Origin of the sequence: Pedobacter lusitanus (genome assembly GCF_040026395.1) — a bacterium.
In the GTDB taxonomy this organism is placed as follows: domain Bacteria; phylum Bacteroidota; class Bacteroidia; order Sphingobacteriales; family Sphingobacteriaceae; genus Pedobacter; species Pedobacter lusitanus.
The window spans coordinates 5,594,126-5,709,468 of record NZ_CP157278.1 but is presented as its reverse complement, the minus strand read 5'-3'; the positions used below and the strand labels follow the sequence as shown (position 1 = coordinate 5,709,468).

Below are 115,343 nucleotides of genomic sequence, written 5' to 3'. Positions count from 1 at the left end.
TTTTCTGATGATATTTTTCGTATTCCCGAATCAGTTCGGGGTCGTTAATCAAATCGAGCGTTAAACAATAAGTCCTCATTTATCTGTTTTCTGTTTTTAGATCGTGCCTTATCTTTGTATATTCAAAGGAAAGTATTTTTGATTTTATTTATTTTACCATTTGAACGAAAGATTAAATGATTTTGGCATATTTACCTTTCATCAGCTATCATTTGTAACAAAAAAATGAAACCTCAACTTTTAAAAGCTTCTCCAAACCCAATTAACTCCTTCAATGCCAGACAGGATAACGTACCCTACATTAACAACCGCTGGCACTATCATACAGAAGTAGAACTGATACATTTCAAAAAGGGTAATGGTACACAATTTATAGGAGATAGTATTAAGCGTTTCCGTTCCGGGGATGTCATACTGATAGGCGCAAATCTCCCGCACTACTGGAGATTTGATGATGTATATTTTGATGAACAGCTTAATACCAGTGCTGATGTACGCGTCATACACTTCAATGAGAATTTCTGGGGGGACGTTTTCCTTAATTTGCCGGAAAACAAACTGATCAAAACCACACTTGAAAAAGCAAGACGCGGAATTCAGATAGGAGGACAAATCAAAAACAATATCGGAGAAATTCTGGAACAGCTGTTACAGGCTGAAGGTTCCAGAAAAATTATCCTGCTGATGGAAGCACTGACAAATATTGGTAATTGCACCAAGACCAGACTACTTTCTTCTATCGGCTTCAAACACAATTTTGAGGAGTCAGAGAACGACAGGATTCACTCAATCTATGAATTTTCCCTTGCCAATTTCAAACGCAAGATACAAACACAGGAAGTGGCAGATATTGCCCATGTCAGTGTTAACTATTTTTGCAGATATTTTAAATCAAGAACAAGAAAGACCTATTCTCAGTTCATTAATGAAATCAGAATAGGTCATGCCTGTAAGTTGCTGATCGAAAATAAGATTAATGTAAAGCAGATCTGTTATGAAAGTGGCTTTTATAACTTTGCCAGTTTCCACAAATATTTCAAATCTATTACCGGTAAAAGTCCGCTAAATTATCAGCGTGAATTTCTTAATGACCGGAAAGAAACCAGTCATTAAGTATCGCAGAACCGGACTAATAAACCTGATACAGCTTATTTTGCCTGCATATCTGTCAAAGTGGATTTCAATTCTTTTATAGTAGCTGCAGAATTGTCAGGGGCGTTAAATATCTTATGTGCAGTAGCTGCCTTTCCATAAAAATTAGTGTTCGCCTGTGCATCTATTGCCAGTGAAGCACCATTTAGAGAAATTCCTGCAAAAAGTCCCTTGCTACGGGAATAAGAATAGACCTCAGCTTCAAGTTTATAATCTGTATTTGCTGTAGTATTTCTGCCTACAGGGCCTGCAGCGACAGATAAATCCCCTCCTAATGTAAAACTGCTTTTTTTAATATCAGTCAGACTGCTGCTATGTTTAAAGACCAGAACAAGGTCCACAGCCTGCACACCTATCTGTGCTCCAATGCTACCTCCGGTAATCGTTACAAAGACAGGATTACTCCAGGTGCCATCAGCTCTTTTAACCATAGCCACTCCTTTACCTCTTTTTGCACCGATCACAAAACCGGCATTGATTAATTTAGGAACAACTATAATACCCTCTGTAACAGCCAGTAAATCTGACGGTATAGATTCCTTCATCTTACTAAAATCCGTAAGGACAGTTGTCGCTGCTTCGACTTTCTTTTCTTCTTTTTCCTGTGCATTAACCGAGATGTTTAAAAATAAGCCCGCACATAAAAGAAGTGCAATTCTAAACTTCGGTAATTTCATCGTTTTCATCATTGACTGGATTTTGTTTGAGTTTGATTAATGTAAACACTTAATCAAATTCAAAGCCAAAATTCCAGTAAAAAAAAGAGCACCACCAATTATGAATCAGTGATGCTCTTTTTTATAGGTAATTTTATCTTCTTATATTTCTTATTTAGCAAAAGAAATATTAACTCCCTGCCCGGTAAAACTAATGGTTTCTGCAGTTGTAGGAATATTCTCTGGAACAGGGCCAAATTTATTTACTACAGCGATCTGATAAACAGGAGTTAACTCTAATTTTAAAAAATTTGTTTTCATTTTTTTCATAATGCAACAGCGCTTAATTTCAACAATTATAGAGAATTCATCATTTATTAAAAAAGTTATTACACGAACTAGCGTAATCTCGGGGTAAATCAACATATAATCTCTTATATTTGAATTAATGATTTCCGCATCCGCCTCAAAAAAACTTAAGTTTTACCGTGCCCACATCTTCGCGTGGTCGCTTTTTATTACTTTTGAATTTCTCTTATCTTTTCTTCTTCATGTTCCAACTGCTTCCGCAGCTGACTATATTTTAGCTTACGCGCTCAATATAACACTTTTCTATACCAACTCACACATTGTATGGCCAATAGCCTATAAAAAACCCATATATATCGGGGTAGTACTGATCTTACTCGAACTTACTGCCTACCTGGCTCTAAAATATATTTTTGCGTGGATATACTTTGTACTTAACCTTTCAACCTACCCTCCTGCTTCTGTCATTACTCAGGATACTGTTGCCAGAACTGTCTATAGATTTATCTACTTTGTAGGAATAAGTTCAGGTTACTGGTTTGCTTTAAACATTATTGCTCAGCGGAAAGAAATTTCGGATCTGGAGAGGAGCAAATTACTGGATCAGTTACATCAGCAACAACTGGAAAAGAAACTTGTCGATTCGGAGGTTGCTTACTTAAAATCACAGATCAATCCGCATTTCCTGTTCAATACGTTAAACTTCCTGCACAATTCTGCAATAAAGACAGCACCTCAGCTCACTAAGCCAATACTTTTACTTTCAGACATTATGCGTTATGCATTAACTGAAATACCACAAAGCGGAAAAGTTGAGCTCTCAGAAGAAATTGAACAAATTGCTTCGTTTATAGATTTAAATCAATTTAGGTTTGATCATAATTTACAGCTATCTTTCACTATTACAGGAAATACTGCGAATCTCCAGGTACTTCCTTTAATCCTGCTGACACCTGTTGAAAATATTTTTAAATATGCTGACCTTAAAAATGCCGAACACCCAGTAAAAATCAATTTGGAAATTAACAACAATGAATTACAATTCACGATTAATAATAGAAAAATAAGAACAAGAAAACCTATTCCAAGTCATGGTTTAGGTCTTAAAAATTTAAAACTAAGACTGGATGCATATTATTTAGATGCTCATGAAATCCAAATAATAGAAACTGCAGATGATTATACGTTCAAGCTTCAAATAACACTCTAACCTTTATGTATAAATGTTTTATCATAGATGACGAATCACATGCCATCGAAACACTAAAAAAATATGCCACGGACAGTGCACAGCTGGAGGTTGTCTCCTCTTCACAAAATCCACTGGAAGCAGTTAAATATATTAATGAACGTAAAGATATAGACATCACGTTTCTCGACATCGATATGCCGGAAATGTCCGGTCTGGATGTGGCAGATTTAATCTATAAAAACACTGCTATTATTTTTACTACCGGTCATGCAGGGTATGCTGTACAGGGATTTGAAAAGAATATTTCAGACTTTCTGCTAAAACCTATTTCCTTTGAAAAATTCTTAAAGTCTGTAACAAAGGTCATCAATAAGATCGAAGAACAAAAACCGCAGAGTACACCAAAAAACGAGAGTTATTTCTTTGTTAATCCTGGTATCAAAGGTAAAATGCTTAAAGTCAATTATGATGACGTTGAATATATTGAAGGATTAAATAATTATATTGTTATTCATACACCTCAGAATAATCATATTATTTATCTGACTATGAAAGAAATCGAAGCGGGCTTACCTACGCTTAATTTCATCAGAATTCATAAGTCATATATTATTAATATTGATAAGGTAACTATGATGGAAGGAAACAAAATCATGATCGATAAAATGATTTTACCTATAGGCTCTTCTTTCAAGGATCAACTCTTAAAGAAGGTAAATAGCAATGTTATTAAAACCCATCGTTAGTCATATAATTAAGATAAGTCTGATGTTTCTTCATAAAATGATAAGCCAGAAATTCATATTCTCTGGGACAGCTTTCAAATATTCTATTCATGTGCATATGTAAAAGGCTTACTATAAAATCATGTTTATCGGTATGCTTCCAGCTGGAGATTTTCTCCTTAAGTGAATCAAGCAATTGATTAAAATGAGGATAAACTCTGTTATCTTTCAGACCAGAAGACTGTCCGCTTTTAATCAGTTCCGGTTGAAAATTTCTGTATTTAAGGTCCATTTTATGTGAAATTTCTTTACCGGTATGATTAAACTCCGCAGAAAAAGCAGCTAATACTATATTCATAAACTCACTTCGCTGCTTTTGGTCATTAATAAAGCACTTGATTATTAGCAGAGAAGAATGAACTGCAAAACTCAATTTAAATCTTGTACCGGTCCCTCCTATCCGGATTGAGTTAAGGATATATTCACTGTCCAGATAAAATAACGACTCTACTTCATCAATTAATTCTGCTGAATATCTTTCCAGTTCTCTCTGATAGGTATCCAGCAAAATCTCTGATATTTTTCCCGAATTATGTAGTGGTTTTAGCTTTTCATGAAGTTCTGCAAGTAAATGATGAGCAGAACCATTCGTAGTAAAAAATCTTAATCTAAGATGATTCCCCGTGTCTTTATACCTGATAAAAAACCACTTAAATCCTGAATCATTTTTTTTGTATTTTTCAAGAACAGGTAAAACAACATTAAGCAGAATATCATCTGTTAATGAATTATATGCATATACCTTAATATATAACCACTCACCTCCCGGTAGAAATGCACGTTTGACTTTTAGCTTTTTCATATTCCCGATTATAGCAGAAGTGGGCTGTGGAATAGCATATGACTTAGATTTATTGACCACACAGGCAATATGCTGGCTCATATAAGGTCTTTTCTCTGCATCATAAAGGTCAGCATGGCTGGGAATAATATATTCCTTGAGCGTTATTGATTCTTTATTTTTAATACATTTCCTGAAAATATCGATGTCATTCAGATTGTTGCTGTTAAAGACCAGAAAATTATCTCCTTCGTTCAGACTAAAATACGCTGGTAACTGATGTTCTTCTTTAAATTCATCAAAGTGTCCGTCAACTATTCTTTGAATTTTATTTTCATCCAGTATCCATTTAGCCGGACTAAGGACCGTTCTGTCTAACTGTACACGCGGATAAAAGTCCAGACCAGGAAAAAAATGCTCCAGAGAAAAGGTCAGACTTGATTTAGTTCCCTGATACTGCAGATCGCAGAGAAATCTAAATGCAGGAATAGTTGTGAGCTGGGTATTATAAGCTGAAGAAAGTCTTGGTATGATATACTTATTAAGCTTAACAGACCTTAATAGTATAGTATTACCACTCATTGATATAGCCAGATCACTTAATTTAATCGTGTTTTTATCCGGATACATGGAATGAGTCAGTATAGGAATTTCATAAGAATAGAAATGTCCCCTCTGCTTGATATTTGAAGTCTTGTTGGCAGGGGAAAAAGCAATTTCAGCAAATATAAAATCATCATTTACAGACATTTCTTGTTCACATATTTTTTTAAGCTGATCTTCAATTGCTGTATAAGACACCCCAAATCTTGTTCCCAGCTCCATTCCTGAAACGCCACCAATATGATCTATCCACAACTCCCGGTCAACATTTTTATATAAGATATACATGCCTGGCGGCATTAAAGACTTACTTTCAGGAAGCAGATCAATATCCTCCTGAGTCAGAATGATTTTCTCTGAACCAGATCTGGAAAGACGATTCCACTTCTTAAAAATCATTTTTTCAGCTTCCCCCCAGTTAACCCTGGTTTCTGGTTCTTTATTTCTGCTTAAATCATTAATGAATCCATCATCCTGATGATCAAAAGCTGAGGCCAGATTTTCGTATCCAATACCAGTCCCCGGGTCCATCACTTCCATAAGGGAAACCTCCTGCCGGTCATATTTCTTTCTGAAGGCCTCTTTAAATTTTTTCATCAGCTCATCACTCCTGTCCGGAATCATTTTGTCCAGATTCTTAATCAGTTTGATAAACTCTGCATGCACCTGGTTAGTTAATCCTCCTGTAATCTCACGCTGATATAAACTATAGGGAACTCTTCCTTCATCCCGGCCAATCAGATCCTGTATATGAGCTGAAAGTACCGGTAATGAATCGTTTTGAGCATTAACCGGGATAGAGAATGTTCTCAGCCCATTCAAATTAAGCTGAGGGTATTCCTTTAATAAACCCAGACAGCGCTCATTATACAGCATGCCCGTAATATTTGGCATTAACTCTGGTACTATTACCTGTCCTTGTACTAAATGATTAAAATAGTCTTCAATACCAGCTTCTTCTCCATATTGTTCCATTAAATAATTAAGAATAGCATCTCTTGTCTGTCCCTGATCAATAAACTTCAGCAATTTCTTTAATCCGGGAACTACTTTTAAATGTACTATAACATGTTTATTCTGTTCTGCATAGGCCTGGCTCACAAAATATAACTCTCCGGCTACCGAATACATAGAATTATTGGTATAATATTTAATGGATGGTAAACCCCCGGTTTTTAATGTTTTAATGTAATCCAGTACGGTTACAAAATCCGGAAGCGCCGTTAATCTCCCAGCCCCGGTGAAACTGAGCTTATTGTACTGTCGGGAAGTCCATTTTGCCAAAGAAAACGAAGAAAAAAGACCATATGGCAGTGCTCTGAAACACATCCTGTTCAGGTATTTCCACAGGGTTACTCTAACGTGTTGATTTAATTGTTCATAATCAAAATCCTTTTTCTGTAGCTCTGAATATAATGTCTGACTGGCAAAATACAGACCCGCTCTGAAAAAGTCTGTTTTTAATACCTGCTGTAAGTATTGTTCGTTAAAATTTTCGTAACTGTAAGCTGGTGAACGTACAAGTAAAAAGGGGGCTACAATGAACTCAGACATTTCAAACGATTAAATAATATTTGGTATGATAGAATGGGATAATCCCTGATGGCGAAATTTATAAAAAAAATCACATGTATTGCTGGTTTATAAATACAATTTGTCCGAAAACGAACAATTAAAAAGACACTCACAAACAATCAACTGATAATAAGATAATTAAAGAAAAAGCACAAAGTTATACCATTGAAATCCAAATCAGATTGCGAGGCAGCTTAATCTATAATTTAATGGAAGATATACGGTAAGCACATCTTCTGCCTCCGTCAACGATGTACTCTATGCGTTTGATAGGTACATTTTCTCCAATAACAGTTTGCAGTGTTTTGAACTCTGCGCTGCATATTGCAGGATTGGCATGAGCTGCAGCCCCTATCGGACAATGATTCTCAATAAAAATAAATCCCTCATCATCTTTGATTACCTGAGCCATATAACCTTCTTTTGTCCTTATAGAAACAAAATTATCGATCCTCTTTTCAAGATCAACAACACCTTCCAGCTCCTGCAGGTATTTATTGGTTCCTTTTTCACCATTCACAGTAATCAGCTGTGAAACTGCACCTTCCCCAAGCATTTCTTTCATAACTTCCATCAGCTTCACAGTAAGTGCAGCATGTGTATCAGGGAAACGCGATTGTCCCATGCTGGTCAGTGACCATAATTGTTGAGGTCTCCCCCTTCCGGTAACTGTTTTACTGGAAGTCACCAGACCTTCTTTTTCTAAGCGGAGCATTTGGAAACGTGCACCCTCTACCGTCACCTTAAACTCTCTGGCGAGCGATAACAGAGACTGTGGTCCGCTGGTTTTCAGCAGATTCACAGCACCTTCCCTAAATGGCACTTTATTTTCCATTACAACCAGCCTAGTTCTAATTTTGCTTCATCACTCATCATATCCCTGTCCCATGGCGGATCAAAAGTAAGACGTACTTCTACACCATTTACTCCTTCTATAGCTTTCACCTTAGTTTCCACCTCACCGAGAATTTCTCCCGCTGCCGGACATGCCGGAGCTGTCAGCGTCATATAAATATGTACATTATTATCTTCGAGCATATCAATCTTGTAGATCAGCCCCAGTTCATAAATATTAACCGGGATCTCTGGATCATAGATCGTATGTAGTGCTTCTTCGATTTTATCTCTTAACAATGGTTCATTCATAACAACTCTTTTTAGCCCTGTGATTTGAAAGCCATGGCATACATTTTCATTTGTTTCAACATTGCCAGTAACCCATTTGAACGATTAGGCGACAAATGACTCTGTAAGCCTATAGTATTTATAAAATATAAATCTGCTTCTATGATTTCCTGCGGAGTATGTCCGGATAAAACCCTGACCATCATACTAATCAACCCTTTGGTAATGATAGCATCACTATCAGCAGTAAACCAGATCCTGCCTTCTTTATATTCAGGATGCAGCCAGACACTTGACTGACATCCCTTAATCAGATTTTCTGGTATTTTATATTGTGCATCAATCAGTGGAAGTTCTTTCCCCATATCAATGATATTCTCATATTTATCCATCCAGTCTGAAAAAATTTCAAACTCCTCTATAATCTCGTCCTGTTGTTCGTTAATTGTCATCTGTAATAATTAAATGAGTATAGCAGCCGCTCTTTTTATTCCGGCTACCAGTAAATCCACTTCCGAACGGGTATTATAAAAAGCAAAAGACGCCCTGCAGGTTCCGGGAATATCAAAAAAGTCCATTATCGGTTCAGTACAATGATGACCTGTACGGATTGCTATTCCCTGCTTATCCAGTAATTCTCCTAAATCATAAGGATGTACCCCATCAATTAAAAACGAGATTACACTTGCCCGCTGTTCTGCTTTGCCAATAAATTTCAGACTCGTTATTTCAGCCATTTGCTCCAGTGCATAATTTAGCAGATCATGCTCCTTTTCCTGTATCGCATCCAGACTGATATAATTAACATAATCTATAGCTGCACCTAGTCCTATAGCTCCGGAAATATCTGGTGTACCAGCTTCAAATTTATAGGGAAGATCATTGTATATGGTTTTTTCGAAAGTAACTGTTTTAATCATATCACCACCTCCCTGATAAGGCGGAATCAGATTCAACCACTTTTCTTTCCCATAAAGTACCCCGATACCGGTGGGGCCGTAAATTTTATGTCCTGAAAAAGCAAGAAAATCAATATCCAGTTCCTGTACATCTATAGGTAAATGTTGTATAGCCTGCGCTGCATCAAGCATCACAGGTATATTTTTTGCGTGTGCCTGGCTGATAATTTCTCTAACCGGGTTAATCGTTCCTAACGAATTTGAAACATATGTAACTGACACCAGTTTAACACTTTCATCTAAAAGAGCAGGTAAAACGTCCAGCTGCAAAACACCATTTTTATCCATCGGGATAACTTTTAATGTTGCTCCCCGCTCCTCGCAGATCATTTGCCAGGGCACTATGTTTGAATGGTGTTCCATTGCAGAAATCAGAATACTATCACCTACATGCAGAAATTTTCGTCCAAATGAAGAGGCAACCAGGTTAATACCATCAGTTGTTCCTTTTGTAAAAATAACCTCGTGACTAAATGCTGCGTTTAAGAATTGGCCGACCTTATGACGGGCTTCCTCATATGCGGCAGTTGCCTGCTGACTTAACAAATGTACACCACGATGCACATTGCTGTTACAGGTTTTATAATAATCCTCTACAGCAGTTAAAACTGCTACAGGTTTTTGTGTCGTTGCTGCATTATCAAGATAGATTAAATCCTTACCATACACTTTCGTATCCAGTATAGGAAAGTCTTTTCTGATATTCTCTGTTATTGATCGGCCCATTTCCTTTCTTTTTAGATGATAGTTGATAATGAATTTTCCATCTTTTTATAAATTAAAGACTGCACATGATCTTTCACCGCTTCATTCTCGATCTTTTGAGTTACATCAAACATAAATGCTTCTACCAGTAGTTTACGGGAAGATTCTTCAGATATTCCTCTGGAACGTAAATAAAACAAAGATTCCGGATCAAACTGACCAACGGTACAACCATGACTGCATTTCACATCATCTGCAAATATTTCTAATTGCGGTTTAGCAAATACCTGTGCCTTATCACTCAGTAAAAGATTATTATTTTGCTGAAAGGCATTGGTTTTCTGCGCCGGACGTTCTACAAATACTTTTCCGTTAAACACTGCTTTACCCTTGTCCAGTAACACTCCCTTATAAATCTCATTACTCTCGCAATGTGGGAATCTATGATGAATGGCTGTATGATTATCAGTCAGCTGATGATCAGCCACAAGGTATAATCCAAGCAAATGAGTTTCAGTTGCCGTACCGTTCAGAACAATTTCAAGATTGTTTCTGATTAATTCTGCACCTGGCAGATTAAACATAAAATTATCGTAACGGCTGCTGCGTTCCTGAGTAACATGGTTATAATTGATCAGCCTGTCTTCTGCAGCATTATCCTGTATAACATACTGGATCAGATTTGCATTTTCTTTTACAGTAATCTGAGATACACTATTCATCAGCACACGTTGTGTGTGTCCAAGTGAAACTGCACTATCGATCAGTTCAGCTTTCGCATTTTCATTTACTATAATTAAATGGCGCGGCTGAAAAAGCATATTTTCATTTGCAGTATACAAATGAATAATCTGCACAGGCTTGTCGAGTACCTTATTTTTAGGCACTTCAAGGAAGTATCCGTCAGTAAAAAATGCTGCATTCAAAGCATACATTCTATTACCTTCTGCCTCTTTGCAGGTAATATAATTTTTATAAAGTTCAGTATTGATTATACTTTCCAAAGGAAGTACGCTCAACTGATCTGCTTCAGGTAACACGGATAATCCGAATTGAATCTTACCATTCAGTAAAACCAGCAACCATGCATCAAGGCCCGGGATTATGGCTGCATCTATGGCTGCCTTAACTTCCTCCTGATCTGCTTCACCCATAGTCAGTGAAAAAGTATCAGTCAGAAATGGAGTCAGATTAGTGAATTTCCAATCCTCATCTTTTGATGTTGGAAACCCTTTAGCTTTAAACAGTTCAAAAGCATCTTCCCGCGATTTTGATAGATCAGCGTTAATATTCTCAGCTTTTGGCGTATTTTCAAACTCAGTGATCAGTTGATTATAAAATGGAGTTGTAAACTGATTTACCATCTTAGATTTTGTTTATTGATTCATTGCCATGGAACTCTTCTTTTAACCAGTCATAACCTTTTTCTTCCAGTTCCAATGCCAGTTCTTTTGTTCCTGATCGTACAATCTGACCATTGTATAAAACGTGTACAAAATCAGGTACAATATATTCCAGTAAACGCTGATAATGGGTAATCAGAACAAAAGCATTATCTGCAGAACGCAATTTATTAATGCCATTGGACACAATCCTTAGCGCATCAATATCCAGTCCTGAATCAGTCTCATCAAGAATTGATAATTTTGGCTCCAGCATCGCTAACTGGAATACTTCATTTCTCTTTTTCTCTCCTCCGGAAAAACCCTGATTCAACGAACGATTAGCCAATTTCGCTTCAAACTCTACAAGAGCCTGCTTTTCTTTGGTCATTTTCAGGAACTCTTTAGCTGAAAGCTGTGGAAGTTCACGGTGAGTTCTGATCTCACTTAATGCTGTTCTTAAAAAATTAATGTTTGATACTCCAGGAATTTCTACAGGATATTGAAAAGCAAGGAAAACACCTTCACGTGCACGTACTTCAGGTTTCATATCCAACAGATTTTTACCATCAAGCCAAACCTCACCTTCAGTAACTTCATAATTTTCACGTCCGGCAAGGACAGAAGCCAATGAGCTTTTACCAGATCCGTTAGGACCCATAATAGCATGTACCTCACCAGCTTTAACTTCCAGGTTAATTCCTTTTAATATTTCTTTTCCTTCAATATTCGCATGAAGATTTTTTATTGATAACATATTATTTCTATATTTTTTTATGATCTACCCTACGCTGCCTTCGAGTGTAAGAGAAAGTAATTTTTGAGCTTCTACCGCAAATTCCATTGGTAATTGATTCAGTACATCTTTTGCATATCCGTTAACAATTAATGCAATGGCCTGTTCAGCATCAATTCCACGCTGATTCAGATAAAAGACCTGATCTTCTCCTATTTTTGAGGTTGTGGCTTCATGCTCGATGGTAGCCGTGTTGTTTTTAGATTCGATGTAAGGAAAAGTATGTGCGCCACACCGATCACCAATCAGCAGGGAATCACATTGGGTAAAGTTACGTGCATGAGCAGCTTTGGCCCCCATTTGCACTAAACCACGGTAACTATTCTGTCCCTGACCGGCAGAAATACCTTTAGAAATAATTCTGCTTTTAGTATGTGCACCTATATGATGTATTTTCGTTCCGGTATCGGCAATCTGCATATTGTTGGTTACCGCAACAGAATAGAATTCTCCTGACGAATAATCACCCTGCAACAGAATACTTGGATATTTCCAGGTAATTGCTGATCCAGTTTCTACCTGGGTCCAGGAAATTTTGGCTCGTTCACCACGACAGGCACCACGCTTGGTAACAAAGTTAAATATCCCTCCCTTTCCATCTTTATCACCCGGATACCAGTTTTGTACAGTAGAATATTTTATTTCTGCACCTTTCATGGCAATTAATTCTACCACCGCAGCATGTAATTGATTTTCATCACGCATTGGAGCAGTACATCCTTCAAGATAACTTACATAGCTATCCTCGTCAGCAATAATGAGCGTACGCTCAAACTGCCCCGTATTTTCAGCATTGATCCTGAAATAAGTAGATAATTCCATAGGGCATCTTACTCCTTTAGGAATGTATACAAAAGATCCGTCAGAGAATACAGCAGTGTTTAAAGAAGCAAAAACATTGTCAGTATGCGGAACCACAGAACCCAGATATTTTTGTATCAGCTCAGGATGATCTTTAACCGCATCACTGATAGAACAAAATATAATCCCCAGTTCATTCAAATGTTTCTTATAAGTAGTAGTCACAGATACACTGTCAAATACAACATCCACAGCAACTCCTGCCAGTTGTTTTTGTTCAGATATCGGGATACCCAGTTTTTCAAAAGTACGCAACAGCTCCGGATCAACCTCATCTAATGATGCATATTTAGCTTGTTGTTTGGGAGCTGCATAATAGGAAATAGACTGGAAGTCAATTTCAGGCATTTTGAAGTTTTGCCATTGCGGCATTTCTTGCTTCTGGAAAGCTTTGAAACCCTTCATACGCCAATCAAGTAACCATTGAGGTTCATTCTTTTTTGCAGATATAAACCGTACAGTATCCTCATTGAGTCCGATTTCAGAAATATCCATATCAATCGCTGTAACAAAGCCAAATTCGTATTCACGATTTGCCAGTTGTTCGAGCATCAAATCATCTTTTTCCATTATTATTCAGTTTAAGAACTTTATCGGCAGCATTCGGATAGCTGATGATTAAAGCAGGGTACAAATATAAGTAAAGCAGGTAATAAACAAAGGAATTCCTTTGTTTATTACAATACGATGAGTTTGAACAAAACATTAAATTCTTTAGCAAAAACAATACTTGCACTTTATCAATAGTCCACTTAGATTTACAGCGATATTTTAAAGACGTTAAAATGATTATAAAACCAAGAATTTATAAGCGTGCTGTACTGCAAACGATGTTTTTCATTGCCACAGCAGTTGCACTACCGGCATTTGCCCAACAAAAATCTGAAGATCCTTTATTAAAAATCTACAGAGGAAGTGCTGAAAAAATCAATGACCTGATCCATACTAAACTGGATGTTAAATTTGACTATAAAAAGCGCTATTTATATGGAAAAGAATGGGTAACAATTAAGCCCCATATTTATGCAACTGACAGCTTAAGACTTGATGCAAAAGGCATGGATATTAAGACAGTTGCTGTGGTTAGAAATGGCAGGAACATTCCGTTGAAATATACCTATGATAATCTTTCACTGGCAATTAAACTAGACAAAGTTTATCAGAGTACAGAAAATTACACCATCTATATTGATTATACAGCAAAGCCGGATGAGCTAAAACTTGAAGCAGGTGCAGCTATAACCGATGCTAAAGGACTTTATTTTATTAATCCGGACAGTACTGAAAAAGGTAAACCCGTACAAATCTGGACACAGGGTGAACTGGAAAGCTCTTCTGCCTGGTTTCCTACAATTGACAGAACCAATCAAAAAACTACTGATGAAATCAGTATGACTGTGCCAGCCAAATATGTAACCTTATCCAACGGCAGACTGGCTTCACAGAAGAAAAATGCTGACGGTACAAGAACAGATACCTGGAAAATGGAATTACCACATTCCCCTTATTTGTTTATGATGGCAGTCGGAGACTTTAAAATATATCGTGACAAATGGCGTGACAAAGAGGTTAGTTATTATCTGGAACCAGCATATGCACCCTATGCAAAGGAAATATTCAGCTTTACTCCCGAAGTAATGGAATTTTACTCAAAAATTCTGGGCGTAGATTATCCATGGAATAAATATGCACAGATTGTAGTACGTGACTATGTGAGCGGTGCGATGGAGAATACAACTGCGACATTGCACGGCGCCTATGTACAGGGCACTGCACGCGAACTGGCAGACAGATATTACGATAAAGGACGAAGTACAATCGTTCATGAATTGTTTCATCAATGGTTTGGAGATTATGTAACCGCAGAAAGCTGGAGTAATCTTACTGTAAACGAGTCTTTTGCAGATTTCAGTGAAACACTGTGGGCCGAACATAAATACGGGCAGGATACCGGCGATGAGCATAACAATGAAGCCCTGGAAACATACCTTGAAGATCCTGCAAATGCAACAAAAGATCTGGTACGTTTTCATTACCACGCTGCCCAGGACATGTTTGATGATGTGTCTTACAAAAAAGGCGGTCGTATTCTGAATATGCTGCGTAATTATCTGACACCAACTGTTTTTTTTAAAGGATTAAATATTTACCTGAAAACCAATGCATTTAAAAATGGTGAAGGTCAGCAGCTACGCCTTGCCATGGAAGAAGCCAGCGGCAAAGATTTAAACTGGTTTTTCAATCAATGGTATTATGGTGCAGGCCATCCTTTACTCGACATTAAATACAAATGGGATGAGGCCACTAAAACACAAACCATTTACCTGAACCAGACTCAGGATGGGAAGGCATTCCAGTTACCAATGGCTGTAGATATTTACCATGGTACACAGAAAGAACGTCATCAGATCTGGATGCGAAGTAAATCAGATACACTGACTTTTAAATTAACCGCCCAGCCAGGGCTTGTAAATGTAGATGCCGATAAAATCACATTAAGCAAAAAAACTGACCATAAAAGCCTCAGAGAATTACTATTCCAATATCAGCACGCTCCATTATACATGGATAGACTGGAAGCCATTGAAGGAGCTGCAGCACAGCAAAATGATCCTGTAGCACAGCAAATATTACTGGCAGCCTTGCAGGATAAATACTACGGATTACGTATCAAAACAATGAACAGTATTGCCCCGGATAATACTGCTTTAACAAATCCGGCAATTCCTTTAATTCTGAAAATAGCCAAAACTGACGACAATAACCTCGCAAAGGCTGAAGCCATGAAAATCATCAGCGGTACTAAAGATGCAGCAGAGCAGGTGGCACTTTTTACCGAAGGACTGAAAAGCTCTTCATATGCGGTACAAGGTGCATCTTTATATGCAATATCTATTCTAAAACCTACAGAAGCGCTGACCATTGCCAGATCTCTTGAAAAAGATAACAAAGGTGAACTGACAAAAGCTATTGTTGCAATTTATGCTAAAAATGGCAGCGATGCAGAATGGCCATTTGTCTATAAAAATTATCAGGACAGTGATCCGCAGTCACAATTTAACATGCTGAAAGATTTCACCATCATGACTGCTCACCTTAAAAATTCTGAAAACGCCCAGCAGGGAATTAATATCTTAAAAGATATGGGTATTAAGTATAAGGTGCAGGGAGCTGCCCCCATAATTATCAGTATTCTTAATCAGGTAAAAGAAGTGCGTAAACAACAAAACGACGACCCTTCAGTGAAGCTTATAGAAGAAGCTCAGCAACAGATTAATGATAAGAAATAATCAATTCTAAATTATCAGCCCCCTTTTTTATATTTAAAAGGGGGCTTTTTTTTTGTCATTCATTTAAAAAAAATTTATAACACCTGTTCTTCAAGTAGCAGCATCAGCTTTTCAGCGGGATCCTTACAAAAACCAGGATGTACCCTGGAAGTTTGAAGTACTGTACTCCGCATAGCAGTCAGCCAGCGAAAACGTGATGCAGCATCTAACAGGCCAATCGGCCCTCCTTCTTTTCCACCGGCACAAATCCGTTTTAAAGCCAAAAGATTTTGCTCAATCTCTTCTATATCCGCTGCAGGTGAAAAAGCACTTAGTTTTTCCTTATCTAAGATAATCTCTGCCTGCAGAAATTTCTGTCTGGCACAATAAAGTATAACACCTGCATTCATAAATTCTTCACGTTCCACCCTTGGTACAACGCGGATTATTGCGTACTCAAATAAGTGATTGTCTTGCATTTTGTGCTTCCTTTACAAAAATTTCTGAATTCGCTATTCTTAATTCCAAAAACCGGGCATAAGCATTGCGATGTTCTTCAGCTGAATTAAATGTGCGTTCTTCGCATAACCACTCTGCCGGGATCAAACCTACGATATGATAAATCAGTTCTTTAGTAATGATCGGGCTGAATTCTGCATTAACAGCTTCCAGCTCTGAGGCCCAGGGCAGTAGCACATGATCTTTAATCAAGACAAATGGCCGTTGTGCCTGTTCTTCCCAGTTTTGCCAGGAATGATGAAAATAAAGAGAAGCACCATGATCAATCAGCCATAATTCCTTATGCCAGATTAACATATTGGTGTTACGTGCAGTACGATCCATATTTGTTAACAAACAATCCAGCCAAACGATCTGTGAAGCAAGTTTCGCATCTATAGTGGTTACAGTAGGATCAAAGGTAATTGCACCTGAAAGATAGTGCAGGGCAAGATTAAGTCCGATACTGGCTTTCAGCAGGTCTTGTATTTCTTCATCCGGTTCTGTACGGCCAAAAGCCTCGTCCAGATTAGCCAACACAATTTCAGGTACTTTAAAACCAAGAGTACGTGCAATTTCACCACCGATTATCTCGGCGATCAATGCCTTTACCCCCTGCCCTGCACCACGGAACTTAAGGACATACAGGAAATCATCATCAGCTTCTGCAATAGCAGGCATAGATCCTCCTTCACGCAATGGTGTAACATAACGGGTTACATTGACGGTTCTGAGTTGAAATTCATTAATATTCATGATAAAAATACTCTCTTGAGAGAGGAGGCTTGAAATTTAGGCAAAATTATTTCAAAGACCTCATTTAAAAACCTGTAATGTTCTTACTGGCTGATGGTGATGATGATGATATTTCCGGGCACTCACATTCTGCGGGATTAAAAGAAGTAAGATCAGAAGAAAACGAAGAAATATTTCCAGGTCCATAACAAGTTCTTATATAGCGTTAATTAATGTGGGTGAAGAAGCCGAAAAAGGGCTGGTGGCAGAGGCGCCTATATAAATTTTTGATCTCCAAACAATGAATGTACAACTGCTGATCAGCTTAGTATAATCAAGATCACCGAATTTATCCAGCCCCTGTCCAAATATCAAAGTATAAGTTTCAAAACGAGCCAGTCCTTTTGGTATATTTTTCATAATAATGCTTCCAGAGTATTGATAAGGTGCTGCCTTACTGGTGGCAATCATATTTGTTCCATTATAGATCGCGGAGTTAAATTCACCCTGAAACAGGGCAATCCACTTTTTATTTGCTTTGATCTGGTTACAGCACGGACTGGCAAAATGTGCAATCAGAAAATCTGTTCCAATATTATCTGCATTTACACTTATATTACTGTATACCGCAGGGAGGGGCTGATTAAGTATAGCTGACACACCCAAAGACAGCGTTGCTACAATTGTTTCTGTAGCTCTTCCCTTATCAATGCCCAACCCAACAATATAATTCTTTTTTCCAATAGAAAGCTTATCAAATATATGATCACCAAAAAGTTCACCACTATTTATTCTTCTGGTTTGCAAAGCTTCTGAGCTCGAAAGAGTACGGCTACCCTCCCAGATGGATAAAAAACAGCCCATAGCTACCGGATCAGAACCTGGCAGCAAATTAAATGAAACGGCAGCCTGCTTTTCATTAACCGGCTTCCCAATGAGTTGAATAACGCCTTGCGTACACATAATAAATATGATTTTATAAGAACAGTATATAGGCCAAATATCAAGCTGACCGATCTTAAATGACAGGGTGAAAACAGCTTTTCGATTTCAGCATTTTAGCTTTATTAAAAGGCAAAATGAAGTTTGCTGTAAGAAATAAAATACCTAGGTTAGCTAAAAAAAACGCCCATATTATGAAATTAAAATTCCCTATTCTGTTTACTGCATTAATTGCTGTAAGTGTTGCTGCTTGTCAGCAAAAAGAAACTGCTAAAGTAGAAACAACCGGTCAGGATGTTGCTATACCTGATTCAGTTTTGGTTGATGTCAGAACTGCAAAAGAATATGTTCAGAATTACGCTCCTCATGCAGGTTATGTAGACCAGACTGAAGAAGAAGTAAGCGCACGTGCACCCAAAAAACCGGACACCCGTTGTGTTTGGTTCAGTAAAGAAAGATTAAGACAGATGCTTAATCAGCTGGAACAGGAAAAAGGAGATGGTGTACGTTTTTATATGATTACCTACAATAAAAAGTATGATACTACATTAATAGGAAGGAAAACTCCTGTACCTCCAAAAAAATACTGGGGATACAACACCCTGTTAATGGTATCGACCAAGCCGGTTCAGACTGAGGACGGAATCTTACACTTCGACTATTACGAAAACATTGTTAATCAGGAGAGTATTGCAAATAAAAACACTAAAGTATCTAAAAACGGATTTATTGTGACTTTCGTTCCTGAAAACAGAGGTGAATTATGCCCTCCACCTTCAAACTGCATGTCAATTGGAGCAACTTTACTAATCGATACGTTAAAGAAACCTGATTTGTCCCCTAGATAATATGCTGGATTTTTTCACGGTCAAAACCATTGCAGATTTTTTTACAGTCAATACTATTACAGAGCTTGTTTGCCTGCTGATAAGCATTTTCTGTTTATACAAAGATAAAAACGTATACTGGAAATCATTTATAATTTATCTTTTGCTGGTATGTGCCGTGGAAATGGCTGGCATCAGCTTACGTATTCAACATAAAAATAATTACGCTCTCTATACATGTTTCCTGGTGGTTGAATGTACAATGATAAGTTGTTTTTTCTATCATTTATACAAACCATACCGCCATAAACCTAGCCAGCTTTACAGCTGGTTAGGCTTATTTATTTCAGTTTTTATCCTGGAACTAATCAACAATAACTTCGGTAGTTTTGCTTATAAAACTGCTGCTTTCATGTCCGTTGTATTCGTCATTGCAAGTCTGTATTATTATATGCTTATCCTAAAGGACGAACATTTCAGAAAGCTGGAGTCTTATCCCCCTTTCTGGGTGGTAAACGGAGTTTTATTTTTCTACTTCGGCAGCACTGCATGTAATGTATTTTTTGACTATCTTTTGCAGGAGAAAGCTCATTCGCTGAGTTTATCTACAAGATATGTTACATTTAATATTCTAAATGTACTTTTATATAGTTGCTGGTCATACGCTTTCATATGCAGATATCGTCAAAGGAGTTAATCTTATTGATTGCCATAATTACATTCATTTTTCTGATTGCCCCTCTTTTTCTGATTATCTATATCTTTTTATATAATAAAAAGAAAGCCAAACACCTCGAAGAAAAAGAATCCTTAAAAAAAACATTTGAACTTGAACTGTTAAAGAGTCAGATAGAAGTACAGGAGCATATACTTCAAACCATTGCAGGTGACCTTCATGATAATATCGGACAGCTGTTAAGCCTGACGAGTATGACTTTGAGTTCCATAAAAGCTGATCACTTAAGAGATGAAAAAATAAATACAGCCGCAGAATTAACACATCGTGCAATTAAAGAACTGCGTCAGCTTTCAAAAAAAATGAATGGTCAGGAACTGATTAAAAAAAGTCTGGGGCATGCTATTGCCTACGAACTTGACTGGTTGAAAAAGGGCCTGACTTATGAAATCGAATTTAATGACAATACCACACATTCCATCCCGGCACATGCAGATAAAGAATTGATTATGTTCCGGTTGTTCCAGGAAATACTGAGCAATATTCTCCGGCATGCCCAGGCCACTCTGATTACAATCACCATTGACCAGACCAAAGACTATTTATCACTTTTTGTTCAGGATAATGGAAAAGGTTTTACTCCGGAAGAAAAAATCAAGGCAGCTGATGGTTTAGGCTTAGCCAATCTTCAAAAAAGAACGCTGATGATGAACGGGAACTTCGTAGTTAAATCCAGTCCGGGCACAGGTACCGGAATACACATCTCTATTCCATACAGCTAAACCTATTGACAAACTGCAGATCCCTGAATAATTCTGCTCGTTTTCTACAAAAAAAACTCCAATTTCAGACAGTAATTTGCATTGTTTCGTCAAAAAATCAGCAATAAACAATTTAATTTATAAATTTAGACGCTGCTTAAAACAGGATGATAAATTATTTACTGGTAAATAAGCAGCGTTTTAGTGCCGCTCTCAGATATGGAAGAAAAAAAAATAGCTATTGCAATTGTTGATGATCATACTTTGTTTAGAAAAGGGATGATTAGTCTGTTAGAAGAATCTGATGAAATTGATATTCTTTTCGATGCTTCCAATGGAATGGAAATGATCACGATGCTGAATAAAGAGACTTTGCCTGAGGTAATATTGATGGATATTAACATGCCGCAAATGGACGGTTATGAATCTACAAAATGGCTTAGCAGTACATATCCTCAGATCAGGGTGCTGGCATTAAGTATGTTCGATGAAGATAAACCTATTATCGAAATGCTCAGAAGCGGAGCAGGAGGATATTTGTTAAAAGAATCCAAAACATCAGATCTGATTACAGCTATAAAGACCATCGCAGCACATGGCTATTTCATGAATAATCTGGTATCAGGTAAGCTGATCAGATCCCTGCAGGACAATGGCTCTTCCAAAAACCTGATTCAGGAGATTTCAGCAAATGAGCGCAAATTCCTTGAACACTGCTGTTCAGAGTTCACTTACAAAGAAATTGCAGATAAAATGAATCTTAGTCCACACACAATAGATAACTACAGAGAGTCATTATTTCAGAAATTTGAAATTAAATCGCGTACTGGGCTGGTCTTATTTGCACTCCGAAACGATTTGATTAAACTTTAAAGCACCTTGATGATAACAAAGTTAATCTTCAGAGTCTGACATTCTGCTTCTTCTATCCAAAGTCACGTATAAATCGGGAGTATTTCCTTTTATCGATTTGATCTTACCAGGTCTGGGAGCCGGAGCTGAGTTATCATGATAATCAATTTTCACAATCCCAACGGAGCTTAGTTTGCCTTTTTTCTCACCACCTGAAAAAACATCATAATACCCGATCTTGATATTTCCAAATGATCTCATTTTACCATTCTTCTCACCACCATCAAAAATATCATAATAACCAATTACATGACTACCAATTGATTTGATTTTACCTCTTTTTGGTCCGTCAAAAACATCGTAATAATCGATTTTGACATTGCCAAACGACTTTATTTTGCCTTTCTTTTCTCCGTCAAAAACATCATAATAATCAACTTTCACACCCCCTATTGATTTGATTTTACCCTTTTTATCACCATCAGAAAAACTATCATAGTATTCATCATCGCTATAATCACTCCATTCCATGTTTCTCTTACTCTCTCTGCTCAGTAAGTACAGATTATTTGTTTGCAGATCAAATTGCAGATTCAGTTCACTAATTGTAAATACAATAGAGTTTATTGTTGCCTTTTGAGGCGATATCCTAAAGTTTACTCTTGCCAGTTCCTGCGCATTAACAAAGGAATAAAAGCCTAAAAGCAAGACGACTAACCCCAGATTTCGAATATTCTTCAGATTTAATATCATTGGTAAAATTTGTTTTCGTTCAAAAGCAACCAATTAAAATTAACATTAATTACCAGACTCTTGTTAATTTATCTGATCTATTCTTTCCCCATTTCAACATTCGTTATTATTCATCAATTTATAAGTTGATTCTCTCTGTATATAATTAACATACAGGACTATAAGACATAAAAAGAGGTTAATCTGCTCAAAACAGATTAACCTCTTTTTATGTCTTATAGCTTAATTAATATCCTGCATTCTGAACATAATTAGGATTAGTCAGTTGATTATCAGGAATAGGGAAAACCAGGTATTTAGGATCATCAGTAGGTTTTTCCTGCCACGGGGTTAAAAACTTGCCAAAACGGATCAGATCCTGTCTCCTTACACCTTCCCAGAAAAACTCCCTTCCGCGTTCATCAAGCAGATTATCAAGAGTCAGACTTCCAAACAAACTTGCTCCCCGGACAGTTCTCAGTCCATTAACTATTGTCAATGCTGCCGATCCCAGTCCCGTTCTTAACTGAGCTTCAGCCTTCATTAACAGCACATCTGAATATCTGTAATATACCCAATCATTTTCCGCTTTATTAGTAGAAGCATTTACATAATCTATCGGATACTTAATCACCCGGATTCCTGCCACTTCAAGGTGATTCGGATCACGCTCAATAATGCTCACTTCCGGTGTAAAAATCAGGTTATTCCCACGTCTGTCTTTCAATAAAGCACCAGTCTGATCATACTGCTGACCAACAAGGAATCCAACTTTAACGCCCGAAACATTTGTCATTCCGGCATAGGCACCACCTATACGCTGATCTGCAGCCTCAAACTTTTTATAAAAATCAGATAAAGTAGAGAACCCGTTATAACCATTCGGATTTTGATTATAATGCAAAGGAGGAACCCACATATCTTTTACTGCACCGGCATCAGATCCACCGATATTTTGAGATGTAAATATATTCTCCTTTGATAATTTATCATTTGCAGGTGCAAAATTATCATAATACTTAGCAGTCAGCTGATATTTACCCGTATTGATAATTTCATCAGCAAGCGTAATTACTTTAGCCATATCTGCAGCATCAAATGAAGGTGCAGTTCTGTTCAAAAATGCGCCTTTATTCAGATAACACTTCATCAGCAGCATCTTTGCTGCATCTTTATTTGCATTGTAATTAGGTGCATCCGTCAGAATAGGAATAATTGCTGTAAGTTCAGCAATCAGATAATCAATCTCATCTTTTGCAGTTCTTACTTTTGAAGGAAGACTGACATCCTCTCCAGGCTCACGGTAAGGCACCTGACCCCATCCATCCAGAATAGAGAATTGTGCAAATGCTCTGACAAATCTTGCCTGAGCAGCCTGCAATGGTGTTGGATTGAAATTTAAAACAATAGTAGCAGCATAACTTACACTATTTAAATCTCTGAAAGTATCAGAAATCCGCGAATGATCTGCCGCCCACCTATGCAAATGCAATGCACGCCAGGCTCCATTATCATCCCAGTCCCCTGCTCTTGTTGGTACAATAGCCTCATCCGAAGGGAATTCCTGTAATGACCACCAGCCCCACGGTCCCTGATAAGGATTACGCATAGCTGTATAACTTGCATTTAACAGAGCGGGAACGTTTCCGGCATTAATCCCGCCATTACCTATCTGACCATTTAACTTCTCATCCAGTTTTGTACAACCTGAAAAAGAGATTGCAAGGGCAGCAAAAGCGATTATATATTTATTTTTCATGTTAGTCATATTAAATTAAAGAGAAAAGTTTACACCTAAATTGAATGTTCTGGAACTAGGATAAGGGACATATTCAACTCCTGCAGATGGTACACCATTTACACTTTTATCTACGTTCACTTCCGGGTCAAAACCTTTATACTTAGTAATTACAAACAGATTTTGTCCATTCACAAAAACATTCAGTCCTTTAATCGATTTACCAATATTTCCAATTGAATAACCAATTGTTGCATTAGCCAGTTTCAGATAATTACCACTTTCAATATATCTTGATGAAGCAGCAATAGGATTGGCAAGAGACTCCTGAATTGGTGTATTCACTAAATTAGCAGCTACATTTTTTCCTGTTCCAAGATTTGAAATAGGCAGTACAGAATTGGCTGTATTGTTATAAATCTTTTGTCCTAATGAACCATTGAAATTAGCAGTAAAAGTCACTTTCTTATATCTTACATTGGTATTAAAACCAAGAATAACACTAGGATTTGGGTTTCCCAGATAATAATAAGTAAAGCCATCATCAGTATACATAGAAAAACCCTGTGCATCCAGACCATTATACTGTCTGGTCATCATTGCAAACAGTGGCAAATTATTCTGTATTACTTCTAAAGTAACACCACTTAATCCCTGCCCGCTTAATGATCCGGTTTTAATAATTCCCTGGATATTTTTTACTTTATTTTTAATAAACGTTGCATTTCCTCCCAAAGAGAAAGACACATCCTGTTTATCAATAATATTCGCATTTAAAGATAGTTCCACCCCTTTATTGCTGATCTGACCTGGTAAATTTACCCATGTCACTGTTACACCCGGATTTGCTGGTGCGAAAGGAATCTGAGGAAATAAAAGATCAGTAGTGGTCTTATTAAAATAATCAACAGATCCGGTAATTTTATTACCAAACAAACCAAAATCAATACCTACGTTGGTTTGCTCATCCGACTGCCATTTTAGTTTTTTATTCTCATTATTTACACCAATCAGTGACTGCTGTCCTCCGGTATAAACGATGTCATAACGCTGCTGGGCAGATCCTGAAGGGAATTCCTGGTTACCTGTTCTACCATAACCTACTCTAAGTTTCAACTGGTTAATCCATGCAGTATTAGCCATAAAACTTTCATTTTTAATATTCCAGGCTGCTGCAAATGAAGGAAAATACCCATAACGGTTATCCGAACCAAATTTAGTTGATCCATCAGCTCTGAATGTGGCAGTCAGTAAATACCTGTTATCATAATTAAAGATAGCCCTTGCAAAATAAGATTGCAGTTGTGTAGTCGGGTCATTATAAGAATTTGACGTACGGTTACCAGGAGCTACTGCATGAAATACATCTGTATAATCAACTGCAATATCACCAAATCCTTTAGCTGTCATATTCTGGCCTTTATTGATATAATTTGTATACTCATAACCGACAATAGCGTTCAGATTCAGCTTGGTAGCTATTTCTTTATTAAAATTCAACGTATTAGTAAATTGCTGAGTAATCAGTTCAGTATTTGAATAACTGGCAAATCCGCCAAGGAAATCACCCGTAGCTTCCACTCCCTGCAAATTGATATTACTGCGGGTTGAGGCTCTTCTGATACCGGTGCTGTAATTAATACTGGCTAACATGCGGAACTCTAACCATGGAGTTATTTTATAATAAGGTGATACACTTCCCAGAATAGTAGTCACTTTTGTCTTATCGCTTGAAGCATCAGACATGGCAAGCGGATTGATCGTTGTTGATCCTTTTTCTATAAATACAGAACCATCCGGATTATACAGCGAACGCGTTGGATTCCAGGACAAAGCCTGACTGATCAAACTCCCTGTAAAACCAGCATCCGTTGAAATAGGAGGAAGATTCTCTAAATACTGGTTACTGATCAGATTGACATCAAGCCCCAGTTTTTTGCTTTCCAGAAACTTGAAGTTTCCGTTAAATGAGCCACTATATTTTTTAAAATCTGTTTTTCTGATAATCCCCTGCTGATTCTGGTAGCCAAAAGAAGCACGAAAAACATTGCCATCATTACCACCACTGATACCTACAGAGTAATTTTGGTTATATCCGGTACGGGTAATAGCTTTCATCGCATCTACATTACCGCCAAAATCACCAGAAGTCAATCCGTATTTTGTTAAAGCACTGCGATATTCATCCCCATTAAGCACTTTAATATTTCTGGCAATATTACTTACACCAGCCGAGGCACTCACATCCACTTTAACTCCCCCGCTCTGACCTCTTTTAGTGGTGATTAAAACTACACCATAAGCCGCTCTGGAGCCATAAATAGCTGTCGCAGATGCATCTTTAAGCACTTCCATACTGGCGATATCTGCCGGATTAATAAAATTCAGCGGATTCCCTGAAGAAGAAGTTCCCATAGCACTTAAATTATTAGTACCAGGAGCAGTAGCCGTTCCACCATTACCAGTGGGCCTGGCCGATCTGCCATCAAGGGCAACCCCATCTACAATATATAGTGGCTGTCCTGTACCAGTCATTGCAGTATTTCCCCTGATTCTTACTGTTGAAGATCCTCCGGGCTGCCCGCTGTTATTAATCATCTGCACACCGGCTACCTTTCCCTGAATAAGCTGATCGGGAGCAATTAGTGGTCCTTTGTTGAAATCCTTGGCAGAAATGGTGGTTGCTGCACCTGTCAGATCACTTTTTTTCACAGATCCGTAACCAACAATAGTAACAGCCTCAAGATCAGTGCCTGAAGATAGTACAATATTGATCGTCGTTCTGTTACTGATGTCTACCGTTTGTGATTGCAGACCGACATAACTGAAAGTAAGCGATTTTCCCGTTGCAGGAACATTAATGGCATATTTACCATTCGCGTCTGTCATTGCCCTTACACTAGTACCATTAACTGAAACAGTAACTCCGATTAATGTATTCTTTTCGTTATCAGACACCACTCCTTTGACAACAGATTGTGCATAAGATGACAGATTAAAGCTGAGCAGGGCAAGACAACAAAAGATTGTTTTTTGCAGCAGCTGAGATTTGGGTTTGTCAAAAAAGACAAACCACTTTTTTTTAGGTAAAAACTCGTTCATAATTATTTGGTTATAGTTTATAGTTGATTAAGAAAGCTTTCTGTTTTTTGATTTGGGTTTTAAAGGAGACAGTGGACAATTTGATATTTGCAATATTGCAAGCTTGTTTAGGCTCGATAGTAAAAGCAATATATGCGTAAATAATTTCCCTTGTTATTGATTCTGTATCAATTCAAACTAAAATCTATTTATCAAAAAAATAATACAGAATAAACTGTAATACAGCTATTTACATTGAAGACCAAAATGAAATACAGCTAAAATGTTTGAGTGTTTCCAATTTTATTTAGAAATTGTAACAATATAGAGACGAATACAATAATGATAAATTCATTAATTATTCCCGGACATAGTGTATTGAATACAGTATGACCAAAATTTTATATATATTGTTATCAGCTTATTACTACCTATCTTATCCTATGCAAGCAGACAAAAAGAGAGTCTTGCTTTTCATCAGTATTTCAATCATGATGACGAGCATTTTCATCTCCGGATGTTTTCCGGAAGAAACAGCAAATTCAGTATCTCTGTCTGATAAACCTATGCGCAGCGTACAGCAGGATAGTCTGAATTTTCTGGTCACTGCATTAATACTGGCTATCATCTTTGCGGTTATTACCAGTTATCTGCTCTATCAGAATCATCAGAAGAATATGCAGCTGGAGATCAAAAACAAAGAGAGTCTCAGACAAAAAGAAGAGTTAATTGCATTATCAGCAGCAAATCAGGCAACTGCAGAAGCGAAATTCAGTTTCTTTACACATATTTCCAATGCATTCAGAGTTCCCCTTACACTGATACTTCTTCCTTTAGATGAAATGCTCGAAAGCAGGAATTCAGCAAATGCCCCTAAACATCAGCTGAACCTTATTCACCGGAATGTTCAGCGATTATTACTTATGGTAAATCAGCTGACCGATTTCAGAAAGATAGCATATGATAAAATGAAAATCGATCTTACCAGGCAGGACTTCGTTGTTTTCTCCAAAGATATTATATCATCATTCAAAGCATTAGCACTCAAAAAAAACATAGAATTAAGACTATCCGCTTCTGATAAAGAAATTATGGTATGGTTTGATAAAAACATGTTTGACAAAGTATTGTTTAACCTTTTATCCAATGCGATTAAGTTTAGTCCTGAACATGGAAAAATACATATCGGACTAAAGAACAATCCAGCTGAGCAGATATTAGAAATTACCGTAGCAGACAAAGGTAAGGGTATGACTGAAGAAGAGGTTAAACAGGTGTTTGAGTTATTTTACCAGGCAGATAAGGGCAGTTTTTTTGGTTCAGGTCTGGGACTTTCTTTATCCAAAGAAATTACAGAATTACATCATGGTACCCTAAGCATTCAGAGTGAAAAAGGAAATGGAACTACTTTTCTGATTAAACTTCCATTAGAACAAAACATTACAGAAAACCCTAAAAACGTTAGTGACTTCACTGCAGGCACTGATTACCTGAGTCAGCATACCACAGGAATATTTCCTGATCACTCACCGGCGGAACCTATAAATCAGGAGCAGGACAATTACACCAACGAAGAATCACTGCTGATTATTGAAGAAAATGAAGAGTTACTTGAATATTTAAAGAACAGCTTTAAAGACGACTACGAGGTATTTACTGCCAGCCATAATACCCAGGGGTTAAAACTGGCCTATGAGATGGTTCCTGATCTTATTATTACCGATATAGCACTAACAGGAAAGTCAGCTGTTCAGCTTACCCCGGCGCTGAAAAACGATAGCAGAACTGCTCATATCCCGGTTATCATCTTAGCAGCCGATGGGGATGAAGAACACAGGATAAGTGAAATCAGGCAAATGGCAGATCTTTATATGACCAAGCCATTCAACTTTATCCTGCTTAAAGAAAGTGTTAAAAATCTGCTTTGGAACAGAAAGCTGCTGAAAAGAAAATTTACAAGCGAAAACCCCGCAGAAAACACGACCGTTTTATTAAGCAGGTCTGATAAGAAATTCATGAATGATTTTACCACAGTAATTGAACAGAATATCGCTAATGATAAGTTTAACGTAGATGACATTGCAACCGCATTAGGGATTTCCAGAATTCAGTTATACCGAAAAACAAAAATACTGCTCGATTGCACAATTAACGATTATATCTTAAACAGAAGACTTAAAAAAGCCAGATATCTGTTGATCAATGAAGACCTCTCCATTTCAGAGATTACTTATCAGGTGGGCTTTTCATCCCCTACTTATTTTTCAACAGTGTTTAAATCAAAATACAACTGTACCCCATCCGCTTATAAAAAACAAATATCCCTAAATACCTAATCACAAATAAGATGTCAGCCGAAAACAAAACACCCTTAATTATCTGCTACGGAGAAATCCTCTGGGATAATCTGCCAGGAGGCCGAATGGCTGGAGGTGCCCCCATGAACGTTGCCTACCATCTTAATCGTGTAGGTGCAGAAAGTAAATTAATCAGCCGTACAGGCGAAGATAAAGCAGGAGCCGAACTTGTCTGCTTTTGCAGTAAAATCGGTCTGCCTACGGAACTGATTCAATTTGATGAGCTGCATGCCACAGGTGAAGTCATTGGGAAAGTCACTGATGATCATGAGATGGCTTATGATATACTGACCAATGTTGCATGGGACTATATTGCATATAAACCAAATCATAGTGTACTGGCCGGCACTGCAGATGCTTTTGTTTTTGGCAGCCTGGCAGCACGCAACCAGGTATCCAGAGAAACCCTTTTGCAAATCCTTGATTCTGCAGCCTATAAAGTATTTGATGTCAATCTCAGACCCCCGCATTACACCAAAGAAATACTTCAGCTGTTGCTCTCCAAAACAGATCTTTTAAAGCTTAACCTTAACGAATTAGCTTTGCTGACAGACTGGTTCTATAAAGCTGGCGCAACAGAAGCAGATAGCATTAATTATCTGCAGCAGAATTTTGGTATTGATGAAATTATTCTGACCAGAGGAAGCCAGGGTGTATCTTATTACAATGCGGAAAGAGCTTATCATGGTAAAGCTTATCAGGTCACTGTTGCTGATACTGTAGGTGCAGGAGATTCTTTTCTCGCTGCATTTCTATACAAAAAACTAAAGGGAGAAGCTATAACAGGTGCTTTGGATTATGCGCTGGCTATGGGCGCATTTATCGCTGGTCAGACAGGCGCCTGCCCTGCTTATACAACAGCTGATCTGGATAAATTCATCAGGCAACATCTTCGTGATGAAAGATCAGACAAACAATAATTACCTATATTCATGCGTCAAAACAAACCTAATCATAAAATAAATCGTTATAACATGTATTTACACCAAGCAATTATTGCCTCTGTACTGATCGCAGGATTAGGCATCGCAAATGCAACCGCACAAGCTAAACATGAAGATACTGAGTTCTATACCCCTGTACCAGTCAAAGTAGCACCTGCAAAAATCCCGAATGGGGCACCTTCAGATGCCATTGTTCTGTTTGATGGTAAAAATCTTGATCAATGGGTAATGACAGATGACAGAACACAACCGGCAAAATGGACAGTTGCCAATGGACAACTGACAGTAAATAAAAAAACGGGCAATATAGAAACCAAAAAGTCTTTCGGTAACTATCAGCTGCATATTGAATGGCAGGTACCACAAAATATTACCGGAACAGGGCAACTTCGTGGAAACAGTGGGCTTTTCCTTGCTTCCATGGGAAAAGGTGATCTGGGCTACGAGTTACAGATTCTGGATTCTTACGATAATAATACTTATACCAATGGCATGGCCGGGAGTATATATAAACAAACAACTCCGCTTGTAAATCCATCACGTAAACCAGGAGAATGGCAAACCTATGATGTCATCTGGACTGCACCAACATTTAAAGCAGACAGTACAGTAAACACACCTGCCAAGGTAACCGTATTATATAATGGTGTGCTGGTTCAGAACAATTTTGAACTCAAAGGACCGACACAGTATGTTGGAGAAGCTTCTTACAAAAAAGCACATGGTCCGTTACCTGTCAAACTTCAGGCACATGGAGATAAAAGTGAACCTGTCAGCTTCCGCAATATCTGGATCAGAGAACTTTAAAAACACACAGGAGAATTTATTCGCTGAAACAAAAAAGCCAATCAAGTTGATTGGCTTTTTTGTTTCAGTTTGATCAGACGTATTGGTGTGATAATTGAAACTGAACTATACTTTTTTAGGAGGAAGGTCAAATGCAATAGCTTCGTGCTCAAAATGCCCGTTATGTGCACCATCACAAAAAGGTTTGTTTTTTGACATTCCGCAACGGCAGATTGAAAGTATTTCCCTGCCCTGCAGTCCATAAACATTGCCATTTCTGTCAACGATTTCAAAATCGCCTTCGATCTTCACAGATCCGTTATTATTAATTGTAAGTTTTGTCTTCGACATGTAATTGTGTTTTGCTGCAAAAATATAAGTATAGGTACATAGCAGGAAATCTCATTTCTATTTAGAAACATTACCCATAAAAAAAGGAGCCTCTCTGATGAAACTCCTTTTTTCTCTTCTCTGTTACCAATAAACGAGAACCTTATATTTAGATCAATAAAACACTTACAAAATCAAAAGTCTTGGATTGATTTTCTTTTGCATTGCAACAGGCAAGGATCTTTTTATAGTTTCTGTGTTTTTAAAAGAAACCGGTGTAACATTTTCCTGATGCTGCAATTGATCTCCTGTAAAAACACTTTCCTCATTAACTTTGCCCGCGGCGCCCTGAATTTTTATCTGATCTTTCATAATAATGGTGATTTTTCAGTTAAAGAACAACGGTTGTGCCATAAAGTTTCCCTTAAAAGAATAAATTAGGACTAAAACGTTTATTATGACAAAAAATAGTCAAACTATTTTCAGCTTATTCTTTTGAAAGATTTTACTTAAATTTGAGACCATCATGAACAACGAGAAAAAGGACTCAAAAAAGGACATCTTCCTTAAATGGATAAGACGTCTTGGTGTTTGGGGATTTCTGTTTTTTCTCATCAAAGGGCTCATCTGGCTGGCAGTCGGATACTGGGTAATTAAATAAAATCTTAAACATTTCCTGCTGGTAACCGTTACTGGAGAAAAAAGCAATGAAAAACCATATTCCGGATCAGCATCAAGGAGGTAAACTGGATACCACTGCAATTGCCAGATTTCCTTCCGAAGAAGAAGCTAAAGCATTCTATCAGATTGCAAAAAGCAGACTATTAAATGTGTCCTGCTGGGCAGAGATATGTAAAGTCCCTTTATCTACTTTTACACTGACAGACAAAGATGGTCATGAAGTAATCCGGGAAGCAGAGCCTGGTGATTATTTAAAGATAGATATTCCAGGTCCCGGGACTTATACCGGAGAAGGATTTGACTGGGTATGCATTGAAAAAGTCGATGAAGAAATCAATGATAAATCATCAGCCATAACTTTACAGGCCAGGCCTTCGGCAAATCCGACAGCTCAGTCCTCATCAATTGCACATTTTTTCACCAGTCAGGCTACATCAACATTTCAGGTTAAACAAACAGGCAATACCGTTTCTGCAGAAGAACATGGTAGAAATGAGGTGCCTAATACAGACACCTCACACCTGACTGATAATATAAGAAATACCCTGGTTGGATGGACTGCAAAAATAGGTCTTTCCTATCCCCAGTGGAAAAGTCTGGTCAGAGGCATCGTAGAGACCAATCTCTCCTGATAAATTACTGCGGTTTAGAGATGTCCTCTTTTATTTTTTCAAGAATGGCTTTGGTTTCTTCAAAACTGGTATGATGATAAGCATGCATTCCTAGATTTTTTGCCGTTTCAACCTGGAATATCCGGTCATCGAAATAATAACATTGCTCCGGTCTTGCCTGTGCAATACCTAAAGCCAGCAAAAAGATATTTGGATCAGGCTTACGCATTTTAACATCACAGGAAGAAACAAAAGCATCAAAACATTCATGCAATTTGAATTTTTTCACGCGATACGTATTCAACTCCTTCCCTTCATTATTAATCGAAATTATACGGAAACCACAATCTCTTTTCCATTCTTTCATCCACTGTAATAAACCTGGGAGTTCTTTTGATCTGGAATAAACAAACTCTTTAAAATCCTCTCTGGTAAAATCTCTCGGATGATTAAAAATAACCGTATCCAAATATTCATCAAGAGTAATATTCCCGATTTCAAAAACATTAAAAATATAGTTATGCAATGTGTTCAGCTCATCATAATTGAGTCCGAATTTTTCTGCAGCCAGTTTACGGGAATCGTGTCCCCAGCCGTTAGTCAGCAATACGCCACCAATATCAAAAAAAATTATCTTGGGTTCTGATGTTTCCATAGGGTATATTAAAGTTATTTTATATGTAAACTTAACCAATTGCCCGCAAAAAAAAGGTGTTTTTATTTTAGGCCAGGAACATTTCCGGGCATGACCTCCGTAAAATGGCAACCAGCGGGCCGGACAAAAAAAACAGGCTATCTTTTGACGATAGCCTGTTTTTTCATTTGGATTATAACATTAGTTGAAGATATATCTTACTCCTATTTGTGCCTGCCAGCGAGAAATCTGATCGGTATTCACTCTTGTTGAATTCGTTACCGGAATCAGGTTATCTTTATCCAGGTAAGGGAATGAATAATTAGCTTTACCACTAACCGGGTCAGTTCCCTGATACTTCAAGATGGCAACAGATCCTGTGTTAAACCCATTAAATGAATTTTCATACAACCCCCAGTTACGATTCAGGAAATTACCTAAGTTGATGATATTGAATTCAACTCTGATTGTATTTTTCTGAGTTCTGGATTTACCTGATTTCACAAAGAAATCCTGTGTAATATTTAAATCAGCCCGTTGGAAATAAGGTAAAATCACACCATTTCTTTTTGTGTATTCACCTCTGTGCTGGCTCAGATATTTGTCCTGACTGATAAATGAGTTCAGTTGATTCCAGATCTGGGCAGGTGTTCTCGGATCACCTGCAAAATCAGGAACCAAATTAATATCACCCATATTTTTTGGAACAAACATTAAATCATTCGCAGCTCCATCATTATTCGGGTCACCACTTGTAATATAAGAAACCGCACCATTATTAGCTGATTCAAAAAATAAACCTATCGAAGTTGCATAGTTTTTATGGTATTCTTTTCTGTAAGCCAGTGAAGCTATAAAACGGTTAGGCATTACATAAGTACTGTTTGATAAGCTTTGATCATTAGGATTACCATTTGTTGGTCTGCCTGCCCAGATAATACTTGCAGTAGATCCGCCATCATTCACATCTTTAGAAACAGTATGCGTATAGGCAATATTTGCATAAAAACCGCTCAGGAAGCTTTTTTGTAACTGTGCAGTAACAAAATAAGAATAACCCTTATTCGTATTGGTCAGGTAGTACAAACCGGTTATGTTCGGATTAGTTGCACTTACCGGAGCACCATTGTTAGAAGTCCTGTTATTAGTCGTATAACGGATCTGACCTTCAACACCAGGTAAAGTATTATAGGTATCAGAAAGAACAAGATTCTGATGATAAATCGCATTAATATCTTTAGTATAAGATCCTTCCAACGTACCAATAATACCTAAAGGTAATTGCTGATCAATTGCCAGGTTCGTTCTCCAGATCTTCGGATATTTCAAATTAGGATCAGTAACATCTAATTCATAAGAAGTATTAGCAGCAACTGCTCCTGTAGGACGATTACCATTCACATCAGGATTATAGATTAAACGTGGGTCATTGGGTGTTTTAGTACCATTTACTGTACCAGAACTAAATAATGTACCAGTATTTGATGCCTGATTAGAGATCCATACAAATGGTGTTAAACCAGCGAATAACCCAGTACCACCACGGATCTGAGTGGTGTGGTCACCTTTAACATCCCAGTTAAAACCAACACGCGGAGACAATTGAATTCTGCTTTTTGGCAATTTAGAAACATCAACCTGTATACCTTGCTGGAAAGTTAAAGCTGCTGCATTAGGGTTAGGATCAAGTTTGGTAGGATAATAATTATAATCCGCTCTCAAACCATAAGTAAGTACAAAATTATCTCTCAAACGGAATTTATCCTGTGCATACAAACTAAAATTATATGATTTGATACTTACCTGAGGTAAAGTACCACCATTGGCAGCATTACGATAATTATAAGCCGCAGCCGGAAGATTATTAATAAAATCTGAAGCAGAGTTATAGGTATACAAGCCATTATAGTTGGGCGCAAATCCATTGATAAAGCTTTGAGTCTGATTACTTGTACCAATAGTGATCTCATGTTTACCAGCAAAAATTGTCAGATCATCAGAAAGCTGACCTATGTTTGAGCTCAGTAAATTACCGGCAGTATAAAGCTCATATCCAAAACTTGTCAGGACACCACTTGGTGCAGTAATAATCTTACCGGTTGCATCGGTAACACCATTATCAATATCTACCATTGGTACATTTTTACTGGATAATGGCTCACGGAAATCGCGCAAAGCAGAATAACCAACAGTCAGCTTATTGGAAATTGTATTACTGATCTTGCTGTTCAGTTCCAGCATTCCGATATTAAAATTGTTATTGATCGTATAACCTGAACCAAAGAAAGGTAAAGAATTCACACTCGCACCGCGCGATTGGCCTGCACCAACTTTATCATTGATAATCCCGCCTGTACCGTTTGCCGGTTGATTTTTGAATGACTTAAGATAAAAATACTTAGCACTCAAAGTATTATTTTTATCAATATTCCAATCTAATTTAACAGTAATCTTATCACTCTGTGTTTTAAAACTATAGTTCTCATAAGGTCCCGGATCATAACCATATCTGGATTTCAATGTATTTGCAATATCATCCAAAGTTGAAGCATTTACTTTGGAAACAGTTCCTCCACTTACCCCGGATCTGCCGGCAACAAATGTAGTTCCCGGATTGCTGATACGTTCCTGCTCACCGGAAACAAAAAAGAATAATTTATTTTTAATAATCGGTCCGCTAATACTTAAGCCCCTGGTGTTATAATCAAAAGGAACCTTAGTCACATCAGAAGCACCAGCCTTATAACCAGTCAAACCAGTTCCACGGCCATAATAATAAACAGAACCCTTAATATCATTTGAACCCGATTTGATCACTGTATTTACACCTGCGCCGGTAAAAAATCCCTGACGCACATCATAAGGGGCCAGATCAACCTGTATCTGATCAATTGCATCCAATGATATAGGCTGTGAATTTGCCTGTCCGCCCAATGTGCCTGAAAGACCAAAAGAATTGTTAAACAAGGCACCATCAACAGTTATATTATTAAAGGTGCTGCTTCTTCCGCCAAAACTCATTGCACTTGTAGTACTGGCAGAAGGAGTGAGTTTGGTAAAGTCAGATAAAGACCTGTTAATAGTAGGCAATGCATCAATTTGTGCCCGTGTAATAGTCTCCCTTGCACCCGTACGCGAAGAGTTCATGACCTTACCTTGTGTACCAACCACTTTTATTTCTTTCAGATCGGTGGCACTATCATCCATTTTAACATTGATTGCCTGATCCTGACCAATAGAAAGTGTCAGATTTTCCTGAATGTATTGTTTAAAACCAATGTAGGATATTTTCAGCGTATAAGGTCCACCCACCTTTACATTAATTAAATTATAACGTCCGTTACTACGGGTTTCAACTGCATAAACAGTTCCGGTTGGCGTATGAGTCAGCACTACTGTTGCGCCGGGGATCGGTGCTTTTCCGTCAGTTACCACGCCATTAATAGAAGCAGTAGTTACACCCTGAGCAAAAACAGACTGGCTGGCCCAGACCATATTCACCAGCATTAATAATAAGAGTAAAGTTTTTTTCATAAAGATTGTTTTGTTTGGATTAAAATAGGCAAGCCTGCACAAATATGTGCGGTAAGAGATAAACCTGAGACTTATGCAAATTCTATTTTGTTTAAATGATTTAGCTTTCTTAATTAAAAGCAGGACGAAGGTAAATGTCGTTCATTAAGTCAAGGTTAACAACAGATTAACTGCATAAAACTAAGTTTTTTATTGATTTTAACCATAAAAAACATCTTCGAATAAAAACAAAAATCAGTTAACTATTAATTTATTAAAAACACGAATTAACACCATATTGTATTCTAATTAATAAAACCATTTAAAAACGAACACGCTGTGCAAATTATTTTTCACAGAAAAAAAAAGATTCTCCGGAACTGATTCCGGAGAATTTCAGCGTTTTATCAGAAAAATGTGTCAGATAGTGATTCTTCCACCAGTTACCGGGATAGTTGCACCGGCTATATAACTTGCTTCATCTGAAGCTAAAAAGACATAAGCAGGAGCAACTTCAGCTGGTTGTCCCGGCCTGCCCATTGGCGTATCAGCACCAAATTTTTCAATATCCGGCATAGTCGAAGGGATCAGCGGTGTCCAGATTGGTCCTGGAGCAACCGCGTTCACCCTTATGCCTTTATCTTGTTCCAGCAGAATCTGACTTAAATTAGCCGTGAAATTTTGAATAGCGGCTTTTGTTGCCGCATAAGGTAAAAGAACTAAACTTGGCGAATAAGCATTCACAGAAGTAGTATTAATGATACTACTACCGGGTTTCATATAGGGTACAGCATATTTACACAGATAAAACATGGGTGTAATATTAGTATCGAAAGTAATATTCCATTCGTCAGAAGGAATCTCTTCCAGCTTTTTGCGCCCCATTTGAAAAGCAGCATTATTCACCAGTATATCAATCTGCCCGAATTCAGCTACAGCAAGTTCAACAATATATTTACAGTGTGATTCCTCCTTTAAATCGCCTTTAGCCAAAACCGCCCTTCTTCCACTTTGTCTGACTAATTCTGCAGTATTTTCTGCATCCGTATCTTCCACATCATCCAGATAACTAATCAATACATCCGCGCCCTCCCTTGCAAATGCAATTGCAGTGGCCTTTCCTATACCAGAATCGCCTCCCGTTATAATCGCTTTCTTCCCTGTCAGCTTTCCAGTCCCTTTATAAGACATCTCACCATGATCAGCTTTCGGCTGCATTGATACTTCTGTACCCGGAGTTTCCTGCATTTGTTTTGGAAATGGAGGACGAGGATACTTAGTATGTGGATTTGCCGTTAAGATTTGATTTTCCATAATTGAAATAATTAATTTATCTATAAATATTTTCACTTTTTGGAGCCTGTATTTTTGCTTTTACCAGCGAATCTGTCGTAATAGCCCACTTATTAATTTTCTCTATTGCCGGAAGTGTTTTTATGGCAAAAGCAGTCAACACAGAATTATCAAATCTGGTTGCGCCATTAAATAAATCAAGAGCTTTTGCATGATTACCGGTCATCATATGCATATAATTCTGATCATAATTAATACCTGAAATCTGTTTAAGCCCGGTAATCTGACTTCGTTCGGCAGCAGGAAGAGCATCCGGCAATTTAATTCCCAGACCGGCAGCCAGTGTGGTAAGTTCAGTATTTATTTGCATATGATCTTTAACCATACGCTCAGCAAACTCCTTTACCAAAGGATTCTTTGTCCTTTGAAGAGTCAGCCTGCCGGCTTCGATATTCATCAGGCCACCTGCATTAACCTTTTCTACAAAAACAGCTTCTTCGGGTTTAAGCTTAGCAGCATTAGTCTCATGTGCTCCAGATAATACTCCCAAAGATGTATCTGCAGAAATAGTTGTGACGCCGGGATTTCCGGTTTTTGCAGCTCGGTTACAAGCCAGCAGCCAGATTATTATACAGGCCGGAAAGATTATTATTTTCCTGTAATTCATCGCAGTAAATTTTGATTTCCACGATTTAACAAGTGTTCCGGTAAATGGTTTTTATTATTTCGTCATCAGTCCGGAGATGATATTGATACTCAATGCTACAATTACCGTATTGAAAGCAAATGAAACCAGGCTGTGTATTAATGCAAGCCGGCGGATTCTTCTTGAGCTTATCTCCACATCCGAAACCTGGAAAGTCATTCCGATTACAAATGAAAAATAAGTAAAATCCAGATAATCAGGTGTCTTTTCTTCCGGGAATTCCAGACCTTCCTTGTACTTTGAGCGGACATTTTCTTTTTCTTCAGCCGTTCCTGATTTTTTCAGATCATCACCTGCAGCTGATTTCTCCTTAGACTCATAATATAAATGAGCATACCGGAATACAAATATAGTATGAACCAGTGCCCAGGCACACATTACCGCCAAAACAGATAAAAGAATATGTAAACTGAGCGCATTACCTGTAAGATGCTGCGTTGATTTCAATAGAATAATAACCACAAAAAGACTCATAAGCGCAGCAACAAGTACAAAAATAAATATCAGTGTACGGTTATTATCCTGCACTTTAGAGACCTTCTTCATTTCAATCGGGTGCACATAAAATATAGTTGCCCACGAAAGTCCCAGCTGGGTCATGGCATAACCGATCCATACCAGAATAAATTGTGTAGAGGCAGCCATTTTTCCATAACAAAGCCCAAAAATCAGTAATGCAACAATTAATGAAAGGCTCAGTTTATGATGAGCATCAACCCTTGATAATTTCATAGAGAGGATAAACGAGTTTAAAATGAATACACAATTGTAATCAAATTAAAAATAAAAGCAGCAAAGGAGTAGCTGCTTTTATTCACACAACATCAATAATCGAGAGACTATAACAAATCCGCGCTTTTCTTTATAACCTCCTGATTTTAAAGATCTTTTTGCATAAAGTTATCATTATACATTTTCAGACTCTTTTTCAATAGTTGTCTGGCGATATGTATTCTTGTTTTGACAGTTCCGATCGGGATTTTTAACTGATCTGCAATTTCATGGTATTTAAATCCTTCAAAGTACTTTAAAAATGGAGTATAATATTCAGGTTGTAATTTCGAAAGTGCTTTATGAACATCTTCCATAATAAATTTACCGTTACCGTCATTTACCGATGCACTATAGTGCAACTTATCTGAAGTAATTTCATCTGTTACAGACATAATTAAATTGGTTCTTGTAGCCCTGCGGTAGTTATTAATGAAGGTATTTTTCATTATAGTGAACAACCAGGCTTTGAAATTTGTTCCTTCCTTAAAATGACTGGAGTAATTAATAGCTTTTAACATTGTATCCTGTACCAGGTCATTAGCATCATCTAAATCCCGGGTAAAAGAAATAGCGAATGACTGTAAAGAATCCTTGAAACTATAAAGTCGAAGATTAAAATCGTTGCTACTCATATTGTTTATTTTTTTCTGGTTTTACATAAACACAATCTCAAAGTGCATACCATAAAAGTGTCTAATTTATCGGAAATCCGTTTAACAATAGCTCATTAAGGGAATTAATTTCAAAAAACACATATATATGTTGTATTTAGAAATTAACACAATAAAGACAAATGTCCCCAAATGCATACACAATTCTTTCCTTATTGCATAAAATCATAAACAAAATGAGGATATAATGATTTAGTATTCCGGGTGATGAGCAAATCAGGATAAAGAGAAACGGGAATTCCTGTAAATAACTAAAGGGGAACCGAGATTCCCCTTTAGTATATCAAACACACCAATTTGAGAGCAAGATTGAATGCAAGAAGTAATGACCAACTTGATTAACCGAGCTTAACGCTAAATGTATGAAAGACTATTTGATCTTAAAATATTATTACGCCAACGACTTCTTTACTTACACAAACATTGACATATGGCCGGTTTAATTATTTCGTTTTAGCAGTGATAATACGGATTGAATAAAAACAAAAGCTATTACCCCTCCCCTCTAAACTAAGATACTCCAGGTCATCCAACCTGGAGTATCAACAAAACAAAACTTAGATCTAACCAAAATCAAGTACCAGCGTAATGCTTAACATTACAATTGACGTCATGGGCGGATTCGAACCGCCGTTAAAGGTTTTGCAGACCCACACCTAACCACTCGGCCACATGACTACTTTTCTGCGAGAAAAGCTTTTCCAGCTTGTTTTTCTCTAATAATTTCGTTCAGAACTTTGTTACTGACAGCAAATATAATAATGTCTACTGAAATAGTAGTATTTATTTTAAATATTTTTATTCTTTCTCTTATTTTAGTCATTCAGTGGAAAGAAGTATCTTTAGCCATCTCACTATGGCTGACATCCCAAACCTATTTGAAACTGCTAAAAACGCACCTGACACCTATATAATCAGTGATTTCGAACCAGCTCAGTTCAATACCGTTTTTATATTAAAACACAGTTCAGGTCCGGCCGATATTACAGCTCCGGGTTATTTTAATTTAATACCTCAGCATATTTCTATAGGTTATGCCTCTTTTGAGCAGCATAACAGTTCCATTAAGTTTCCGCAGGTGGATATTCGTCTGCATCAAAACGATCTGATTTTGTCCTGTCGCTGCGTTGCCGGTAAAAATAGATTGTGTGAACATCAGATGCAGGTTTTATTTAATATCGTTGAACGTCCCGAACTCCGTGTATTTTTTGACAGCAGACTAAGACATGAGAAGATAAGATCATTTGCAGTGGCCTATGGTTTGGAGAATGAAAGTCCGGATGACTTATTTATCATTGAATACGGCAATAAAAGTTTTGAAATCACACCAGTGATCAAAGATCTTTTGCCTGTTACCAAAGAGAGAAACGAGCTCCTGAAAGAGTTTCTTTTGCCCAAAACAGCTCTCCCGTTTTTAAAGCACTATAGCCAGGAAGACGGAATCAAAAAAATCCTGGTCTTAAAGCAACATCGTTATTATTCGCATTTTCAGGCCGATTTTTTAGCCTGTGCCTTAACCAGTACAGGTAAAATAAGAAATCCGCTGAATCAGTTAAATGCGATGGATTATATCTGGGCAACAGAGAAACCTGAAGAATTGAAATTCTTTACCGCGGTTTCCCGGTTCCAGCAAAATTACGAAACTGCGCAGGCAGATGCCGATATTAACGGATTAAAAGCACTAGTAAAAAACCCGCTTAACCTCGACGTCTTTTATCATGACCCGAATATTTCACCTAACCTGACTGTCAGTTCAATTATCCCGGTACAGCTTAAAAACCTGCATATAGACATTCGTCTCGCTGTTAATCTGACCAATGGTTTTTATACCATTTCCGGCGAGCTTATTTTAGAAGAAAAAACTTATGATTTGAAGTTACTGAATATCAAATTCAGCTATTTCATCTTTTACAACGGTACAATGTATCTCATTGACAATCCAGATTTTATCAAAGTAGTTGATTTTTTCCGGCAGAATAATAATCACCTGGTTATCCATGAGTCTAAATTTGGTGAATTCAAAGAAGACATTCTTTCTAAGCTGGAGAATAAGATCCATATTAACTATTCCTATTTGAAACCAGCGACCCATGAACAGTTAAAGGAGACCCATTTTGATCAGTCAACAGAAAAAATCATTTATCTGTCTGATTCTGAAAATTATGTACTGATTACACCAGTGATGAGATATGGTGCAGTTGAAGTTCCGGTATTGTCCAGGAAACAGATCCACGCTGCAGATCATGCCGGTAATGTATTTACGGTAACCCGGGATACAGCAACAGAGCTTCAGTTTCTGTCCTCTCTGAGCAGACAGCACCCACACTTTGAAGAGCAGCTGGACAAAGACTGTTTTTACCTCCATAGAAAACGTTTCCTCAATGAAGGCTGGTTTTTGGCAGCCTTTGAAGAATGGCATCAGCAGGACATAACCGTATTGGGTTTCAATCAACTCAAAAACAATAATATCAACCCAAACAAAGCAAAAATCAATATCGCAGTAAACAGTGGATTAAACTGGTTTGACACGACTTTTGAAGTTACCTTTGGTAAGCAGCACGTTCCGCTTAAACATCTGCACAGGTCCATAAGGAATAAAAGTAAATTTGTCAAACTTGGTGATGGTACCATGGGTATACTGCCGCAGGAATGGATAGACCGGCTGACCAAATATTTCAATGCCGGGGAGGTTGTGGATGAGTCAGTCCGTACCCCGAGAGTAAACTTTACGGAGATTACGGACCTGTACCAGGAGGAAATCCTCTCAGCGGCTGTAAAACTCGAGTTATCTGCCTATAAAGCTAAAATAGCAGATTTTAAGAACATTGAAAAAGTAGAAGTTCCTGCAGCCTTAAACGCGACCCTTCGTGATTATCAGAAAGAGGGGCTTAACTGGTTAAATTTTCTGGATGAATTTAATTTCGGAGGTTGTCTTGCCGATGACATGGGGCTTGGGAAAACCATTCAGATTATAGCATTTATCCTTTCGCAGCGTGAAAAGACAAAGCAGAATACCAATCTTATTGTTGTACCCACTACCCTGATCTTTAACTGGCAGGCCGAAATAGCCAGATTTGCGCCCGATATTAAAGTACACACCATTTACGGTGCGGACAGAATAAAAGATCATGAAGACTTTAGTGGTTATGAGATTATCCTTACTTCCTATGGCACCTTACTTTACGATATAGCGTGGCTGAAGAAATACTTCTTTAATTATATTTTCCTTGATGAGTCACAAACGATAAAAAATCCTGACTCCTTACGTTACAATGCAGTACGTCTTTTACAGTCGAGGAATAAGATTGCCATTACCGGTACGCCGATAGAGAATAATACCTTTGACCTCTATGGCCAGCTTTCCTTTGCCTGTCCGGGATTACTTGGCAGCAAACAACATTTCAGAGAACAATATTCTTCACCGATAGATAAATTCAAGGATACAAAAGCAGCTAAAAATCTCAGAAAAAAGGTAAGTCCTTTTATCCTGCGCAGAACGAAAAAAGAAGTTGCCACAGAGCTTCCGGACAAAACAGAAATGGTCATTTACTGTGAGATGGGGACTGCCCAGAAAAAAGCATATGATGCCTGCCGGGAAGAGTATAAGCAATTTCTTCAGTCCGGGAAAGATGAGCATTCGGAGAGTCATACCTTACATATCCTGAAGGGCCTTACCCAGCTCAGACAGATCTGTAACTCACCGGCGTTGCTTAACGATAATCTTCTTCATGCGGCGAGCTCTTCTAAGATTGCTACCCTGATGGAAGAGATAGATAGTCATGCCCCGCAGCATAAGATCCTGATATTCTCTCAGTTTGTCTCTATGCTTGACCTGATTAAAAAGGAACTGGAGCATAAGGATATCCCTTTTGAATACCTGAGCGGTAAAACTACGAACCGGGAAAAGCGTGTAGAGAGCTTTCAGAAAAACGAGAACATCCGCATTTTCCTGATCAGCTTAAAGGCTGGCGGAACCGGTCTGAATCTAACCGAAGCCGATTACGTATACCTGGTAGATCCCTGGTGGAACCCAGCTGTAGAGAACCAGGCTATCGACCGATGTTATCGTATCGGTCAGAAAAAAAACGTCGTAGCTATCAGATTAATCTGTCCTGATACTATTGAGGAAAAGATCATGAAGCTTCAGGAAACAAAACGAGGGTTGGTTAGCGACATCATCAAGACCGATACCTCCCTGTTGAAGTCCCTTTCAAAAAGCGATCTGATTGAGCTTTTCAGTTAATCAAAAAGAAGCTATTCAAAAATCATCATCTATGATCATTAAGCAATCCGGTAAACAAGCCAATGGTTAGCCCACCATGCTTCGTCAAATAGCTGACCAAATAGCAAATCAACAAGTAAACCAAATAGCAAACCAGCAATTAAACCAAATAACAATCCAACAAGTAAACCAAATAGCAAACCAACAAGTAAACCAAATAGCAAATCAGCAAGTAAACCAAATAGCAAACCAACAAGTAAACCAAATAGCAAATCAGCAAGTAAACCAAATAGCAAACCAACAAGTAAACCAAATAGCAAACCAACAAGTAAACCAAATAGCAAATCAACAAGTAAACCAAATAACAATCCAACAAGTAAACCAAATAGCAAACCAGCAAATCCACCAAATCGCCAGTTTAGAGAAATAAAAAAAAACCACTACCCTGTTTCAGGCATTGTTCATTTTTAAATGAACGTCGACTGAAACAGGGTAGTGGTTTTTTTTATTTCCCCTTGAACTAAGAGACGGTAAACTTGTAGGTAATCGACTTGTCATCCCCCACAAAACTCAACCTGTGTCCCACCCCACTTTCACTCTCATAAACCTTTCCCTCAGCAAAACCTGCCAGATCCTTCTTACTTACCTGTTCAAAATAATTTTGAAAATCCTGTTGCAGGGCTTCTTCAGTTTTCGGAGATGTGGCCAGTGTCTGTTCCGGCAGTGATTTCGACTTCATTTTTTCCAGTCCTGCCATCATGATATCAAAGTACCATGAATCTGTCAGTTTCATTGCTTCAATGGCCAATCCGTCAACAAAACCCAGTAAATTATGTCTGAAGCTTGTACCTTCATCCATAAAAAACCTCAGTGCAGAAGACTTGGTCCATTCCGCTCTTTCCCCTTTATCACCATTACTGCTTACCCCATAAAAAGCGACCAGATATTCCAGTGAACCCGTGATAATTTTTTCCTCATGGTTCACATTCTGGTCAAGCACCTGCTGAGAGACACTGTTCATCAGTTTATCAAAATAAACAGAATCACCAGTAAAGCTCATCCCCGAGATTTTAACTCCCGGTAATCCTCCGCAGCCTCTGCGGGCAAGAATTCCATTCTTATAAATTTTTATATTCAGTGCTTCTTCCGTTCCCGACTTCACTGTGATTAATACCTGTTCAACTTCAGACTTATCCATTTCTTTACAATTATAATAACAGACATTAGTCTGTGCTGCGAAATTACAATTAAAATTTAGCTATAGAAGTTATATTGGTAGACTGACAAGCATTAAACACTCCTAAAGCGCCACCAGAAATATTGCTGATCGGATTTGCAGGCGTATCCCCCTCCTGACCCGTAGTTGTATTCAGTGTCCTGTAATAAGTATAAGCTCCCTTATCAATACACTGCAGTTCAACTGTCATCAGGTCACCATTATTAATCAGCGGGTTTCCAAACTTTGCATCCGTTTCATAATAAAGCTGGTTATTATAAGTTCTGCCATCAGTTGCATCATCATCTCTCACAAAAGAACCTTTCACCAAAACATTATTTACCCATTGTCTGATCCGGTAATAATTACCCTTACCAACAGGATCAGTATATTCAGGCACCATAAAAATCTTATCAGCGTCCAGGTCAAAACGTTTCGCATAAAGCTTATCCACTTTGATTGCCTTTAACGGCATGGTAGACGTTGCGATATAAGTTTTACCACTTAACCTGACCGTCATCTGGTAAGTATGACCACCAACTCCCTGCATTGAACTTGTTTCATAAACACCTGCGCTCTTATTCACCAGCGTTTCGCTAACCCCCGAAGTCATATCTTTAATTTCAACAATTGCATCATTACGGGCCGGGAAACTATTATCCCCGTCAAAGTCTTTCGACTCAGAGACACTCACCTTATAAGGTCCTGCATTAGCAGTAATCTGCCCTTCAATTACTATTCTGGTAGCTGCGCTATCCAGTTTAACATCAATAACCTTTTCACAGGCGCTAAATAAACCTGCCAATATCACTAAACAGAAAACACTAATACTGCGTTTCATCATTTTAAAATTTAAAGTTGTAAGAAATTGAAGGCACAAATCTGAATAAAGAAGTTTGTACCGCCTGTGTACGGGAACGATCATCCGGATTATCACGGAAAGTAATTGCATAAGCATTTTCACGTCCGTAAGCATTATAAAGACCAAATGCCAGCTCAGAAGAGAAATGTTTACGCTCTCTTAGTTTGCAGGTAGCACTCAGATCCAGTCTGTGATAAGCCGGCATTCTGTAAGCATTCCGTTTGGTATACAGAAAAACCACCTGATTATCCGTATAATATTTTCCGCTTGGGAAAGAAACTGCATTCCCCGTATAATAAACGAAAGTTGCAGAAAGTGACCATTTTTTATTCACTTCATACATACCTACGATAGAAATATCATGCGTACGATCCTGTCTTGCAGCATACCATTCCCCGTCATTGATCCCATCAATCATTTTCTCTGAACGCGATAAAGTATAACCAATCCATCCGGTAAGACGACCAGTCTTTTTACGCAGCAGCAATTCAATTCCGTAAGCTCTTCCCTTACCAAATAAAAGCTGGGGCTCAATTGCGTCGTTACTTCTGATATTGGCACCATCCCTGTAGTCTACCTGGTTGTTCATGACCTTATAATACGTCTCTGCGCTAAACTCATAGGCATTGTCTTTCAGATTCCGGAAATATCCCAGAGAAACCTGATCTGAGGTTTCAGGTTTGATAATATTATTCGTTGCCACCCATTTATCTGTCGGACTGCTGGTAGCTGAATTAGACAATTGATGAAGCGACTGCGTATTTCTCGCAAAAGCTACTTTCATCGAAGAGACTGTATTTAACTGATAGGCCGCAGAAAAGCGGGGTTCAAGATTCAGATAAGTCTTCACAATTTTGCCCTTCGCATAATGAAGCGTATCCACGATTGCTCCCGAAGCATCCAGATTATAGAAATTATTATCACCACCCAATACAGAGAAAGCACTCAGACGCAGTCCATATTCTATTTTAAGCCGGTCAGATGCCTTCCATTCATTATTTACATAAGCCGAATTTTCCCAGCTATGCGTAAATGGCTGGCTGTCCAGCGTAAAATCACCGCTATACTGACCAGGTTTGATGGTATGATAAGCCGAATTCAGCCCCATTTTCCAGGTATTATTCGCATTCGGATAAAAGCTGAATTCCTCTTTCAGATTCCAGTCCTTGATCTGCGAAGTGATCGAACCATTAAAAGAAGTAGAATTAGTCAGATCAATATTATAGCGGTAATCACTATAGATCAGTGAAGTATTTGAAAATAATTTAGGGCTAAACTGGTGATTCCATCTTAAAGTACCCGTTTTATTTCCCCAGTCCAGACCAAATAAGCCACCCAGTCCGAGTTTATCCTGTCCAAGATAACCAGACAGATACACCTTATCATTTTCACCAAACTGATAATTAGCTTTCAGATTCAGATCATAAAAATAAAGCGCACTCTTTTTAATCACCGTATCACTGCTGGCTTTTAAAAAAGCATCCACATAAGTTCTTCTGGCACTGATTAAAAATGAACCTTTATTTTTCACAATAGGGCCTTCAAGGGTTAATCTCGAAGCAATAATTCCGATTCCACCATTTACACTAAATTTCTGGTTATTTCCATCATTCATTTTTACGTCCATCACTGAAGAAAGACGGCCGCCATACTGTGCAGGTGTGTTTCCCTTATAAAGGGTTACATCCTTAATCGCATCAGAATTAAAAGTAGAAAAGAAACCCAGTAAATGCGAAGGATTATAAACCACAGCCTCATCCAGTAAAATAAGATTCTGATCCGCAGCCCCTCCTCTGACAAAGAAACCACTGTTTCCTTCACCAGCTGATTTTACGCCGGGTAAAAGCTGTACCACCTTAACCAGATCTCTTTCACCAAAAAGTACCGGAACCCTGTCAATCTCTTTCATGCTGAGCTTTTCAACTCCCATTTTTGCAGAGCTGACATGCTCATCTCTCGCAGCGCCGGAAATCACAACTTCCGAAAGATTATTATCCTGCGGAACCAGTGCAATCTTAAGCTGCATATTTTTTTCCAGGCTGATAGTTCTGCTATCGATGTTGTAGCCTACAGAACCAATCAGTAATTTATAACTGCCGGCTGGTGTGGTCAGTGAAAAGAATCCGTATTCATTAGAACTGGTGGACAGATTTACTGCTCCCTCCACTTTAATAGTTGTACCAATCAGCTGTTCTCCCGTTCGGGAGTCTTTAACATATCCGCTGATTGTGTATTTAGTTTGCGCATTGATTTTAAATATGGTCAGAAAAATCAGTAAGGGTATCAGGCAGAGTATTTTTATCTTCATGTAATTTTGTAGCTTTTCTAGATATACGTGCTAAACTAAATAAAATTGTATGTAGTATATGTTAAATTTTAAGTTTTATATTATCATCTTGCTTAAACACCTTTCCAGCGCGTTGTAAATTCAATCACAGCTACATCAGCCAAAATAATCTGATCCCCTTCTTTCAAAATATAACCGATTTGTGTTGAATTTAATTTATGCGTACTATCATCCGATGCCGTTCTGATTTTGGTTTTGTTTCCCGGAGGAACCCCACCTTCGTCCGCATATAATTTAAAACAGAGCTGCTCTTTATCCCATTCCAGATGTGCGTGCTGTCTGCTGATATATTTATTACTGTCCAGTTCTTCTGCTAAAAAAGCAATATTATTTATTCTGTAACTTCCATCGGCTCCCTGCACACTACTTTCCCGGCCAATATTTATCCGGTTTGTACCAGGCTTCAGGACATATTGTTCCTGTTCTGCCTTACCGGTAATGACCTTTAACATGGCCGTCGTTCCCGTCTGAGCAGCAACTGCCTGTGGCGTATTTTTCAGCAGCAATCCCAGTTTAATCTCTTTACTGCGGATAACACCGGCCGGTAATTCATCCACATAAAGAACCTCCAGCTGCCAGTCTGCCGGCAGGTCCAGTGCAAAATTATCCGCAATACGCTGTATCTCTTCCTTCAGCTTCTCCGGAGCAGCACTGTATAAAGCAGTTTCATAGACAAATAATTCTTCTGCACCGGCATTCACAAAAAGCTGCATTTTTTTCAAATGTGTGCCTTCCCCGCCATCCAGCTGCTGCAATTCTTCTTTAATCATTTGCAGCATTACTTCTCTTAAACTCTTGGCATCCAACGGATCATCCGTTTTATTCTTTTTAAAAAAATCAAACATCCCTGTATTTTTTAATTTATGCTTCTCATATATCCTTTGCTCACCAGCAAAGGAATCACTGTTTCGCCAGCTACTCTTACTGCTTCAGAGGATCCCCTGGCAGATTCCACCCGGATACAAACCACAGTATAACCCTGGCCCTTTCCATCTGGTGCAAAAAAGACATACCAGCCATCATTTACCTTTTTCTTTTTAACAATTCTTTCAGGTGTACCCGTTTTACCGGCTACAGCAATGCCAAATACACCAGCCTTACGTGCACTCTGTTCAATCATATACTGTTTTAACAGCGCAGCTGCAGCAGGATCTTTGGCCAGAACCACCCCCTGTTTTTCCTTTATCGTAGAATCACTTAACTTCAATACATAACGGTTGGGTACTAAAATACCCCTATTAGCAATAGCTGATCCCAGACGGGCAACTGCCGCAGGTGTAGCAATCAGTTCACCCTGTCCCCAGGCCATTCCGGAAATCCCGGTTGCCCTGTTTCTGTAAATATTATCCGGATTATAACCGCTGTTGAACTCTGTTCTTTTCCATAAATCGAACCAGCGTTTTTCCTGTTCCTCATTCACCTGTTTACGACCATAAAAGTAACCGCCAACTCCATGCAGGAACATGCCGGTTTTCAAATAAAGGTCCCCCATTTGTTCCTGTAAATGCTGCTGATTAGCCAATTTGATAAAATAAACATTGTTCGATTTCACAATAGCCTGTTCCATATCAATCTGACCGGTCTCATCGGGTTCAGCACCACGGGTACGTATCCGCTCGTTGGCTTTAACCAGGTAAGTCTGTTGTGCAGCCGCAAGCCCGAGTTTATTAAAACCTGCCATCGCAGTCAGTAGTTTAGCTGTAGAACCCGGCTGTGTCGCAATTGCAAAACCCGGATCAGCTGTTGTGGTCCAGGAATCCAGTTTATTCTGATCCGCCAGACTCATGGTCAGCTGTTCCCAGTTTTTTACCGGAGGTAAAGGAAAGGCAGCAGAAGCCAGCACATCTCCTGTCTTCGAAGACATCACCACTACCGAGACTCTGTTTTTACTCAATTGAGGATCATTTGCCAGTCGTGTCTGTAAATGGGTTTGCAAAGCAGCATCCACACTCAGTCTGACCTCGCGGTTGCGCTTTTTAAAAGTTTTGATTTCAGTACTGTCCAGACCGGAAATCAACAAAGATGTCAGTGCAGAATAATCCTTTTTAATCACCGTCATTTCCTTTGGCCCTCTGGGCAAAAACCGATCTTCCTTATAACGGGAAGCAATCAGCGTATAACTGGTCAGCGGCATTTTAAAACCTCTTAACTCAGCTGCATGTTCATACTCTGCAAAATAGCCATTGATCCCGCCGCTGAATACACCAGTATTAGCATCCCCTGTCCAGAAAAACAACTGTTCTTCAAACGGATAATAGCGCGTAACCCTTTTGTGTATCGCAGAATCCAGGTTATAATCAGTAACCCCGGCTTCACGCAATTGCTGAAACTGTTTTTTTACCAGTTCAGGATTACTTGTAGCCAGAATCAGTCCCGAACGGTCATATATTGTTCCCGCTTCCAGTTTTTTCATTAATATTCCGATCCGCGGATTATAGCTGAACATTCTGCTTCCACTCTTATCAGCAACCAAAGCAGGTTTAACAATCCATAATGGTGTATTAAAGCTATAACGGGATATATTAATAACCAGTAACAGAATTGCCGCACAGGCAGCAATTAACGCAGGAACCAGATTTTTATCCTGCTGCCCGGTCAGATATTTCATCTGGACAGCCGTTCCCCTTACCGACGAAACAGATAACAGAAATCCGGCGGCCACAAAATTAATCACCAGTGAAGAACCCCCATAACTCTCAAAAGGAAGAGATACCCCAGATAAAGGTAAAGCCCCTATAGATCCGCCTGCAATTAACAGAAACTGGATAAAAGTACAGATACCTATACCCGAACAGATGTAAAAAAGAAAAGGTGTGCCTGTACGCCGGCCTATAATTATCGAACGATGCAGGTAGATTAAAAACAGAATGAAAATACAGGTAATCCCTGTCCAGCCAAACTCTTCACCTATAGCCGGCAGAATCATGTCTGTATGTGCCTCAGGAATAGTTTTGGCAAAGCCTTTTCCGGTGCCCTGTCCGCTGATTCCGCCAGTGGCTATTCCCCACAGGCCATTTGCAACCTGATCACCACCATAAACTTCATTATTCCAGGCATCCTGCCAGATGGCTTTCCGGTCTGATAATCTGGCTACCGGCCCCGGAACTATTTTATCCAGATATGGGATTTTATCAATCGTTAAAAAGGCAGTGATCACAATCAGGGCCATAATCGCCGACTCGCTCATTGACTTCCGTTTTAAAACATGATACAGGACTAAAACTGCAAAAGTAATTAAAGCATCAAGCCATACATTATCCAATAACCAGGCAACCAGTACATAGAGCAGAACAAATGCTGCCATTTCCATAAAATCACCTCTCGAGAAAGAGAATAACAGGATAAAAGTAAAACAGATCACTATGGCCGGGCCAAGATCACCCAGCAGTAAAAACAGGAATAAGGTAAACAGGATTGCCGCCAGTGCAAAAGAGAAAAATGACCACCTCTTTTTCCAGCTGGAATAAGTGGCTATAAACTGTTCATTCTGCGCAAAGAAACCTGCCAGAAACAGCACCACAATATATTTAACCACCTCACTCGGCTGTACCCCCAGTAAATTCACCTTTACTCCGCTGCCTTCAGGCCCTGCACCAAACAAAAGTGTACCAGCCAGCAGAGCGATAGCCGCAGCAATCCATGGCCATCCATTCGCAGCTGAACGATCTTTAAAAATCAAAAACCGGTAAAAGCCCGAGTCAGCAGTAAATTTTTTGAGATTTAAAAACAGTAAAACACATAAACCTGCAATTCCTGTATATAAAAACCATAAGGAATCAATTGCCAGAAAACGATCTCTTACCGGGTCCTGCAAACTCAGTAAAGTCAGAAAAGACAAACCTGTAAGTAACATTAACAAGGGTAAGATGAGCTGATCTGTTTCCGGAAATTTAAAAGACAACAATAAATGGATGATGATAAAAGCCAGAAAAAACCCTCCTGTAACAGCCAGGTACCAGAATTTAAACTGCTCCGGTGTACGTACAATGAAAGCACCATCATTCTTCAGCATATTAAATTCACGTGAGGAAAGCAGGCGGATGACATGAGGCGCCTGACTAAAATTCAGCTGTTTGGAGTCGTTTAATTCCTGTACACCTTTAACCTGTCCGAATTCAACACCTGGTTTTAAAGGAATTACTTCATACGCTTTCTCTTCAGGTAACTGATTAAACTCATAATGCCCCTCAGCATCCGTACGCGCATAAGCCTTAAATGATCTGGCATCAATACTGTCCGCAGGCAGTACAGTTGATAACCTGACCAGAACTCCAGCAACAGCCTCTCCTTTATGTTCTACCTTACCTTTAATTTTTCCGCTGCCCATTCCCAATGAGCTGATTGCTGACATCACCGGAGGATTATTTTTTTCCTGGACAAAACGAGCCTCATCATCCCCGGTAAATCCAAGTAATGACCTCGATACTACCACTCTCTTTTTAAAAGCCACTCCACCATTCGTATAGGCTTCATCAGCAGTTACATTAAATTTTCTTTTATTCAGATCACCGATATTGGTGAAAGACAATCCTTTTGTTTCCTGTGCAGCAATGGCATTGCCAATGATATCAACATCCAGAGGATCTTCCAGGTAATAACCCCTGGTCAGTAATGCCTTTACTGCTTTAGCAGGTTCGGGTGCATTTAAATTCACTATCGTTCCGTCTTTCAGCCGCTGATCTACATCTTTAATCCTCCCCTGCAGCACGCCAAATAACCGGACGAATAAAATCACCAGCAAAACAGCAATCAGCCCTAAAAACAGCCGTTCCTGATTTCTTCCCTTATTTTCCGTATTTCCTTTATCCATAATTATTTCTTAGCCAGCGAATCGGCTGCATAACTGCGTTTAGATACCCTGCCATTTACATAAAACTGATCCTGGAATACAAAACCGACCTGTACAGGAAGATTGACTTTATTAAAGCGTATATTTTTCAAATCCAGCGCATTGTTATACGAGACTATTCCGGTTTGAAAATTTTCCAGCACTAGCTGATCTATCTTCACGTATTTACATTTTGGAGAAAGGATTATCGCCGGCCCTTTATAGGCAGAGTCACTTTGAAATATAATATTCCCTTTGGTTTTCAGGATGAGTGTATCCCTGTCCACAGTTAAAGGTGCACTCAGACGAACAGGTGTTTTAAACACAACATCAGCAAGTAAAAGTGTATCTCCCTTTAGTTTCAGCAAGGTATCCCTGATCATTTTTTCCTGTACATTGAAGCCGGGTTTTAATGCTGTGACCGGAGCTATCCCCGGCTGATTGAGTTTTGTTCCTTCAGCAGTATGGTAAAAAAACAACCAGACAGTAGTTCCTAAAAACAATAAACATAAAGCAGACAGTAAAAAAATCAATCCTTTAGTACTCTTTTGTTTAGGCTGGAATGGCTGAGGCGTGGTTTTAACTGTATCCTTTACCGGTTCAGTTAAAGCAGAGCTAACCGGCCGCTGAATTTTCGCAGCTTTTTCTCCTCCCGGAGTTCCATAAACCACAGGCGCTTTATCATTTTTAGCCAGTACAACGGTGATATTATCTTTCCCCCCTGCACGATTGGCCTCCTCTATCAGTCTTTCAGCTTTGACACTCAGGTTCTCTGAGCCACTAAGTACCGCGGTGATCAGCGCCGCATCTACCAGATCCGTTAATCCGTCACTGCAAATCAGCATCATATCGCCAGGTAAAAACGGGGAAGATCCGGTTTCAAAATAAGCATCCGTCATCCCCTGCCGGCTTGCCAGTCCCAGGGCCTGATTAATCTGGTTACGTTTGGGATGCTGCATCGCAGCTTCTTCTGTTAAACGTCCTGATTCTTCCAGAAAACCAACAAAAGACTGATCATGGGATATTTTAATCAGCGAATGATCTCTGAACAGATAAAGCCTGGTATCGCCAACATGGATGTAATGAAACAAATTATGCTGTCTGTCTACTACCGCAAGCGTCGCCACACAGGCCATATCCATCAGATCCAGATCGCCCTGCTTATGGGTAATAATCTGTTCATTAGCCAGATAAAAAACCCTGAGCAACTGACTGATCAAATCCGGCTCAACTGTTGCCAGTTCTCTTAAAACAACTTCTTTTGTCAGTGCCGCCGCAATTTCTCCACCGGCATAGCCACCAACTCCATCAATCACACCCGCAATCATGAATTTGTTATCCATTACCTCATATGCAATGAATTCATCTTCATTATTCTCTCTTACCTTACCGGCATCAGTAATTCCAAATAAACGATCAGCCATTATTTCTGCGATTTTTTAATATCTCTAAAGTGCCATACCAGCAGCAAAATTCCTATAGCCAGCAGCCCGGCTGATAAATAATTAGTCATCCGGATTTAAGGTTTAAATATGTTAATCCCGATGATACCATTCAGTAATATCTTTGAATTAAAAGGCAGCTCCACCCAGTCCGGAGCATTCACCTCACTGCGGTAAACTTCAACTTCATTCACCATAGTTTTTTCACCAAAGGAAGCCAGATAAAATTTACCTTCAGCTTCACTATATCTGATCGTCAGATGCGGTGTATTCACCCAGTCGGACGGAATAGTAAAAATATGAGGTTCCTTTCTGTTTTCATCCTTACCCGAAACCACTATTTCAGGACTGGTCATCAGGTACTCCAGTTTTTTACCTCTGAAATTCTGATCCGGCATAATCGTTTCCAGGCGGGCCAGTACTTTATCAGACTTGCGTTTCACCAGTTGTGCATTCTCCAGATCCATAGCATAAGGCAGTTCATAATACCCCTCACTGTAATAAGTGAAACCATTTAAAATATCCTGATTCACATCCAGCGTTTCTGCAATTCCGGTTTGGCGCGGAATAAAAGTAACCCTTAAATTCTCTTCCTTTTTAGTACTTCCTGGCAGTAATTTCCCAATAAACCCTTTATCTCCACGCTGATAATCAGGATGAGAAGCCAGCCTGAAAACCCATTTGGAACTTGAAGGTTCAACAGTTTTACCCATTTTACGGTACTCTTTCAGAACTTCATAAAACTGGTTTACTGATTCATGTACAATGATTCCGAACAAACCCTGTTTATGTTCCAGAAACTCTTTATAATCCTCTTCATTAAAACAGATAATGTATTCATGATAGAATACGATACGGTTGGCAAAGGATAACTGACCTATAGATTCTTTGAATTTATCGAGTATATATTTATAAACTTCATCGGGTGTTAAACCTTTGACTGCTTTTTTTGCTTTACTTTTTTCTGTCGGAAGAAACCAGTCCTGCAGACCCGTTTTTTTCCAGAAAGTTGACTTTTCTGCCATTTTATTCCTGTTAATTTATTAAAAATGAAGCGTGGTATCCAGATTCATTGTACTGGTATCCTGTTGAGTTTGCGGCACAGGTTTAAGCTGTATCGGCGGATTTGTAGTTGTTCCGCTGTCATTTAATGAATCCCGCTCCTTATCCCAGCTATATCCTTTATCTTTATTATCCTGATTGTTCTGATCCTGTTTAACCTTTCCCTTAACCGGCAATACCTTTGTAACGGGTTTGGCCGGTTCTTTAAACAGTAAAAAATAACTCAGTAAAGCAATCATCAAAACTACACCTGCCGATAAAACATAAAATACCGGTTTAGAGATAGCGATTACACCTGTATCCCTGACAGGCTTTCCTTCCTGTGCTTCCTGATAATGTAAAAGCAAAGTCTGTAACCGTTCATTTTCCATTTGCAGTAAAGAAATACCGGCTGTATCAGCTACTGTATTTCCCGTAGCCGCAACACCGCTGTTTACTATAGCATACTGCAGCTCCATCCCATTCCTGTATCTTGATCCGGGTACTTTTTCCAGACATTTTGCAATAATATGCAGCAACCATTCCGGCACCTGCATTTCATGTGCTGTTTTTTCTGCCGACCAGCTTTCCGGTATATGCTGTTTTCTTAGGGTCAGCAAATCAGGAACAGGCAATTCCAGATGACCGACCAATACATCATTACGGGATTTCTGCCCGTTATCCAGTAAAGGAAAAGGAACCTGTCCGGCAAGCAATTCATACAGAATTACCCCATAACTGTAAATATCCGTTTCAAAAAGCATTTGCCCTTCGCTTTGCTCAGGTGCCATAAACTCAATGGCTCCGGCGTGGCGGATACTGGTTCTGCGCTGTTCATCAGACATTGCTGACAAGCCAAAATCCAGCAGCACATAATTGCCTGTATGAATATTAAACTTTACATTATTACTCTTAATATCTCCATGTTTCACGGCAACTTTATGACAATGTGCCAAAGCATTTGCCAGATGATCAGCTACCTTAATCACCTCCTTGACCGTAAATATTTTATCATGGGGTTCTTTCAGCAATTCTTCCAGATCGGGCCCTTCAATATATTCCATTTCTATAAATGGAAATGACCCGCTTTCTGTAATTCCTGAATTTAAGATTTTAACAATATTAGGATTAGGCTCCTCATTTACTTTTTTCAGTTTCTCCACTTCATTCCTGAAACTCCTGAAATTTTTATCTTCAGTACTTTCTGTATGAACCGGTGTCGGTAATAATTTTACCGCCGTAATAACAGGACCAAAACGTCTTCCCTTATAAACTGAACCCTGGCCACCGGTGCGTAGTGCACCCATATTTTCCAGACCTTCAGTAATCGTAAATACTTTACTCATTTAAGCTAAATTCAACTCTGTGTGTCAGGTAAAATTACTACAATTTTGGTTCCAATGTTCATTTAAAAAACGATTAGGCTACATACAACCCCAGATTTCAATAAATTCTACTGTCATTCCCCATAAATGACAAAAAGAAACATTTTTCTTCATACATAACCGGTTCCTGAAGGCTGATAATGCCCCTCTTTTTACAGGAAAAACCAGCAAAAAAATGCTCCAAAAAACCGCTTGAATAACGCTTTTTCAAACCGCTGATTATAAGGTAGTTATACCCACCTTGTTCAGACATCGTTCGAACATCATTCAGAGACTGTTCAGACAACGTTCAGATAGCTTCGAATAAGAGGTGAATTTGCACTGAATAATTCTTTAGGTACCTGTTTTTAAGGACATTCCAAACGGATAATTTCCTCAACCCGGTAAAGATCAAAATCAAAAGGCCGGACAGCTTATTTCCTGAGAAATGAACTATCCGGCCTTTTGATTTAACCTGATCCGGGCGCCCGACAGGAAACCTTTAATATCAGCTATTTAAGAATCCACATAAGCTGATTATTATCATCGCTTCCGTTATACTGACTGGCAATTGCCGCAGTAACATTAGCAGAGTTATAATTGAGCTCTGCAGAAGGATAAAACCAGCGAACCGGAAAATTAGAAGATGGAATATTTAAACTCGATGCAGGATTAAGCTTAAAAACCGGATATCCTGTTCTTCTGTTTTCAAACCAGGATATGAACCTGCTTCCCTGTAAAAAGTTGGCCAGATATTTCTGCGTGATAATCTGTGCAATCTGTTGTTCTGCAGAACCTGTTAAAACTACTCCTTCAGCAGAAGGATAAGCATTAATATAAGCATCATCCATTTTCATATTATGATGATAATCTGCAAGATCAGGAGTATTAACCGCAATAAATTTCATAGAACCGGAAATGCCGGCTGCATAATATGTCTGTGCTGCTGCACCGCCCAGCCAGCCTCTTACTGTGGCTTCAGCCAGTGCAAACTGTAAATCCCAGTAACTAAAAACACTTACAGGCTCAGCATTAACCAGCTGCACATAACGGTTATTCAGATCAGAATAATCCTTGCTGCCTCTTGTAGTTTGCAGTGCTGTAAATGCATTGGAAGGTTCTACGCCTACATAGGCATTATAATCAGACTGAGTTGCACCTGCAGCAATTTTTACCGGCGAAGGTTTAGCAAAATAAAACAACCTTTTATCTTTCATGGCTTTTAAAGGATCAAGCAGCACATTAGATAACATGGTGTAGTTCGATTTCACAAATGAATTTCCAGATCCTGCCGGCACGTCAGACCAGGGATAATTCTGTCCGGCCATCGCTGTATAAGCGAGAGCAAAATTATCTTTATAATCACGCATCAGCGGACGATTGGCTACGATGTCTTTAAAACGTTCAATAACTTTAAAATCTGCATCTGATGTCTTTTTATATAAATTCAGCAGGACATGAAGTTCAAAACTATTCGTTAGTCTGCGCCAGTTATCTACTTTACCTCCGTAAACAGGGTCACCGGCAAAATTATCGCCTGTGGCAAATAACTCATTAGCCAGATCCAGTTCTTTCAGTATCCCCAGAAATACAGTTTTCTGTGCATCATATTTTGGTTGTAAAATACGATCTGATTCTCCTTTATTAGCTTCCGAATACGGCATATCACCGACCTGCATAGTGCTGATAAAAAACTGGTAGGCGCTGATAAAATGTCCTAAACCTTCATAGGATTTTCTCAGCCCGTCAGTGGTTGCATATTTCAGCATAGGCGGAATGTTCCTTAAAACCTTAACAGAATCAAAATCAGTTCTGCCCAGTTTGTTATACTGAAACCCCTCCTGTCCTTCACCCCAGGTCAGATATTTACCCAGTAAAAACGGCTGCATAAAGGATTTCTGGGAGCTGATCGAATTTTTGGTTATATTCAGAATCATTGTTGTAGCCAGCATAGACGAATTTACCTGCGTGGTCACATTGGGGTTCGTATTGATTTCTTCGTATTTCTGACAACCATCAATCACCACCGCTAAACCGGATAACAATAAAATATATTTTAAAATCTTCATAATATCTTTCTTAAAAAATGCTAATTAAAATCCAACTCTAAGATTAAATCCTACCATACGCATAGAAGGAGAATTCAGGTCTTCTTTATTGACATCAGGGTCTGAGAATTTGAATTTTGTCCACATAAACAGGTTCTGTCCGGTTAAGGCTAAAGAAGCTGATTTAACCCCTAATTTGCTGACAAAAGAAGCAGGCACTTTATAGCCTAATGAAACTTCTCTCAGTTTAATAAAGGAAGCACTTTGCACCCCCATATCTCCACCTCTGTAATTCTGTGCATAATCCTGATAACCTACCTGCACATCATTGGGTGCATACTGACGGGTATCACTGGTAATATTTCCGTATTTATCATAAACAGCAACCCCCGAAATAACCTTTACGCCCTTACCCACATAATTATTCAGGCCATTAACCACTTGATCATAGCGGTACTGATTATCAGATTCAGGATTAGTACCAGAATCCCACATTTTATCATAGATATAGTTGTATAACACTCCACCAATTCTGCCATCTATATTTACACCCAGTGTCCAGTTTTTGTAAGTAAAATTGTTAATGAAACCGAAACTGAAGACTGGTTCACTATAACCATATTTCTTATTGTAATCACTGCTCACCGGAATTCCGTTACTATGAATCACATTGCCGGAAGGATCTGTCAGCCAGTAACTATCCGTATAGGTATCTAAACGCTGGCCTTTCCTGACCCATTGATTATCACTGGAATAAACCGGATCCAGCTGATCATAATAGCGATGCTGATTTGACCAGTTAGCCATAGAGTACCATTCAAAATCCTTGCTCTTTAACACAGATCCATCCACTGTAATTTCCACTCCGCGACGGGTATAGGTCTCTTTTGTATTTACTAGCGTAGTTGAAAACCCAGAAGTGGAAGGCAGTTTTGCATTGGTCTGCTGGTTATAATAATACTTATTGAAATAAGCCACATCAAAATGCAGACGTTTTTTAAACAGGTAACCGGCAGCGCCAATCTCCCAGGTACGTTGTGAACTTGGCAGAATATCACTCGCTCCCTGTAATTTATAGGGATAACTCGCAGAGTTTAAATTACCCCATATCGCACTGCTGGTTCTGTAAGCAATATTGGTCTCAAAAATTCCAGCTGGTGTTTTAAAATCTGCAAATGAGCCCCTGATTTTAAACAGGTCAATAACCTCAGGTAGTTTAACCAATTGTGAAATAACTACACTTGAACCCACTGAAGGATAAAAATAAGAACCTGTGGCTTTGGGTTGTGTTGAGATCCAGTCATTACGACCTGTAAAATCTAAAAAGACAGCATCATTCCAGCCTACCGCAGCGCGGGCATACAAACTGCTGGACTCTTTAGGTGAAAAATACGGGGTTACTTTTGGCGGTTCTATAGATCCGTTAAGTGAAAAATAAGTAGGTGAGATTAATCCGTTTTTAGTAACAGCATATAATCCTTCATCTTCTTTATGGAAAAAGTTCCCTCCTGCCAGGGTTTCAAAAGAGAATTTGTTAACTCTTTTATTATAAGACAAAATCATGTCATTACTGGTGCTGTAGCCTTTGGTATTATTGATACTGTACATACCTTTGGCATCCCACCCGCCACGGGTAGAAAAGATATTAGCTGTTGGATTACGCATCGTTTCGCGGTTACTGTAATTGTCATAACCCAGACGCAGCATTAAATTCAGATCCTTTGTGATTTTATAGTTAGCTGTAACACTCGCATTTACCGTATTTTCCTGAATAGCATCCAGTTTTTCATTGGCAATCAGATATGGATTGTCATACCAGTTGGTGTACATCCAGTTTTGTGTCTGATTAGGTACTTTCCAGTAATCTTTATAATCTCTGATATCATATTCTGTACCCGTCCACATCACTAACTGGTATAGATATCCCTGATTCTGATAACCGCCTCCCCAGATCTGTGGTGCAGTACGGCGGCTTAAACCAAAATGACTTTCAATTTTAAATTTGTCATTGATTTTGATTTCCCCTCCTGAAGTTAAATTAACCATATTCAGCGACTGGTTAGGAAACTGGCCTTTATTGTAAACATGATTCAAACCAATTTTAAAACTTCCGTTTTCACCGGTTTGGGCAATGGTGATATTGTTATTGGCAATAATCCCGGTGCTGGTAAAATTTTTCAGGTTGTCTTTTCCTACAGAACGTAATGGTCTGTTTTCTTCAAATTGTTTGGTTATCGGGTTCCAGTCTCTTCCTGTTTTTCCGATATCCAGACGCGGGCCCCAGACATAGTCATTGTTTAAATCACCATTATCACCTCTTCCATAAGAACTCTGAACTTTGGGAATAGCCAGATAACCCAGCTGAAACATCGTATTGCTGTTCACATCGATAGAGAATCCTTTGCCTGCAGCTCCTTTTTTCGTCGTAATCAGATATACCCCGCCTTTAGCCCTTGCACCATATAAAGCAGATGCTGTCGGGCCTTTCAGAATATCTATACTTTCAATATCATCGGTAGGAATATCTCTCAACGTTAAATTGTCATAATCCACCCCGTCTACCACTAAAATAGCCGACTCTCCTCTGAGTTCCAGTGTTGGCCTGGCATTAAACTCTGTAGAATTTTTCACGACCAGACCTGCAACCCTGCCGGTTAATGAAGTACCGACATCCACACCTTTGACAGTTTGCAGCTCTTTGCCAGATACCTTTTGTACGGCATAGCCCAGCGATTTCTCCGAACGTTTAATTCCCAATGCGGTTACCACCACTTCTGTCAGTTTATTATCTTCAGGCTTCAGAGAGATGGTATAAGGCCCGCTGTTTTGCACAATAAGCTCTTGTGCAGCATAACCAATAAATGAAATGACCAGCGTAGCTCCTTGCGGAGCGTTCAGGCTGAAATTACCATTACGGTCAGTTACAATACCGGTTTTGGTGCCTTTGATCAGTACACTTGCGCCAATGACAGGCAGCCCGGCATCATCTAAAACCCTTCCTTTCACCGGCTCAGTGACTACTGTCTCTGCTTGCGGCAGCGTCTTTTTAAGTACAATGTTTTTCTGAAAAATCCTGTACGTTAAAAGCTGGTTTTTCAAACATAAATCAAGTACCTGTTCGATAGTGCCCTGGTTGATATCAACCGAGATTCTGGCCGATGCAGGCAGTTCCAGATTATCATACAGAAAGAGATAATCGCTTTGTTTTTCGATAGCTTTCAGTACTGTTTCTATAGAAACATTTTTTTGTTTGAGTGTAATTTTCTGGCTGTACACACTGGCATGAACTTGCATCAGACCTGTAAATAACAGGATTACAAATAGTTTCATTACTAATAAAATTTGAGAAGATTTAAACTGTATTCGTGGTACAGTCTTTAAGAATGCACTAAAATTCATAAATTGCAAAGGGTTTTAAAATATTATTGCTTAGATAATTTTTATTCCGGATTCAGGACGATTGTCCATAAGGAGTTTAACCCCATAATATGCGGGGGGTGCTGCGAACACTTCCCGCTTTTTACTGGTTAACCATTTTCTAGAAGATCAAGAGTAATTCTATTTCATACAGATGGATTTAAAGGTTAATAATTAGTTGAGCTGGTAATTTTTTCTATCGCTGACTCACAATAATTTTATGATCTTCTATATGGCAGTGAATGCCAGAATAGGCAAGCATCTCCAGTAATGTTTTCACATTAACACTTCTGGGAATCTTACCCGAATATTCCTTTTTAGGCATTTCACCCTGATAAACTACATCAGTAGCGTACCATCTTGAGATTTGCCGCATAACGCCATGCAGATCTGATTTCTCCAAAAGGAAATATCCGTTTTTCCAGGCAATCGCCCGTTCCGGATCTTCCAGATCATGTATGCGGATCTGGCTGGAAGCACTGGTTCTGGCTTGCTGTCCGGGTTTGAGCAATGATTTTTCCGTTCCTTTGCTGATCTCTACTGACCCTTCCAGCAATGTAGTCTGCTCAGATTTTTCATCATCATAGGCCATCATATTGAAATGTGTTCCTAAAACTCTGACCTGGGTCTGATCCGTTTCTACATAAAAAGCTTTGGATTTATCTTTTGCAACCTCAAAATAGGCTTCACCACTCAGTTTTACTTTACGGGTGTTCCCTGGAAATGCAGTTGGAAAGGTTAAAGAAGAGTTAGCATTCAGCCAGATCTTTGTACCATCAGCCAGCAACAGCTGATATTGCCCGCCACGGGGAGTAGAAATGGTATTGTTTCTGGCAGTACCCTGATTATCACCGGTGACCTGGTAAATCAATCCGCCATTTTTAGTCTTGGTGACAATAACACCGGCCTGTTTGGCGACCTGACCATTTCCTGCATCGGTCAGACTGATACGGCTTCCATCTGCCAGCGTTAAAATAGCTTTATTTGTACCTGGTAAGATCTGAGTCTGATTTTCAGCGCTGGCAAAACTATGTCCGGGCCTGCTTGCCGGTTTAAAATAAAGAATTGTAACACTGAACAGCATACACAGCACTGCTGCTGCTGCAATCCACGGATATATTTTTTTAAGTTTACGGGGTTGTACAGTTACAGGCTCAGCTTCTTCTGGTTCAGTTTCTTCTGGTTCAGCAATACCGATCTGTTTTTTAATTCCCTGGTAAAGCTGCGCGCTGAGATCTGAAGAACCTTTCCCGGTTTCATCAGCTCCTAATTGCTTATACCAGCTTTCAACAAGCATTCTTTCTTCTGTTGTTGCTGTATGATTATTGTATCTGGCAATGATTGCCCTGAATTGTTCCTGATCCAAAATAAGCTTTGTTTCTTATATATCCGTTCAGGAATAAGAAAGTACTAGATGGATTTGAAAAAAAACAAAATTTTAGTCAGTAGTAAAAAAATCACTGCCAGATCAGGGTTGTATTCCCTTAATTTCAGCCTCAGCCTGTGATAGGCATTTTGCAGCTGATTCTTGATGGTCTGTTCTGAAAGCCCCAGTTCTTCGGCAATTTGTTTGATCGAAAAGTTATCATCTTTTTTTAAGACATAGATCTCTTTCATTCTTGAAGGCATACGGTTGACCTCTCCTTCGATAATTAACTTCAGCTCTTTTTCCAGAAATCTTTCATGGGAACAAAAATCAAGCAAAGCATCTGCCGGACAGATTTGCAGGGCATGTTTTAACCGCACCGCATCTTTCTCGAAAATCTTAAGAATCTTATTTCTTAGAATACCATGTAAATAAGCAGGAATATTAGCGTCTTGGGTTAAAGTATCCAGGTTATCCCAAAAGGCAACAAAGACATCCTGTACCAGATCCTTGGCCAGATCTTCAGACTGCACTTTACTATAAGCCTTTCTGTACAGGGGTTGCCAGAATTCTTCAAACAGTTTTTCAAATGCTTTATTTTTGTCTGATCTGAGAAGATAAAAAAAATCAAATTCAAACGTTTTAATCATCTTGCATATGGCTTAAAGAATAGCATATTTTTATCCCTGCTGACTTGAATCTTCCAGTTTTAATTTAAGTCCGCAAATGTAGCCTGATTCAATTAACTGAATATTAACTTATCAATAAATCAAGTTATCAGACACCGTTCATACCAGGACCTGATTCATACCTAATATATAGATATTTATACACGGTCAGAAGGGTAAAATAAATAAAATGTTACGCAAACGTTTGTGTTGATTATTCAGCTTTGAAATACATCTTTCTGATTTTCTCAGCCTCGTCCCTGCTGTTTACATTGCTCAGTACCATTTGATGAAAAGGCTTTAACAGCGTGATTTCGTTTCTGAGCAGTACATTGCGCGGAGAAGACAGTCCTTTTTCAAGTGAAGCAGTGAGTACCGGGCTGGCAGAAGGCTCCCATATGGTAACTAAAGGTTCCGGCAGGCCATCTGTACCGGTAAAAGCAGTTGCCATCACGGCGGGATTTCTTTGCGCACACAGATAATCCAAATGCTGCCGGTCTATTAAAGGTAAGTCGCAGGCAACAACCAGCCATGCCGCATCCTTATTTTGTTTAAATGCAGATAAAATTCCTCCAAGGGGTCCTGAGTCCTTATAAAAATCGGCAAGCGGTGTATAACCATCCTGCTCTATTTCCTTTTGCTGCTCTGCACGGCAGGAAATAAATATCTGCTGACAATAAGACTTCAGCAAATCAGCCACATGTTCACGCTGAGGTTTATCATACCAGTTAATCAGCCCTTTATCACGGCCCATCCGGGTACTCTTTCCTCCTGCCAGGACCAATCCGTATAATTCAGGAACGCGGGACATATTTTTTGATAGAATCCATTTGCATGTATAAAACTACCATTTATTTAGAAGCCATTTGAATTTTATTTTGAGGTATTTAAAGGTTCTGTTAAATGGAGTACAGCTGATTTTTAAACCTGCAACCTTTACAGCCGGATCTGATTCAGAGCAATGTGCAGCCTCCGCTCCGCGGCTGCCGCGATTACCGGGACTGATATGGTCCTGGAAACATTACCAATGACCTGATTAGAAAAGCAGGTGGGCTGATTGAACTTTATGCCCACCTGGATATAACGGCGAGTGTACTGGAGGCTATCCTTTAACCAAGATCAATACGCTTTATTTTCCAGCCTCCCACCTGCTGCTGAATATTCCACAGCTGATGGTACAGACCATTTGCCGTTATCAGATCCTGGTGTGTACCTTCTTCGGCTAAAGCACCATCTTTAAGCACCAGGATCTGATTTGCATTTTTGATTGTGGTTAACTTATGTGCCACAACAATTACTGTTTTATTTTTCACGAGTTCCTGAATAGCTTGCTGTATATAAATCTCGTTTTCCGGATCGAGAGAGGCAGTTGCTTCATCCAGTAAAACTATAGGAGCATCTTTCAATAAAGCACGGGCGATACTGATTCTTTGTTTTTGTCCTCCGGAAAGCTGATTACCACCCTCTCCTGCTTTGGAATGAAGTCCGTTAGGTAATTCCCAGGCAAAATCAAGTACCTGTGCCAGATCGGCTGCCTGAATAACTTCATCTTCGGTTGCGTCTGGTCTGCCAAACAGAATGTTGTTAAAAATAGTATCATCAAACAGGTATACCTCCTGAAAGACTTCGCTGATTAAAGCATATACCTCTGCCGGCTCCATATCTTTTACGTCAACTCCGCCAATTTTCACGCTCCCCTGTCCGGCATCCCAAAAGCGGGCCACTAATGAAGTAATGGTGGTTTTCCCTGAACCGGAAGGCCCGACCAATGCCATCAGACTATTTTCCGGGACACGAAAAGAGATGTTTTTCAATACATTCTTTTCCTGATGATAACCAAAACTTACGTTCTCAAAAACGACATCAAATTTTTCAGGCACCAGTTTTTTACCGGCCGTCTGTTCTTTGATCCGCAGTACATCGATGACCCTGCTTAAACTGATATTCATGTAACGCAGAATTACATAATCAACCAGGACGATTTTGATCGGTTCATAAAGACGGTACCCGATAATTAAAAAGGTAATCAGTGCAGATGCAGCCAGACTCCCCTGAGCAAAAAAAGTAATCGCTATACCGATCATCAGTAAAAAGAATAATTCGAGTATCATCCCTGCAATAATGACCAGTGGCCCTGGTATCACTTCGGTACGGATGCTTGCTTTACGAAAATCATTCAGCGCCTTATCCAGGCTGACAAAACGTTTACCGGTCATTCCAAACGATTTGATATGACGGATACCCTGTACGTACTCCAGAAAACGGGCTCCGGTCTGGTTTCTGGCCAGCACGTGTTTTTCACCTTGTCTGCTAACCAGGTAATCGGCACCTATAATGACCAGCCAGCAAATCGGCAATGCGGCCAGCAGGACCAGCGCCAGACGCCAGTCGGTTATCAATAAAAACACAGAAATAATCAGTGTAGCAAAGATAGCAGAAGCCATATTAGCTATAGTATGTCCGAAAATCATTTCAAAATTGGCTACATCCTGTAAAACAACCGAAGCCAGATCTCCGGGATCACGCTGTTTAAAAGTCCCCATAGACAACCGTTGTAAATGATTACCCAAACGGACTCTTAAATTGGTGGAGAGCTGATAAGTCATGATATTACTGGTCACTATGGTTTTTACGGCCAGGAACAACTGGATAATCAGCAGACCAATCATGATCCAGATATAATTCCACAGACGGGACTGAACGGGATTACCACTAAACAATTCGCGGATAATCAGCAGGAGAAATCCTGCAGGAACTGCGATGAAAGCACCATGGAGCAATTCAAGCAAGATGCTTTTACGTACCAGTCCGGGTGAGGTTTTAAACGTGAAGAAGAGATTCTTTATCATTTTATGATTAAATATGCTGCGTTTTGATCAGACAGATTAAAAATTAACTACTAAGGGGTTGGGTTACGGTAATATTTTCAGACAATGCAAATTCTTTAGCTCTGGTATGTGCATTCCACAGCTGCTGATACAGTTTGCAATCGTCCAGTAATTCTTCATGTTTTCCGATTCCGGCAACTCGTCCGCGGTCCAGTACAACGATCTGATCGCAACTGGTAATTGTACTTAAACGATGTGCAATGACAATTACAGTTTTATTCGTGATCAGTTCATTAAACGCTTCCTGGATCAGGTTTTCATTTTCAGGATCACTAAAGGCTGTAGCTTCATCAAGTATAAGAATCGGCGAATCTTTTAGAATTGCTCTGGCCAGCTGTATACGCTGTTGCTCCCCACCACTGAGATGCACTCCATTTTCTCCCCACAATGTTTGGTAACCAGCTGGTAACTGTTCAATAAAGTTATGGCATTGTGCTGCTTTTGCTGCCGCAATAATCTCTTTCTCTATTTTGTCCATCCCCATACGGATGTTCTCAAAAATAGTCTGCTGAAACATGAAGCTATCCTGAAAAACGAAAGAGACATGTTTCATGAGCTCTTCTGGCCGGAGTTCTCTGATGTCCAGTTTACCAATAGAAACAGTACCATATTTTACATCCCAGAAACGGGAAATCAGCTGTGCAGCGGTGGATTTACCAGACCCTGACGGACCAACCAGCGCAGTAATACTACCTTGCGGGACAGCAAAACTAACACCATTCAGTACAAGTGTCTGCTCATCATAACTGAAAGATACCTGATCAAATTCAATACTAAAGTCATCAGTCAGCTCATCTTCGCCTGTAGTTTCCTGTTCCTGACTGAACAGAATTTCATCCAGCCGTTTCACCCCGTGGTTAATCAGTGAAATCTGCGGCCCCATATTACTTAAGGCAAACAACGGACGGATATAACCCACACCCAGAATCAGGAACAGAAAAAACACAGCCAGACTTAGTCCTCCGTTAAAATACAAATAGAAGCCAAGTGCCAGAACAGGCAGAGAGGCATTACTGATAAAACTGACAAAGACGCCATATCCCGGAGCAGAACTGCGGATATAGGTCACCACCATATCTCTGAAACGATATACTGATCCGCTGTACTGCGCAAAACTATCTGCAGTATGCCCGAAAATCTTAATCACGGGCATAGCTCTGACAAACTCTACAATACCCGAGTTCATATTTTCCAGTGCGTTATGATAGGCCGTTAACTCACTGTTTCTTGCTTTACTGAAAAAGACGGGCATAAATACTGCCAGCAGAATGATAGGCAGACAGCTGCTCAGCGCCAGTATCCAATTTACAGTAAACAGATAAATCAGTGTTACTACCGGCAGTGTAATTCCTTTGACAAAATCAGGAATACTGTGTGCAATGAAGTTTTCGATGCGCTCTACATCGTCTGCCATTATTTTTTTCAGCGCCCCGGAATTATTCTGATTGATAAAGCCTATAGGTAACCGGCCCAGTTTTTCGGCCATTTGTTTCCGCAGCTGATATAAAATATTAAATGCTGCGATATGTGAAGTCACTCCTGCGGCATACAATAAAGCATATGCAGCAATCATAGCCAGCACAGCCTGCCAGATATAATTAATCATCTGAGTGGTGTCAACAGGTGGCTCCAGCATAGCCTGGACTATATAATAGACCAGTATGTAAGGAATAATGGTAAGCAGCGAATGGATAACAGCCAGTACTGCTGATACACTCAATAGTAATTTTTCTTTTCCGGCAATCTGCAGTAACCTGCCAATACCGTTTTTAGGTTTTGTAGTACTCATATTCGTTTTAAACTAGCTTAAAAATATTATTTATAATTCTTCTAAATAATATTAGCTTTGTACAAAGATGTACTGTGTTTAAAAAAAACATTTATATCAAAAGGATAGGTTTTTATATCAAAAGGATTAATTATGGGAATGGCTTTATGTGATGAATATGGTAAATGGACTGAAATTGGTGGAATCGCCGATTATTCAGGTCTGTTACCACCATTCGTGACTGAGCGCAAAGAAAAATACAACTTCCCTTCCTTTGATGCAGAACTAACGCACCTGACTTTACCCAATATCTATATCGTATTTGGGGATATGAGAATCAAAAACCACAGACTCCGCTTCCGTTCAACGGATGAGCCCGACTTTGTGGAACTCCATTTTTCTCTGGCCGGAGGTGGTTCTATGGAGAACCATATTAATGGTCATATCCATGAATTTAAACCTTTACAACATAACCTGCTTTACAGTCCTGAATTTGATGGTGTTGGTCAGTATAATCCAAATGTACCTTATCAGTTCTTTGAGATTCATTTTCAGATAGCCTATTTTCTTGAACTGGTCAAAGATGTGGGTGGTTTATTGGCTGTATTTTGTAAAAATATACAGAAACACCAGTTTTCGGACCTGTCTGACAGTAATTTGAGAATGACTTTTGCAATGCAACAGTGTATTCGTGAGATTATAAACTGCGATTTTTCAGGGGGATTGAAACTGATATTCTTACAGGCAAAATGTATGGAATTACTGAGTCTGCAGGCACAGGCCTTTGAACAGCTCGCTAAAAAAAACACGAAGTCTGTATTGAAATCTGCCTACGAGAAAGATTGTATTCATTATGCCAGAGAATACCTGACTGCCCATATACACACCCCACCTTCTTTAGCCGAATTAGCCAGAATAGCAGGCATCAATGAATTCAAGTTAAAGAATGGCTTTAAAGAGCTTTTTGACACCACTGTTTTTGGGTATTTAAGCGACGTGAAACTGATGGAGGCCAGAGAACAATTGCTTTCGGGCATTCCGATCAAAGCCATCTCAGAGAATATGGGTTATTCTTCTGTACAGCATTTTAACACGGCATTCAGCAAAAAATTCGGTATTTCTCCGGGCAAAGTCAAACTGAATTAATTATCTTCAACTGGTAATATCTTTTAGTTATGGAATACGAAGATCAGCTGCTTAAAGAGTTTATGGCTAAAAAATCAGCACATGCTATCATCCTTTTCGAGGAATTAAACGAAGCATTCCAGCAGATAGGAAAGATTAGTTTTCATCCTGCCAAAACCATGATTGCTTTTTCTGCGAGAATCAATTTTGCCTATGTTATACAAATGGGCAAAGATTTCATTGACGTTGTTTTTCCCTTTAAAGAGGTCTATGAGGATAATCTGTGTTTCCGGAAAATAAAACAGGTTCCCGGCAGTAATGACTATAATCACCATATCCGCATTTATGCTAAAGAGGATCTGAATGAAGAGGTCAGGATGTATATGAAAAAAGCTTATGAAAATGGTCTGTAAATGAAAAGGCCGCCCTGATGAGGCAGCCTTTTCATTTATAAGTTCAATTTTACCAGCCTTTAACAGCTCCGCCTTTAAATACTTTAGCGGCAGCTTCGGCCACTTCATCAGACTGAAATGCCTTTACAAACTTTTTAATCTTCTCTTCATCCTTATTATCTTCTCTGGATACAATGATGTTTACATAAGGTGATTTTTTATCTTCTACAATCAATCCGTCACGGTCAGCAATCAATCCTACTGATGTAGCAAAAGTATTATTGATCACTGCAATAGTTACATTCTGATCATCCAGCGCTCTTGGCAACTGAGGTGCCTCAAGTTCCAGAATTTTTATCTTTTTCGGGTTGTCTACAATGTCATTTACTGTAGGTAACAAGCCAACACCTTCTTTTAATTTCAGTAATCCTGATTTTTGTAAAAGAAGTAAAGCTCTGCCTCCGTTAGTCGGATCGTTCGGGATAATGATCGTATTTCCTTCTTTCAGTTCTTCAATTTTCTTGATCTTTCTGGAATAACCTGCCAATGGGAAAACGAATGTATTACCCTGGATAGCAAACTTATAACCACGTTGTTTAGTCTGTACATCAAGATATGGTTTATTCTGGAACACATTGGCATCCAGATCACCCTGACTTAATGCCTCATTTGGCATAACGAAATCGTTAAATTGTACCAGTTCTACTTCTAATCCGAATTTTTCTCTGGCTACTTTCTGTGCTGCCTGTGCAACGGCGTATTCCGGACCTGATTCTACACCAACTTTGATATGATTCGGATCATTCTTTTTAGCTCCGCCACCACAGCTGTAAAGCGTAACTGAAGCGATAACAGCTACAGCTGCCAGTAATTGAATTTTTAGTTTCATTTATTTATTGTTTTTTTGTCAGATAGAGCCTTTAGTGATTGAAGGCCTTGTTTTTCTTTTTATTTTCTGTGATCCACCCGTTTAGCAATAAAATCACCGGTAAATTGTATAGCAAAAACCAGTACAACCAGTACAATCAGCACCGTATTCATCACCAGTACATCATAACCTACATAACCATACTGATAACCGATCTGGCCTAATCCACCTGCACCAACGGCACCACCCATAGCTGAATAACCAACCAGTGTGATCAGTGTAATAGAGGCTGTATTGATCAGTGAAGGCAAAGCTTCGGGCAGTAAAACCTTATAAACGATCTGAAAAGGGGTTGCGCCCATCGCTCTGGCAGCCTCAACCAGTCCGCCGGGAACTTCTATCAGACTGTTCTCTACCATTCTGGCAATAAAAGGTGCCGCACCAATACTTAAAGGTACTAAAGCAGCTTCAATACCGATGGAGGTTCCAACCAGCATACGGGTAAAAGGTATCATCCATACAATCAGGATGATAAACGGAATAGAGCGAAAAACATTCACTAAAACGGATACCGTATTATTCAATGTTCTGTTTTCCAGTACCTGGCCTTTACGGGTCAGATAAAGCATTACGCCGGTAGGCAGTCCAATGACAAAACCGAAAAAGCCTGAGACAAAGGTCATGACTATAGTCTCCCATGTTCCTTTGAACATCATTAAAATCATAGACTCAGACATATCCTAAAACCTCCACTTTAATCTGTTTATTTTCATAGTATGCTATTGCCTTCAGGCTGTCCTGCTGTGCTCCGGAAACTTCGATAACCATTGCCCCGAATTTTACGCCTCCGGCATATTCAATCTGTGCGTAAATGATATTATTATTGAGATTGAACAATCTGCTGACTTCCGAAAGTACCGGATCATCTACTGACTGTCCTGTAAATTCAAGTTTTAATAAGGGTTTTTTATCTGCTGAAAATGTATCAGTCAGTCTCTCCAGATAGGTTTCCGGAATATTGATTTTTAACGAAGAAGCTATAAATTCATGGGTAAGATCTGCTTTGGGATGCGCAAAAATCTCACTCACTGTGCCTTGTTCTATTAATTTACCCGCACTGATCACTGCAACTTCATCACATATACTTTTGACTACATCCATCTCATGGGTGATCAGCAAAATAGTAATATCCAGTCTTTTATTGATATCTTTTAATAAGGTAAGGATAGATTTTGTAGTTGCCGGATCCAGTGCACTGGTCGCTTCATCACATAAAAGCACTTTAGGATTGCTGGCCAGTGTTCTTGCAATAGCAACACGCTGTTTTTGTCCTCCGGATAAATTAGCCGGGTAATCTTTACCTTTTTCTTCCAGACCGACCAATGCCAGTAATTCTGCCACCCGCTGCTGTATCTGTTCTTTTGGAACACTGTCCAGCTCTAAAGGGAAAGCAATATTTTCTGCAACGGTTCTGGATGATAAAAGATTGAAATGCTGAAAGATCATACCAATCTGTCTTCTCTCTTTAGCCAGCTGCGCTGAGGATAAATTAATCAGATTGAGCCCGTCAACGATAACTTCTCCTGAAGTTGGTCTTTCCAGCAAATTCACACAACGGATCAGGGTGCTTTTACCTGCACCTGAAGCTCCGATCACCCCATAGATTTTACCTTTGGGAACGGTCAGTGACACGTCCGACAAAGCAGTAATCTCTCTGTTTTTCTGGTGAAATTGTTTAGTTATATTTTTTAATACAATCATGTTCGGCGCAAAAGTAATAATAATCATCAATAGTCTATTACATTTATAGACTTTAACTATCAGGATGATAACAAAAAAGGCACTGTGAAAGCGCCTCTTTTGTTTTTATTGTTCAAACTAAGATTTTTTTTTAATGATCATTCTCTCTGCCTGTTTTAATTTAATGTGGCCATATCAATTACAAAACGATAATGTACGTCTCCGGCCAGGGTACGTTCATAAGCTTCATTGATCTTATCAATACCAATCATTTCCACATCTGAAGTAATATTGTGTTCTGCACAGTAATCCAGCATTTCCTGGGTTTCTTTTATTCCTCCGACTAATGATCCTACCAGACTGCGACGGCCTCCGATTAACTGAAATGCATGCACATCTGAGGGTTTTGGTGGTACACCTAATAAAACCATTACCCCATTGGTACGTAATAAAGCCAGATATTCATTATAATCATGGTCTGCTGAAACGGTATCAATGATATAATCAAAACTGCCGGCCAGTTTTTTCATCGTTTCTTTTTCAGTCGTGATTTCAAAATGATGTGCACCTAATTCACTGGCATCTTTCTCTTTGCTTTTAGAACGGCTCAATACGGTGACTTCTGCTCCCATAGAAGCAGCAATTTTCACAGCCATATGTCCTAACCCACCCAAACCAACTACAGCCAGTTTATCGCCTTTTTTAACATTCCAGTGTTTTAAAGGGGAATAAGTGGTAATACCTGCACATAATAACGGTGCTACTTTTTCCAGTGGAAGCTTATCAGAAACGTTTAATACAAATTTCTGTGTAACCACGATATGAGTGGAATACCCACCGTAAGTGATTGTCTTTTTATCCTGTAACATAGAGTTATAGGTCTGCGAGTGTCCATTCTCACAATATTGTTCATTATCTTCTGCACAGTTTCTGCAATGACCGCAGGAATCCACAAAACAGCCTACACCAACGTTATCACCAACTTTAAAGCGGCTAACCTTATCCCCTACACGGGTTACTTTACCTACAATTTCATGTCCGGGAACAACAGGATACATCGTTCCTCCCCATTCATTTCTTGCGGTATGGATATCTGAATGACAGACTCCGCAATACAAGATCTTGATCTCTACATCGTCAGCACCGGGCTCACGACGATCCAGCTGATATGGGGCCAGTGGTTTATCTGCGCTATGCGCGGCATAGGATTTTACTGCTTTCATCTTTTTTCATTATTTAGTTATAATTAAATACAAAATTGAAAGGCATTTTGTTCATTTTATCTTTGCTATGATCAAAAGATAGTTATTGTGAAAGGTATTCTCCTGCTACCCTCTCAGCCGTACATTCTGTTTATACACTCTGCCAATAGGCAGCTCATGACCTGATTTCAATTTGACAGTACTCGATGAGTAGGATTCAATATCCTGTGCAAGAACAAGGTAAGATTTATGGATCCGGATAAAACCGAGATAGGCGTATTGTTCTGCGAATTCACTCATCCTTTGTAATAAGGTAAAATTCTTAAATCTCCCCACCAGCTTGATATATTCTCCCAAACCTTCTATCCAGAGTATGTCTGCCAGACGCATACGCTGGATCATATAGTCAGATTTAAACATAATGATTTTCTCATCTGTATCATTAAAGGCCGTAAATCTCTTATACTCTATTGCTTTATTCACTGATTTTTCAAAACGGGTAAAGGGTACGGGCTTAATCAGATAGTCAATCACATCCAATTCATAGGCCTGCACAGCGGAGTTGAGATCAGCAGTAATAAAAATACAAAGTGGTTTATAACTCAGCTGCTGCAAGAGTTCAAGACCGGTAAATCCAGGCATCCTGATATCGAGCAACAACAAATCGACCTTTGTTTTCTCTAAAAATGCAATTGCTTCTTTAGCATTGGAAAATGATCTGATCAGCTCTATTCCGGGTACCATTTCACCATATTCCTTCAGTAGTTTTAAAGAAGGAAGTTCGTCATCTACACATACGGTTTTTAATCTGATCATAATTTCAATATAAGTTCTGCCTGATAAATTTCTCCTGTGGCTTCAGTTTGCAATGAATAATTGTCTGCACCAATTTCTATGTTCATGAGTTGCCTGATTAAAGATAATCCTATACCCTTATACTCATAGTGCACATTAATCTCATCTGATAAGGAAATACTATTGCTGACTGTAAAAAGCCACCTGTCGTTTTCAATCACTATATTTACTTTGATCCATGCTGAAGGATCATTTCCAATTGCGGAATGTTTCAGCGCATTTTCATATAATGTGAGACAGACTGCAGGAGGTATTTCTACATCATCCATCCATTCTTCTTCTGTAAAGCCAAAAGAAATATCGAGCATATGACCATGCTTGAGCTGATACAACCCGGTCAATGCCCTGATCATCTGCAGCTCTTTGGAAATACTGATTCTTTTATGGTCAGTTTCATAAATAGTATATTGTAATAACTGACTCAGATTCAGTACTGACTGCGATTGGAGTTCATTGATATTATCCCCGATTGCATAAATATTATTGAGTGTATTCAGTAAAAAATGAGGATTTACCTTAGACTTCAGCAGGTTCATGTCTGCTTCTTTTTTAATCCGTTCAAGTACAACCAGATCATTTTCTATCATAAACTTATGTTTTGATATTCCGAGCAGACTGGAAACTAAAATACAGATCCCGTGTGAGGTATAGATGAAAATAAACAAAAGTCCCTGTTCAATTTTCGCAGGTGGTCCTGCAATCAATCCCGGTTCAACCAGAATCCTGGTCAGACTGAAGACGACAAAAATCAATATGGTATAAAGTATATACTGGGCATAGTTTCTGGTAATATAAAACTCAGGAACCAGCTTATTGAAACTGATATAATAGACAGCTGCATTACTGATCAGTGCGATTATAATACAATATAAATTATAGGGAAATCCTGCAAAAGAAATATAGAAATAGATGTTTACAAAAGCGAAGATGATCCAGAACAGAATATGCTGCACCCAGAGTAACAAAGGCCAGTCCTTCTTTAGTACTGATTCTATGATCTTCTTTTCAAAAGATAATCTTAGGATCAGCACGAGAAAAATAATATTAATCAGCATTATCATCATTCCAAAGTTATCATTAAAAACCATTCCGGCTTTATCAGGTGATGGTTCTCTCCTTTTTATTGAAATCCTGTAGTTTACCTGATTTTCCTGTTGTTCGCTGAGTTTATTTCCTATCTAAAACTTATACTATCATATTAGAATCCGCGGCAAGATATTTTCAACCGGATATCCTGCAGCAACGAGCAACAATTCTAACCAGATCTAAACCATGAAACAAGTCCTGTTAAGCGCATTAATAGCACTGATACTCAACCTGTCAGTATATTTTATCGCAAGCGCCCAGCCCGGTAAATTCAATCAGTTCTACATGTTCCTTGCCAGGGCAAAAGTAGCTCCGCAATGGACCGTAACGTCATTAGTTCAATACAGAAGCTACGACGCCGATATTACTGACAGCCGGCTTTTCCTGGTTAATACTTATGCAGATTATAAACTAAAAAATGCTCCTGTTCAGTTTGGAGGTGGGTATATGTATCTGGAAATCTCACCTTATGATGAAACAGGTACAGAGAAAAAGACTATCCTTGAACATCGTGTTTTTCAGCAGGTTACTATAGGGCATAAATTAAGTGAACGGCTGGACTTATCTCAAAGATATCGTTTTGAGGAACGCTTTCTCTTTTCTGACCGTTTTATCCTGCGTGCCAGACATTTGCTGACTGCGAACTACAAACTGGGTAACCTGGAGAATGGCAGATGGACACTGATCGGAAAAAATGAGATCAGGATGAACCTCGACAAAGAAACAGCTTTTGACAGCTTTCGTTTGTGGGGAGGTGCGGGATATAAAGTGACCAAAACCTTTGAAGTGGAATCTTATTGGATGAGCCAGTTTGAATCTGGTGGTATTTTCAACTTCGGCGTACTCTCTCTGCGCAAAAGTTTCGATTTCACAAGAAAAAACAAAAATTAAGAACCCCATTAACCTTATTATATGTTAGCTTTTTTAGGATTTTTGATGATCATTACTTTTATGCTCCTGATCATGAGCAAGAAAATGTATGCATTGACAGCATTGATTATAGTGCCTATTATTTTCGGCCTGATCGGTGGTTTTGGAAATGAACTCGGCAATATGATGATGGATGGTATCAAAAAGATCGCCCCTACTGGCGTGATGCTGATTTTTGGTATTATGTATTTCAGCATCATGATTGATGTAGGTCTTTTTGATCCGCTGGTTTCTAAAATACTTAAACTGGTCAAAGGTGATCCTTTGAAAGTTACTATCGGAACTGCTATTCTTACCCTGATGGTATCTCTGGACGGAGATGGAGCTACAACCTATCTTATCGTTGTTTCAGCCATGCTGCCACTTTATAAAAGACTGGGCATTCCTGCTCTTAAACTGACTGCAATTATTATGTGTGCCGGTGGTGTGATGAATGTACTGCCCTGGGGCGGACCTACTGCAAGGGCAATGACTTCTTTACACTTAAGTTCTGCTGAATTGTTTATTCCGGTTTTACCGTCACTGGTTCTGGGAAGCCTCTGGGTAATCTTTATGGCCAGAATTTTCGGTATGCAGGAAAGAAAAAGAATGCAGCTGGCTGGTCTGGATATTAATGCAGCAGAATTTGCGGCCGAAAATGATAGTCATTTAAAATTCGGGGAATCAGGAGATCAGAGTCTGAAACGCCCTAAACTACTTCTATTTAACTTCTTACTTACTGCAGCCCTACTTATAGCTATGGTTCTGAATGTGCTGCCTCTTACAGTCATGTTTATGATTGCTTTCGCGATCGCAATCATTATTAATTATCCGCGACTGGAAGAGCAGCATGACAGAATACGTAAACATGCAGATAATGCCTTATCTGTATCAGCTATGATTTTTGCAGCAGGGATTTTTACAGGGATTTTATCCGGAACCAAAATGATGGATGCAATGGCATTAACTATGATCAGTGCTATTCCGGCAGCATGGGGAAGCCATTTACCATTGATTACTGGTCTGGCAACTCCTCCGCTTACCTTTTTTATGAGTAATGATGCTTATTATTTTGGCATATTACCACTTGTAGGACAAACCGCGCAGCATTTGAGTGTACCTATTGCAGAAGTTGGAAGGGCTTCACTTTTCGGCGGCCCTGTTCACTTACTGAGTCCGCTTGTGCCATCTACGTATTTATTAGTAGGCCTGGCCGGAGTAAGTTTTGCAGATCATATGCATTTCACACTAAAATGGGCTAGTATTACCTGTATGGTTATGCTGGCGGGAGCGTTCCTTTTTGGTGTAATCTCTTTTTAAGCTTTATACAATGATAATTCGTTAGATTTGATGATTAACTAAGAATTGCTGATATTTTTAATGCCTGATAGATTACGGAAAATATTTTCCAACCTGGCTTTCCAGGTACTTATAGCCTTAATTGCCGGTATAGCTGCAGGGATTTATTTCCCTGCTTTTGCTATAAAGCAACGGTTTATTGGCACTTATTTTATCAGTGTGACCGAGTGGTTTGCCGGTCCGGTAATTTTTCTTTCCATCACCACCGGGATTGCGGCTATAGCCAGCTTAAGAAAACTGGGGCGTATTGCGCTAAAATCAATTCTTCTTTTTGAATTGCTTACTACTGTTGCCATCATCTTTGGTCTGGGCATGGCAGCCCTGCTTAAACCAGGGACAATTAACAAAGGAAATTTACAGGAAATCATCCAGTCTCACTTTCAGTTACCTGATCATGAAACCTCATCCGGATGGAATAATTTTCTTCCTCCCCAACATGTGTTATGGATTCTGGCTTCAGCTATGACGATCGGACTTTTACTTCATTTTCTTCCGCAAAAAGACCGGTATATCGTAAAACTGGAAAAAATAAGAGACCTGATATTCAGTGTAATTACCTTATTCTTTAGTCTTACCCCTTTAGCGGTATTCAGTGGTATGGCTTATACAATTGCAAGTTTTGGTCTTCATTCTATATTACCCATGAGCAAACTGGTGGCTGTAATGTATCTGCTGGTTATCATTTTCGTATTTGTGTTTCTGGGGCTGCTGCTGCGTTATTATAAATTCAGTATATGGCAGTTACTTGTGCTGATCAGGGAAGAAATACTGATAGTTTTTGGTACATCCTCTTCCCGGACAGTTATTCCTTTATTAATTGCACGTCTGGAAAATTATGGATGCAGTAAACCGGTAACTGGTTTTGTATTATCTACCGGGTATTCGTTTAATCTGATCGGTACTTCTATTTACCTGGGTCTATGTACCATGTTTCTGATTCAGTTGTATAACCTGGAGATAGATATGTACACCTGGTGCAAGATCGTTTTGATTCTGATGCTGGTATCCAAAGGAGCTTCCGGGGTTCCCGGAGCTGGTTTTATAGCTTTAAGTTCTGCTATTTATATTTTACCTGAAATACCTTCTGAAGGATTGCTGTTTATTGTTGCTGTAGAGAGATTTCTGAATGAAGCCCGTTCCATCACCAATACTATAGGCAATGCAGCCAGTACTTTAGTGATTGCCAAAAGTGAAAATGAGTTTACTGAACGATAAACTGCGGACAGCTTAAATCAACCATCCGCAGTTCAGTAGAATATTTAGGAGGGTTAAATAACGATTACCGTTTTTCCAAGTGCCTTACCTGTTTTACTTTTTGCAATAGCTTCAGGAGCTTCGCTTAAAGAAATCTTCTGAACAGGAATTTCGATATTGGCGGCTTCAATCATTTCACTTACACCTTCCAGTAAAGCTATACTCCCTTTTACCTCAAAATTACCGCCACGGATATTTTTAGCTTTCAGCTTTTCTGCACTGGCCGACCAGATACTCGTAAATGCAATACCTCCCGGCTTCAGTACAGTTGTCATCTGATCAAATGCTTCAGGATTACTTACAAGGTCTATCAATCCATCTACACCTTCCGGATAAGCTTCTTTAACCTGCTGTGCAAGATCTCCTGCCGAGTAATCAAAAGTAGCAGAAGCACCTGCTTTTTTAATACTGTCTTCTGCTGCCTCTCCTCTTGCTGTTGCCAGTACTTTAAGACCATTCAGTTCAGCAAAAATAGTTGCAAATGTTCCAACTCCTCCGGTAGCTCCTACGATCAGTAAAGTTTCTCCTCTTTTTAATCCCAGATCTCTGATGAGCTGAAAAGCAGTCATACCGGCTACAGGAAATGCAGCCGCCTGCTCAAAAGATAACTTAGGGGGCATTTTTGTAATAATCACACTTTCAGGAACAGCAATATATTCTGCATAAGTTCCTTCTCCAACCGGAGCATGCATCAGCTGACCAAATACTTTATCTCCAACTTTAAAACGTCCTGCACCTTCTCCTGTTTCTTCAACCACGCCGGCACCATCAGCCCCCAGTATCAATGGGAATATATGCGGCATTTTTCCGTCCAGCATTCCATCGGCGATACGCCAGTCCATTGGGTTTAAACCTGCTGCTTTAAGCTTAATTAATATATGCCCGGGTTTTACTTCTGGCTTTACACTCTCTATCAATTCTGGTGCGTCTTTAAATGCGTTTACTGCAATTGCTTTCATAGGTCTGAATTAAATAATATTGTTTTAGCTTATCAAAGCATATATATCGTGCCACAAGTTCAAATACCTGTTTATAAATGGTCATAATTCCGGAAAAATCCGGCAACAGCAAAAGAACAGTGGCCTGATTGGTGAGTTATATGTGCTTTACGGAAATAATGGCATTATAAATGCTAAACCATTAGCAACATACAAAAATGGCTTACAGCCATAAAAAACATTATCATATGGATAAAATAGAACTCAACTTATCGCGTCTGCTGGACACTTTTATCAGCAAAATCCCTACTCTTTTACTTGCATTAGCTACATTATTAATAGGTTTCTGGTTAATCAAATTTCTGATCCGCTTTTTAAATAATCATCTGAATAAAGGCAAAATTGACACCTCTCTTTCTAACTTTCTGATCAGTATTTTAAAAGTTATACTTTATGTACTCCTGCTGGTTACAGTTGCTTCCACTCTTGGGATAGAAACTACTTCTTTTGTAGCCATTTTAGGTGCTGCAGGTCTGGCCGTAGGTCTGGCGCTTCAGGGAAGTCTTTCTAATTTTGCCGGCGGTGTACTGATTTTACTGTTTAAACCATTTAAAGTTGGTCATTTTATTTCTTCAAGTAATAGTGTTGAGGGAACAGTGCTGAAAATTGATATTCTTTATACAACACTGAAAGCAAAAAACGGAACTACTCTATATGCACCAAATGGCCCTTTGGCTAATGCGGTAATCAACAATGTTTCAGATAATGAAACGCGTATGCAGGAATACAGTATCGGGATTTCTTACAATGCGAATATTGATACTGCCCGAAAAGTGATCTTAAATACACTGGCTAACGACCCTGCAGTGCTTAAAGAACCTGCACCGGTAGTGCTGGTTGCTTCTCTTGGGGATAATTCAGTAAATCTGACCATCAGATCATGGTCTGCAAATTCAGATTACTGGCCAACTTATCACCGTAATTTTCAGCTGATTAAAGAAGCTCTCGATCAGAATAAGATTGGAATTCCTTATCCGCAGCGCGAGATACACATTATACCTGCAAACACAGATTTACCAGGCTAAATAGTTATAAGAGACGGATTGCTATACTAATCCGTCTCTTATTATTACCCTTTCCTTTTTTAAATAATAATTAAATTGGTAGCTTTATCCAATGAAGCATTTATTTATCTTTTTATTATCGTTTATCTTATTTGCCAACATTGCCAGAAGTCAGAATCAGGATAAATCTGCAACTGTTCAAACCACTCCCCGCCCCTTTGAATTAGGGATAACAGATGAAATCCAATCTGCTCAGTTATCAGAAAAACGAATTCTGAATATTTATTTACCGGAAGGCTATCATGCCGATATTAAAACATCATACCCTGTTATTTATCTTTTAGACGGATCTGCTAATGAAGATTTTGTACATATTGCCGGTCTGGTTCAATTCTGTACAATGATACAGGCAATGCCTAAATCGATTGTTGTTGGAATCGCAAATATTGACAGAAGAAGAGACTTCACATTTCCTACCAGTATCCAGGAAGATATCAAGGATTTCCCAACTGCTGGTGCCTCTGAAAAATTCATGGCTTTTATAGAAAAGGATCTGCAGCCATATATGGAAAAGAAATACAGAACCAATGCTTCAAAAACAATTATTGGTCAGTCTCTGGGAGGCCTGTTTGCAACTGAGGTCTTACTGAAAAAGCCATCTCTTTTTAACAATTACATCATTATAAGTCCTAGTTTATGGTGGAATAATCAGTCACTACTGGCTGCCGCACCTCAGCTATTAAAATCTCTGGCTGATCAGACTATCAAAGCATATGTATCCGTTGGTACTGAGGGCAAGATTATGGAAAATGACGCAAAAAAACTTGCTGAGATTCTGAAAGGATCAGCAGATAAAAATCTGCAGGTAACTTTCAATCCTATGCCCGCAGAAAACCATCTGACTATACTTCACAATAGTGCTTACAAGGCTTTTGAAATACTAAATGCAAAAAAATAAATACTGATCGGCCGATGCAAAACCAGATGAATACTCCAAGGTTACTATTGAGTACGGTAACTGTAAATGATGCAGATTTTATATTGGAACTGTTAAATACACCGGGGTGGCTTAAATTTATTGGTGACAGAAATGTTAAAACCATTGAAGACGCCAGTAATTATATTCTAAAAATAACAGGAGGCCCGGGTACCAACTACTTCCTGGTTAAATTAAGAGATCAGCAAATCCCTGTCGGGGTTATTACTTTTATGAAACGTGATTACCTTGATCATCATGACATTGGTTTTGCATTTCATCCCGATCATGCCGGAAAAGGGTATGCTTATGAGGCTGCAAAGGGCGTTTTGGATCAGCTTAAAAAAGATCCGTCTCATACTTATATTAAGGCCACGGTATTAAAAGATAATAAAAGATCTATTCAATTATTGGAGAGACTGGGTTTAACTTATGAAAAAGAACTGGAAGTGAATGAGCGGGAACTTCTGCTTTACACCATAGCTACTGATAAGTTTCTTATTGATGATTTAACTGCTCATTTCTTCAGCATCTTCACTAACCTGCCTCCGCAAAAACCCGATTGGGAAAAAATCAGGCAAATCTGCCTGCCGCAAACTTTGATTATCAAAAAAGGGGATAACGGAGAAGATATTTATGATCTTAAAACCTTTATTGAACCAAGAAGAGAAATTCTTTCTGATGGTACTTTAACATCCTTCGAAGAAAAAGAACTGATTAGTGAAACCCGCATAACTGGCAACATTGCACAGCGTTTTTCAAAATATAATAAAAGTGGTTATTTAAACGGCGAAGCATTTGAGACCAATGGTCATAAACTCTTTCAGTTTGTTAAAACCAGTGCAGGATGGAAAATCAATGCTGTGATCTGGGAAGATGAAAAAAAACTATCATAATATGCAGATATCACCATCCACAGATTTATCAGCATTTATTAAACATTACCTTTTTTTAACTACGAACAATAAAGAGGTAAAAAAACTGCGCTTATTTTCGGATGGCAATACAGGCATGGTGTTTTCTTTTAAAAACCCGCTGATCGCTGCATTTACCAGAGAACATAACCCAGGCTATCTGCCGGGGACTTTTGTTTACGGACAGCTCAGCTCGTTTAAGGACTTATACTGCATGGGAGAAACATCTTTAATGATCGTTGTTTTTCATCCTCATGGGTTAAGTAATATGCTGAAAATTCCATCAGGAGAGCTTAAAAACCGAAGTATACCAAGCCATGAACTGTTTGGGGCAAAGGGGGATGAACTTTATGAAAGATTAGCCTGCTGCAATGAAATACAGGATAAAATCATCCTGGCAGAAGATTTTTTCAGGGGACTGCTTGCCTGTGGAACTCCTTCAGATCAGCCATTGATTTCTGCTGCCGTTAAATTCATTGTTCAGCATAAAGGTTTGGTTACAGTAAATAAATTAGCTGCATTTACCGGCTCTCATGAGAGAAAACTGGAACGGGTTTTTACGCAGTTTATAGGAATAAGTCCTAAAGGATTTAGTAGTATTATCAAACTGCTTGTATTTTTAAAGCAGCTGAAAGATAATCCTTCAAAATCTAATCTTACCTATCTGGGACATGAATCAGGCTATTATGACCAGCCTCATCTGATCAGGGAATTTAAGAAATATACCGGTCTGACTCCGGGTCAATATACCAGTGTGACAAATCCGCTGGCCATAAACTTTCTAGGATATTAAATAAAGCTTCTCTGTCGGATTTGTACATTTTTTAAAATTTACGTCCTCCTACCTTTGTTAAAACAATTTGACAAAGATGGAAAAACTAAAAATAGCTACAGCACAATTCGAACACAAAAGCGGAGATAAAGCTTATAATCTTTCTGTAATAGATAGTCTTGCAGGTAAGGCATCTGCCGATGGAGCTCATGCAATTGCTTTTCATGAATGCTCTGTTACAGGTTATACTTTTGCCCGAAACCTGTCTAAAGAACAGATGCTTGATTTAGCGGAACTTATTCCTTCGGGAGACAGCATTATCAGGCTTACTGCTATTGCTGCCAAATATAACATTGCAATTCTAGCTGGTCTTTTTGAAAAGGATCAGCATGATAATTTATTTAAGGCCTACGTATGTGTAGATAAGAATGGTCTTGTTGCCAGGTTCAGAAAATTACATCCTTTTATCAATCCTTATCTTATACCAGGTGATGAATACTGCATTTTTGAGCTTCATGGATGGAAATGCGGCATATTAATTTGTTATGATAATAATATTACAGAAAATGTCAGGGCAACCAGACTACTGGGAGCAGAAGTGATTTTCATGCCTCATGTAACGATGTGTACCCCTTCGACAAGACCTGGAGCCGGGTTTGTAAATGCCGGACTCTGGAAAAACAAAGAAAATGATCCTACTTCTCTTCGCCTGGAATTTGACGGCATGAAAGGCCGGGACTGGCTCATGAAATGGTTGCCTGCAAGGTCTTATGATAATGCTGTTTATACTGTATTCTCCAATCCAATTGGCATGGATGATGATCAGTTAAAAAACGGATGTTCAATGATTATTGATCCTTATGGAGATATATTAAGTGAATGCAGAACCCTGGGTGACGACTATGTAACTGCTGTTCTGACTCCTGATAAACTGACCAGAGCCGGAGGACACCGGTATATTCAGGCCAGAAGACCTGAGCTGTACGGTCATATTCTGGGCGCTCCGCATCAGTCAGAACAAAAAGTAGTGTGGCTTAATGAATAATCAGCATATACCCCACTCCTCTGATATTCAGGATTTCAATTCCGGGATCTGATTTCAGATAGGACCTGAGCCTGGATATAAAGACATCCGGGCTCCTGCCTGTAAAAAAAATCAAATTCTGATAACTGAGTAAGAATATCAATTATTGGCAAATAGCAAGCTTAATTAAAAGACAACGCTCTTAAATGATTTTCTATTTATTTTTTGAAATGACAGCAGTAGCTTCTATCTCAATGAGCACATCATCTCTAAAAAGTTTACTTACCTGAACCAGGGTACTCGTAGGAGGAGTTTTGATATTAATGAATCTATCTCTTACGGCACGAAGGAGCTTAATTTCTCCAACATTAATCATATAATAGTTAAGTTTAACTATATCATTCATTGATCCTCCGGCTTCTTCAACAATATGCCTGATATTGATAAATACCTGTTCCGCCTGTTTAGACAAGTCATTGCTGCCAACCAGCTCACCTTCTTTATTTAGCGGTACCTGTCCTGATAACATAATCATTTTGCTTGATCCAAGGTCAATTTCTACCGCCTGACTATATCCTTTTGCTACCGGCACAGCTGGTGGGTCGAAAAATCTGACCGGCTTTGAAGTTTCCTGGGCAAGCCCGGAAGAAGAAACACCTATAAAAATCAAACATATTAACTTATTCATATGACTCGTTTTTTCACTCATTCTCTTCTAAAATTAATCTTTTGTATACTGAATCTCAAATCAATTATCATATGTCCTTTCTCAGTGCATTTTGCCCTTTAAAAATTTACTATCAAATAAATCTTGCAGAATTAAATCTTAATGTTTTACTTTGTGATTCAAAGTTCTTTTAAAATGGAAGAAAAAGATATATATTCAGAACTCAGTTCTATCCGCAACCTGATGGAACGCTCCAGTAAATTTATTTCACTTAGTGGTTTATCAGGAATCATGGCCGGAATATATGCACTGATTGGCGCCTTTATTGGATATAGGATAGTATATAATGGATATGGAGGTCTGCGTTACAGAAGCAACTATATCAACGAACCTGAGGTTTTATGGCAATTAACTTTTGTGGCTATAGCAGTGCTGATTCTTTCTCTGGTGACAGGAATCTGGCTAACTATCCGCCAGGCAAACAAAAAGGGAGAAAAATTCTGGAACCCGGTCAGTAAACGTTTATTAGTAAATATGGCCATTCCTTTATCTACCGGAGGGTTGTTCATTCTGATTTTACTATCAAGAGGGGATTATGGAACTATTGCTTCTGCCTGCCTGATATTTTATGGTCTGGCACTGATAGCTGGGAGTCATTATACGTTTTCGGATGTGAAATGGCTTGGATTTGGTCAAATTGTACTGGGACTTCTTGCTGCACTCTTTCCGGGTTATGGGATTGTATTCTGGACTATAGGTTTCGGTGTATTACATATCCTTTATGGTTCAATCATGCATTTTAAATACAACCAGTGAAAATCTCATTAGATTCTTTTGATAAAGCCTTTGAAAACCGGTTGCGCCTTCAGATCATGAGCGTATTGGCTGCCAATGATTATTACGATTTTAATGCGCTGAAAGAGTTGCTGAATGCAACGGACGGGAACCTTGCCTCCCACTTGAAAGCACTGGAAAAAGAGGAATATATTACTGTCAATAAAAGCTTTATTGGCCGTAAACCCAACACGCAATACACAGCTTCTTCCAAAGGGATTCATGCCTTCAAAAAGCACCTGGAAGCACTTGAAAATTTAATTAAACAACAAAAGAGATAATATTTTTTTTCTATTTATACTTTGAAATTCAAAGTACTTTCAAACAACTATTATGAACGATCAACAAAAAACACAGAACAATGGATTCAGAACCTGGTTTTCAGAATCAGTGATAGTCAAACTATGCCTGATAGGCATTTTAACTCTGCTCCTGCTCATTCCGTCGAGCCTGATACAAAATCTGGTAGCAGAACGACAGGACAGGCAACAGGAAGTCAGTAACGAAATATCAGATAAATGGTCTGGCAGTCAGTTAGTAGAGGGGCCTATCCTGATCTTACCTTACAAAACCCTGGCCAATCATAAAGACAGCACAGGAAAGGTAAGTTATAAAGAAGTTTTAACTAATATTTATATCATGCCGGAAACTTTAAATATTATCGGTAAGGCAGAGCCTCAACTGCTTCATCGCGGGATATTTGACGCAGTTGTTTACAACTCAAAAGTTAAGGTAAATGGAAAATTCAGTGCTCTTGAATTGAAAAAATCAGGTATTAATCCAAATATGGTTCAGTGGGATAAAGCCAAAGTAGATATTGGATTAAGCGATCTTAAAGGATTAAAAAACAACCCGGTAATCAAACTGGCAAATCAAGATTATGCTGTTGAACCTGATTTCACTACGCTCTCTTTATTTACAAACAACCTGATTGTCCAGCCCGATCTGAGCGTAAATAAAAACACAGAACTTGATTTCAGTTTCGATCTTGATTTAAAAGGAAGTGATGAGCTCACCTTTCTGCATATCGGGAAAAGTACAACAGTAAAAATTGAAGGAAGCTGGGGTAATCCAAAATTTACAGGACGTTATCTTCCGGAACAACGCAATATCTCTGCAACAGCATTTACTGCGACCTGGAAGATGCCTTATTTCAACAGACCTTTCTCTCAGCAATGGATTGAAGAAGATGCCAGACTAAGAACCTCTCCTTCTATTGAAAAAAACCCGGCAGTGCAAACCACCGTTCAAACAACTGTTCAGTCTTCTTCAAAAGATGGTTCTTTCGGAGTCCAGTTTATTCTTCCTGTAGATCAATATCAAAAGACCATGCGTTCTGGGAAGTATTCTATTCTGATCATCATGCTGACATTCATTTCTCTGTTCTTTACCGAACTGCTGAACAAAAGAAAAGTACATCTTTTACAATATGTACTCATAGGTGCCGCAATGATTATCTATTACACGCTTCTGCTCTCCTTTAGTGAACGTGTTGGCTTTGACATCGCTTATCTGATAGCCTCAATTGCTACTGTTGTATTGATAGGCTCTTTCATTGCTGCATTGCTAAAGAACAAAAAGCCGGCAATGATCTTTGTGGGAATCTTAACTGTTTTTTATGGATTTATTTACGTGATTATCCAGCTACAGGATCTTGCTTTGCTTTTTGGAAGTGTTGGTTTATTCATTATCGTCGCTGCACTGATGTATCTGTCAGCAAAAATAGACTGGAACAGAAATCCTCTCGCAGAATCGGAAAACAGTGCAAAATCAATGCCTGCAGAAACAGATTCAGCATTAAAACAATAGACATTATTTCAATAATAAGGGAGCCTGTTTTAGCAGGTTCCCTTTAACCACAGATTATTTATAAATATGTTCCGCTTTAACAAATACTACTTCGGTTTTACCCTACTGCTATTCATTATTGAAATACTCATAGCATTATATGCGCATGATCAGATCATACGTCCTTATGCAGGTGATTTTCTTATTGTTATTTTCCTGTACTGCCTGGCAAAGACTTTCTTAAATATACCGGTAAAACCGTTGGCGATATCAGTTCTTCTCTTCTCCTATTTTCTGGAGGCTTCTCAATATTTTAACCTTATTCACCACCTGGGAATGGATGATTCAAAAATTGCCCCGCTAATTCTTGGTAATTATTTTAGCTGGATAGATATTCTGGCCTATACACTGGGGATTTCTGTTGTTTTTATGCTACAATCATCTCCTGCGGTCTCACTCCCAGAACATTAAAAAATGTATTGCTAAAGGTAGAAACACTGTCATAACCTACCTTTATCGCTACGCTTTTAACATTTTCTCCCGAAACTGAAAGTAATTCAACGGCTTTAATGATCTTGTATAATTTGATGTATCCTGCCAGAGTTATACCAATGTCCTGTTTAAACAGCCTTTCCATAGTACGCGCAGAAAGATTAAAATTAGCTGCGACATCAGGTATTTTTATATCATTGGCTACATTTTCTGTCAGATAATCAATCATACTTGCAATCCTCGGATTTCGGGGAACTGGCAGAACCAGCGGCAAGGAAGTATCAAATGTGAGCGGAAGTATACCAATCAGAGCTTTCAGAAAATCAAATTCCAGCGAATCTTCCTCTTCCAGCCTTGACCACTGCTCCGTAAAAAGTATCATTTCTCTTAATACTCTTGGCGTATGAAAAATATTCAACTCCTTAAAAAACTGATGATCTGCAGTCTTACTTAAAAAAATACACCGCAGATATACAGGACTTACCGGTGCAGATGTTTTATGTAAAAGTCCGGGCGGTATCCAGGCACAATGATGCGTTGGCAGCAAATAAGTCCTGTCCGGTGTATGCAGATATTGAACTCCCTTCTCTACAAAAATCAGCTGCCCCATATGATGAGAATGCCATTCATCAGAAAATTTCCAGTCTGCTTCATGCCATACATAGGCTTCCTTTTCTACACTGTCCACTGTTAAATGACAGAATCTTGATCTCTCCATTTGTCGTATTATAACATGCTATTGGCAAATATAGACATTTAAAGACATATAGGTTTAAATACCTTTGTAACCAATAATCCATCAAATAAATACAATATGAACTCAATAAATTCAATACGCATAAAAACAAGCCTGCTTATCTTCATGTGCCTGTTCAGCGTTCCATTTTTAAAAGCACAAAACAAAATGAAAGACGAACATTCAACTGTAAAGGTTCTGGTACTCTTTAATACTGTCAACGGCGGAACATATAAAATGGCCCAGGAAATTGCCGCCGGAATTGAAGACTTCCCGGGTGCCAAAGCAATACTTAAACAGGTTCCAAGAATTAAACCTCTGGAAAACGAAATGAAACAACCTTTTGCCAGTGTGCCCTATGCAAATATTAGTGAATTAACAGCATATGATGCTATCGCTTTTGGCTCTGCTGTTCATTTTGGCAATATGAGTGCCGATATGCGCTATTTTCTGGATCAGTCAGTAAATATCTGGACATCACGCAAACTGGAAGGAATACCAGCAACAGTATTTATGTCAGCAGGCAGTGGTGCAGGCAGAGAAGCTGCAATATTATCCTTCTGGAATACTTTAGCTATACATGGGATGATGATTGTACCAACCGGGATTATGGGTACAAGTGAAATCGATAAATCTATACCCCAGGGAAATACTGCATTTGGTGCTTCTTCCCTTGCTGGTATTCCAAACAGTATAAGACCATCAAAAGGAGAATTACATGTTGCCAGACTACAGGGTTACGCTTTAGCTAAAGCAGCAAAAGGTCATCAGCTAACAAACAGCCTGACAGGACAAACATCCGGCTTAACCAGACAAGTTTCTCCCATAACAGATAAAGATCAAAAAATTAATATTACAGAGACTAAACTGAAAGAGCTGAATATAAGTTTACCTAAAGCACCAGCTCCTGTTGGAAACTATAAACCTTATCGTGTTTCGGGTAAACTGGTTTTCATCAATCAGATTGCGCTGAATAATGGAAAAGTAGATCATCCGGGTCTAATTGAAAAAGAAGTTACAGAAGAACAGGCCAGACTGGCGACTCGTCAGACCCTGCTTAATGTGCTGGCAGTTTTAAAAGAAGCAGCGGGAGGAAATCTGGATAATGTTAAACAGGCAGTACAATTAACCGGATACTTTTATACCCCGGCTGGTTATACTAAACATGCTGTTTTAATGAATGAAGCATCAAATCTTCTGGTACAGTTGATGGGCGAAAAAGGAATGCATACCAGGGCGACCGTCGGAGCCTCATCATTGCCAATGAATTCTTCTGTTGAGATTCAGGCTATTTTTGAACTGGAATAGAAATAATATCAGAATATGGTTCACCTTCTATAGGTGGGACCATATTTTTTAAGCTACAAAATCTCTCAGATGCGCCCTTAAGAAATCATGAGAAAATTTGAATCTGGATACGCCTACAGCCTCATAACCTTTTCCTGCCAGTTCTATTGCCATATCCTCGTTCTCAGCCAATACAATCAGCCACTTAAGCTCTCCGGTATCGGTACAATTACGTTCAGCATTAAAATTGCTGGTCAGAATATGTTCAGGCGAATGGGCTTTACCCAAAAGAAAATAAACTTTAAAAAATTTCATCAATTAATAGGTCAGATTTAGTTATATATAAGCCTATATATAAACGTATACTAAAATCTTTTAGATGTCATCAAAATGTCATATAGAATATCATCTTTAAATACTTAATTGAATAGCTATATCAGCAAGATCCTTTAACCCCTTATCCAGACTGTCATTCCATGGAGTTCCATAATTTAACCTTATACAATGAGAGAACTGGTTTTGTAAAGTAAACAATCTTCCCGGCGCTATACTCACTCCTTTTTTAATTGCCAGATCATATAACTTGATAGTATCAATTTTCTTATCAAATTCAACCCAAAGTACCATCCCCCCCTGTGGCCGGCTGACTTTTGTGCCGTCAGGAAAATAATCATTAATAGCCCGTATGTACTGCAAACTATTAGTGTGCAATGTATTTCTGAGTTTTCGTAAATGATGTTCATAACGGCCTGTTTCTAAAAAATTAGCTATTACCTCCTGAGTAATGTTGGTAGAAGCAATGGAGTGAAACAACTTTAATCTCAGAATTTCGGATTTAAACTTTCCGGGTGATAACCAGCCCACCCTGTAACCCGGAGCAAGTGTCTTGGATACTGAACTGCACCAGAGTACTAAACCACTTTCATCATAAGCTTTACAGGTACCAGGGCGGTTAGCCCCAAAATAAATATCTCCATATATATCATCTTCTATCAAAGGAATATTATATTTCTGAATAAGTCTGACAACTTCTTTTTTATGTTCATCAGGCATCAGACTCCCCAGTGGATTACTAAAATTACTAACCAGTAAACACAGGTTAATTCTATTAGCTTCTAAAGCCTGTTTAAGTGCATCAATCTCTATTCCTGTCTGCGAATGTGTAGGTAGCTCCAGCACCTTCAGACCAAGACTTCTTGCCAACTGCAGAATACCAAAATAAACAGGGCTTTCTACAGCAATGGTATCCCCTGGTTTACCCAGGGCCATCATTGCATAGGCAATTGCATTAATACAACCTGTTGTGGTAATAATATCCTCATGCCTCAAATCAGGCATATTAAAAGTATGTCTGGCAATTTGTCTTCTCAATTTTTCATTACCTTGAATCTCTCCGTAACCCGTACCGCTTCCTTTCAGTTCCCGCATAGCCTGAATCAATCCTTTGTTTAATTTAGCGATAGGTAATAATTCATCCGCAACAACAGCATGAGCCAATGTAATATTAATTGGGGCCGGATTATTATATACCTTTTCCAGCAGGTCCTCGATTAATATATTACCACTCTCCGGGTCGGGCTGACTGGTTTTTGGCAGTGCAGGAATCCTTTTTAAAGAACCGCTGATAAAATATCCAGACTTTGGTCTGGTTTCAATCAATCCTTTACTTTCCAGTTCATAATAGACTTTAATGGCCGTGGTCTGACTGGTTCCATAAATTTTACAGAATTCACGAAGCGATGGAAGTTTATCACCTATAGCCAGAACATTATTTTTAATCTGCTGTTCTAAGCCCCTCGATATTTTTTGATATAAATGATACTTATCTGCTAATTTATTCTCCATAATACTCAACTGCTATGGTCAAATATACCAAAACTGCATCTGCTTTCATAGCTGTATTTAAGTTAACTTTGTCTCAATTAATAGAAATTATTTATAAGGAATATCAGTAAAAAGAAAATTCATATATGGAAATCTTAAATAGCACATCAAAGGACATTGACGCAATCTTCAATCTTTACGACCTGGCTACAGACCATCAGAAAGTTATGGGGGCAGGCTTATACTGGCAGGGATTCGAAAGATCACTTATTCAAAAAGAAATTGATGAAAACAGACATTATAAAATAATTGTGGATGGTCAGCTTGCCTGCACTTTCTGCATTGCACATAATGATCCTGCAATCTGGAAAGAAAAAGATCAGGACCCTGCAGTTTATATTCACAGAATTGCAACTAACCCCTTGTTAAGAGGTAATTCTTATGTTAAACATATTGTTGCCTGGGCTACACAGTTTGCTAAAGACAATCAGCGTTCTTTTATCAGAATGGATACCGGAAGTGGCAATGACAGATTAAACAGTTATTATATCAGCTGTGGTTTTAACTATCTGGGTGTAACACAACTGGATGACGTCAGCAGTCTGCCTGCACATTACAAACATGGGTCTTTCAGTTTATTTGAAATCAACGTTAATTAATCAGATAACCTGTTATGACAAATTTAGAAATCTTACCGCCTAACCTGCCTGTTCCTGCTGATGATCATGCCTGTGATCATTTACCCGGTCTGACCATTCCGAATGTTGTCCTGAAGGCAACCAATGGAGAATCTGTAACACTCTCTTCTATAAAAGGGCGTCTGGTAATTTACTGTTATCCTATGACCGGACCAGAACACGTTCCTCTTCCGGAAGGTTGGGATGCTATTCCTGGCGCGAGGGGCTGTACTCCTCAGGCATGCTCTTTCCGTGATCATTATCAGGAACTAAAACAATTAAATACGGTGGTTTATGGGATGAGTGCTCAATCAACAGAAGACCAGACCGAATCAAAAGAGCGCTTACATCTCCCTTTTGAGTTACTAAGCGATGAAAACTTCTTATTTACAAGTGCCTTAAACTTACCACTTCATATAGCTGGTGATCTAAAATTCATGAAACGGGTTACATTAATCTTTGAAGATGGTGTGATTGTGAAACATTTTTACCCGGTTTTTCCACCTGATAAAAATATTGATGAGGTCTTAGCTTACCTCAAAAATAAGAGTGAATTAAATTCACTCTTATAAATCAGTTTAAAAATCTGCCGGCTCTAAAAATTCGATAACTTCTCCGTTAGGACTATAAACTAATGAATTATGTACTGTTATAGCCGGTGATCCTAAGTGAAGGGTCATCGGTTCATGACAAGACGTAGCACCACCCGCAATAGCTAACTCATAAGCCAGTTTTGAATCTTTGACGGTCAGGCAAATATGTAGCAAAGCAGTCTGAACAAATTCTTCCCGATCCTGTTTTTTTCTTCCTTGCGCCGGAATATCAGCTTCCCGGTCATAAATTTCAATATAACTCTGGCCATCTGGCGATTTTAGCATCGCTCCCTGTTTAAGATTAAACTCAGGTAATGACCAGGTATGACCAATTGTATACCCTAAAATTTCAGTATAAAAGCTGACAGTCTGATCAAAATTTTCTGCTCTGATTGCAATATGATGTAAACCATAAACACCAATACGATTTCTTACTGTTGACATAATTTAAGAATTTATTGGCAAATTTACAGACTCACACACCCGCAGCAATGAACTTACAAAATTGTAAGCAGCTGAGATAAGGCAATTAATCACATGAGAAAAATCACCTCAACCAATTATATCAACGCAAAAACACTTCATGGTTTATGTGATGCAGCTTATACCCTATCTATACTCAGTGGCCGCTGGAAACTAACCCTATTGGTCAAACTGGGGGAAGGCAATAAAAGATTCTCTGAACTAAAAACACAATTACCTGTTATTACCGAACGTATATTAGCTTTGCAGCTAAAAGAAATGGAAAAAAGCGGATTAATTATCAGGAAAGAATCCGCTGTAAAAAGCAAGTTGTATACCTATGAATTATCTCCATTAGGCAGATCTCTGGATAAGGTAATCAAATCCCTTTCAGACTGGGGTAAGATAAATAATTTACAATCTGAACTGTAAGGTTGTTCTTATCGCAAAGTTTGATGGCTCATCTCCTGGTTCATTCAGGTGTTCTCTCTGCGTTAGACGATGCAGAAAATCAATACGTATAATTTTAAAGATATTTTCGACGCCGTAACCTACTTCTACATAAGGAGTGTTATTTAAACTGCGGTTCAGATTCGAACGTCCTCTTTGGAAAGCTTCATTGTTTTTATTTGAAAGACTCCCTTGTAATACATTTAAAACAGCAACTGTACGCATATTCAATGATTTTAACAGTGGAATGCTATTGGTGATCAATCCTTCCATATGCTGTGTATAATTCAGTGAGACAAATTTATCACTTGTAAACTCCATAAAACGCATTGTATTAAAGCTGTATCTATGGTTTTCCAATAATGGATAGGGTAATGCACTTGGAATATACCCTGCGGTAAGGGAATAATCGCCTATTCCAAAAATCCCCAGACGTGGTCGCTGACTAATATTAAAATAGAATTTGTTATAATTAAAATCACCATATACGGCTTTTATTCCTCTGTAATATCTGAATGTCAGAATTGGATTGCTATTTCCATTTCCAATAATTAATCTTTTATTGATTTTAGATGATTCCAGTAAACGTCTGCCCGGCGTCCATTGCAATTCTGTTCCTATTTCAGAAACTTCGTAACGGTTATAAACTCTCTGATCTGCCTGATCATGATAGTGAAAATTAAACAGTGGATCAAAAGTACGATGGGATAAGGTCAGCTTACCCCGGATTGTAGGTGTAAGATCAGTCTGAATATAAGCCTGAGATATATTTTGTGTAAATGGCCCCCTTCTGATTACTTTTCCATTCCGGATAGCAGCATAAAACACATTATTTGCTCTATTGATAAAATTTTCGAACTGATAGCCGGTTTGCCCGATATCATGCTGATAAGAAACCCCGGCCTGTACCCATGGTTTACGGGAAAAGATATAATCTACGGCAGCGTTATATTTAAATCTTTCATCCCTGAAGCCATAACTCAAAAAGCCACTGAGAATCAGTTTATCACTAAACCGCGTATTCGTTGTTGCACCAATTCTAAGTACATTTCCTTCCAGATCATTATAACTATAAGTGTATGGATATGGCCCGAAACTTACCTTTCCTACTTTATAATAACCATTAATCAGCATCCCAGCTATATCAGCATAAGTTTTAACCAGGGGCAGATTTTTAACCGTATCTATCATTTTATAAACTGCTTTATCAGCAGCCGTTAATGAGTCTGCACGATTTTTAACCCAATACTGATCATCTTTTTTGTTGACATCTTTACTCATTACCAGACTTTCGTTGAAATCAGCAACCGGATAGTCTTTATTAACCTCAATATTTTTATTAGACAAATAGAATTTTGCAATAAAACCCGATAATTTTTTCTGAGTAGTACCCACATTAACTACAATACGCGTTTGCCCGGGCAACCATGCAGAAGTCCCCGGAGCCTGAACCATTGCCTGCTGTATTCTGATTTTATTTAAAAAGTTCAGATTTGCATCCTGTGAAACCTTACAATCAATCTGATACAAGGCGTAGCTGTCACGTGTGATCCACATGACTCCATCAAAGGCCAGATCATGTGATCTTTTAGGTTTAAATTCAATTTTATAACATTCTCTGCCATTTATTTTATCATAAGAGTCTATCAGTTCATAATTATAATGCGTTTTCCAATTATCACTTGTAGGCGATATGAAATCCTTATTGGCGAGTTTAAGAAAGTTATTGTAAAAATTATATTGCAAAAATGTAGAACCTACCAATTGAGAAATCAGTGTCTCATCTTCTATTCCTACCCCACTTACTTTGGTACGCAGTACATGTTCAGTTTTTCTTTCAGGACTGGTCGTATATTTATAATCAGAAACAGTCTCAGACATGAATATTGGTAAAATTGGTGTCCCTTCTTCACCAGCAATCTTTTGCAGGTTTTCCATCAGAGGCAAAACCTGTTTGATTACTTTATTTTTCTTCATTTTCTCACTGATATTGGTTACTGAAATCTCGATACGATTATAACTCTGATACTGATAACTTTTGAGATATTTCTGATCATTAACCGGCTTATTTTTAACCAGCTTCTCCATTATTTCCCAGGCCGGATTTACGTATGTTTTAGGCGTAATTGTAACACCATTTAAGATTCGTCCATTTACAGCTAACTGGAAATCTACAATTGTTTTAGGTGGTTTGGGCAATAGCTTTTTTCCAGGCAAATAACTAACATACGCCGTGTAGATAGAGTCATTAGCAATATCGTGAGGGATAGCTAAATGATACAAGCCATCAAAATCTGAAGCTGTTGCCCTGATTGTACCATTTTTAAGCTTTACGAATATTGTCGCATATGGGATAGCTTCACCCGTCTGGGCATCAGTTATTTTCCCTGTTACAGTATGAGGTTGTTGTGCATGAACAACACCAATGCAAAAAACAAACAGAAGTAAGACAATAAATGCGCTATACAGACACCGCCTTTTAATAGAAAGCCGAAACAAAAAGATGGCAAATTCTTTAACCTGCATAGAGTGATAAATTTTAAAACCGGGATATTACTTTATTATACTAATCCTGAATATTTATCAATAGATGTGAATATATCTATCAATCCCCCTATTCCGGTCTATATTACCTCCAAAGCCTTATGGATTAAAAACACAATGTAAAAACTATTTATATAATGTCAATACATAAAAAATGAATTATAAATTATTTTTTTGGCCTAATGCAAAATTCTGTTGAAAAAGATGACTAAGGTTACCTATACAAGTTAGTCAACAATTATTGAAATGACCATCAAATAATTAGATGTATTGTTATTCAGCAGATGTTATCTTTATTTTACAGAGAGAAAAATATCAACCTCACTATTATTCCAGTCTGCAGATCTTTCGTCATATACTTCAAAATCCACAGTATAAGCTCTGGGATAGTCAGTTCTCCAGATTTCCCGCCAGGTATTGGCTATACATTCCGGAAATTTACCTTTAGCTGTTATCTTTAGATAATTGCCGGACGGAATGACTAAACTGTCCAGTCCTTCAGGAACCACGGTACCCTGACTTACTTTACAACCTATAAAAAATGCATAGGGATTTGTATAATCACCATCATAAGAATGATAAGCGGCCAGTATTTCATCACTTAATTTACCAGGGATTCTTGCTGCAATACCATTACTCATAAACTCCTGCCATAAATTACCACAGTCTATACTGGCCTGATCATTTTCATTTGTTGTTTTTTCTTTAGTGGATATACCTATCAATTGTACTCCCTGAAGTTCGGTTTGGGTCATAAAAATTTTAGTCTGAGATTTATCTGATTATTAATCTATATTTATTCTATCTCCATGCGATTTTGGAGCTGATATTACTAAAAAAACAAGGGGCTCATCACTCTTATTTAAAATCTGATGAGCAGCTCCCGGGCTAACTGCTATACTTTTACCTTTAGTCAAAATATAAGTTTCATCTTTGATTCTGAATGTAGCAACTCCGTCCAGGATATAAAACACCTGCTGTGCCTTTGCATGGTAATGTAAAACTTCTTCAGTGTCCGGAGGCATCATTTCCTGAATTACACTTAACTGATCAGATTTGAGCAAATGCCATCCATCACAATCAGCCCCCCATTTATACTGTTCTGCCGTATCTGTTGATATAATCATTAAAGGCTAAGTTTGGTTTATTTTAATCTATAAGACATATAAAGTGCCGTTTCATCATGATCAGTATCGTCGTATAATTCAAGATTGATCCCCGTTATTTCAAATCCGCACTTCTCATAAAATCTGATTGCATAAAAATTTGTATTCTGAGTTTCCAGCTGTACGAGTCTGTATCCCTGCATTATGGCATGGTCAATTAATTTTTCAATTACTAATTTTCCGGCTCCCTTCCCTCTATAACTCTGTGAAATCAGTAAGCTCTCCAGATATAATGTATTATTCCAGTCTCTTTGCTCAGCTATTGCATACCCGATTAATACATTATTTTCGTAAACCCCGAAAGAGTTTTGCTGAATAAGAAGTTCATTATAATGAAGAATATCACTCTGAGAACAGGTCCAGGTTTTTAAATAAGGTTCAGCTAACAACTTCTGATCAACGGAGAATCTATATCCATTATTTTCACGCTCCACGCTGACCTTATAAATCCGATCCGAAAGGTAACCATTGTGCCCCAGAGTTTCAATTTCTGTCAGACTTATATGCAATAGCTTAGCAACTGTCAGCATATCATTAAAATTATCTTTTACCCCATTCCTCTCTGGTAATTTTAAACCAGTCATGTTCATCCCCTTCCAGATCAAACTTCTCAATATAACGCAACCCTACCTTTTCCAGTACATGTCTTGAGGCTGTATTTTCCGTTTCTGCCATTGCATAAATTTCGTTGAGCTGAAGGCCTTCAAAACCATATTCCAAAGAAGCCCTGGCAGCCTCTGTAGCGTATCCCATTCCCCAGTACTTCCTGATAAATCTGTAGCCTACTTCGTAATAGTTGGAGTGATTATTATACATGCCTCTGACTAACTTCAAACCTGCCCAGCCAATAAATTCATTTTTGTATTTTTCAACGACTGCAAGACGCCCGGTTCCATTATCAAGATACTGCTGTCTGATAAATTCAATAACCTCTTCAACCTGCTCCATAGTGGTAACCGGTTGATTCCCCAGATATCTGTGTACTAAAGGATCAGTATCCAGTTCATACATACCATTTTTATCTGATGGTAAAATTTCTCTTAAAATTAACCTGTCTGTTTCAGCAAAAATCTTCATTCTATGATTTCTTTAGCAATATGGTCAGTATTCTCGGGATAGTAATCTTTTGATCATTATCAAAGTATTCATTTATATCGACAATTTCAAAGCCATACTTTCCCGCCAGTTGCGTGAATTCAGAAATGTGATGGTTAAAACAGGTGACAACCTGTATACCATTTTCTGTTTCAAAACGGGCTTTTCCTCCTGAATACTGTTTAAACGGATGCAGCTCACCAATATAAACATGTGCTCCTGTATTCACTATTTTCACCACTTTTTTAAAGATTGCATCAAGATCTTCGATATGTTCCAATACCAGGCTAAAACTCACAAGATCATAATTTCCTTTAGCAAAGGACCAGTCATGAGTAATATCAGCCAACTGAAAATCGACAGACAATGCTGTTACTTTAGCTTTCGCTTTTGCCAGCATTTGTGCCGATAAATCTACCGCAGTAATATGCTTTGCCCTGGTAATAAACCACAGTGTATTTTTACCGGTACCACAACCTATCTCCAGACAGCTGTCAAATGGAATATCTGTCAGAGTCGCTCTTAAAGCTATTGCTTCAAGATCACGTGTTTTATTCAAATTTGTATCATATTGTTCCGACCAGCTATCATATGCTTCTCTAATACTCATATCCAAATTTAATAAAACACGTCGATGTAGAAAAAAGAATATTATTTCAGGCTGAATTTATCGCCAGGTCCATACAAGCTGAATCGTAAATCCTCAAAAGTAATCAGATGATCTTTCCCGACTTTTACATTTTCCGGATCTGCTACCCGGATAACCTGGCTTACGCCCGTAACCGTAATATTTTTGCCCTTTACAATGATAGCGGTTCCTTCATCAATACCTATGCAATCAAATTTCGGATAAGCTGTAAGCGCCGATAAAAGACGGTTATAGCGGCTCCGCCTGATAAAATGCTGATCAATAATTACCGAATCCAGCAATCCCATTCCATTTTCAAACTCAATATTATCAGCTCTTAACTTATTGAAAGTCTCTTTATAATTTGTATCCAGTAATTGATTACCTGTAATCATATGTTTGCTCATCACCGCCGCTCCGGCACTTGTTCCTGCTATGGTTGCCCCATTAGTATAAGCCTTATGGATTGCATCATAGACCGGAGTATTCAACACCACTTTCATAAAACGGCTCTGATCTCCACCAGTAATAAATATCAGTCTGGCACCTGCCAGAGAATCCAGCCAGCCCCGGTCATGGACTTTATCTCCTGCAAAATTAAAACTGTAAATATTGTTTTTGGCCACAGCCGATAATTGCGTTTTGATTGCCTCAAAAGAAGCTTCAGGCTCTGCAGTAGCCATTGGCAATACAACAATATAATCACGTTTACTCAGGTCAGCCGTTTCAATCATTTTACTGATCAATTCAGGAGAACGATCTCCACCACCGATAATAAACAGGCTTCCTTTCGGTAAAACACGTGATACCTCTCTGGTTTTATATTGGCAAATTACCGGCTCTGTGGTAAATAACGTCACAAAAAACAGAGCATACTGCAGACGAAAACAGATTTTATTCAGCATAACTTTCTCTATTTATAGATCAGTACTTCAATCTTACCAGCTTCAGTAACCGTTCCACGATACATCCCTTCGGTATTAAATGGCATCGTAACATTGCCTTTTGCATCCAGTGCGATCAAACCGCCGTCACCTCCCATTTTACCTACTTTATCCAGTACCGCCTTTGCGGCCTCATCAACAGACAATTTTTTGTACTCCATCATGGCCGAAATATCATGAGCAACCACATTCCTGATGTAAAATTCACCCCATCCTGTACATGATATACCTGCAGTTGCATTATTTGCATAAGTACCTGCACCAATAATCGGAGAGTCCCCCACACGCCCATATTTTTTATTTGTCATTCCACCAGTTGAAGTACCAGCTGCAAGATTTCCTGATTTATCCAATGCAACGGCCCCTACAGTTCCAAATTTATAATCGTGGTTTACAGTACCCAGTTTCATGGATTTTTTATTTCCATGATCCAGTACTGATTTAGTAGAGTCTTCTTTTATAGCCCGTTGCAGGCCATCCCAGCGCTCCTTAGTATAAAAATATTTGGGATTAACTATTTCAATACCGGCTTGTTTAGCAAACAATTCAGCTCCCCGGCCAACCATCATTACATGTTCAGATTTTTCCATTACCGCTCTTGCTGCAGAAATAGGATTTTTGATCGTTGTCACACCAGCAACTGCACCAGCCATCAGCGTTTTTCCATCCATAACAGCAGCATCCATTTCATTCTTACCATCGTGTGTAAATACGGCACCTTTTCCTGCATTAAATAATGGCGAATCCTCCATAATATGAATAGTAGCTTCAACTGCATCTAAACTTGTTTTTCCTGATTTCAGCACATCATATCCCGTCTGCAGTGCCTTGGTCAGGGCAGCAACATAGGCTGCTTCTTTTTCAGCACTCATATTTTTCCTGGTGATAGTCCCTGCCCCCCCGTGAATCACCATTATATATTTTTGTTGCCCGTAAGCTATGTTAGCCATAAAACATAAGAGAAGAGCAGCTGTTATTTTTAAGTTTTTATTCATCATTTTGGTTTATTTATTTTGGTTGAAGATTATGTTCATGGAAGATAAAGACAATTTTAGAAGCTCCTTGAATATAGCCGATAAAATAATTCCCGGACTCTTAATAATTAGGATTCTGAAATGTGTTTTTGTTAACAGAAATCTCAAGTGCTGGTATTGGAAAGGCATATTGAGCCTGAGCCGGTAATAGTTTAACAGCTCCCGATGTATTTATCGCATCTTCCGGTAGTCTTTGCACTGGTAAATTTCTGCGTTTCAAATCAAAAAAACGATGACCTTCAAAGGCCAGCTCTTTGAACCGCTCTATATAAATAGCATTGATTAGATCATCCTTGCCAGTAAAGCCTGCTGGTTGATAGTCCTTTATTCTGGCAGCACGTAAATTATTTAAATCCCCGGCAGCGTCTCCTGTACTTTCAGCTTCAGCCTCAGCCCTGATTAAATACATTTCGCCTGTCCGGAACATTTTAATATCTGTAAGACCTGGAGTAGCTGTTGTACCGGCATATTTATTAACCAGATACTCGGATTTTTTTTCTCCTCTTGTGTTATCAAATCTGATATAGGCAGCATAACGAATATCGTTTATCTTATCAAAAGAATTAATCAATTTAAAAGAAGGTGCGTATAAAACTATTTTCGAATTCTGGCGATAAAACAAATCACCTATCCGCTGGTCATCCCCTACTCTCCTCAGCTTCCATATTACTTCATTATCAACACCATCAGTCCATATACCAGGAAATTGTCCGGCAGTTGCCAATGGCATTAAATTGATAACTTCAGTGGCGTACATAATTGCGTCAGCCCAGTTTTTTTCATAAAGAGCCAGTCTGGCCTGTATGGCAGAAACGCCGGTTTTTGTAACCCTTGTTTTATCATTAAAAGATGGGGGAATCAGTGGTTTTGCTGTCAAAAGATCTGTTTTGGCATCCGCAATCACAACTTCAAAATGATCTCTTGCAGGATAACCAACAGCAGATGCTTTCATATTTGGAACTCCCAAAGCTCCATTTTGATAAGCTGCACCGTACATTCTAAGTAATTCGAAATGACAAAATGCTCTTAAAGCCAGTAATTCACCACGATAACGGTCTCTCATTGCTATATCAGCAGCGGCCGATACAGTGATCTTGTCCAGACCAGCCAAAACTCTGTTTATCCTGTCTATAGCAACATAATACCCATAATACGAGCCTGTCACCGATTCACTGTCTGCATTATAAAGCCACCGGTGAGCATCAGTATTACTCACTGTATTTTCTGTCGGCAACATTACTTCATCCGAAACTATAGCATTTACTCCTATTAAAGTATAATCGAGCTGTGCATAAACTCCAGTCAGCCCTAAATCTATGTCATTCAGATTTCTGTAAGCTTTCTCCGCATCTATAGTATCAGTGGGCTTTAAATCCAGTTTGGTACAGGAAGAAAAAAAGACCAGCAAAGAAATGATAAGTGTATATTTTATTTGATTAATCATGGCTGTAATTTTAAAAGTTTATGCTAATTCCCGCAGTATATGTTCTTGCATTCGGATATTGAAAAAGCCCCGAAACCCCATTATTCTCAGGGTCCAGTCCTCTCCATTTGGTCCACGTTACCAGGTTCTGGCCTTGTATAAAAACTCTCAAATTGCTAACTACCTTTATTTTCTCCATCACTGATTTAGGTAGTGTATAGCTGATATTTACATTTCTCAATCTTATAAAAGAAGCATCCTGAATATCTTTAGAAGTAAAATTCCTTGGGATATCAAAACGCTGTAAAGTTTTTACATCACCAGGTTTCATCCAGCGGTCGTCCAGCATTCTGACAGATTGATTACTGGTAGCATAACGTTGATTTTCATTATAAAAATCTTCATTATTCCAGCGGGAAACACCCGAAACAAAAGAAAACAAAGCATTCGCAGTAATTCCTTTCCAGCTTATGCTGGTATTAAATCCACCTGTAAATGAAGGATATAAACTACCAGAATTTGCAACACTCTGCAAATTCGAGTTATAAGTAGTTGTAATACTTCCGTCCGGATTATAATACTGTGCTTCACCAGTTTGCGGATTCACACCAGCCCACTGAGGCGCATAATAAGATCCATAGGGTAATCCAACCTTTAAAATACGTGTATCTCCATCTGGATATGAATCAGCAACATCTGTCACATGCAGCACCACATTCTTATTATAACCAGCATTAACCCCGACAGTCCAGGTCAGATCTTTTGTTTTCAGGATATCTCCGCTCAGGTCAAATTCTATCCCTCTGTTTCTCATCTTTCCTGTACTTAAACTAAGCAGGCGGAAACCGGCCGTAGCTGAAGGCGGCTGATCGATGAACATGTTATTGGTAATCTTATTATAGTAGTCGGCAGAAAGACGCACTCTGCGGCTTTTAAACAATGATAATTCGAACCCTGTATTGAACTCGTTTACATACTCCCAGTCAAAATTGGGGTTACCGGCAGAAAGTGGAATAATCCCCGGTTTGCCCCCATAGTTTCCATTTACACCATAGGTTGGCAGATATAAGAAATCACCTGTTCCAAAAGGGCTGGCAGAAGTACCATAGCTAATTCTGAAACTCAGCTCTGAAATCAGTGCACTATTTTCCAGAAATGCTTCTTTTTTCACATTCCAGTTTGCGCCAGCAGAATAAAAGCCATGCCACTTATTTTGCGGGGCAACTTTTGTGGACCCGTCATACCGGTAGCTTCCGGTCAGCGTATACCTACCATCATAAGTATATCTTGCCACACTCATAAATGAAGCTAGTGCACTTTTAGTTTTTGAACCACCTACATTAGGTAGATAATCAATACTATTGGTAATTCCGGCAGGTGTTTCCGGTAAACGGCCGTCCAGTCCAAAGCCTGTAAAACCAAAAGAATTATAATTATTATAAACATATTCATAAAAAGCAGAAGCTTCAAAATTATGCTTAACATTAAATGTTTTAGCATAGGTCAAACCAGTAGTTGAAATCAGATTGAAATTTCTTCTTGTTCCTTCATCAAAACGACCTTTTCCGCCCAAAGTATTTGAATTACTGATTGAGCCGTAATAGGAGTCCGGATTGATATAGGCCTGGTCTGTAGAATTTCTGTAATCAATCCCCGCCCTGGTGGTAATTTTCAGTTCTGGTATGATCTGATAAGCTAAAGCTATACCAATGATAGATTTCAACTGATCCGTTTTATTGGAAGAATTAAATAAACGTTCCAGGGCCTGACTACCTTCCCTCTGATCAGCAATGAAATACTGATCCTGATTACCAGGATGAATCAAAGTTCCATCCGGAGCATACGGATTTTCATATGGAAGTGCATAGTAGACAGCAGACATAGCCGTTCCTCCCCTGCTGCTGCCTTCGCCTTCAGTAAAACTCTGACTGGAATAACCCATATTCAGATTCACATTACCCGAAAATTTATCCGATTTAAAATCAAGATTACTTTTTAGCGCATACCTCTCTAAACCAGTACGTTTCGCAATACCATCCTGCTTATAATAATTCAGGGAATTATAAAAACGAACATTTTCATTGCCTCCGCCTATACTTACCTGTTGTTCCTGAAATTTACTCTGCTGATAAAACTGATCCCTCCAGTCTATATTAATATTTCGGATACTATCTAAAATATGATCAGCTCTTTGTCTGAAAGCTACCGTTCCTGAAATATAATCAGGATTTTTTGGAGAATACGTCCATCCCGGACCAAGATCTCTCCCGAAATCCAGTCCCACCCCTTCTTCAAACGATAATCTCTGAGCAGTATTCATCATCGTAAACTTAGGATCTGTTAATTTGGAAAAACCATATTGTGAAGTATACTGCACTTGTATTTTCCCTGCTTTACCCTTTTTCGTGGTAATCACAATTACCCCATTCGACCCTCTCGATCCATAAAGAGCTTTCGCAGAAGCATCTTTTAATACCGTTACATTTTCAATATCTGCTGCGTTGATTGTTTGAAAAAAGCTGGCTTCAATAGGTGTTCCATCCATAATATACAAAGGAGCAGAAGAACCATTCACACTCCCTACACCACGAATAACCACTGCTGCACTTTGGCCTGGCTGGCCGGAACTTGAAATCACGCTCATCCCTGCTACTCTGCCCTGTAAAATCTGGTCGAAAGTCAGCCCTGCAACATCATTAATTTTATCTGCTGTAACTAAAGTTGCTGCACTTGCAGATTGCGTACGTTTATAATTTGTATAACCAGTTACTACAACTTCCTGTAGATTCCTGTTATCACTTTTTAAGATGATATTGATAATTTTTCCTTTTACCGGGATGATTTGTTTAATAAAACCAACAGAAGAGAACTCGAGTGTTTCTCCATTATCAGGAATACGAATTGCATAATTACCCTGACTATCTGTTGTAGTTGCTATACCAGAACCACTTAATTTAACAGAAACACCGGGTAGAGGTAATCCTGCTTCATCAGCAACACGTCCAGAAATGACTATATCATTTTGGCCCTTTACCAGCGGATAAATCACTACAAGATTTCCATCTTTCAAGGCATAAGTCAGCTGAGTTTCTTTTAAAACAGCCTTCATTGCCTCATCAAGTAATACTTCATGCAAATTTAATGTAGTCTTCTCCTCTTTTGATAAAATATGATCACTGTAAACAAACCTGTAATCCGTTTGTCTTTCAATATTTTTAAGCAGACTTCTGATACTCATCTGATTTGCACTGATACTTATTTTCTGTTGCGCAAAGCCAGAGGCAGAAACCTGCATACACATGATCAGTAAAATTAAACCTGTAAGTTTTGTGCGCAGCAACATTCTGCTGTTCATCAAATACCTGCCAGATGTCTCTGATAGTAAAGTTTTTCTCATATTGGTTTTTTAAGGTTTGCAGGGATAGTATAGATTATAATGGTGGTTCAGCCTTTATTTTGTGATAATAATCTTGTTTTGTTCTGTCCTGAATTCAAAGGGATAAGCCATTTGTAGAGCTTCCAGTGTTTTAATCAGACTCTCATTTTCGAATGTTCCGGAATAACGGTAATCTTTGACCTCATTACTGGCGATATAAATTTCAATACCATACCAATTCTTCAGTTTTCCTGCAATTACGGCTAATGATTCATTATCAATAATCATCCGGTTACGCACCCACCGTATTTCTGCAGGTACATGATCCTGATATCCGCCAGTAAAGGATGAAACCTGGAATATATTTTTAAGGTTTTTATTCGTTGCTGTGTTATCATATGAGAGCTTTTCATTCGGTTTCAGCAAGACCTTATAACCGGGATATTTTGTTGACGCTACCTGTACACGACCATGGATCAAAGAAGTTTCAGTAACCCGGGAACCTGCATAAGCCTTTACATTGAAACTCGTTCCCAGTACCTTAATTTCGTTCATTGCAGTATGCACAGTAAAAGGATGCACCGGATCATGCTTTACCTCAAAAAATGCTTCTCCTTTAAGCCAGAGTTCCCTTTTGGCAGGATTAAAATTTCCTGTAAACCGGATTTCACTGTTTTTGTTTAAAGTGATAACTGTACCATCAGTCAGGACAAGGGTTCTCCTATGTTCAGGATCTGAAGAAAAAACCGAGGCAGCTAAAGAAACAGTCGGCCGGATATCTTTTGATGACAAATAAGCTTGCTGAATAAAATAACCAGACACCAGCAGGACAATAGCCGCAGCCGTATAGCCAATATATTTATAAAAATTAGCAGAAGATTTATAGAGTGGTTTATTTTCACTAACCGGATTCAAAAGAAGATTCAATGCTTCTTTCTGTTTAAATCCATCTTTCAATGCTTTGACCTGTTTTAGCCTGCTGCCCTGTTTAACAGTCAGAATATTTACCAGTTTTTTAGCAGTTGCTATATCCGAAGCCCTTTCCGGCAAACTATGAATCCAGTCTTCCCACAAAATATGATTTTCAAGACTTGCGCCCAGGCAATAATGCTGAAAATCCTCATTACAGATTAAATCTTCTATCAAAAAATCATTCTCTGGCAATTGCATAAGTTTATTTTTCCTTATAGACAGAGAAATCTTCTCCTTTTCCTAAGAGATTTCATTTTTTTATTCAAAAAATATTTTACCAGGACCTGTTTTTATCCCAGAGCCTATTTAAGAATCTTTCTGAGCATCTTTATCGCATCATATACCGTATTATAAGCTGTTTTCACACTTTGAGAGGTTCTCTGGGCAATCTGCTCATAACTTAGTCCTTCAAAAAACTTAAGCTGAATTAATTCAACCTGTCTTGGGGTAAGCTGTGCAATTGCAACTCTTAACTTGTTCTTAAGTTCTTCATCCTGCTGTAACCCAACCATAATCTCTTCATAGGAGAGCTCATTCGTTGCTGTTTCCATCTTATTTACGGCCAGATTGGTTCTGTCAACATAAGCCAGCTGATCCAGCATACATCTCCTCAAAGAAGTCATCAGATAAGATTTTACATTTTCGACCGGATTAAGTCTGTCTCTTTTATCCCATAAATTCAGAAATACCTGATTAACGCAATCTTTGACCAATTCATCATCAGCGTTAATTTTCAGACCAAAACGGATCAGGTGGAAGTAAAGATTATTGTATAACCCAAATAATGCGTTCTTTTCACCAAGCCGCATTTGTTCCCAATATTTTTTATCCTCTTCTGTGGGTAGCATAAATCAAACTGAATATATGCATTTATGCTAAATAAAGATTTCAATGGTTTGAATTTTGCAATTAATGGGTTGAATTCTGCAAACACCTCCCCTGCTATTCTGAATACATTTGTCTTATATAAAAATTAAATTATGGAAAATCAGAAAGTATGGTTTGTTACCGGAGCCTCAAAAGGATTAGGACTGACCTTAATTAAGCAATTACTAATTCAGGGCCACAAAGTTGCCGCAACTTCAAGAAGCATTGAAGAGTTAAACGAAGGTACAGGAGCAAAACCAGGCGAAAATTATCTGCCACTGAGTGTTGATCTCAGATCAGAAGAAAGTGTAGGACAGGCAGTAGCAGATACAATCAGTAAATTCGGCCGCATTGATATAGTTGTTAATAATGCGGGCTATGGGCTTGCCGGAAGTCTTGAAGAACTAAGTGACGAAGAAGCAAGAGGAAACTTTGATATTAATGTATTTGGTTCATTAAATGTGATCCGTAAAGTTATGCCGCACCTGCGTGCACAACAGTCCGGACATGTATTTAACATTTCTTCTATCGGCGGCTTTACCGGTTATTTTCCCGGATTTGGAATTTACTGTGCGACAAAATTTGCTGTACAGGGTTTTACCGAGGCATTGGCTGCAGAAGCGAAACCATTTGGCATCCATGCTACTATCGTATCTCCAGGCTACTTCCGCACTAATTTTCTTTCTACAGGCTCTTTAAATGTCCCTAAAAATCAAATTGAGGCTTACAAAGAAGTTCGTGAAGTACAGAACCAGCACCAGCATCTTATTGATGGCAATCAGGCAGGTGATCCGGAAAAAGCTGCCGCTGCAATTATTAAGGTCGCAACAGAAGAAAATCCTCCATTACACCTGTTTTTAGGTCAGGACGCTTATGATCTGGCTTATGCAAAAATGGATGCCGTAAAAGGAGATCTTGAAAATCTTAAAGAGATGATTACTTCAACTGGTTTCTGATGGTTTGCGCTATAAATCTGGCACTCCCGTCAAATTAGCCTGTTTGACGGGAGTATCAGATTTTAATCAGTTAACTGCTGCCTGATTTCTTTAAGATCAGTTATTATTTCATCAATTTCCAGGAGCCGCTTCTTCTGCTTTTTTAATCCGTACCACAGGCCGACACCCGCTATATAAGCCGTCGTAATCAGCAATACAGTCCATCTGAAAACGGGCGGATGAGCACTGGTAACCTCCCAGATATACATTACCAGAGCAAACCATAAAAGTATAAGATAAAGCTTGTTATAAGTAGTGATAATTTTTCGCTGCAGATTTAGTTTTTCAAGCTGATAGCTAAGAAATCCTGTACTTGAATCTTCCATATTCTCTTTTCTGAAAGCATAACTTCTCCAGTATAAATAGATAGTGATCAATATGATCATATACATTGCAGCTATACTCACCTTAAACGGCCAGCTGAACTGCTGATAGAAAGACAGATACACCCACCCGAGCCCTGCCAGTGTTACCACAAGCAAAATACTGGACAGTACCATCCTGGTTAACACTTTACGCTGATACTTTTCCCATTTACTTTGCAGGGATGATCTCAACTGATCAGTACTGGTATTTATAGGCTGATCCTGCCAGCTTTTCTGTAAGTCTTCAAAATTCATATGCTTGTTTTATTTTCCATGAGCTTAAGTAACCGGGCTTTGATCCGGTTTATCTTAACGCCAATGTTGTTAATATTTGTTCCTGTAATCTCTGCTATATCTTTATAACTTTTGTCTTCCAGTACAAGAGAAATAATCAGCCTGTCGGACATTTCCAGCAAACTTATACAATGACGCAACTGGTCTAACCTGGTCTCCTGCTCCCGTTTTTGTGCAAGCGTCTCTTCATAAGGAAGCTGAATAAAATCAGGCAGTGATGCATGCTGATGCTTCTTATTTTTCAGATTGAAATTGATAGCCGTATTTACAGCAATCCGGTAAACCCATGTTCCGACTTTTGATTCGCCTTTAAAATTCTGAATGCTTTTCCATATCTGGAAGAGTATTTCCTGGTATAAATCATCCGCATGAGAGACATCATAAAGGTAAGCCCTGCATATACGATAAATACTGCCATGATGAGCTTTGACCAGCTCGTTAAACATTACTTCCTGTTGATCAAACATATATCTGCTGAATAGGCAATTTAAACCCCTTTTATAAATGTATCAATTTCCTGATAATACCATTCAGGCGCATCATACATAATGAAATGTTTCGCAGCAGGCGTGACATGTACGGTACAGCTTTTACATTGTTCATACTGCGCAGCATACAGCGAAAGTGCGTATTCTTTAGTAAATGCCGGATAATCTGGTCTGGGTTTAAAAGCAGCCATAACCAGTACAGGAACCCTTATCGAAGCGATGTGCTGACGCATATCATTACCCAGCATTTCAGTCATCGTCCAGGCCATTGTTTTATGATCTGATTTCGCTCCCCAGGCTGCGATCATTTCCCACCTGGTCGAATCCGCACATAAAGAACTTGCAATCATGATTTGACTGGCTTTCAGCTTTCCTTCATCCATCCGGTCAAAATTTGCCAATCTTGATTTCGCTTTTGCTTCATCAAAACCTGCTTTGGCATTTGGATTAAAAACTGCCGCATAAAACGGTAAGGCATCAACAACAATTACTTTTTGTAAATGATCTTTGAGTTCAGCAGCTATGCAGAGCGATAAAAAACCACCTATAGAATGACCAACTAAAATTACCTTATTCAGTTTCTTATCATTAATATAGCTGATAATTTCAGTTTTGTACGTATCTAGATAAGCCTGTGTATCTATCGGTGCTACACCAGCATAACCAGCCAGTGTAAACACATGACACTCATGATCTTTACCGTAACGTGCAACCGTTTCTTTCCATTCCTCTCCACTGCAGGTCGCCCCGGGAATAAATAACATAGGTTGTCCTTTTCCTGTTATGGTAACCTCAAAAGCTTTGGTTGCAGGATCTTTTGCAAATAGAGAGGCGCTGATTAATAAAAGCGCAAATAAGTTCGTTAATGTTTTCATAATCTTTTGTTTGAAGACTTAGTCAGCAGACTTTTGCTTTTCTTACACCCCAAACTCAGATTTATTTTTATTTCATCTTTTCATCCAGTCTGTTCCAGCCGAATTTCTCTATCAGATAGTTTAAAAACGGCTCTGTAACTACCACCCTGGCCTTTTCTATAAACGTACCACACAGGAACAACAAAACCGCGATTAAGAACAACGTAAAATACACACTGCCAATCCTGTAATCAGTAGCCAGCTTATTTAAGTTATCAGTTAAAAAATCGGCCGATCTGGGATGCTCATGGATTAAATAGATGGCCAGCACCGAAGAAGAGAAAAAGGAAATCCCTTTGAAAGACACCTTAAGTTTTTTAAAGAAAAAGAAGAAAGAAACTGCCGAAATCAGAACCAGCGGATTATTATAAAAGAATGCTCTCCAGGCTAATCCTACCCCAGAATATTTTAAGCTCACCACAAACATTCCAAAGATCAGGAGCGAACAGATCAGATATGTACCCAGATAGAAAAACTTACTTTTTTCAAAATTAATATGGGTACTGAATGCCTGGCCATAAAAATAGATACAGATAAAACTGAATAGAGAATAGCCATTCAGTACACCCAGCGAAGTAGGGTCAAGTATATAACCTACAATAAAATTAATGACCATTAATACACCCAGGATATACAGAAACTGAAATTTTGATAAATGTTTCTTTGCCAGATTGAGAAAAGGGCTGAGCAGATAAAGAAAGAAATAAGTAGTAATAAACCACCACTGGCCATTGGGGACAGACAGTAAACCATTATAAACAGTATCAAAAGAGATTGCTTCGCCTGCAAAAAGAGCAAAGATGATATCAATACCAATGCTGTAAGTTATAGCCTGTACAAGTAAACTGAGTACTGTTTTCACCCTGAATTTTATCCCGTAATAACCAGAAATAAAGATAAAACAGTTAACCGTCATGATCAGGAAACTATCTATAAAAAGCCCGTGAAGAGCATCATCATTAATGTGAGGGTTTTCTGAAGTATACAACAGATGCAGTCCCCTTCCTCTCATTAAAAAATGATGACAGACAATCATAACCATTAAGACGATCCTTAACAGTTCAATATTAAGTTCTCTGGGCTGTTTAACCTTACTGTTCATTCTGGTTTACCATTATTTAAAGCAAACTCAAAGGTATTATTTTTAATACCTAACCTGATCATCCATTTTTTAAAGAATTTATCAACGCATTTTCAGAAAACAAACACGAATTTTGCTTTTTCCGTAAGCAAGAATCAATGTTTGTAAAAAATGCATATAAAAAATAAAGAAGCCGAAACATTTTTATCAAAGAAATTTAAAAACGTCACTGACCTTCAATATCTTGCTCAGGGATGGTGGGCACAGGCATTCTCTTTTAACTGCGAAGCAGGAAAACTCGTGCTTCGTGTCGGTGTACATTTAAAGGACTTCCTTAAGGATAAATTTGCTTATCAAACATTTAACAGTCCTGATATTCCAGTTGTTAAAATAGTTGAAACTGGTAAATTCAGTGATAAACTTTACTACTGCCTATCCCTTTTTTGTGAAGGCATGACAGCAGATAAGCTACTTGACAATGCCACTCCGGAAGTGGCCGCTTCTATAGCCCCTTCTATACTTAAACCACTTTATCATATACATCGCCTTGATACTTCCAAAAGAACAGGCTGGGGACTAACAGATATCAATGGAAATGGTATCTGGAAATCCTGGCCCGAATATCTTTCAGCCATATACAATCATAAATATCCCGTTAGCTGGCAGGAAATGGGACGTACAACCTGGCTTGACCCTATCCTTTTTGGCCGGTTGCATCAAAGGATGCAAGAGTTATTCGTCTATCTTCCTCATCAGAAAAACATACTCCATGGCGACTATGGCTATGATAATCTTTTGTTAGATCAGGAACATAAAGTAACCGCCGTTTTAGATTGGGCAGAGATGTTGCTGGGCGATGAATTATATGATCTGGTCAGTATGAACGACCCATGGGTTACAACACCTGAAGATACCTCTTTTCTTGCGCTATGGAAAAAAGAAATGGAATCCGGACAGGAAGAAATCTACAATTTTGAACAAAGGCTGGAATGCTACCGGATCCATTATACCTTATTCAGTCTCCATATCTTCACAGCCCATCAGAAAGAAGAAGATTATACAATTACTGCTCAATGGGCCGAAAAACAGTTGTTATAATA

Annotated in this window: 102 protein-coding genes and 1 tRNA gene (1 of these 103 cut by a window edge); 33 read left to right on the top strand and 70 right to left on the bottom strand. The window is 38.7% G+C overall.

Going from position 1 to position 115,343, the window contains the following annotated elements:
* Window positions 1–79, bottom strand: partial view of an L-rhamnose mutarotase gene (locus tag PL_RS24530; protein WP_041879400.1) — the 5' end (the start) only. Its footprint begins 254 nt before the window's first position; the window shows 79 of its 333 coding nt (coding positions 1–79); its start codon is at window positions 77–79; its stop codon lies beyond the left edge, outside the window.
* 146 nt (window positions 80–225) lie between these two features.
* Between PL_RS24530 and PL_RS24525 the strand changes: the two genes are divergently transcribed.
* A complete protein-coding gene (locus PL_RS24525; protein ID WP_041879402.1) occupies window positions 226–1,113 on the top strand; it encodes an AraC family transcriptional regulator in 888 nt (295 codons plus the stop codon).
* A 35-nt stretch (window positions 1,114–1,148) separates the two neighbouring features.
* Here the strand turns inward: PL_RS24525 and PL_RS24520 are convergent, their stop codons facing one another.
* Both PL_RS24520 and PL_RS24515 read right to left on the bottom strand, forming a co-directional pair.
* Window positions 1,149–1,841: a lipid-binding SYLF domain-containing protein gene (locus tag PL_RS24520; protein ID WP_235324453.1), complete on the bottom strand. Its 693-nt coding sequence runs from the start codon at window positions 1,839–1,841 to the stop codon at window positions 1,149–1,151.
* Window positions 1,842–1,979: 138 nt separating this feature from the next.
* Window positions 1,980–2,129, bottom strand: a complete 150-nt coding sequence (locus PL_RS24515) for a hypothetical protein (RefSeq protein WP_160292075.1) — start codon at window positions 2,127–2,129, stop codon at window positions 1,980–1,982.
* Between the two features lie 127 nt (window positions 2,130–2,256).
* Here PL_RS24515 and PL_RS24510 point away from each other — a divergent pair, with 127 nt between their 5' ends.
* Together PL_RS24510 and PL_RS24505 are read left to right on the top strand one after the other, a co-directional pair.
* The gene (locus PL_RS24510) at window positions 2,257–3,327 is read left to right on the top strand and encodes a sensor histidine kinase (protein WP_041879404.1); all 1,071 of its coding nucleotides are present in this window, start codon (window positions 2,257–2,259) and stop codon (window positions 3,325–3,327) included.
* Between the two features lie 5 nt (window positions 3,328–3,332).
* Window positions 3,333–4,055: a LytR/AlgR family response regulator transcription factor gene (locus tag PL_RS24505; protein WP_041879406.1), complete on the top strand. Its 723-nt coding sequence runs from the start codon at window positions 3,333–3,335 to the stop codon at window positions 4,053–4,055.
* On the opposite strand, the gene PL_RS24500 is transcribed toward PL_RS24505, so the two are convergent.
* The 8 genes from PL_RS24500 to sufB all read right to left on the bottom strand — a co-directional run bounded on the left by PL_RS24500 (window position 4,039) and on the right by sufB (window position 13,451).
* Entirely contained in the window at window positions 4,039–7,032 is a 2,994-nt protein-coding gene (locus PL_RS24500) for a lantibiotic dehydratase (protein WP_041879408.1), read from the bottom strand. The two genes, PL_RS24505 and PL_RS24500, sit on opposite strands and share 17 nt — an antisense overlap.
* 220 nt (window positions 7,033–7,252) lie before the next feature.
* Window positions 7,253–7,888: a helix-turn-helix transcriptional regulator gene (locus tag PL_RS24495; protein ID WP_041879410.1), complete on the bottom strand. Its 636-nt coding sequence runs from the start codon at window positions 7,886–7,888 to the stop codon at window positions 7,253–7,255.
* Window positions 7,888–8,199: an SUF system Fe-S cluster assembly protein gene (locus tag PL_RS24490; protein ID WP_041879413.1), complete on the bottom strand. Its 312-nt coding sequence runs from the start codon at window positions 8,197–8,199 to the stop codon at window positions 7,888–7,890. Before PL_RS24490 ends, PL_RS24495 begins: the two co-directional genes overlap by 1 nt.
* Window positions 8,200–8,210: 11 nt before the next feature.
* A complete protein-coding gene (locus PL_RS24485) occupies window positions 8,211–8,630 on the bottom strand; it encodes a SufE family protein (protein WP_041879416.1) in 420 nt (139 codons plus the stop codon).
* A gap of 9 nt (window positions 8,631–8,639) precedes the next feature.
* Window positions 8,640–9,863 (bottom strand): aminotransferase class V-fold PLP-dependent enzyme, encoded by a 1,224-nt coding sequence (locus PL_RS24480; protein ID WP_041879419.1) that lies wholly within the window; start codon window positions 9,861–9,863, stop codon window positions 8,640–8,642.
* Window positions 9,864–9,874: 11 nt separating this feature from the next.
* Window positions 9,875–11,206: a Fe-S cluster assembly protein SufD gene (gene sufD, locus PL_RS24475; protein WP_041879422.1), complete on the bottom strand. Its 1,332-nt coding sequence runs from the start codon at window positions 11,204–11,206 to the stop codon at window positions 9,875–9,877.
* Window position 11,207: 1 nt separating this feature from the next.
* Window positions 11,208–11,981, bottom strand: coding sequence for a Fe-S cluster assembly ATPase SufC (gene sufC / locus PL_RS24470; protein ID WP_041879425.1), 774 nt, complete (start codon window positions 11,979–11,981; stop codon window positions 11,208–11,210).
* A 24-nt stretch (window positions 11,982–12,005) separates the two neighbouring features.
* Complete coding sequence (sufB, locus tag PL_RS24465) at window positions 12,006–13,451, bottom strand: Fe-S cluster assembly protein SufB (RefSeq protein ID WP_041879430.1); 1,446 nt, start codon at window positions 13,449–13,451, stop codon at window positions 12,006–12,008.
* Window positions 13,452–13,666: 215 nt separating this feature from the next.
* On the opposite strand from sufB, the gene PL_RS24460 reads away from it, so the two are divergent.
* A complete protein-coding gene (locus PL_RS24460; protein ID WP_348620596.1) occupies window positions 13,667–16,171 on the top strand; it encodes a M1 family metallopeptidase in 2,505 nt (834 codons plus the stop codon).
* Between the two features lie 74 nt (window positions 16,172–16,245).
* Here the strand turns inward: PL_RS24460 and PL_RS24455 are convergent, their stop codons facing one another.
* The 3 genes from PL_RS24455 to PL_RS24445 form a co-directional block, all read right to left on the bottom strand.
* Complete coding sequence (locus tag PL_RS24455) at window positions 16,246–16,629, bottom strand: DUF3037 domain-containing protein (RefSeq protein ID WP_041879433.1); 384 nt, start codon at window positions 16,627–16,629, stop codon at window positions 16,246–16,248.
* The gene (locus PL_RS24450) at window positions 16,607–17,404 is read right to left on the bottom strand and encodes a HipA family kinase (RefSeq protein WP_041879435.1); all 798 of its coding nucleotides are present in this window, start codon (window positions 17,402–17,404) and stop codon (window positions 16,607–16,609) included. The genes PL_RS24455 and PL_RS24450 overlap by 23 nt, the downstream gene beginning before the upstream one ends.
* Window positions 17,405–17,599: 195 nt before the next feature.
* Window positions 17,600–18,346, bottom strand: a complete 747-nt coding sequence (locus tag PL_RS24445) for a hypothetical protein (RefSeq protein WP_041879438.1) — start codon at window positions 18,344–18,346, stop codon at window positions 17,600–17,602.
* A gap of 173 nt (window positions 18,347–18,519) precedes the next feature.
* Between PL_RS24445 and PL_RS24440 the strand changes: the two genes are divergently transcribed.
* From PL_RS24440 to PL_RS24430, 3 genes are all read left to right on the top strand, one after another.
* The gene (locus PL_RS24440) at window positions 18,520–19,173 is read left to right on the top strand and encodes a hypothetical protein (protein ID WP_152620266.1); all 654 of its coding nucleotides are present in this window, start codon (window positions 18,520–18,522) and stop codon (window positions 19,171–19,173) included.
* Window positions 19,174–19,824: 651 nt separating this feature from the next.
* A complete protein-coding gene (locus tag PL_RS24435) occupies window positions 19,825–20,610 on the top strand; it encodes a sensor histidine kinase (protein ID WP_041879446.1) in 786 nt (261 codons plus the stop codon).
* 198 nt (window positions 20,611–20,808) lie between these two features.
* Complete coding sequence (locus PL_RS24430; RefSeq protein WP_348620593.1) at window positions 20,809–21,462, top strand: response regulator transcription factor; 654 nt, start codon at window positions 20,809–20,811, stop codon at window positions 21,460–21,462.
* 21 nt (window positions 21,463–21,483) lie between these two features.
* Here PL_RS24430 and PL_RS24425 read toward each other — a convergent pair whose 3' ends face one another.
* The 3 genes from PL_RS24425 to PL_RS24415 all read right to left on the bottom strand — a co-directional run bounded on the left by PL_RS24425 (window position 21,484) and on the right by PL_RS24415 (window position 27,013).
* Window positions 21,484–22,194, bottom strand: coding sequence for a hypothetical protein (locus tag PL_RS24425; RefSeq protein ID WP_041879451.1), 711 nt, complete (start codon window positions 22,192–22,194; stop codon window positions 21,484–21,486).
* 226 nt (window positions 22,195–22,420) lie between these two features.
* Window positions 22,421–23,932, bottom strand: coding sequence for a RagB/SusD family nutrient uptake outer membrane protein (locus PL_RS24420; RefSeq protein WP_041879454.1), 1,512 nt, complete (start codon window positions 23,930–23,932; stop codon window positions 22,421–22,423).
* Between the two features lie 15 nt (window positions 23,933–23,947).
* Window positions 23,948–27,013 (bottom strand): SusC/RagA family TonB-linked outer membrane protein, encoded by a 3,066-nt coding sequence (locus PL_RS24415; RefSeq protein ID WP_082035847.1) that lies wholly within the window; start codon window positions 27,011–27,013, stop codon window positions 23,948–23,950.
* Between the two features lie 470 nt (window positions 27,014–27,483).
* Between PL_RS24415 and PL_RS24410 the strand changes: the two genes are divergently transcribed.
* From PL_RS24410 to PL_RS24400, 3 genes are read left to right on the top strand one after another with little or no spacing between them, the layout of a single operon-like run.
* On the top strand, window positions 27,484–29,328 hold the full coding sequence (locus PL_RS24410; RefSeq protein WP_348620590.1) for a hybrid sensor histidine kinase/response regulator transcription factor: 1,845 nt from the start codon (window positions 27,484–27,486) through the stop codon (window positions 29,326–29,328).
* A gap of 11 nt (window positions 29,329–29,339) precedes the next feature.
* On the top strand, window positions 29,340–30,269 hold the full coding sequence (locus PL_RS24405; protein ID WP_041879457.1) for a carbohydrate kinase family protein: 930 nt from the start codon (window positions 29,340–29,342) through the stop codon (window positions 30,267–30,269).
* A gap of 54 nt (window positions 30,270–30,323) precedes the next feature.
* Complete coding sequence (locus PL_RS24400) at window positions 30,324–31,100, top strand: 3-keto-disaccharide hydrolase (RefSeq protein WP_041879460.1); 777 nt, start codon at window positions 30,324–30,326, stop codon at window positions 31,098–31,100.
* A gap of 105 nt (window positions 31,101–31,205) precedes the next feature.
* Here the strand turns inward: PL_RS24400 and PL_RS24395 are convergent, their stop codons facing one another.
* Entirely contained in the window at window positions 31,206–31,430 is a 225-nt protein-coding gene (locus tag PL_RS24395) for a CDGSH iron-sulfur domain-containing protein (protein ID WP_041879463.1), read from the bottom strand.
* 165 nt (window positions 31,431–31,595) lie between these two features.
* Entirely contained in the window at window positions 31,596–31,781 is a 186-nt protein-coding gene (locus PL_RS24390; RefSeq protein ID WP_041879466.1) for a hypothetical protein, read from the bottom strand.
* Window positions 31,782–31,935: 154 nt separating this feature from the next.
* Between PL_RS24390 and PL_RS24385 the strand changes: the two genes are divergently transcribed.
* Window positions 31,936–32,070, top strand: a complete 135-nt coding sequence (locus PL_RS24385) for a hypothetical protein (protein WP_041879469.1) — start codon at window positions 31,936–31,938, stop codon at window positions 32,068–32,070.
* Between the two features lie 46 nt (window positions 32,071–32,116).
* A complete protein-coding gene (locus PL_RS24380) occupies window positions 32,117–32,722 on the top strand; it encodes a hypothetical protein (protein ID WP_041879472.1) in 606 nt (201 codons plus the stop codon).
* Window positions 32,723–32,726: 4 nt separating this feature from the next.
* Here PL_RS24380 and PL_RS24375 read toward each other — a convergent pair whose 3' ends face one another.
* The 7 genes from PL_RS24375 to PL_RS24345 all read right to left on the bottom strand — a co-directional run bounded on the left by PL_RS24375 (window position 32,727) and on the right by PL_RS24345 (window position 40,970).
* A complete protein-coding gene (locus tag PL_RS24375) occupies window positions 32,727–33,356 on the bottom strand; it encodes an HAD family hydrolase (protein WP_041879474.1) in 630 nt (209 codons plus the stop codon).
* Window positions 33,357–33,536: 180 nt separating this feature from the next.
* Window positions 33,537–36,869, bottom strand: coding sequence for a TonB-dependent receptor (locus PL_RS24370; RefSeq protein WP_041879477.1), 3,333 nt, complete (start codon window positions 36,867–36,869; stop codon window positions 33,537–33,539).
* A gap of 399 nt (window positions 36,870–37,268) precedes the next feature.
* Window positions 37,269–38,162 (bottom strand): SDR family oxidoreductase, encoded by an 894-nt coding sequence (locus tag PL_RS24365; protein ID WP_041879479.1) that lies wholly within the window; start codon window positions 38,160–38,162, stop codon window positions 37,269–37,271.
* Window positions 38,163–38,178: 16 nt separating this feature from the next.
* Window positions 38,179–38,808, bottom strand: coding sequence for a DUF4142 domain-containing protein (locus tag PL_RS24360; RefSeq protein ID WP_052496114.1), 630 nt, complete (start codon window positions 38,806–38,808; stop codon window positions 38,179–38,181).
* A gap of 54 nt (window positions 38,809–38,862) precedes the next feature.
* Complete coding sequence (locus PL_RS24355; RefSeq protein WP_041879481.1) at window positions 38,863–39,579, bottom strand: DUF1345 domain-containing protein; 717 nt, start codon at window positions 39,577–39,579, stop codon at window positions 38,863–38,865.
* Between the two features lie 146 nt (window positions 39,580–39,725).
* Window positions 39,726–40,253: an RNA polymerase sigma factor gene (locus PL_RS24350; RefSeq protein ID WP_041879484.1), complete on the bottom strand. Its 528-nt coding sequence runs from the start codon at window positions 40,251–40,253 to the stop codon at window positions 39,726–39,728.
* Between the two features lie 646 nt (window positions 40,254–40,899).
* Window positions 40,900–40,970 (bottom strand) — tRNA-Cys (locus tag PL_RS24345).
* 178 nt (window positions 40,971–41,148) lie between these two features.
* Between PL_RS24345 and PL_RS24340 the strand changes: the two genes are divergently transcribed.
* Window positions 41,149–44,535, top strand: coding sequence for a DEAD/DEAH box helicase (locus PL_RS24340; protein ID WP_052496115.1), 3,387 nt, complete (start codon window positions 41,149–41,151; stop codon window positions 44,533–44,535).
* A 38-nt stretch (window positions 44,536–44,573) separates the two neighbouring features.
* Here PL_RS24340 and PL_RS24335 read toward each other — a convergent pair whose 3' ends face one another.
* The 16 genes from PL_RS24335 to PL_RS24260 all read right to left on the bottom strand — a co-directional run bounded on the left by PL_RS24335 (window position 44,574) and on the right by PL_RS24260 (window position 69,790).
* A complete protein-coding gene (locus tag PL_RS24335) occupies window positions 44,574–44,882 on the bottom strand; it encodes a hypothetical protein (protein ID WP_348620586.1) in 309 nt (102 codons plus the stop codon).
* Window positions 44,883–45,034: 152 nt separating this feature from the next.
* On the bottom strand, window positions 45,035–45,712 hold the full coding sequence (locus PL_RS24330) for a hypothetical protein (RefSeq protein WP_041878302.1): 678 nt from the start codon (window positions 45,710–45,712) through the stop codon (window positions 45,035–45,037).
* Between the two features lie 49 nt (window positions 45,713–45,761).
* Window positions 45,762–46,574, bottom strand: a complete 813-nt coding sequence (locus PL_RS24325; protein ID WP_052496046.1) for a DUF4249 family protein — start codon at window positions 46,572–46,574, stop codon at window positions 45,762–45,764.
* Window position 46,575: 1 nt separating this feature from the next.
* Window positions 46,576–48,900: a TonB-dependent receptor gene (locus tag PL_RS24320; RefSeq protein WP_041878304.1), complete on the bottom strand. Its 2,325-nt coding sequence runs from the start codon at window positions 48,898–48,900 to the stop codon at window positions 46,576–46,578.
* Window positions 48,901–48,992: 92 nt separating this feature from the next.
* Window positions 48,993–49,784, bottom strand: a complete 792-nt coding sequence (locus PL_RS24315) for an FHA domain-containing protein (RefSeq protein WP_041878306.1) — start codon at window positions 49,782–49,784, stop codon at window positions 48,993–48,995.
* 11 nt (window positions 49,785–49,795) lie between these two features.
* A complete protein-coding gene (locus PL_RS24310) occupies window positions 49,796–53,749 on the bottom strand; it encodes an FtsW/RodA/SpoVE family cell cycle protein (RefSeq protein ID WP_041878308.1) in 3,954 nt (1,317 codons plus the stop codon).
* Window positions 53,750–53,751: 2 nt separating this feature from the next.
* The gene (locus PL_RS24305; RefSeq protein WP_052496047.1) at window positions 53,752–55,191 is read right to left on the bottom strand and encodes a PP2C family protein-serine/threonine phosphatase; all 1,440 of its coding nucleotides are present in this window, start codon (window positions 55,189–55,191) and stop codon (window positions 53,752–53,754) included.
* 95 nt (window positions 55,192–55,286) lie between these two features.
* Complete coding sequence (locus tag PL_RS24300) at window positions 55,287–56,234, bottom strand: hypothetical protein (RefSeq protein WP_041878310.1); 948 nt, start codon at window positions 56,232–56,234, stop codon at window positions 55,287–55,289.
* A gap of 18 nt (window positions 56,235–56,252) precedes the next feature.
* Complete coding sequence (locus PL_RS24295) at window positions 56,253–57,596, bottom strand: serine/threonine protein kinase (RefSeq protein WP_082035807.1); 1,344 nt, start codon at window positions 57,594–57,596, stop codon at window positions 56,253–56,255.
* Between the two features lie 530 nt (window positions 57,597–58,126).
* Window positions 58,127–59,683, bottom strand: coding sequence for a SusD/RagB family nutrient-binding outer membrane lipoprotein (locus tag PL_RS24290; protein ID WP_041878315.1), 1,557 nt, complete (start codon window positions 59,681–59,683; stop codon window positions 58,127–58,129).
* Between the two features lie 24 nt (window positions 59,684–59,707).
* Entirely contained in the window at window positions 59,708–62,992 is a 3,285-nt protein-coding gene (locus tag PL_RS24285; RefSeq protein WP_052496048.1) for a SusC/RagA family TonB-linked outer membrane protein, read from the bottom strand.
* 283 nt (window positions 62,993–63,275) lie between these two features.
* On the bottom strand, window positions 63,276–64,445 hold the full coding sequence (locus PL_RS24280) for a FecR family protein (protein ID WP_052496049.1): 1,170 nt from the start codon (window positions 64,443–64,445) through the stop codon (window positions 63,276–63,278).
* Window positions 64,446–64,489: 44 nt separating this feature from the next.
* Complete coding sequence (locus PL_RS24275; protein ID WP_348620578.1) at window positions 64,490–65,095, bottom strand: RNA polymerase sigma factor; 606 nt, start codon at window positions 65,093–65,095, stop codon at window positions 64,490–64,492.
* A gap of 232 nt (window positions 65,096–65,327) precedes the next feature.
* The gene (locus PL_RS24270; RefSeq protein ID WP_052496050.1) at window positions 65,328–65,924 is read right to left on the bottom strand and encodes an NTP transferase domain-containing protein; all 597 of its coding nucleotides are present in this window, start codon (window positions 65,922–65,924) and stop codon (window positions 65,328–65,330) included.
* 298 nt (window positions 65,925–66,222) lie between these two features.
* Window positions 66,223–67,962 carry an ABC transporter ATP-binding protein gene (locus tag PL_RS24265; protein ID WP_041878323.1) on the bottom strand — a complete coding sequence of 580 codons (1,740 nt, stop codon included), beginning with the start codon at window positions 67,960–67,962 and terminating at the stop codon, window positions 66,223–66,225.
* 43 nt (window positions 67,963–68,005) lie between these two features.
* Complete coding sequence (locus PL_RS24260) at window positions 68,006–69,790, bottom strand: ABC transporter ATP-binding protein (protein ID WP_200890687.1); 1,785 nt, start codon at window positions 69,788–69,790, stop codon at window positions 68,006–68,008.
* A 132-nt stretch (window positions 69,791–69,922) separates the two neighbouring features.
* On the opposite strand from PL_RS24260, the gene PL_RS24255 reads away from it, so the two are divergent.
* A complete protein-coding gene (locus tag PL_RS24255; protein WP_052496051.1) occupies window positions 69,923–70,915 on the top strand; it encodes a helix-turn-helix transcriptional regulator in 993 nt (330 codons plus the stop codon).
* A 29-nt stretch (window positions 70,916–70,944) separates the two neighbouring features.
* Complete coding sequence (locus PL_RS24250; protein ID WP_041878325.1) at window positions 70,945–71,307, top strand: DUF5655 domain-containing protein; 363 nt, start codon at window positions 70,945–70,947, stop codon at window positions 71,305–71,307.
* 49 nt (window positions 71,308–71,356) lie between these two features.
* On the opposite strand, the gene metQ is transcribed toward PL_RS24250, so the two are convergent.
* The 6 genes from metQ to PL_RS24220 form a co-directional block, all read right to left on the bottom strand.
* Complete coding sequence (metQ, locus tag PL_RS24245; protein WP_041878327.1) at window positions 71,357–72,175, bottom strand: methionine ABC transporter substrate-binding lipoprotein MetQ; 819 nt, start codon at window positions 72,173–72,175, stop codon at window positions 71,357–71,359.
* Window positions 72,176–72,234: 59 nt separating this feature from the next.
* Window positions 72,235–72,891, bottom strand: a complete 657-nt coding sequence (locus PL_RS24240) for a methionine ABC transporter permease MetI (RefSeq protein WP_041878329.1) — start codon at window positions 72,889–72,891, stop codon at window positions 72,235–72,237.
* Window positions 72,884–73,915, bottom strand: coding sequence for a methionine ABC transporter ATP-binding protein MetN (metN, locus tag PL_RS24235; RefSeq protein WP_041878422.1), 1,032 nt, complete (start codon window positions 73,913–73,915; stop codon window positions 72,884–72,886). The genes PL_RS24240 and metN overlap by 8 nt, the downstream gene beginning before the upstream one ends.
* Before the next feature lie 155 nt (window positions 73,916–74,070).
* Entirely contained in the window at window positions 74,071–75,117 is a 1,047-nt protein-coding gene (locus PL_RS24230) for an NAD(P)-dependent alcohol dehydrogenase (RefSeq protein ID WP_041878331.1), read from the bottom strand.
* Between the two features lie 105 nt (window positions 75,118–75,222).
* Window positions 75,223–75,912, bottom strand: a complete 690-nt coding sequence (locus tag PL_RS24225; protein ID WP_041878333.1) for a LytR/AlgR family response regulator transcription factor — start codon at window positions 75,910–75,912, stop codon at window positions 75,223–75,225.
* The gene (locus tag PL_RS24220; RefSeq protein WP_160292063.1) at window positions 75,909–77,006 is read right to left on the bottom strand and encodes a histidine kinase; all 1,098 of its coding nucleotides are present in this window, start codon (window positions 77,004–77,006) and stop codon (window positions 75,909–75,911) included. Before PL_RS24220 ends, PL_RS24225 begins: the two co-directional genes overlap by 4 nt.
* Before the next feature lie 217 nt (window positions 77,007–77,223).
* Here PL_RS24220 and PL_RS24215 point away from each other — a divergent pair, with 217 nt between their 5' ends.
* The 3 genes from PL_RS24215 to PL_RS24205 are packed head-to-tail and all read left to right on the top strand — an operon-like array spanning window position 77,224 to window position 80,520.
* A complete protein-coding gene (locus PL_RS24215; RefSeq protein ID WP_041878335.1) occupies window positions 77,224–77,928 on the top strand; it encodes a DUF2490 domain-containing protein in 705 nt (234 codons plus the stop codon).
* Window positions 77,929–77,949: 21 nt separating this feature from the next.
* Complete coding sequence (locus tag PL_RS24210; protein ID WP_041878337.1) at window positions 77,950–79,266, top strand: CitMHS family transporter; 1,317 nt, start codon at window positions 77,950–77,952, stop codon at window positions 79,264–79,266.
* Window positions 79,267–79,326: 60 nt separating this feature from the next.
* A complete protein-coding gene (locus PL_RS24205) occupies window positions 79,327–80,520 on the top strand; it encodes a cation:dicarboxylate symporter family transporter (protein ID WP_041878339.1) in 1,194 nt (397 codons plus the stop codon).
* A gap of 53 nt (window positions 80,521–80,573) precedes the next feature.
* On the opposite strand, the gene PL_RS24200 is transcribed toward PL_RS24205, so the two are convergent.
* A complete protein-coding gene (locus PL_RS24200; protein WP_041878341.1) occupies window positions 80,574–81,518 on the bottom strand; it encodes an NADP-dependent oxidoreductase in 945 nt (314 codons plus the stop codon).
* Window positions 81,519–81,745: 227 nt separating this feature from the next.
* On the opposite strand from PL_RS24200, the gene PL_RS24195 reads away from it, so the two are divergent.
* The 5 genes from PL_RS24195 to PL_RS24175 all read left to right on the top strand — a co-directional run bounded on the left by PL_RS24195 (window position 81,746) and on the right by PL_RS24175 (window position 86,268).
* The gene (locus tag PL_RS24195) at window positions 81,746–82,582 is read left to right on the top strand and encodes a mechanosensitive ion channel family protein (RefSeq protein ID WP_041878426.1); all 837 of its coding nucleotides are present in this window, start codon (window positions 81,746–81,748) and stop codon (window positions 82,580–82,582) included.
* A 91-nt stretch (window positions 82,583–82,673) separates the two neighbouring features.
* Window positions 82,674–83,519: an alpha/beta hydrolase gene (locus PL_RS24190; RefSeq protein ID WP_041878342.1), complete on the top strand. Its 846-nt coding sequence runs from the start codon at window positions 82,674–82,676 to the stop codon at window positions 83,517–83,519.
* 26 nt (window positions 83,520–83,545) lie between these two features.
* On the top strand, window positions 83,546–84,433 hold the full coding sequence (locus PL_RS24185) for a GNAT family N-acetyltransferase (RefSeq protein WP_041878428.1): 888 nt from the start codon (window positions 83,546–83,548) through the stop codon (window positions 84,431–84,433).
* Window position 84,434: 1 nt separating this feature from the next.
* Window positions 84,435–85,244, top strand: coding sequence for an AraC family transcriptional regulator (locus PL_RS24180; protein ID WP_041878430.1), 810 nt, complete (start codon window positions 84,435–84,437; stop codon window positions 85,242–85,244).
* A 76-nt stretch (window positions 85,245–85,320) separates the two neighbouring features.
* The gene (locus PL_RS24175) at window positions 85,321–86,268 is read left to right on the top strand and encodes a nitrilase family protein (RefSeq protein ID WP_041878343.1); all 948 of its coding nucleotides are present in this window, start codon (window positions 85,321–85,323) and stop codon (window positions 86,266–86,268) included.
* A 193-nt stretch (window positions 86,269–86,461) separates the two neighbouring features.
* Here the strand turns inward: PL_RS24175 and PL_RS24170 are convergent, their stop codons facing one another.
* Complete coding sequence (locus tag PL_RS24170; protein ID WP_052496061.1) at window positions 86,462–86,935, bottom strand: RidA family protein; 474 nt, start codon at window positions 86,933–86,935, stop codon at window positions 86,462–86,464.
* Window positions 86,936–87,109: 174 nt separating this feature from the next.
* On the opposite strand from PL_RS24170, the gene PL_RS24165 reads away from it, so the two are divergent.
* The 4 genes from PL_RS24165 to PL_RS24150 all read left to right on the top strand — a co-directional run bounded on the left by PL_RS24165 (window position 87,110) and on the right by PL_RS24150 (window position 90,007).
* On the top strand, window positions 87,110–87,730 hold the full coding sequence (locus tag PL_RS24165) for a hypothetical protein (RefSeq protein ID WP_041878434.1): 621 nt from the start codon (window positions 87,110–87,112) through the stop codon (window positions 87,728–87,730).
* On the top strand, window positions 87,727–88,029 hold the full coding sequence (locus PL_RS24160) for a winged helix-turn-helix domain-containing protein (protein ID WP_041878345.1): 303 nt from the start codon (window positions 87,727–87,729) through the stop codon (window positions 88,027–88,029). The genes PL_RS24165 and PL_RS24160 overlap by 4 nt, the downstream gene beginning before the upstream one ends.
* A 52-nt stretch (window positions 88,030–88,081) precedes the next feature.
* The gene (gene creD, locus PL_RS24155) at window positions 88,082–89,557 is read left to right on the top strand and encodes a cell envelope integrity protein CreD (RefSeq protein WP_082035809.1); all 1,476 of its coding nucleotides are present in this window, start codon (window positions 88,082–88,084) and stop codon (window positions 89,555–89,557) included.
* A 66-nt stretch (window positions 89,558–89,623) separates the two neighbouring features.
* Entirely contained in the window at window positions 89,624–90,007 is a 384-nt protein-coding gene (locus tag PL_RS24150) for a DUF2809 domain-containing protein (protein ID WP_041878348.1), read from the top strand.
* Here PL_RS24150 and PL_RS24145 read toward each other — a convergent pair.
* Window positions 89,964–90,746, bottom strand: a complete 783-nt coding sequence (locus tag PL_RS24145; RefSeq protein ID WP_041878351.1) for an AraC family transcriptional regulator — start codon at window positions 90,744–90,746, stop codon at window positions 89,964–89,966. The genes PL_RS24150 and PL_RS24145 overlap by 44 nt on opposite strands.
* A gap of 186 nt (window positions 90,747–90,932) precedes the next feature.
* Between PL_RS24145 and wrbA the strand changes: the two genes are divergently transcribed.
* A complete protein-coding gene (gene wrbA / locus PL_RS24140) occupies window positions 90,933–92,072 on the top strand; it encodes an NAD(P)H:quinone oxidoreductase (protein ID WP_082035816.1) in 1,140 nt (379 codons plus the stop codon).
* Between the two features lie 48 nt (window positions 92,073–92,120).
* Here wrbA and PL_RS24135 read toward each other — a convergent pair whose 3' ends face one another.
* Together PL_RS24135 and PL_RS24130 are read right to left on the bottom strand one after the other, a co-directional pair.
* Window positions 92,121–92,366, bottom strand: a complete 246-nt coding sequence (locus PL_RS24135) for a hypothetical protein (protein WP_041878353.1) — start codon at window positions 92,364–92,366, stop codon at window positions 92,121–92,123.
* Window positions 92,367–92,462: 96 nt separating this feature from the next.
* Complete coding sequence (locus PL_RS24130) at window positions 92,463–93,896, bottom strand: PLP-dependent aminotransferase family protein (RefSeq protein ID WP_348620564.1); 1,434 nt, start codon at window positions 93,894–93,896, stop codon at window positions 92,463–92,465.
* 125 nt (window positions 93,897–94,021) lie between these two features.
* On the opposite strand from PL_RS24130, the gene PL_RS24125 reads away from it, so the two are divergent.
* Complete coding sequence (locus PL_RS24125) at window positions 94,022–94,534, top strand: GNAT family N-acetyltransferase (protein WP_041878357.1); 513 nt, start codon at window positions 94,022–94,024, stop codon at window positions 94,532–94,534.
* Window positions 94,535–94,548: 14 nt separating this feature from the next.
* Window positions 94,549–95,124: a peroxiredoxin gene (locus PL_RS24120; protein WP_041878359.1), complete on the top strand. Its 576-nt coding sequence runs from the start codon at window positions 94,549–94,551 to the stop codon at window positions 95,122–95,124.
* Between the two features lie 6 nt (window positions 95,125–95,130).
* On the opposite strand, the gene PL_RS24115 is transcribed toward PL_RS24120, so the two are convergent.
* Window positions 95,131–95,589 (bottom strand): VOC family protein, encoded by a 459-nt coding sequence (locus tag PL_RS24115; RefSeq protein ID WP_082035810.1) that lies wholly within the window; start codon window positions 95,587–95,589, stop codon window positions 95,131–95,133.
* Window positions 95,590–95,682: 93 nt separating this feature from the next.
* Between PL_RS24115 and PL_RS24110 the strand changes: the two genes are divergently transcribed.
* A complete protein-coding gene (locus tag PL_RS24110) occupies window positions 95,683–96,039 on the top strand; it encodes a winged helix-turn-helix transcriptional regulator (protein WP_041878362.1) in 357 nt (118 codons plus the stop codon).
* Here the strand turns inward: PL_RS24110 and PL_RS24105 are convergent.
* From PL_RS24105 to PL_RS24050, 12 genes are all read right to left on the bottom strand, one after another.
* Complete coding sequence (locus PL_RS24105; protein WP_052496056.1) at window positions 96,022–98,583, bottom strand: DUF5686 family protein; 2,562 nt, start codon at window positions 98,581–98,583, stop codon at window positions 96,022–96,024. The two genes, PL_RS24110 and PL_RS24105, sit on opposite strands and share 18 nt — an antisense overlap.
* A gap of 311 nt (window positions 98,584–98,894) precedes the next feature.
* Window positions 98,895–99,356 carry a GyrI-like domain-containing protein gene (locus PL_RS24100; protein ID WP_041878364.1) on the bottom strand — a complete coding sequence of 154 codons (462 nt, stop codon included), beginning with the start codon at window positions 99,354–99,356 and terminating at the stop codon, window positions 98,895–98,897.
* Window positions 99,357–99,386: 30 nt separating this feature from the next.
* Complete coding sequence (locus tag PL_RS24095; RefSeq protein ID WP_041878365.1) at window positions 99,387–99,728, bottom strand: cupin domain-containing protein; 342 nt, start codon at window positions 99,726–99,728, stop codon at window positions 99,387–99,389.
* A 17-nt stretch (window positions 99,729–99,745) separates the two neighbouring features.
* Window positions 99,746–100,357 carry a GNAT family N-acetyltransferase gene (locus PL_RS24090; RefSeq protein WP_082035811.1) on the bottom strand — a complete coding sequence of 204 codons (612 nt, stop codon included), beginning with the start codon at window positions 100,355–100,357 and terminating at the stop codon, window positions 99,746–99,748.
* Window positions 100,308–100,844 (bottom strand): GNAT family N-acetyltransferase, encoded by a 537-nt coding sequence (locus PL_RS24085; protein WP_041878367.1) that lies wholly within the window; start codon window positions 100,842–100,844, stop codon window positions 100,308–100,310. The genes PL_RS24090 and PL_RS24085 overlap by 50 nt, the downstream gene beginning before the upstream one ends.
* 1 nt (window position 100,845) lies before the next feature.
* Entirely contained in the window at window positions 100,846–101,472 is a 627-nt protein-coding gene (locus tag PL_RS24080; protein ID WP_041878369.1) for a class I SAM-dependent DNA methyltransferase, read from the bottom strand.
* A 41-nt stretch (window positions 101,473–101,513) separates the two neighbouring features.
* Complete coding sequence (locus PL_RS24075) at window positions 101,514–102,395, bottom strand: cyanophycinase (RefSeq protein ID WP_082035812.1); 882 nt, start codon at window positions 102,393–102,395, stop codon at window positions 101,514–101,516.
* 8 nt (window positions 102,396–102,403) lie between these two features.
* Window positions 102,404–103,432, bottom strand: a complete 1,029-nt coding sequence (locus tag PL_RS24070) for an isoaspartyl peptidase/L-asparaginase family protein (protein WP_200890688.1) — start codon at window positions 103,430–103,432, stop codon at window positions 102,404–102,406.
* Between the two features lie 97 nt (window positions 103,433–103,529).
* On the bottom strand, window positions 103,530–104,912 hold the full coding sequence (locus tag PL_RS24065; RefSeq protein WP_348620556.1) for a RagB/SusD family nutrient uptake outer membrane protein: 1,383 nt from the start codon (window positions 104,910–104,912) through the stop codon (window positions 103,530–103,532).
* Between the two features lie 10 nt (window positions 104,913–104,922).
* Entirely contained in the window at window positions 104,923–108,288 is a 3,366-nt protein-coding gene (locus tag PL_RS24060) for a SusC/RagA family TonB-linked outer membrane protein (RefSeq protein WP_082035813.1), read from the bottom strand.
* 54 nt (window positions 108,289–108,342) lie between these two features.
* Window positions 108,343–109,437, bottom strand: a complete 1,095-nt coding sequence (locus PL_RS24055; protein WP_052496058.1) for a FecR family protein — start codon at window positions 109,435–109,437, stop codon at window positions 108,343–108,345.
* A 104-nt stretch (window positions 109,438–109,541) separates the two neighbouring features.
* Entirely contained in the window at window positions 109,542–110,087 is a 546-nt protein-coding gene (locus PL_RS24050) for an RNA polymerase sigma factor (RefSeq protein ID WP_041878373.1), read from the bottom strand.
* Between the two features lie 132 nt (window positions 110,088–110,219).
* On the opposite strand from PL_RS24050, the gene PL_RS24045 reads away from it, so the two are divergent.
* Window positions 110,220–111,062 (top strand): SDR family NAD(P)-dependent oxidoreductase, encoded by an 843-nt coding sequence (locus PL_RS24045; protein ID WP_041878375.1) that lies wholly within the window; start codon window positions 110,220–110,222, stop codon window positions 111,060–111,062.
* 62 nt (window positions 111,063–111,124) lie between these two features.
* Here the strand turns inward: PL_RS24045 and PL_RS24040 are convergent, their stop codons facing one another.
* The 4 genes from PL_RS24040 to PL_RS24025 form a co-directional block, all read right to left on the bottom strand.
* Entirely contained in the window at window positions 111,125–111,721 is a 597-nt protein-coding gene (locus PL_RS24040; protein ID WP_041878377.1) for a hypothetical protein, read from the bottom strand.
* On the bottom strand, window positions 111,718–112,227 hold the full coding sequence (locus PL_RS24035) for an RNA polymerase sigma factor (protein ID WP_041878379.1): 510 nt from the start codon (window positions 112,225–112,227) through the stop codon (window positions 111,718–111,720). Before PL_RS24035 ends, PL_RS24040 begins: the two co-directional genes overlap by 4 nt.
* Window positions 112,228–112,247: 20 nt before the next feature.
* Window positions 112,248–113,123 (bottom strand): alpha/beta fold hydrolase, encoded by an 876-nt coding sequence (locus PL_RS24030; protein WP_041878382.1) that lies wholly within the window; start codon window positions 113,121–113,123, stop codon window positions 112,248–112,250.
* Window positions 113,124–113,190: 67 nt separating this feature from the next.
* Complete coding sequence (locus tag PL_RS24025) at window positions 113,191–114,264, bottom strand: acyltransferase family protein (protein ID WP_041878383.1); 1,074 nt, start codon at window positions 114,262–114,264, stop codon at window positions 113,191–113,193.
* Window positions 114,265–114,414: 150 nt separating this feature from the next.
* Between PL_RS24025 and PL_RS24020 the strand changes: the two genes are divergently transcribed.
* Window positions 114,415–115,341 carry a phosphotransferase family protein gene (locus PL_RS24020; protein ID WP_041878385.1) on the top strand — a complete coding sequence of 309 codons (927 nt, stop codon included), beginning with the start codon at window positions 114,415–114,417 and terminating at the stop codon, window positions 115,339–115,341.
* Window positions 115,342–115,343: the final 2 nt, after the last annotated feature.

Coding starts and splice junctions, on each gene's coding strand:
- PL_RS24525 (WP_041879402.1), top strand. CDS start 226: ATGAAACCTCAACTTTTAAAAGCTTCTCCAAACCCAATTAACTCCTTC.
- PL_RS24520 (WP_235324453.1), bottom strand. CDS start 1,841: ATGATGAAAACGATGAAATTACCGAAGTTTAGAATTGCACTTCTTTTA.
- PL_RS24515 (WP_160292075.1), bottom strand. CDS start 2,129: ATGAAAACAAATTTTTTAAAATTAGAGTTAACTCCTGTTTATCAGATC.
- PL_RS24510 (WP_041879404.1), top strand. CDS start 2,257: ATGATTTCCGCATCCGCCTCAAAAAAACTTAAGTTTTACCGTGCCCAC.
- PL_RS24505 (WP_041879406.1), top strand. CDS start 3,333: ATGTATAAATGTTTTATCATAGATGACGAATCACATGCCATCGAAACA.
- PL_RS24500 (WP_041879408.1), bottom strand. CDS start 7,032: ATGTCTGAGTTCATTGTAGCCCCCTTTTTACTTGTACGTTCACCAGCT.
- PL_RS24495 (WP_041879410.1), bottom strand. CDS start 7,888: ATGGAAAATAAAGTGCCATTTAGGGAAGGTGCTGTGAATCTGCTGAAA.
- PL_RS24490 (WP_041879413.1), bottom strand. CDS start 8,199: ATGAATGAACCATTGTTAAGAGATAAAATCGAAGAAGCACTACATACG.
- PL_RS24485 (WP_041879416.1), bottom strand. CDS start 8,630: ATGACAATTAACGAACAACAGGACGAGATTATAGAGGAGTTTGAAATT.
- PL_RS24480 (WP_041879419.1), bottom strand. CDS start 9,863: ATGGGCCGATCAATAACAGAGAATATCAGAAAAGACTTTCCTATACTG.
- sufD (WP_041879422.1), bottom strand. CDS start 11,206: ATGGTAAATCAGTTTACAACTCCATTTTATAATCAACTGATCACTGAG.
- sufC (WP_041879425.1), bottom strand. CDS start 11,981: ATGTTATCAATAAAAAATCTTCATGCGAATATTGAAGGAAAAGAAATA.
- sufB (WP_041879430.1), bottom strand. CDS start 13,451: ATGGAAAAAGATGATTTGATGCTCGAACAACTGGCAAATCGTGAATAC.
- PL_RS24460 (WP_348620596.1), top strand. CDS start 13,667: ATGATTATAAAACCAAGAATTTATAAGCGTGCTGTACTGCAAACGATG.
- PL_RS24455 (WP_041879433.1), bottom strand. CDS start 16,629: ATGCAAGACAATCACTTATTTGAGTACGCAATAATCCGCGTTGTACCA.
- PL_RS24450 (WP_041879435.1), bottom strand. CDS start 17,404: ATGAATATTAATGAATTTCAACTCAGAACCGTCAATGTAACCCGTTAT.
- PL_RS24445 (WP_041879438.1), bottom strand. CDS start 18,346: ATGTGTACGCAAGGCGTTATTCAACTCATTGGGAAGCCGGTTAATGAA.
- PL_RS24440 (WP_152620266.1), top strand. CDS start 18,520: ATGAAATTAAAATTCCCTATTCTGTTTACTGCATTAATTGCTGTAAGT.
- PL_RS24435 (WP_041879446.1), top strand. CDS start 19,825: ATGCAGATATCGTCAAAGGAGTTAATCTTATTGATTGCCATAATTACA.
- PL_RS24430 (WP_348620593.1), top strand. CDS start 20,809: ATGGAAGAAAAAAAAATAGCTATTGCAATTGTTGATGATCATACTTTG.
- PL_RS24425 (WP_041879451.1), bottom strand. CDS start 22,194: ATGATATTAAATCTGAAGAATATTCGAAATCTGGGGTTAGTCGTCTTG.
- PL_RS24420 (WP_041879454.1), bottom strand. CDS start 23,932: ATGAAAAATAAATATATAATCGCTTTTGCTGCCCTTGCAATCTCTTTT.
- PL_RS24415 (WP_082035847.1), bottom strand. CDS start 27,013: ATGAACGAGTTTTTACCTAAAAAAAAGTGGTTTGTCTTTTTTGACAAA.
- PL_RS24410 (WP_348620590.1), top strand. CDS start 27,484: ATGATGACGAGCATTTTCATCTCCGGATGTTTTCCGGAAGAAACAGCA.
- PL_RS24405 (WP_041879457.1), top strand. CDS start 29,340: ATGTCAGCCGAAAACAAAACACCCTTAATTATCTGCTACGGAGAAATC.
- PL_RS24400 (WP_041879460.1), top strand. CDS start 30,324: ATGTATTTACACCAAGCAATTATTGCCTCTGTACTGATCGCAGGATTA.
- PL_RS24395 (WP_041879463.1), bottom strand. CDS start 31,430: ATGTCGAAGACAAAACTTACAATTAATAATAACGGATCTGTGAAGATC.
- PL_RS24390 (WP_041879466.1), bottom strand. CDS start 31,781: ATGAAAGATCAGATAAAAATTCAGGGCGCCGCGGGCAAAGTTAATGAG.
- PL_RS24385 (WP_041879469.1), top strand. CDS start 31,936: ATGAACAACGAGAAAAAGGACTCAAAAAAGGACATCTTCCTTAAATGG.
- PL_RS24380 (WP_041879472.1), top strand. CDS start 32,117: ATGAAAAACCATATTCCGGATCAGCATCAAGGAGGTAAACTGGATACC.
- PL_RS24375 (WP_041879474.1), bottom strand. CDS start 33,356: ATGGAAACATCAGAACCCAAGATAATTTTTTTTGATATTGGTGGCGTA.
- PL_RS24370 (WP_041879477.1), bottom strand. CDS start 36,869: ATGAAAAAAACTTTACTCTTATTATTAATGCTGGTGAATATGGTCTGG.
- PL_RS24365 (WP_041879479.1), bottom strand. CDS start 38,162: ATGGAAAATCAAATCTTAACGGCAAATCCACATACTAAGTATCCTCGT.
- PL_RS24360 (WP_052496114.1), bottom strand. CDS start 38,808: ATGAATTACAGGAAAATAATAATCTTTCCGGCCTGTATAATAATCTGG.
- PL_RS24355 (WP_041879481.1), bottom strand. CDS start 39,579: ATGAAATTATCAAGGGTTGATGCTCATCATAAACTGAGCCTTTCATTA.
- PL_RS24350 (WP_041879484.1), bottom strand. CDS start 40,253: ATGAGTAGCAACGATTTTAATCTTCGACTTTATAGTTTCAAGGATTCT.
- PL_RS24340 (WP_052496115.1), top strand. CDS start 41,149: ATGGCTGACATCCCAAACCTATTTGAAACTGCTAAAAACGCACCTGAC.
- PL_RS24330 (WP_041878302.1), bottom strand. CDS start 45,712: ATGGATAAGTCTGAAGTTGAACAGGTATTAATCACAGTGAAGTCGGGA.
- PL_RS24325 (WP_052496046.1), bottom strand. CDS start 46,574: ATGATGAAACGCAGTATTAGTGTTTTCTGTTTAGTGATATTGGCAGGT.
- PL_RS24320 (WP_041878304.1), bottom strand. CDS start 48,900: ATGAAGATAAAAATACTCTGCCTGATACCCTTACTGATTTTTCTGACC.
- PL_RS24315 (WP_041878306.1), bottom strand. CDS start 49,784: ATGTTTGATTTTTTTAAAAAGAATAAAACGGATGATCCGTTGGATGCC.
- PL_RS24310 (WP_041878308.1), bottom strand. CDS start 53,749: ATGGATAAAGGAAATACGGAAAATAAGGGAAGAAATCAGGAACGGCTG.
- PL_RS24305 (WP_052496047.1), bottom strand. CDS start 55,191: ATGGCTGATCGTTTATTTGGAATTACTGATGCCGGTAAGGTAAGAGAG.
- PL_RS24300 (WP_041878310.1), bottom strand. CDS start 56,234: ATGGCAGAAAAGTCAACTTTCTGGAAAAAAACGGGTCTGCAGGACTGG.
- PL_RS24295 (WP_082035807.1), bottom strand. CDS start 57,596: ATGAGTAAAGTATTTACGATTACTGAAGGTCTGGAAAATATGGGTGCA.
- PL_RS24290 (WP_041878315.1), bottom strand. CDS start 59,683: ATGAAGATTTTAAAATATATTTTATTGTTATCCGGTTTAGCGGTGGTG.
- PL_RS24285 (WP_052496048.1), bottom strand. CDS start 62,992: ATGAAACTATTTGTAATCCTGTTATTTACAGGTCTGATGCAAGTTCAT.
- PL_RS24275 (WP_348620578.1), bottom strand. CDS start 65,095: ATGATTAAAACGTTTGAATTTGATTTTTTTTATCTTCTCAGATCAGAC.
- PL_RS24270 (WP_052496050.1), bottom strand. CDS start 65,924: ATGTCCCGCGTTCCTGAATTATACGGATTGGTCCTGGCAGGAGGAAAG.
- PL_RS24265 (WP_041878323.1), bottom strand. CDS start 67,962: ATGATAAAGAATCTCTTCTTCACGTTTAAAACCTCACCCGGACTGGTA.
- PL_RS24260 (WP_200890687.1), bottom strand. CDS start 69,790: ATGAGTACTACAAAACCTAAAAACGGTATTGGCAGGTTACTGCAGATT.
- PL_RS24255 (WP_052496051.1), top strand. CDS start 69,923: ATGGGAATGGCTTTATGTGATGAATATGGTAAATGGACTGAAATTGGT.
- PL_RS24250 (WP_041878325.1), top strand. CDS start 70,945: ATGGAATACGAAGATCAGCTGCTTAAAGAGTTTATGGCTAAAAAATCA.
- metQ (WP_041878327.1), bottom strand. CDS start 72,175: ATGAAACTAAAAATTCAATTACTGGCAGCTGTAGCTGTTATCGCTTCA.
- PL_RS24240 (WP_041878329.1), bottom strand. CDS start 72,891: ATGTCTGAGTCTATGATTTTAATGATGTTCAAAGGAACATGGGAGACT.
- metN (WP_041878422.1), bottom strand. CDS start 73,915: ATGATTGTATTAAAAAATATAACTAAACAATTTCACCAGAAAAACAGA.
- PL_RS24230 (WP_041878331.1), bottom strand. CDS start 75,117: ATGAAAGCAGTAAAATCCTATGCCGCGCATAGCGCAGATAAACCACTG.
- PL_RS24225 (WP_041878333.1), bottom strand. CDS start 75,912: ATGATCAGATTAAAAACCGTATGTGTAGATGACGAACTTCCTTCTTTA.
- PL_RS24220 (WP_160292063.1), bottom strand. CDS start 77,006: ATGCTGATTAATATTATTTTTCTCGTGCTGATCCTAAGATTATCTTTT.
- PL_RS24215 (WP_041878335.1), top strand. CDS start 77,224: ATGAAACAAGTCCTGTTAAGCGCATTAATAGCACTGATACTCAACCTG.
- PL_RS24210 (WP_041878337.1), top strand. CDS start 77,950: ATGTTAGCTTTTTTAGGATTTTTGATGATCATTACTTTTATGCTCCTG.
- PL_RS24205 (WP_041878339.1), top strand. CDS start 79,327: ATGCCTGATAGATTACGGAAAATATTTTCCAACCTGGCTTTCCAGGTA.
- PL_RS24200 (WP_041878341.1), bottom strand. CDS start 81,518: ATGAAAGCAATTGCAGTAAACGCATTTAAAGACGCACCAGAATTGATA.
- PL_RS24195 (WP_041878426.1), top strand. CDS start 81,746: ATGGATAAAATAGAACTCAACTTATCGCGTCTGCTGGACACTTTTATC.
- PL_RS24190 (WP_041878342.1), top strand. CDS start 82,674: ATGAAGCATTTATTTATCTTTTTATTATCGTTTATCTTATTTGCCAAC.
- PL_RS24185 (WP_041878428.1), top strand. CDS start 83,546: ATGAATACTCCAAGGTTACTATTGAGTACGGTAACTGTAAATGATGCA.
- PL_RS24180 (WP_041878430.1), top strand. CDS start 84,435: ATGCAGATATCACCATCCACAGATTTATCAGCATTTATTAAACATTAC.
- PL_RS24175 (WP_041878343.1), top strand. CDS start 85,321: ATGGAAAAACTAAAAATAGCTACAGCACAATTCGAACACAAAAGCGGA.
- PL_RS24170 (WP_052496061.1), bottom strand. CDS start 86,935: ATGAATAAGTTAATATGTTTGATTTTTATAGGTGTTTCTTCTTCCGGG.
- PL_RS24165 (WP_041878434.1), top strand. CDS start 87,110: ATGGAAGAAAAAGATATATATTCAGAACTCAGTTCTATCCGCAACCTG.
- creD (WP_082035809.1), top strand. CDS start 88,082: ATGAACGATCAACAAAAAACACAGAACAATGGATTCAGAACCTGGTTT.
- PL_RS24150 (WP_041878348.1), top strand. CDS start 89,624: ATGTTCCGCTTTAACAAATACTACTTCGGTTTTACCCTACTGCTATTC.
- PL_RS24145 (WP_041878351.1), bottom strand. CDS start 90,746: ATGGAGAGATCAAGATTCTGTCATTTAACAGTGGACAGTGTAGAAAAG.
- wrbA (WP_082035816.1), top strand. CDS start 90,933: ATGAAAGACGAACATTCAACTGTAAAGGTTCTGGTACTCTTTAATACT.
- PL_RS24135 (WP_041878353.1), bottom strand. CDS start 92,366: ATGAAATTTTTTAAAGTTTATTTTCTTTTGGGTAAAGCCCATTCGCCT.
- PL_RS24130 (WP_348620564.1), bottom strand. CDS start 93,896: ATGGAGAATAAATTAGCAGATAAGTATCATTTATATCAAAAAATATCG.
- PL_RS24125 (WP_041878357.1), top strand. CDS start 94,022: ATGGAAATCTTAAATAGCACATCAAAGGACATTGACGCAATCTTCAAT.
- PL_RS24120 (WP_041878359.1), top strand. CDS start 94,549: ATGACAAATTTAGAAATCTTACCGCCTAACCTGCCTGTTCCTGCTGAT.
- PL_RS24115 (WP_082035810.1), bottom strand. CDS start 95,589: ATGTCAACAGTAAGAAATCGTATTGGTGTTTATGGTTTACATCATATT.
- PL_RS24110 (WP_041878362.1), top strand. CDS start 95,683: ATGAGAAAAATCACCTCAACCAATTATATCAACGCAAAAACACTTCAT.
- PL_RS24105 (WP_052496056.1), bottom strand. CDS start 98,583: ATGCAGGTTAAAGAATTTGCCATCTTTTTGTTTCGGCTTTCTATTAAA.
- PL_RS24100 (WP_041878364.1), bottom strand. CDS start 99,356: ATGACCCAAACCGAACTTCAGGGAGTACAATTGATAGGTATATCCACT.
- PL_RS24095 (WP_041878365.1), bottom strand. CDS start 99,728: ATGATTATATCAACAGATACGGCAGAACAGTATAAATGGGGGGCTGAT.
- PL_RS24090 (WP_082035811.1), bottom strand. CDS start 100,357: ATGAACATGACTGGTTTAAAATTACCAGAGAGGAATGGGGTAAAAGAT.
- PL_RS24085 (WP_041878367.1), bottom strand. CDS start 100,844: ATGAAGATTTTTGCTGAAACAGACAGGTTAATTTTAAGAGAAATTTTA.
- PL_RS24080 (WP_041878369.1), bottom strand. CDS start 101,472: ATGAGTATTAGAGAAGCATATGATAGCTGGTCGGAACAATATGATACA.
- PL_RS24075 (WP_082035812.1), bottom strand. CDS start 102,395: ATGCTGAATAAAATCTGTTTTCGTCTGCAGTATGCTCTGTTTTTTGTG.
- PL_RS24070 (WP_200890688.1), bottom strand. CDS start 103,432: ATGATGAATAAAAACTTAAAAATAACAGCTGCTCTTCTCTTATGTTTT.
- PL_RS24065 (WP_348620556.1), bottom strand. CDS start 104,912: ATGATTAATCAAATAAAATATACACTTATCATTTCTTTGCTGGTCTTT.
- PL_RS24060 (WP_082035813.1), bottom strand. CDS start 108,288: ATGAGAAAAACTTTACTATCAGAGACATCTGGCAGGTATTTGATGAAC.
- PL_RS24055 (WP_052496058.1), bottom strand. CDS start 109,437: ATGCAATTGCCAGAGAATGATTTTTTGATAGAAGATTTAATCTGTAAT.
- PL_RS24050 (WP_041878373.1), bottom strand. CDS start 110,087: ATGCTACCCACAGAAGAGGATAAAAAATATTGGGAACAAATGCGGCTT.
- PL_RS24045 (WP_041878375.1), top strand. CDS start 110,220: ATGGAAAATCAGAAAGTATGGTTTGTTACCGGAGCCTCAAAAGGATTA.
- PL_RS24040 (WP_041878377.1), bottom strand. CDS start 111,721: ATGAATTTTGAAGACTTACAGAAAAGCTGGCAGGATCAGCCTATAAAT.
- PL_RS24035 (WP_041878379.1), bottom strand. CDS start 112,227: ATGTTTGATCAACAGGAAGTAATGTTTAACGAGCTGGTCAAAGCTCAT.
- PL_RS24030 (WP_041878382.1), bottom strand. CDS start 113,123: ATGAAAACATTAACGAACTTATTTGCGCTTTTATTAATCAGCGCCTCT.
- PL_RS24025 (WP_041878383.1), bottom strand. CDS start 114,264: ATGAACAGTAAGGTTAAACAGCCCAGAGAACTTAATATTGAACTGTTA.
- PL_RS24020 (WP_041878385.1), top strand. CDS start 114,415: ATGCATATAAAAAATAAAGAAGCCGAAACATTTTTATCAAAGAAATTT.